119 protein-coding genes, 1 tRNA gene and 1 other RNA gene (2 of these 121 only partly in view) are annotated in these 110951 nt (G+C 63.7%); 62 read left to right on the forward strand and 59 right to left on the reverse strand.

Annotation, left to right across the window (positions count from 1 at the left end; all coding sequences use genetic code 11):
• A protein-coding gene (gene lysS / locus MCUHO_RS09030; RefSeq protein ID WP_067077157.1) for a lysine--tRNA ligase crosses the window boundary here: on the forward strand, positions 1–1417 show its 3' portion. It extends 110 nt beyond the left edge of the window; only the last 1417 of its 1527 coding nucleotides appear in the window; its start codon lies off the left edge, out of view; it ends in the stop codon at positions 1415–1417.
• A gap of 19 nt (positions 1418–1436) precedes the next feature.
• On the forward strand, positions 1437–1631 hold the full coding sequence (locus MCUHO_RS09035) for a YwbE family protein (protein WP_067077161.1): 195 nt from the start codon (positions 1437–1439) through the stop codon (positions 1629–1631).
• A 2-nt stretch (positions 1632–1633) separates the two neighbouring features.
• On the opposite strand, the gene MCUHO_RS09040 is transcribed toward MCUHO_RS09035, so the two are convergent.
• From MCUHO_RS09040 to MCUHO_RS09060, 5 genes are all read right to left on the reverse strand, one after another.
• A complete protein-coding gene (locus MCUHO_RS09040; protein ID WP_067077165.1) occupies positions 1634–3514 on the reverse strand; it encodes a sensor histidine kinase in 1881 nt (626 codons plus the stop codon).
• Positions 3515–3628: 114 nt separating this feature from the next.
• Positions 3629–5515 (reverse strand): sensor histidine kinase, encoded by a 1887-nt coding sequence (locus tag MCUHO_RS09045; RefSeq protein WP_067077169.1) that lies wholly within the window; start codon positions 5513–5515, stop codon positions 3629–3631.
• Positions 5512–7401 (reverse strand): sensor histidine kinase, encoded by a 1890-nt coding sequence (locus MCUHO_RS09050; protein ID WP_067077172.1) that lies wholly within the window; start codon positions 7399–7401, stop codon positions 5512–5514. The genes MCUHO_RS09045 and MCUHO_RS09050 overlap by 4 nt, the downstream gene beginning before the upstream one ends.
• Positions 7402–7729: 328 nt before the next feature.
• A complete protein-coding gene (gene thsA, locus MCUHO_RS09055; protein ID WP_067077176.1) occupies positions 7730–9385 on the reverse strand; it encodes a thermosome subunit alpha in 1656 nt (551 codons plus the stop codon).
• Positions 9386–9442: 57 nt separating this feature from the next.
• Positions 9443–10357 (reverse strand): transcriptional regulator, encoded by a 915-nt coding sequence (locus MCUHO_RS09060; RefSeq protein WP_067077180.1) that lies wholly within the window; start codon positions 10355–10357, stop codon positions 9443–9445.
• A 47-nt stretch (positions 10358–10404) separates the two neighbouring features.
• On the opposite strand from MCUHO_RS09060, the gene MCUHO_RS09065 reads away from it, so the two are divergent.
• The 5 genes from MCUHO_RS09065 to MCUHO_RS09085 all read left to right on the forward strand — a co-directional run bounded on the left by MCUHO_RS09065 (position 10405) and on the right by MCUHO_RS09085 (position 15105).
• A complete protein-coding gene (locus MCUHO_RS09065) occupies positions 10405–11688 on the forward strand; it encodes a tRNA(Ile)(2)-agmatinylcytidine synthase (protein WP_067077185.1) in 1284 nt (427 codons plus the stop codon).
• A 479-nt stretch (positions 11689–12167) separates the two neighbouring features.
• On the forward strand, positions 12168–13103 hold the full coding sequence (locus tag MCUHO_RS09070) for a deoxyhypusine synthase (protein ID WP_067077188.1): 936 nt from the start codon (positions 12168–12170) through the stop codon (positions 13101–13103).
• Positions 13100–13735 (forward strand): orotidine-5'-phosphate decarboxylase, encoded by a 636-nt coding sequence (gene pyrF / locus MCUHO_RS09075; RefSeq protein WP_067077192.1) that lies wholly within the window; start codon positions 13100–13102, stop codon positions 13733–13735. Before MCUHO_RS09070 ends, pyrF begins: the two co-directional genes overlap by 4 nt.
• Positions 13736–13852: 117 nt before the next feature.
• Positions 13853–14215 (forward strand): anaerobic ribonucleoside-triphosphate reductase, encoded by a 363-nt coding sequence (gene nrdD / locus MCUHO_RS09080; protein ID WP_067077195.1) that lies wholly within the window; start codon positions 13853–13855, stop codon positions 14213–14215.
• Entirely contained in the window at positions 14212–15105 is an 894-nt protein-coding gene (locus tag MCUHO_RS09085; RefSeq protein ID WP_067077198.1) for an adenosylcobinamide amidohydrolase, read from the forward strand. The genes nrdD and MCUHO_RS09085 overlap by 4 nt, the downstream gene beginning before the upstream one ends.
• Positions 15106–15109: 4 nt before the next feature.
• On the opposite strand, the gene MCUHO_RS09090 is transcribed toward MCUHO_RS09085, so the two are convergent.
• Complete coding sequence (locus MCUHO_RS09090; protein ID WP_067077202.1) at positions 15110–15304, reverse strand: DUF1858 domain-containing protein; 195 nt, start codon at positions 15302–15304, stop codon at positions 15110–15112.
• Between the two features lie 318 nt (positions 15305–15622).
• Here MCUHO_RS09090 and MCUHO_RS09095 point away from each other — a divergent pair, with 318 nt between their 5' ends.
• The 3 genes from MCUHO_RS09095 to MCUHO_RS09105 all read left to right on the forward strand — a co-directional run bounded on the left by MCUHO_RS09095 (position 15623) and on the right by MCUHO_RS09105 (position 17944).
• Positions 15623–16897, forward strand: a complete 1275-nt coding sequence (locus tag MCUHO_RS09095; protein WP_067077207.1) for a nucleotide-binding protein — start codon at positions 15623–15625, stop codon at positions 16895–16897.
• Positions 16894–17460: an RPA family protein gene (locus MCUHO_RS09100; protein ID WP_067077211.1), complete on the forward strand. Its 567-nt coding sequence runs from the start codon at positions 16894–16896 to the stop codon at positions 17458–17460. The genes MCUHO_RS09095 and MCUHO_RS09100 overlap by 4 nt, the downstream gene beginning before the upstream one ends.
• A 268-nt stretch (positions 17461–17728) precedes the next feature.
• Positions 17729–17944: a hypothetical protein gene (locus MCUHO_RS09105; RefSeq protein ID WP_161485893.1), complete on the forward strand. Its 216-nt coding sequence runs from the start codon at positions 17729–17731 to the stop codon at positions 17942–17944.
• 27 nt (positions 17945–17971) lie between these two features.
• Here MCUHO_RS09105 and MCUHO_RS09110 read toward each other — a convergent pair whose 3' ends face one another.
• From MCUHO_RS09110 to MCUHO_RS09120, 3 genes are all read right to left on the reverse strand, one after another.
• Positions 17972–18610, reverse strand: a complete 639-nt coding sequence (locus MCUHO_RS09110; RefSeq protein WP_067077219.1) for a recombinase family protein — start codon at positions 18608–18610, stop codon at positions 17972–17974.
• 171 nt (positions 18611–18781) lie between these two features.
• Positions 18782–19459: a 3,4-dihydroxy-2-butanone-4-phosphate synthase gene (ribB, locus tag MCUHO_RS09115; RefSeq protein ID WP_067077222.1), complete on the reverse strand. Its 678-nt coding sequence runs from the start codon at positions 19457–19459 to the stop codon at positions 18782–18784.
• Entirely contained in the window at positions 19452–20120 is a 669-nt protein-coding gene (locus MCUHO_RS09120; protein ID WP_067078807.1) for a DUF120 domain-containing protein, read from the reverse strand. The genes ribB and MCUHO_RS09120 overlap by 8 nt, the downstream gene beginning before the upstream one ends.
• Before the next feature lie 121 nt (positions 20121–20241).
• Here MCUHO_RS09120 and MCUHO_RS09125 point away from each other — a divergent pair, with 121 nt between their 5' ends.
• Genes MCUHO_RS09125 through MCUHO_RS09140 form a run of 4 tightly spaced genes read left to right on the forward strand, consistent with a single transcriptional unit; the run spans position 20242 to position 23550 of the window.
• Entirely contained in the window at positions 20242–20952 is a 711-nt protein-coding gene (locus MCUHO_RS09125; protein ID WP_067077226.1) for a helix-turn-helix domain-containing protein, read from the forward strand.
• Complete coding sequence (locus MCUHO_RS09130; RefSeq protein ID WP_067077229.1) at positions 20946–21998, forward strand: hydroxymethylglutaryl-CoA synthase; 1053 nt, start codon at positions 20946–20948, stop codon at positions 21996–21998. The genes MCUHO_RS09125 and MCUHO_RS09130 overlap by 7 nt, the downstream gene beginning before the upstream one ends.
• Entirely contained in the window at positions 21995–23155 is a 1161-nt protein-coding gene (locus tag MCUHO_RS09135) for a thiolase domain-containing protein (RefSeq protein WP_067077233.1), read from the forward strand. The genes MCUHO_RS09130 and MCUHO_RS09135 overlap by 4 nt, the downstream gene beginning before the upstream one ends.
• Before the next feature lie 2 nt (positions 23156–23157).
• On the forward strand, positions 23158–23550 hold the full coding sequence (locus MCUHO_RS09140; protein ID WP_067077237.1) for a Zn-ribbon domain-containing OB-fold protein: 393 nt from the start codon (positions 23158–23160) through the stop codon (positions 23548–23550).
• Between the two features lie 668 nt (positions 23551–24218).
• Here the strand turns inward: MCUHO_RS09140 and MCUHO_RS09145 are convergent.
• Positions 24219–25139, reverse strand: coding sequence for a class I SAM-dependent methyltransferase (locus MCUHO_RS09145; RefSeq protein ID WP_067078810.1), 921 nt, complete (start codon positions 25137–25139; stop codon positions 24219–24221).
• A gap of 44 nt (positions 25140–25183) precedes the next feature.
• Between MCUHO_RS09145 and hmgA the strand changes: the two genes are divergently transcribed.
• The 3 genes from hmgA to MCUHO_RS09160 all read left to right on the forward strand — a co-directional run bounded on the left by hmgA (position 25184) and on the right by MCUHO_RS09160 (position 27162).
• Positions 25184–26392: a hydroxymethylglutaryl-CoA reductase (NADPH) gene (hmgA, locus tag MCUHO_RS09150; RefSeq protein WP_067077240.1), complete on the forward strand. Its 1209-nt coding sequence runs from the start codon at positions 25184–25186 to the stop codon at positions 26390–26392.
• A gap of 244 nt (positions 26393–26636) precedes the next feature.
• Entirely contained in the window at positions 26637–26834 is a 198-nt protein-coding gene (locus MCUHO_RS13010; protein WP_235808231.1) for a nucleotidyltransferase family protein, read from the forward strand.
• A 112-nt stretch (positions 26835–26946) separates the two neighbouring features.
• Positions 26947–27162, forward strand: coding sequence for a HepT-like ribonuclease domain-containing protein (locus MCUHO_RS09160; RefSeq protein WP_235808232.1), 216 nt, complete (start codon positions 26947–26949; stop codon positions 27160–27162).
• 101 nt (positions 27163–27263) lie between these two features.
• On the opposite strand, the gene rimI is transcribed toward MCUHO_RS09160, so the two are convergent.
• A complete protein-coding gene (gene rimI / locus MCUHO_RS09165) occupies positions 27264–27728 on the reverse strand; it encodes a ribosomal protein S18-alanine N-acetyltransferase (RefSeq protein WP_067077248.1) in 465 nt (154 codons plus the stop codon).
• An 84-nt stretch (positions 27729–27812) separates the two neighbouring features.
• On the opposite strand from rimI, the gene MCUHO_RS09170 reads away from it, so the two are divergent.
• Positions 27813–29075 (forward strand): DUF1015 domain-containing protein, encoded by a 1263-nt coding sequence (locus MCUHO_RS09170; protein WP_067077253.1) that lies wholly within the window; start codon positions 27813–27815, stop codon positions 29073–29075.
• A gap of 45 nt (positions 29076–29120) precedes the next feature.
• Positions 29121–29993 (forward strand): ATP phosphoribosyltransferase, encoded by an 873-nt coding sequence (hisG, locus tag MCUHO_RS09175; RefSeq protein ID WP_067077257.1) that lies wholly within the window; start codon positions 29121–29123, stop codon positions 29991–29993.
• 11 nt (positions 29994–30004) lie between these two features.
• Here hisG and MCUHO_RS09180 read toward each other — a convergent pair whose 3' ends face one another.
• Positions 30005–30646, reverse strand: coding sequence for an FmdE family protein (locus MCUHO_RS09180; protein WP_067077261.1), 642 nt, complete (start codon positions 30644–30646; stop codon positions 30005–30007).
• 248 nt (positions 30647–30894) lie between these two features.
• On the opposite strand from MCUHO_RS09180, the gene MCUHO_RS09185 reads away from it, so the two are divergent.
• From MCUHO_RS09185 to MCUHO_RS09210, 6 genes are read left to right on the forward strand one after another with little or no spacing between them, the layout of a single operon-like run.
• Positions 30895–31458 carry a hypothetical protein gene (locus tag MCUHO_RS09185; protein WP_067077265.1) on the forward strand — a complete coding sequence of 188 codons (564 nt, stop codon included), beginning with the start codon at positions 30895–30897 and terminating at the stop codon, positions 31456–31458.
• 23 nt (positions 31459–31481) lie between these two features.
• The gene (locus MCUHO_RS09190; RefSeq protein ID WP_067077268.1) at positions 31482–32501 is read left to right on the forward strand and encodes a hypothetical protein; all 1020 of its coding nucleotides are present in this window, start codon (positions 31482–31484) and stop codon (positions 32499–32501) included.
• The gene (locus tag MCUHO_RS09195) at positions 32495–33010 is read left to right on the forward strand and encodes a DUF7288 family protein (RefSeq protein WP_067077272.1); all 516 of its coding nucleotides are present in this window, start codon (positions 32495–32497) and stop codon (positions 33008–33010) included. Before MCUHO_RS09190 ends, MCUHO_RS09195 begins: the two co-directional genes overlap by 7 nt.
• On the forward strand, positions 32998–33381 hold the full coding sequence (locus MCUHO_RS09200; protein WP_067077276.1) for a hypothetical protein: 384 nt from the start codon (positions 32998–33000) through the stop codon (positions 33379–33381). Before MCUHO_RS09195 ends, MCUHO_RS09200 begins: the two co-directional genes overlap by 13 nt.
• On the forward strand, positions 33362–33808 hold the full coding sequence (locus MCUHO_RS09205; protein WP_067077280.1) for a hypothetical protein: 447 nt from the start codon (positions 33362–33364) through the stop codon (positions 33806–33808). Before MCUHO_RS09200 ends, MCUHO_RS09205 begins: the two co-directional genes overlap by 20 nt.
• 18 nt (positions 33809–33826) lie before the next feature.
• Entirely contained in the window at positions 33827–34582 is a 756-nt protein-coding gene (locus MCUHO_RS09210; RefSeq protein WP_235808269.1) for a DUF7289 family protein, read from the forward strand.
• Between the two features lie 82 nt (positions 34583–34664).
• Here MCUHO_RS09210 and eif1A read toward each other — a convergent pair whose 3' ends face one another.
• Complete coding sequence (gene eif1A, locus MCUHO_RS09215; protein ID WP_084385982.1) at positions 34665–34991, reverse strand: translation initiation factor eIF-1A; 327 nt, start codon at positions 34989–34991, stop codon at positions 34665–34667.
• A 200-nt stretch (positions 34992–35191) separates the two neighbouring features.
• Between eif1A and MCUHO_RS09220 the strand changes: the two genes are divergently transcribed.
• Together MCUHO_RS09220 and MCUHO_RS09225 are read left to right on the forward strand one after the other, a co-directional pair.
• Complete coding sequence (locus MCUHO_RS09220) at positions 35192–35857, forward strand: hypothetical protein (RefSeq protein ID WP_067078812.1); 666 nt, start codon at positions 35192–35194, stop codon at positions 35855–35857.
• Positions 35858–35945: 88 nt separating this feature from the next.
• Positions 35946–36830, forward strand: coding sequence for a metallophosphoesterase (locus tag MCUHO_RS09225; protein ID WP_067077293.1), 885 nt, complete (start codon positions 35946–35948; stop codon positions 36828–36830).
• A gap of 2 nt (positions 36831–36832) precedes the next feature.
• On the opposite strand, the gene MCUHO_RS09230 is transcribed toward MCUHO_RS09225, so the two are convergent.
• Positions 36833–37663 (reverse strand): restriction endonuclease, encoded by an 831-nt coding sequence (locus tag MCUHO_RS09230; protein WP_067077297.1) that lies wholly within the window; start codon positions 37661–37663, stop codon positions 36833–36835.
• A gap of 115 nt (positions 37664–37778) precedes the next feature.
• On the opposite strand from MCUHO_RS09230, the gene MCUHO_RS09235 reads away from it, so the two are divergent.
• Positions 37779–38723, forward strand: coding sequence for a ketopantoate reductase family protein (locus tag MCUHO_RS09235; RefSeq protein ID WP_067077301.1), 945 nt, complete (start codon positions 37779–37781; stop codon positions 38721–38723).
• A gap of 3 nt (positions 38724–38726) precedes the next feature.
• Here the strand turns inward: MCUHO_RS09235 and MCUHO_RS09240 are convergent, their stop codons facing one another.
• The 4 genes from MCUHO_RS09240 to MCUHO_RS09255 form a co-directional block, all read right to left on the reverse strand.
• Positions 38727–38906 (reverse strand): hypothetical protein, encoded by a 180-nt coding sequence (locus MCUHO_RS09240; protein ID WP_067077305.1) that lies wholly within the window; start codon positions 38904–38906, stop codon positions 38727–38729.
• Positions 38907–39188: 282 nt separating this feature from the next.
• On the reverse strand, positions 39189–39464 hold the full coding sequence (locus MCUHO_RS09245; RefSeq protein WP_067077309.1) for a pro-sigmaK processing inhibitor BofA family protein: 276 nt from the start codon (positions 39462–39464) through the stop codon (positions 39189–39191).
• Between the two features lie 34 nt (positions 39465–39498).
• A complete protein-coding gene (locus MCUHO_RS09250; RefSeq protein WP_067077313.1) occupies positions 39499–40047 on the reverse strand; it encodes a transglutaminase-like domain-containing protein in 549 nt (182 codons plus the stop codon).
• 181 nt (positions 40048–40228) lie between these two features.
• Entirely contained in the window at positions 40229–41461 is a 1233-nt protein-coding gene (locus tag MCUHO_RS09255; protein WP_067077318.1) for a BaiN/RdsA family NAD(P)/FAD-dependent oxidoreductase, read from the reverse strand.
• Between the two features lie 95 nt (positions 41462–41556).
• Here MCUHO_RS09255 and MCUHO_RS09260 point away from each other — a divergent pair, with 95 nt between their 5' ends.
• The gene (locus MCUHO_RS09260) at positions 41557–42582 is read left to right on the forward strand and encodes a DUF2341 domain-containing protein (protein ID WP_067077322.1); all 1026 of its coding nucleotides are present in this window, start codon (positions 41557–41559) and stop codon (positions 42580–42582) included.
• On the opposite strand, the gene MCUHO_RS09265 is transcribed toward MCUHO_RS09260, so the two are convergent.
• The 3 genes from MCUHO_RS09265 to MCUHO_RS09275 all read right to left on the reverse strand — a co-directional run bounded on the left by MCUHO_RS09265 (position 42572) and on the right by MCUHO_RS09275 (position 44562).
• The gene (locus MCUHO_RS09265) at positions 42572–43495 is read right to left on the reverse strand and encodes a prenyltransferase (protein WP_067077325.1); all 924 of its coding nucleotides are present in this window, start codon (positions 43493–43495) and stop codon (positions 42572–42574) included. The two genes, MCUHO_RS09260 and MCUHO_RS09265, sit on opposite strands and share 11 nt — an antisense overlap.
• A 56-nt stretch (positions 43496–43551) precedes the next feature.
• Entirely contained in the window at positions 43552–44211 is a 660-nt protein-coding gene (locus MCUHO_RS09270; RefSeq protein WP_067077328.1) for a hypothetical protein, read from the reverse strand.
• Positions 44212–44280: 69 nt separating this feature from the next.
• Positions 44281–44562: a DUF1294 domain-containing protein gene (locus MCUHO_RS09275; protein WP_067077330.1), complete on the reverse strand. Its 282-nt coding sequence runs from the start codon at positions 44560–44562 to the stop codon at positions 44281–44283.
• A gap of 356 nt (positions 44563–44918) precedes the next feature.
• On the opposite strand from MCUHO_RS09275, the gene MCUHO_RS09280 reads away from it, so the two are divergent.
• The gene (locus tag MCUHO_RS09280) at positions 44919–45812 is read left to right on the forward strand and encodes a UbiA family prenyltransferase (protein ID WP_067077332.1); all 894 of its coding nucleotides are present in this window, start codon (positions 44919–44921) and stop codon (positions 45810–45812) included.
• A gap of 142 nt (positions 45813–45954) precedes the next feature.
• Here the strand turns inward: MCUHO_RS09280 and MCUHO_RS09285 are convergent, their stop codons facing one another.
• From MCUHO_RS09285 to MCUHO_RS09295, 3 genes are all read right to left on the reverse strand, one after another.
• Positions 45955–46272, reverse strand: a complete 318-nt coding sequence (locus tag MCUHO_RS09285) for a cupredoxin domain-containing protein (protein ID WP_235808233.1) — start codon at positions 46270–46272, stop codon at positions 45955–45957.
• Between the two features lie 149 nt (positions 46273–46421).
• Complete coding sequence (locus tag MCUHO_RS09290) at positions 46422–48449, reverse strand: PQQ-dependent sugar dehydrogenase (protein ID WP_235808234.1); 2028 nt, start codon at positions 48447–48449, stop codon at positions 46422–46424.
• Positions 48450–48482: 33 nt separating this feature from the next.
• Positions 48483–50576 carry a DUF2298 domain-containing protein gene (locus MCUHO_RS09295; protein ID WP_235808235.1) on the reverse strand — a complete coding sequence of 698 codons (2094 nt, stop codon included), beginning with the start codon at positions 50574–50576 and terminating at the stop codon, positions 48483–48485.
• Between the two features lie 17 nt (positions 50577–50593).
• Here MCUHO_RS09295 and MCUHO_RS09300 point away from each other — a divergent pair, with 17 nt between their 5' ends.
• Positions 50594–51445, forward strand: a complete 852-nt coding sequence (locus MCUHO_RS09300; protein WP_067077344.1) for a 4Fe-4S dicluster domain-containing protein — start codon at positions 50594–50596, stop codon at positions 51443–51445.
• A 12-nt stretch (positions 51446–51457) separates the two neighbouring features.
• Here the strand turns inward: MCUHO_RS09300 and MCUHO_RS09305 are convergent, their stop codons facing one another.
• Complete coding sequence (locus tag MCUHO_RS09305) at positions 51458–51715, reverse strand: hypothetical protein (protein WP_235808236.1); 258 nt, start codon at positions 51713–51715, stop codon at positions 51458–51460.
• Between the two features lie 329 nt (positions 51716–52044).
• Between MCUHO_RS09305 and MCUHO_RS12400 the strand changes: the two genes are divergently transcribed.
• Positions 52045–52239 carry a CxxC-x17-CxxC domain-containing protein gene (locus tag MCUHO_RS12400; RefSeq protein ID WP_011845255.1) on the forward strand — a complete coding sequence of 65 codons (195 nt, stop codon included), beginning with the start codon at positions 52045–52047 and terminating at the stop codon, positions 52237–52239.
• A 112-nt stretch (positions 52240–52351) separates the two neighbouring features.
• Here MCUHO_RS12400 and MCUHO_RS09310 read toward each other — a convergent pair whose 3' ends face one another.
• The 4 genes from MCUHO_RS09310 to MCUHO_RS09325 all read right to left on the reverse strand — a co-directional run bounded on the left by MCUHO_RS09310 (position 52352) and on the right by MCUHO_RS09325 (position 54845).
• On the reverse strand, positions 52352–53218 hold the full coding sequence (locus MCUHO_RS09310) for an ATP-binding protein (RefSeq protein WP_067077348.1): 867 nt from the start codon (positions 53216–53218) through the stop codon (positions 52352–52354).
• On the reverse strand, positions 53215–54066 hold the full coding sequence (locus MCUHO_RS09315; protein WP_067077351.1) for a nucleotide-binding protein: 852 nt from the start codon (positions 54064–54066) through the stop codon (positions 53215–53217). The genes MCUHO_RS09310 and MCUHO_RS09315 overlap by 4 nt, the downstream gene beginning before the upstream one ends.
• A gap of 13 nt (positions 54067–54079) precedes the next feature.
• Positions 54080–54421, reverse strand: a complete 342-nt coding sequence (locus MCUHO_RS09320) for a NifB/NifX family molybdenum-iron cluster-binding protein (RefSeq protein WP_067077355.1) — start codon at positions 54419–54421, stop codon at positions 54080–54082.
• A gap of 64 nt (positions 54422–54485) precedes the next feature.
• Positions 54486–54845: a NifB/NifX family molybdenum-iron cluster-binding protein gene (locus MCUHO_RS09325; RefSeq protein WP_067077360.1), complete on the reverse strand. Its 360-nt coding sequence runs from the start codon at positions 54843–54845 to the stop codon at positions 54486–54488.
• A 174-nt stretch (positions 54846–55019) separates the two neighbouring features.
• Here MCUHO_RS09325 and MCUHO_RS09330 point away from each other — a divergent pair, with 174 nt between their 5' ends.
• The 6 genes from MCUHO_RS09330 (at position 55020) to MCUHO_RS09355 (ending at position 61614) form a co-directional block, all read left to right on the forward strand.
• The gene (locus tag MCUHO_RS09330; protein ID WP_067077363.1) at positions 55020–57416 is read left to right on the forward strand and encodes a Lon protease family protein; all 2397 of its coding nucleotides are present in this window, start codon (positions 55020–55022) and stop codon (positions 57414–57416) included.
• A 5-nt stretch (positions 57417–57421) separates the two neighbouring features.
• Positions 57422–58594, forward strand: a complete 1173-nt coding sequence (gene nifS, locus MCUHO_RS09335) for a cysteine desulfurase NifS (RefSeq protein WP_067077366.1) — start codon at positions 57422–57424, stop codon at positions 58592–58594.
• Positions 58595–59941, forward strand: coding sequence for a phosphomannomutase/phosphoglucomutase (locus MCUHO_RS09340; protein ID WP_067077371.1), 1347 nt, complete (start codon positions 58595–58597; stop codon positions 59939–59941).
• Positions 59942–60292: 351 nt separating this feature from the next.
• Positions 60293–60583: an ATP cone domain-containing protein gene (locus tag MCUHO_RS09345; protein ID WP_161485894.1), complete on the forward strand. Its 291-nt coding sequence runs from the start codon at positions 60293–60295 to the stop codon at positions 60581–60583.
• Between the two features lie 238 nt (positions 60584–60821).
• A tRNA-Ile gene (locus MCUHO_RS09350) sits at positions 60822–60896 on the forward strand.
• Between the two features lie 145 nt (positions 60897–61041).
• Positions 61042–61614, forward strand: a complete 573-nt coding sequence (locus tag MCUHO_RS09355; protein ID WP_067077379.1) for a Holliday junction resolvase-like protein — start codon at positions 61042–61044, stop codon at positions 61612–61614.
• A gap of 82 nt (positions 61615–61696) precedes the next feature.
• On the opposite strand, the gene MCUHO_RS09360 is transcribed toward MCUHO_RS09355, so the two are convergent.
• The 6 genes from MCUHO_RS09360 to MCUHO_RS09390 all read right to left on the reverse strand — a co-directional run bounded on the left by MCUHO_RS09360 (position 61697) and on the right by MCUHO_RS09390 (position 66559).
• A complete protein-coding gene (locus tag MCUHO_RS09360) occupies positions 61697–62074 on the reverse strand; it encodes a DUF134 domain-containing protein (protein ID WP_067077382.1) in 378 nt (125 codons plus the stop codon).
• A 66-nt stretch (positions 62075–62140) separates the two neighbouring features.
• Complete coding sequence (locus MCUHO_RS09365) at positions 62141–62482, reverse strand: HepT-like ribonuclease domain-containing protein (protein ID WP_067077386.1); 342 nt, start codon at positions 62480–62482, stop codon at positions 62141–62143.
• Positions 62475–62762 carry a nucleotidyltransferase family protein gene (locus tag MCUHO_RS09370; protein ID WP_067077389.1) on the reverse strand — a complete coding sequence of 96 codons (288 nt, stop codon included), beginning with the start codon at positions 62760–62762 and terminating at the stop codon, positions 62475–62477. Before MCUHO_RS09370 ends, MCUHO_RS09365 begins: the two co-directional genes overlap by 8 nt.
• Before the next feature lie 71 nt (positions 62763–62833).
• Entirely contained in the window at positions 62834–63451 is a 618-nt protein-coding gene (locus MCUHO_RS09375) for a hypothetical protein (protein WP_067077392.1), read from the reverse strand.
• A gap of 442 nt (positions 63452–63893) precedes the next feature.
• Complete coding sequence (locus tag MCUHO_RS09380) at positions 63894–65984, reverse strand: hypothetical protein (protein ID WP_153020031.1); 2091 nt, start codon at positions 65982–65984, stop codon at positions 63894–63896.
• Between the two features lie 365 nt (positions 65985–66349).
• Positions 66350–66559: a hypothetical protein gene (locus tag MCUHO_RS09390; RefSeq protein WP_201786423.1), complete on the reverse strand. Its 210-nt coding sequence runs from the start codon at positions 66557–66559 to the stop codon at positions 66350–66352.
• Positions 66560–66916: 357 nt separating this feature from the next.
• On the opposite strand from MCUHO_RS09390, the gene MCUHO_RS09395 reads away from it, so the two are divergent.
• The 5 genes from MCUHO_RS09395 to MCUHO_RS09415 all read left to right on the forward strand — a co-directional run bounded on the left by MCUHO_RS09395 (position 66917) and on the right by MCUHO_RS09415 (position 71680).
• Positions 66917–68566, forward strand: a complete 1650-nt coding sequence (locus MCUHO_RS09395) for a SulP family inorganic anion transporter (RefSeq protein ID WP_067077403.1) — start codon at positions 66917–66919, stop codon at positions 68564–68566.
• Positions 68567–68613: 47 nt separating this feature from the next.
• A complete protein-coding gene (locus MCUHO_RS09400; protein ID WP_067077406.1) occupies positions 68614–69639 on the forward strand; it encodes an AI-2E family transporter in 1026 nt (341 codons plus the stop codon).
• A 44-nt stretch (positions 69640–69683) separates the two neighbouring features.
• Positions 69684–70298, forward strand: a complete 615-nt coding sequence (locus MCUHO_RS09405; RefSeq protein WP_067077409.1) for a hypothetical protein — start codon at positions 69684–69686, stop codon at positions 70296–70298.
• 42 nt (positions 70299–70340) lie between these two features.
• Positions 70341–70733, forward strand: coding sequence for a SpoIIAA family protein (locus MCUHO_RS09410; protein WP_067077412.1), 393 nt, complete (start codon positions 70341–70343; stop codon positions 70731–70733).
• An 80-nt stretch (positions 70734–70813) separates the two neighbouring features.
• The gene (locus MCUHO_RS09415) at positions 70814–71680 is read left to right on the forward strand and encodes a PHP-associated domain-containing protein (RefSeq protein ID WP_067077416.1); all 867 of its coding nucleotides are present in this window, start codon (positions 70814–70816) and stop codon (positions 71678–71680) included.
• A gap of 7 nt (positions 71681–71687) precedes the next feature.
• Here the strand turns inward: MCUHO_RS09415 and cls are convergent, their stop codons facing one another.
• Positions 71688–73121, reverse strand: a complete 1434-nt coding sequence (gene cls, locus MCUHO_RS09420) for a cardiolipin synthase (protein WP_067077420.1) — start codon at positions 73119–73121, stop codon at positions 71688–71690.
• A gap of 126 nt (positions 73122–73247) precedes the next feature.
• Here cls and MCUHO_RS09425 point away from each other — a divergent pair, with 126 nt between their 5' ends.
• From MCUHO_RS09425 to MCUHO_RS09440, 4 genes are all read left to right on the forward strand, one after another.
• On the forward strand, positions 73248–73643 hold the full coding sequence (locus MCUHO_RS09425; protein WP_067077424.1) for a SpoIIAA family protein: 396 nt from the start codon (positions 73248–73250) through the stop codon (positions 73641–73643).
• A gap of 36 nt (positions 73644–73679) precedes the next feature.
• Complete coding sequence (locus MCUHO_RS09430; protein WP_067077429.1) at positions 73680–74705, forward strand: hypothetical protein; 1026 nt, start codon at positions 73680–73682, stop codon at positions 74703–74705.
• Positions 74706–74717: 12 nt separating this feature from the next.
• Positions 74718–75027, forward strand: an RNA gene (gene ffs / locus MCUHO_RS09435) — signal recognition particle sRNA.
• 11 nt (positions 75028–75038) lie between these two features.
• On the forward strand, positions 75039–75992 hold the full coding sequence (locus tag MCUHO_RS09440; RefSeq protein WP_067078821.1) for a malate dehydrogenase: 954 nt from the start codon (positions 75039–75041) through the stop codon (positions 75990–75992).
• A gap of 25 nt (positions 75993–76017) precedes the next feature.
• Here the strand turns inward: MCUHO_RS09440 and MCUHO_RS09445 are convergent, their stop codons facing one another.
• From MCUHO_RS09445 to MCUHO_RS09450, 3 genes are read right to left on the reverse strand one after another with little or no spacing between them, the layout of a single operon-like run.
• Positions 76018–76272 carry an elongation factor 1-beta gene (locus MCUHO_RS09445; protein WP_067077433.1) on the reverse strand — a complete coding sequence of 85 codons (255 nt, stop codon included), beginning with the start codon at positions 76270–76272 and terminating at the stop codon, positions 76018–76020.
• 2 nt (positions 76273–76274) lie between these two features.
• Positions 76275–76439: a zinc finger domain-containing protein gene (locus MCUHO_RS12410; protein ID WP_084385985.1), complete on the reverse strand. Its 165-nt coding sequence runs from the start codon at positions 76437–76439 to the stop codon at positions 76275–76277.
• 45 nt (positions 76440–76484) lie between these two features.
• A complete protein-coding gene (locus tag MCUHO_RS09450; RefSeq protein ID WP_067077437.1) occupies positions 76485–77087 on the reverse strand; it encodes an amino acid kinase family protein in 603 nt (200 codons plus the stop codon).
• Positions 77088–77127: 40 nt separating this feature from the next.
• Here MCUHO_RS09450 and MCUHO_RS09455 point away from each other — a divergent pair, with 40 nt between their 5' ends.
• Positions 77128–78804, forward strand: a complete 1677-nt coding sequence (locus MCUHO_RS09455) for a phospholipase D-like domain-containing protein (RefSeq protein ID WP_067077441.1) — start codon at positions 77128–77130, stop codon at positions 78802–78804.
• 4 nt (positions 78805–78808) lie between these two features.
• Here the strand turns inward: MCUHO_RS09455 and MCUHO_RS09460 are convergent, their stop codons facing one another.
• Positions 78809–79126 (reverse strand): transcriptional regulator, encoded by a 318-nt coding sequence (locus MCUHO_RS09460; protein ID WP_067077444.1) that lies wholly within the window; start codon positions 79124–79126, stop codon positions 78809–78811.
• Entirely contained in the window at positions 79123–79356 is a 234-nt protein-coding gene (locus tag MCUHO_RS09465; protein WP_067077449.1) for a winged helix-turn-helix domain-containing protein, read from the reverse strand. Before MCUHO_RS09465 ends, MCUHO_RS09460 begins: the two co-directional genes overlap by 4 nt.
• 71 nt (positions 79357–79427) lie before the next feature.
• On the opposite strand from MCUHO_RS09465, the gene MCUHO_RS09470 reads away from it, so the two are divergent.
• The gene (locus MCUHO_RS09470) at positions 79428–79793 is read left to right on the forward strand and encodes a hypothetical protein (RefSeq protein WP_067077452.1); all 366 of its coding nucleotides are present in this window, start codon (positions 79428–79430) and stop codon (positions 79791–79793) included.
• Between the two features lies 1 nt (position 79794).
• On the opposite strand, the gene MCUHO_RS09475 is transcribed toward MCUHO_RS09470, so the two are convergent.
• Positions 79795–80010, reverse strand: a complete 216-nt coding sequence (locus tag MCUHO_RS09475) for a hypothetical protein (RefSeq protein WP_067077457.1) — start codon at positions 80008–80010, stop codon at positions 79795–79797.
• Positions 80011–80256: 246 nt separating this feature from the next.
• Here MCUHO_RS09475 and codB point away from each other — a divergent pair, with 246 nt between their 5' ends.
• Positions 80257–81597 (forward strand): cytosine permease, encoded by a 1341-nt coding sequence (codB, locus tag MCUHO_RS09480; protein ID WP_048063875.1) that lies wholly within the window; start codon positions 80257–80259, stop codon positions 81595–81597.
• On the opposite strand, the gene MCUHO_RS09485 is transcribed toward codB, so the two are convergent.
• The 3 genes from MCUHO_RS09485 to MCUHO_RS09495 all read right to left on the reverse strand — a co-directional run bounded on the left by MCUHO_RS09485 (position 81516) and on the right by MCUHO_RS09495 (position 84016).
• Positions 81516–82028, reverse strand: coding sequence for a ferredoxin-thioredoxin reductase catalytic domain-containing protein (locus MCUHO_RS09485; RefSeq protein ID WP_394328826.1), 513 nt, complete (start codon positions 82026–82028; stop codon positions 81516–81518). The genes codB and MCUHO_RS09485 overlap by 82 nt on opposite strands.
• Entirely contained in the window at positions 82021–82296 is a 276-nt protein-coding gene (locus MCUHO_RS09490; protein ID WP_084386025.1) for a glutaredoxin family protein, read from the reverse strand. Before MCUHO_RS09490 ends, MCUHO_RS09485 begins: the two co-directional genes overlap by 8 nt.
• A 76-nt stretch (positions 82297–82372) precedes the next feature.
• Positions 82373–84016: an MBL fold metallo-hydrolase gene (locus tag MCUHO_RS09495; RefSeq protein WP_161485895.1), complete on the reverse strand. Its 1644-nt coding sequence runs from the start codon at positions 84014–84016 to the stop codon at positions 82373–82375.
• A gap of 153 nt (positions 84017–84169) precedes the next feature.
• Here MCUHO_RS09495 and MCUHO_RS09500 point away from each other — a divergent pair, with 153 nt between their 5' ends.
• Positions 84170–84709, forward strand: coding sequence for a hypothetical protein (locus tag MCUHO_RS09500; RefSeq protein ID WP_067077469.1), 540 nt, complete (start codon positions 84170–84172; stop codon positions 84707–84709).
• 13 nt (positions 84710–84722) lie between these two features.
• Here the strand turns inward: MCUHO_RS09500 and ftsA are convergent, their stop codons facing one another.
• Both ftsA and MCUHO_RS09510 read right to left on the reverse strand, forming a co-directional pair.
• Positions 84723–86078 (reverse strand): coenzyme F390 synthetase, encoded by a 1356-nt coding sequence (ftsA, locus tag MCUHO_RS09505; RefSeq protein ID WP_067077473.1) that lies wholly within the window; start codon positions 86076–86078, stop codon positions 84723–84725.
• Positions 86079–86120: 42 nt separating this feature from the next.
• Positions 86121–87629, reverse strand: a complete 1509-nt coding sequence (locus tag MCUHO_RS09510; protein ID WP_067077477.1) for an SLC13 family permease — start codon at positions 87627–87629, stop codon at positions 86121–86123.
• Positions 87630–87832: 203 nt separating this feature from the next.
• On the opposite strand from MCUHO_RS09510, the gene MCUHO_RS09515 reads away from it, so the two are divergent.
• A complete protein-coding gene (locus tag MCUHO_RS09515) occupies positions 87833–88834 on the forward strand; it encodes a DUF3821 domain-containing protein (protein WP_067077480.1) in 1002 nt (333 codons plus the stop codon).
• A gap of 4 nt (positions 88835–88838) precedes the next feature.
• Here the strand turns inward: MCUHO_RS09515 and MCUHO_RS09520 are convergent, their stop codons facing one another.
• From MCUHO_RS09520 to MCUHO_RS09545, 6 genes are all read right to left on the reverse strand, one after another.
• On the reverse strand, positions 88839–89150 hold the full coding sequence (locus MCUHO_RS09520) for a HEAT repeat domain-containing protein (RefSeq protein ID WP_067077483.1): 312 nt from the start codon (positions 89148–89150) through the stop codon (positions 88839–88841).
• Positions 89147–89512, reverse strand: a complete 366-nt coding sequence (locus MCUHO_RS09525; RefSeq protein WP_067077486.1) for an STAS domain-containing protein — start codon at positions 89510–89512, stop codon at positions 89147–89149. Before MCUHO_RS09525 ends, MCUHO_RS09520 begins: the two co-directional genes overlap by 4 nt.
• Positions 89513–89595: 83 nt before the next feature.
• Complete coding sequence (locus MCUHO_RS09530) at positions 89596–90771, reverse strand: putative hemolysin (protein WP_067077501.1); 1176 nt, start codon at positions 90769–90771, stop codon at positions 89596–89598.
• A 121-nt stretch (positions 90772–90892) separates the two neighbouring features.
• Positions 90893–92719 (reverse strand): DUF2207 domain-containing protein, encoded by a 1827-nt coding sequence (locus tag MCUHO_RS09535; RefSeq protein WP_067077504.1) that lies wholly within the window; start codon positions 92717–92719, stop codon positions 90893–90895.
• 6 nt (positions 92720–92725) lie between these two features.
• A complete protein-coding gene (locus tag MCUHO_RS09540) occupies positions 92726–93301 on the reverse strand; it encodes a LemA family protein (protein ID WP_067077506.1) in 576 nt (191 codons plus the stop codon).
• A 124-nt stretch (positions 93302–93425) separates the two neighbouring features.
• Positions 93426–95102, reverse strand: a complete 1677-nt coding sequence (locus MCUHO_RS09545) for a PAS domain S-box protein (protein WP_067077509.1) — start codon at positions 95100–95102, stop codon at positions 93426–93428.
• Between the two features lie 493 nt (positions 95103–95595).
• Here MCUHO_RS09545 and MCUHO_RS09550 point away from each other — a divergent pair, with 493 nt between their 5' ends.
• Genes MCUHO_RS09550 through MCUHO_RS09560 form a run of 3 tightly spaced genes read left to right on the forward strand, consistent with a single transcriptional unit; the run spans position 95596 to position 97752 of the window.
• Positions 95596–95952 carry an STAS domain-containing protein gene (locus tag MCUHO_RS09550; protein WP_067077511.1) on the forward strand — a complete coding sequence of 119 codons (357 nt, stop codon included), beginning with the start codon at positions 95596–95598 and terminating at the stop codon, positions 95950–95952.
• A gap of 25 nt (positions 95953–95977) precedes the next feature.
• Positions 95978–97345, forward strand: a complete 1368-nt coding sequence (locus tag MCUHO_RS09555) for a PP2C family protein-serine/threonine phosphatase (RefSeq protein ID WP_084385987.1) — start codon at positions 95978–95980, stop codon at positions 97343–97345.
• The gene (locus MCUHO_RS09560; RefSeq protein ID WP_067077514.1) at positions 97345–97752 is read left to right on the forward strand and encodes an ATP-binding protein; all 408 of its coding nucleotides are present in this window, start codon (positions 97345–97347) and stop codon (positions 97750–97752) included. Before MCUHO_RS09555 ends, MCUHO_RS09560 begins: the two co-directional genes overlap by 1 nt.
• On the opposite strand, the gene MCUHO_RS09565 is transcribed toward MCUHO_RS09560, so the two are convergent.
• Complete coding sequence (locus tag MCUHO_RS09565) at positions 97744–98583, reverse strand: nucleoside 2-deoxyribosyltransferase (RefSeq protein ID WP_067077517.1); 840 nt, start codon at positions 98581–98583, stop codon at positions 97744–97746. The two genes, MCUHO_RS09560 and MCUHO_RS09565, sit on opposite strands and share 9 nt — an antisense overlap.
• A gap of 35 nt (positions 98584–98618) precedes the next feature.
• Between MCUHO_RS09565 and MCUHO_RS09570 the strand changes: the two genes are divergently transcribed.
• The 3 genes from MCUHO_RS09570 (at position 98619) to MCUHO_RS09580 (ending at position 101747) form a co-directional block, all read left to right on the forward strand.
• Entirely contained in the window at positions 98619–99110 is a 492-nt protein-coding gene (locus MCUHO_RS09570) for a DUF367 family protein (RefSeq protein WP_067077520.1), read from the forward strand.
• Positions 99008–99544 (forward strand): nickel insertion protein, encoded by a 537-nt coding sequence (larC, locus tag MCUHO_RS09575; protein WP_084385988.1) that lies wholly within the window; start codon positions 99008–99010, stop codon positions 99542–99544. Before MCUHO_RS09570 ends, larC begins: the two co-directional genes overlap by 103 nt.
• Positions 99545–100091: 547 nt before the next feature.
• On the forward strand, positions 100092–101747 hold the full coding sequence (locus MCUHO_RS09580; RefSeq protein ID WP_067077529.1) for a cache domain-containing protein: 1656 nt from the start codon (positions 100092–100094) through the stop codon (positions 101745–101747).
• A gap of 24 nt (positions 101748–101771) precedes the next feature.
• On the opposite strand, the gene MCUHO_RS09585 is transcribed toward MCUHO_RS09580, so the two are convergent.
• Positions 101772–102509, reverse strand: a complete 738-nt coding sequence (locus MCUHO_RS09585) for an SAM-dependent methyltransferase (RefSeq protein WP_067077532.1) — start codon at positions 102507–102509, stop codon at positions 101772–101774.
• Positions 102510–102667: 158 nt separating this feature from the next.
• Here MCUHO_RS09585 and MCUHO_RS09590 point away from each other — a divergent pair, with 158 nt between their 5' ends.
• The 3 genes from MCUHO_RS09590 to MCUHO_RS09600 all read left to right on the forward strand — a co-directional run bounded on the left by MCUHO_RS09590 (position 102668) and on the right by MCUHO_RS09600 (position 106391).
• A complete protein-coding gene (locus MCUHO_RS09590; protein WP_067077535.1) occupies positions 102668–104539 on the forward strand; it encodes a PAS domain S-box protein in 1872 nt (623 codons plus the stop codon).
• A gap of 598 nt (positions 104540–105137) precedes the next feature.
• Complete coding sequence (locus MCUHO_RS09595; protein ID WP_067077537.1) at positions 105138–105638, forward strand: HEAT repeat domain-containing protein; 501 nt, start codon at positions 105138–105140, stop codon at positions 105636–105638.
• 87 nt (positions 105639–105725) lie between these two features.
• Positions 105726–106391 carry a hypothetical protein gene (locus MCUHO_RS09600; protein ID WP_067077540.1) on the forward strand — a complete coding sequence of 222 codons (666 nt, stop codon included), beginning with the start codon at positions 105726–105728 and terminating at the stop codon, positions 106389–106391.
• On the opposite strand, the gene MCUHO_RS09605 is transcribed toward MCUHO_RS09600, so the two are convergent.
• The 4 genes from MCUHO_RS09605 to MCUHO_RS09620 all read right to left on the reverse strand — a co-directional run bounded on the left by MCUHO_RS09605 (position 106388) and on the right by MCUHO_RS09620 (position 110691).
• Complete coding sequence (locus MCUHO_RS09605) at positions 106388–106993, reverse strand: hypothetical protein (RefSeq protein ID WP_067078827.1); 606 nt, start codon at positions 106991–106993, stop codon at positions 106388–106390. The two genes, MCUHO_RS09600 and MCUHO_RS09605, sit on opposite strands and share 4 nt — an antisense overlap.
• A gap of 5 nt (positions 106994–106998) precedes the next feature.
• Complete coding sequence (locus MCUHO_RS09610; RefSeq protein ID WP_067077543.1) at positions 106999–107958, reverse strand: hypothetical protein; 960 nt, start codon at positions 107956–107958, stop codon at positions 106999–107001.
• A 171-nt stretch (positions 107959–108129) separates the two neighbouring features.
• Positions 108130–110355: an alpha-glucan family phosphorylase gene (gene glgP / locus MCUHO_RS09615; RefSeq protein WP_328585634.1), complete on the reverse strand. Its 2226-nt coding sequence runs from the start codon at positions 110353–110355 to the stop codon at positions 108130–108132.
• A 57-nt stretch (positions 110356–110412) separates the two neighbouring features.
• Positions 110413–110691 (reverse strand): 2TM domain-containing protein, encoded by a 279-nt coding sequence (locus tag MCUHO_RS09620; RefSeq protein ID WP_067077546.1) that lies wholly within the window; start codon positions 110689–110691, stop codon positions 110413–110415.
• A gap of 228 nt (positions 110692–110919) precedes the next feature.
• On the opposite strand from MCUHO_RS09620, the gene MCUHO_RS09625 reads away from it, so the two are divergent.
• Positions 110920–110951, forward strand: the 5' end (the start) of a protein-coding gene (locus MCUHO_RS09625) for an ABC transporter ATP-binding protein (protein ID WP_067078831.1). The gene runs 685 nt beyond the window's last position; 32 of the gene's 717 nt are visible here — the first part of the coding sequence; the start codon lies at positions 110920–110922; the stop codon falls past the right edge of the window.

The following is a 110951-nucleotide window of genomic DNA, read 5'->3' on the forward strand; positions in this document are numbered from 1 at the left end:
CGTCACCGAGATCAAGGAGCGGTTCTCCACGATCGAGCACGAGAAGAGCGAGGAGGAGGTCAGCACCGCCGGCCGTGTCTACATCGTCCGCCAGCACGGCAAGACGATCTTCGCGGATATCGGTGACTCGACCGGCAGGATCCAGCTCTACCTTCGCAAGAACGACCTTGGGGAGGAGCAGTTCGACCTCTTCCGCCAGTACGTCGACGCCGGGGATATCATCGGCGTCGTCGGCCACGTCTTTCGGACGAAGATGGGAGAGATCACCGTCTGGGTCGACCGGTTCGAACTCCTGACGAAATCGGTCTGCCCGCTTCCCGAGAAGTTCCACGGGCTCAAGAACGTCGAGACCCGCTACCGGCAGCGTTACCTCGACCTGATCATGAACGAGGAGAGCCGCGAGACCTTCCGGGCGCGGAGCAGGATCATCTCCCTTCTCCGCCAGTTCCTCTTCGAGCGGGACTACCTGGAGTTCGAGACGCCGACCCTGCAGCCGATCTACGGCGGCGCAAACGCCCGGCCGTTCACCACCCACCACAACGCCCTCGACCAGAAACTCTACCTCCGGATCGCGCCGGAACTCTACCTCAAGCGCCTAGTCGTCGGCGGGTTCGAGAAGGTCTTCGAGATCGCGAAGAACTTCAGGAACGAGGATATCGACACCAACCACAACCCCGAGTTCACGATGGTGGAGGTCTACGAGGCCTACCGCGACTACAACGACATGATGAACCTCACCGAGGAGATCCTCTCCCACCTCGCGGAGAAGGTGCTCGGGACGACCACCTGCTCGTTTGCCGGGCACGATCTCGACTTCTCCCGCCCCTGGCGCCGCCTCACGATGGAGGAGGCGGTGCGCGAGTACGCCGGGATCGACTTCCCGGCCATGAGCCTCGAGGAACTCCGCGCCTTCGGCCTTACCCACTGCGTCGAGGGCTGCGAGAGCGCAACGACCCGGGGCGAGTACCTGGTGCTCTTCTTCGAGCACTTCGGCGAGAAGCACCTCATCCAGCCGACGTTCGTCTACGACTTCCCGATCGAGAACTCGCCGCTTGCAAAGAAGCACCGCACGAAGGAAGGGCTGACGGAGCGGTTCGAACTCTTCATCGCCGGGATGGAGATGGCGAACGGCTTCTCGGAGTTAAACGACCCGCTCGACCAGAAGGCCCGACTCGAACTGCAGGACGCAAAACGTCGGAAGGGCGACCTCGAGGCGCAGATGATCGACTACGACTTCATCAACGCGCTCGGCTACGGGATGCCGCCGACGGGCGGGGTCGGCATCGGGATCGACCGCCTGGTGATGCTCCTCACCGGCAAGGACTCGATCAAGGAAGTTCTCCTCTTCCCGCAGATGAAGACCGCCGTTCCCGGGCAGAACGGGGACGGAGCGGAAGAGAGCGGCGGGGAAGAGTGATCCCCCACAATTTTTCGCCATGAACGGACAGAACAGGGCCGCCATCAAACCCGGGATGACGGTGGATATCGTGCTCAAGCGCGACCAGAAGACGGGAAAGCGCACCCGGGGCGTCGTCGCCGAGATCCTGACGAACTCATCGTTTCACCCCCACGGGATCAAGGTCCGGCTCCAGGATGGTCAGGTCGGGCGGGTGCAGGAGATCGTCGGGTAAGGTCAGGCAGCTTTGCGGAGGGCGAACCGGATGACCGTCCCCTCCTCCGGCCGGCCTTCCACCCGGTCGTCCGCCCATATCCCTCCACCATACCGTTCGACGAGCATCCGGCAGATGTAGAGCCCAAGCCCTGCTCCGGCACGCGGCCCCTCCCCACCGCCGGAGCGGGTGAAGAGGCGTTGCTTCATCTCATCGGGGATGCCCGGCCCGGTGTCCTCGACCGAGACCAGCACCTCCTCCCCGCGGTTTTCGACCCGGACGGCGATCTCGACCGCCGGATCGCCGAACTTCACCGCGTTGCCGATGAGGTTCGTGAAGACCTCGGAGAGGAGGTCGTCCGCGACCACCCGGGCGGCCGTCCCCGCATAGGCAATCCGCAGATCGGGGTAGTCCTCGATCTCCGCCCGGATGACCGGGTCGAGAGCGACCGGGCGGAGAACGGCGGCCTCTTCCCGGATCTGCCGGATGGTACTGACGTTTCTGATGATCTCGATACTCTTGTTGAGACTTCTCTGCACCTTCTCGGTGTGGCTCCGCGGTTCGCCCTCGAGCTCTTCCGTGAGGAGGTCGGTGTAGAGTGTGGCGGTGCTGATGGCGTTCTTGATGTCGTGCGTCATGATGTCCAGGTAAAGGTTCGCCCGCTCGGTCGAGTCCTGGAGTTCCGCCGTGCGTGCCGCAACCTGCTCCTCCAGGTGCCCGCTATATTCCCGGATCGTCTCTTCCGATTCCCTGAGGTTCTTCATCCCGGCCTTGAGGGCCGCAACCATCTTGTTGATGCTCCGCTCGAGTTTCATCACCTCGCGGGTTGCCGAGACACGGATCGTGTGGTCGAGGTCTCCCCGGGCAATGACGTCGACGTCGTCGATGATCTCCTCGATAGGCCGCGTGAGACGGCGGGCCACAAGAAAGATGACCGCGCTGCAGAGGACGATGGCGAGAGTTGCAGCGGCAGCACGTTCGACGAGCATCCGGTCGAGCTGATCCTGCACGAGTCCCGTGTCGTACGTCAACTCGACGACGACGCTTGGATCGGACGGATAGTCGGGGTCTTTGAGGTCGACGAAGAGATAGTGGATTCGCGTTTCACGCTCCGCATCCTGCACCTCGTGATCGGTTCGGCCGGGGATGACCGTCCCGGTGACGAACTCCCGCGTTCGGGCATCGGCAGAGCCGTCCGGCATCCCGACGGGGTTGCCGAAGATGTCGTAGACGCGGATCGAGTCGAGATAGGGATTCAGGGCGACGAACTCCTGCGTGCTCTCCTGCGAGCGCAACCGGTTCCGCTCGACCACAAACGCATCCGGGACAAGACCGAGCTCGAGGAGATACCGGTGATCCGGTGTGGGCATATAGGCGAATTTCCGGACCCGCCCGGTTGCGGGCTCGTAGACAACGCGGTCGGGAGAGAATTCGTCCCCGAGACGCATCCGGGTGATCTCGTCATAGAAACCCGGGACGTTCCTGAAATCAAGGCCCTGATCGGGGAGATAAGTCGTGTACTCGATGACACCACTCTCGTTGATGACGTAAAGGTCTATCCTGCCCCCGAGCCGTTCTTTAAGCGCCAGAAGATCCATCCGCGACGGATCGCTCTCCACCCGCTCGTACTCCCGGAGAAAGAGCGAAAACCCTTCCCGCATCCTCTCGTTGAGGGAGTCGTCGAAGAGTTTGAGGCCGGTATCCACGTCCACGATCGATTCTCTGACGCTCTTCTCGGTGACGTCCTGCAGGGTCTCGAGGTCCGAGGTCAGCCTCTCTTCCGCCAGCATGTAGTCGTGGACCGCGAGGAGGCCGATGGCGGTGATGACGATGAGAAGGATGGCTACGATGAGGAGATAGACAAGCGGCCAGTCTTCCGGGTAAGGTATGCGCTCGCTCTTCATGGGTCTCAGTTGTGCCGGGGATGCGTCGGAGCGTTAACCAGTAGACATCACCTCCACAAAACCTTTCGCGATCGGGGCAGGACTGCCGGGCAGGGGACGAGGAGGTAGCGAGTGCTACCCCTCCCAGACCTTCCGGAGCGAGAAGCGAACTGCCGCTCCCTCCTCCGGGTGGCCCTCCACCCGGTCTTCCGCCCGGATCCATCCGCCGTACCGCGTAATAAGCATCCGGCAGATGTAGAGCCCGAGACCCAGGCCGCTCATCTCGTTCTCCCCGCCGCCGAAACGGGTAAAGAGGCGTTGCTTCATCTCGTCGGGGATGCCCGGCCCGGTGTCCTCGACCGAGACCAGGATATCCTCCCCGTGGTCTTCGACCCGGACGGCGATCTCGACCGCCGGATCGCCGAACTTCACCGCGTTGCCGATGAGGTTTGCGAAGACCTCGGAGAGGAGGTCGTCAGCGAGAACCGCAAACGGCTGCCCCTCATATCGGATCCGGGCTGCGGGATGGTTCGCGATCTCTGAACGGATCACACGGTCGAGATCCACCCGCGTCAACGTGCTCTCGCTCTCCACGGCCTGTCGGAACGTGGCGACACATCTGGTTATCGCGGAACTCTGTTCGAGCCGGGAGAGCATCTTCTCGGCCATCTCCCGCCGTTCTCCCTCGAGCGCATCGACGAGAAACCGCGTATACCCGATGGCAATGGTGTTTGCGTTGTTGATGTCGTGGACCATGATGTCCAGGAAGAGGTTTGCCGCACGGTTCGACTCCTCGAGGTCGACGGTCCGTTCCCGAACCAGGTCTTCAAGTCGAGTGCTGTAATCTCGTGCCGTCTCCTTTGAAGCGCGGAGGCGCCGGATGCTCTCTTTGAGCGAGTCGACCATGGCACCGATGCTCTCCTCAAGACGGATGAACTCCGCTCCCGCTGAGATCCGGATCGGGTGATCGAGATCTCCCCGGGCTATGGTATCGACGTCGTCGACGATATCCTGCACCGGGCGGGTTATCTGCCGCGAGACCGGAACCGCAATGCAGCAGGCGACGAGACCGGCGGAGAGTGCTAGGAGAATGTGTGTGAGGAGCATCTGTGTGAGCCGGGCATCGAGAGGAGCGGTGCTATAGGTCAACTCAACGACCCGACTCACGTCCGAGGGGGATCCGGCAGCAGAGATGTCGACAAGGATGTACCGGATGATTCGCCCTGCTGCCGGATCGGCTAGTGTCCGGCTCTGCTTCTCCTCATAGACCGCCCGGGCAACGAGATCGACGGCGGCGGGATCGGCCGGGCTCTCCGACTCGGTCGCGTTGACGAGCCTGCCGTAACAGTCGAAGATCCGGATCTCTTTGAGCGCGGGGTTCAACGGCACCAGATCGTCTTTGAGGGCCAGGTATTTCGGATCGAACCGGTTGGTTTCGACGGAACTGCAGACGAGCCCGAGTTCAAAGAGGTAGCGGTGATCCGGAGAGGGCATGTAGGCATACTTTCTCAACCGCCCGCTCGCCGGCTCCGCCACGATCCGGTCGGCCGTGAACGTGTCACCGAGCCGGATCTCCGTTATCCGGTCGTAAAAGTCGGGCATATGCCTGAAATCAAGGCCCATATCCGGCTGATAGGTCGTGTACTCGATGACACCGGATTCGTTGATGACATAGACGTCCATCCCCTCTCCGAGGTGCTCTTTGATGCCGGCGAGATCCATCTCTTCCGGATCCCCTCCCGCCCGTCTGTATTCTGCCAGAACCGGGACGAACGCCTCCTGCATCTGCCCATCAAGCGTGCAGTCGAAGAGGTTCAGGCCCGCGTCCATAAGGCATAGCGACTGGATGACGCTCCTCTCCGTCTGCTCCCAGAGCCGATTCTCCTCGGCGATCAGGTTCTCCTCGACCTGCCGGTAGTCCAGAGCCGAGATCAGCCCGATCGTCGGGAGCGTGATCAGGATCATGACGAGAACCAGGTGCGTGCTGAATCCACGCAGCCTCCTCCCGCCGGCCGCCGTCACAAGCAACCCTCCTCTCTAACCTTCTGGAGCGTAAACCTGATGGCCGCTCCCTCCTCCGGGCGGCCCTCCACCCGGTCGTCCGCCCATATCCTTCCACCGTAGCGTTCGGCGAGCATCCGGCAGATGTAGAGCCCGAGCCCCGTTCCCGCCGTGCTGTTGGTTCCTCTGACCATCCGTTCAAAGAGGTGCTCCTTTACTGCATCCGGGACACCCGGCCCTGTATCCTCGACCGATACCAGCACCTCCTCCCCGCGGTCTTCGACACGGACGGCGATCTCGACCGCCGGCCCGCCGTGCTTCACCGCATTGCCGATGAGGTTCACGAAGACTTCGGAGAGGAGATCGTCAGCGAGGATGGTGACCGTGGTGCCGGCGTAGGTTATTGGGGCGGGATAACGCTCGATCTCGGCTCTGATAACGGCATCGAGGTCGATCGGACGGAGCAACGGCACGCCCCCCTGAACCTGCTGGATGGTGTTGACGTCGTGGACGATCGCGATACTCTTCGTAAGCCCCTTCCTCGCCTTCTCAAGCAACTCGGCCCCGGGCTCCCCCGCGAGTTCGGCCTGGAGCAGGTCGGCATAGAGGTTTGCGACATTGTTCGCGTTGTTGATGTCGTGTCCCATGATGTCCAGGTAGAGGTTTGCCGCACGATTCGACTCCTCCAGCGCGGCAGTCCGTACCCGAACCTGCTCTTCGAGGACATGGCTGTATCGGACGATCTCTTCCTCCGACTCCCGGGTCTTCCGGATAGTCTCCCTTAAGGATCCGACCATCGCCGAGACGCTCTCCGCAAGGTGTACGAACTCTCTATCTCCGCTCACCCGTATGGGATGATCCAGATCGCCGCAAGCGATGGCATCGGCGTCCTCGATGAGGGTCCGTATCGGCCGCGTCAGGTGGTGCGCGCCGAGAGCCGAGAGAGAGCCGATGCAGAAGAACGCAATGAGCAGGACACCCATGTGCCGGTCGAGCATTCCGGCAAGTTTCGCCTCCGCTCTCCTCGTGGTATAGGTCAGTTCGACGACCAGGCTCATGTCCGATGCGTAATCAAGGTCTGCCATATCGATGAAGACGTAGCGCGTCAGTTCGCCTGCAGTGGCGTTCTCCACCTCAACCACGGTCTTCTCCCGGTAAGCCTGGCGAACCATCTCCAGCCGCCGGCCGTCATCGGGATGCGTCTCGCCGACGATCATCTCCCCGAGACAGTCGAAGATCCGGATCTCGACGACGTCCGGGTTTTCGTCCACAAGTTCCCGGGCGGCCTCCCGGTACTTCAGCGCCGTGCGATACTGCTGAAACTCGGATCCCGCGAGGCCGAGTTCGAAGAGGTAGCGGTGATCCGGAGAGGGCATATACGCGTACTTCCGGAGTTCCCCGGACGATATCCCGCAGACGACCCTGTCGGCAGCAAACGAATCCCCAAGACGGATCTCCGTTATCCGATCGTAAAAATCAGGCATCTGCCTGAAATCGAGGCCGAGGTCGGGAGGATAGGTGGTGTTGACGATGACGCCGTCTTCATCGATGATATAGAGGTCCATCCCGCCCCCGAGTTCCTCCCTGACCCGGAAGAGATCCATCTCTCCCGGATCCCTTCCCGCCCGTTCGTACTCGGCGATAACGAGATCGAACTCATCCTCCATCTCGCGGTCCAACGTCTTGTCAAAGAGTTTCAACCCGGCATCCACCAGATTCACGGCAAGGATAATTCCGGACTCGGTCTGGTTCCGGGACGCTTCGGCATTCGCCTCAAGTTCCTGCCGAACCACCGCCGAGTCGACGACCGAGAGCAGGCAGATGATGGGGGCCGTCGCGAGGAGAATCGCAAGCAAAAGATAGACGCTGAGCGGAAGCGACGGCCGGACGGGACTCTTCGTCTTCATTCACGCATACACTCCGCTCCTCATGCAAAACCACCCCGGGGGACGGGATTAATTTCTTACGGAGAGATATATCTGTAACTATTTAGTTTGAACGATTTTGACGCACCATAAACGATTTTGAAGGAAAACCCGCGATCCGGGAAGATTATTTCGCCAAAGAGCGCCTGGGAGAACTGTAGCGCACTCTCCCGTAAACATCTATCGAGGCTGCTACCTGATCGCCGGACGGACGACTGCGAGTGCAACTCGATGGCGGAAACCAGGCGCGAAAAAAAGAGAATGCGGGACCGGATTGGCCCCAAACGTATCGTGGAACGGTACGGTGATCTTACATCGGGGGCATGCCCATGCCGCCCATGCCGCCGCCCATGGCTGCCATCTCCTCAGGAGAGGGGCCGGCAGACTTGGACGAGGCGATGACGTCGTCGATCCGGAGGATCATGACGGCTGCCTCGGCGGCGCTTGCGATCGCCTGGGTCTTCACCCGCAGGGGTTCGACGACACCGGCTTTGAGCATGTCGCCGGAGGCGGCGTTGAAGACGTCGAGGCCCATGTACTTTCCGTTCTTACCGCCCTTCTCGTGGGAGGCACGCAGCGCAACGAGCATGTCGATCGGGTCGAGGCCCGCGTTCTCGGCAAGCGTCCTCGGGATGATCTCAAGCGCGTTCGCAAACGCCTCGATGGCGAGCTGGGCGCGGCCGCCGACACTTGCGGCGTACTCGCGGAGCCGGAGCGAGAGCTCGATCTCGGGCGCACCGCCGCCGGCGACGAACTTCTTGTCCTCGACGGCAACGCTGACGACCCGGAGCGCGTCCTCGATGGCGCGGTCGAGTTCGTCGACGACGTGCTCGGTGCCGCCGCGGATGATGATCGAGACCGCCTTGGGGTTCTCGCACTCGGTGACGAAGATCATCTCTTCGCCGGAGACCTTCTTCTCCTCGACGCTGCCGGCCTTTCCGAGTTCCTCGGGGGCGATTGCGTCGATGGAGCTGACGACGGCCGCACCGGTGGCACGGGCGAGTTTCTCCATGTCGCTCTTCTTGACACGGCGGACGGCAAAGATGCCGGCCTTGGCAAGATAGTGCTGGGCGATGTCGTCGATGCCCTTCTGGCAGAAGAGGACGTTTGCACCGGAGGCAACGACCTTGTCGACGATGCCCTTGATCATCCGTTCCTCTTCATCGAGGAACATCTGGAGCTGGTCGGGGCTCGTGATGCTGATCTCGGCGTCGACCTCGGTCTTCTTGAACTCGACGGCAGCGTTCAGGAGCAGGATCTTCGCGTTCTTGACGGCACGGGGCATCGCAGGGTGGACACGCTCCTTGTCGATGATCATGCCCTCGACGATCTCGGACTCCTCGATGGATCCGCCGACCTTCTTCTCGACCTTCACGAACTCGGTGTCGACGGTTCCGTCGGCGTCGGCGACCATCGTGATGGCCTTGACGACGAGTTCGGTAAGTTTCTCCTTTGCAGCCTCGGCGCCCTTGCCGGTCATGGCGGTGTCGGCAAGCTTCCTGAGCATCACCATGTCGTCGGGCTTGACGTCGACGGCGATCTCGTCGAGGATATCCTGGGCCCTGTCGGCGGCCATGCGGTAGCCGTGGGCGATGACCGTGGGGTGCACGTCCTGGTCAAGGAGGTCCTCGGCACGCTTCAGGAGCTCGCCCGCGATCACCACAGCGGTCGTGGTACCGTCGCCGACCTCGTCGTCCTGGGTCTTGGCGATCTCGACCATCATCTTCGCGGCGGGGTGCTCGATGTCCATCTCTTTTAAGATGGTCACGCCGTCGTTCGTGATGACGACGTCACCGATGGTGTCGACGAGCATCTTGTCCATGCCTTTGGGTCCAAGCGTAGTCCGTACAGCGCTCGCGACGGCCTTTGCGGCAGCGATGTTGCCCGACTGTGCGTCACGACCGCGGGTACGCTGGCTACCCTCTTTCAGAATAAAGATTGGTTGTCCTCCAAGATTTGCAGACATAGGTATCACCGTTGTTAAGCGATAGAAAGGTAGGTTTGTGGTTCTATATAAACCTATTCACTCATTTATCATATCTATGAGTTCCGAGCCGTCTTCGAGGGAGTGGAGATGTTCTTCTCCGATAAGAAGCGTTTTGCCGATCTTTTTCTGCTTTTTGTAATCGGTGATGACGCACATCGCAAATGTTTTCGTGATCTGCGAGATGTTGCCGATGAGCGAAGCGCGCTTCACGACCTTCTGGGATGTGCCGTACGCCGTCAGGATTGTGTGCTTATCAAAGAGCGCCAGCGCCTGGAACGGGGCCTGCCGCATCGCGTGGATCTCCATCCCGATACGTTCGAGGTTGACCAGAACGTCACCGGGCGTAGATTCGGCGGGCTTCTCGGGCTCGGGAGTACGGTAACCGATCAGCTCGATCGTCTCGACGAGCGGGGCGTTGAAGAACTCTTCGAGCCTGATGGCGACATCGAGCGTGGTACCCATCCCGCCCTCGTACTTGCTTATCGTCCGACGGGAGACCCCGAGGTGCGACGCGAGGTCTCCAAGCGACATCCTGGAGCGCTCCCGCACCTCACGGAGAAGATCGCCCTTGATCTTCACGTAGAGACCGCCGGGGGAGGCATAGACCATCGGCGAGAGCCCTTCGACGAAGTAGTCGTAGAGCGTCTCGGGGCTGAGGGCAAAGAGCCCGTAGCGGATGTAGACGACACCGCGTTCGAGATCCGTATCGCGTGCCCGCTCCCCGACGATGAGGGGGGTGGCCTCCAGGTGCCGGGCGATCTGGTTGAGATCCCAGGCGATATCGGCGCTCACGCTGTCGATGTGAGAGGCGACTTTGATAATGACGAGGTTGTCTCCCTTCTTCGCGATAAGGTCAAAACTCCGCGGACGGATGTTGCATCGCTCCGAGACGTCAAAGTTCGCGAGGAGCATGATGCTGATGACCATCTGAGGGAGGCGATCCTGCGACATAACCCGTAAGAATCGATATAGCCGGAGACGATATAAACTAGAGGGTTATGTGGATCGGGATCGACGACACGGACTCGCCTGCAGGGATGTGTACCACCTACCTCGGTGCGGTCGTGGTGCGGCGTCTCGCGCAGGCGGGGCTCCGTGTCGTCGGCGCCCGCCTGGTCAGGCTGAACCCAAACGTCATCTACAAGACCCGGGGGAACGCGGCGATCGCCATCGAGGCGGACGGCGATCCGGAGACGGCCTTCGCGCTCGCCACCGCGTGCGTCGAAGAACTCGCGGAGTTCGACGACGAAAAGACCAACCCCGGCGTGGTGGTGGCGAGCGTCCGTCCGCCGCCTGACTTCTACTACGCGGCGCTCCGGGACTACTGCACCGTGGACGAGGCCGTCACGGTGCTCGAGGCGGCAGGGGCCCGCTACCGGGGCTACAAGAATCGGCGCGGGCTCATCGGCGCAACGGCGGCTATTGCAAGCGATTTTCTCGACCTGACCTACGAACTCCTCGCCTACCGGAAGCGCCCGGCGTGGGGGACGCCCCGGCAGGTGGACGCGGCGAGCCTCTTTCGCGCCGAGGAGGAGACCTACCCCCACACCTGGGACACGGTCGACCGGGAGAACGGCGTGGTGGTCGGGGTTCCCCATACCCCCGACCCCGTCCTCTTCGGCATTCGGGGGGAGAGCCCGGCATGGGTGAAGGAGGCGCGTTCATACGTGCGCTCGGAAGAGCCTGCCTGCGAGCAGGTCTACGCCACCAACCAGGGAACCGACGCTCACCTGATCCCGGGCTCGATCGCAACCCTCCGGGAGGGGCGGTCGTACCTGGTGCAGGGCACGGTCGCAGAGGCCGCGGCCACCGGGCCCGGCGGCCACGTCTCGTTTCTCCTCGAAGGCTGCGGCGCCGATGTCCGCTGTATGGCCTACGAGCCGACCAAGGGGTTCCGGGGCGTCGTGAGGACGCTCGTCCCGGGGGACGTGGTGGCCGCGGCCGGGAGTTACAAAGGCGGGAGCCTCAACCTCGAGAAGCTCGGCGTCGCCCGTCTCGCCGACGCGGCCCGGATCCGCCCGCCGGTCTGCCCTGCCTGCGGGAAACGGATGACGAGCGCCGGATCCGGCAAAGGCTACAAATGCAGGGTCTGCAGCGAGCGCAGCCGCGAGCCCGAGACCGAGCGGATCGAGCGGCAGCTCGAGCCCGGATGGTATGAGGTGCCCCCCACCGCCCGCCGGCACCTCGCACGACCGCTGGTGCGCGGTGTCCCCGTATGGGAAGAGATCGTGCTCCAATCCGGCCGGGAGTGCGATCCATCCTCCACCACGTCAATTAAATGAGGTTTACAAAAAAAGGTTTATAACGTTTGTGAGTTAACTTACACCCTGGTGATCCCGTGCCGACTATCTGCGGCGAAAGTACGTATGCCCTGACCTCTCCGTCCGCGACGGTGCCACCCCTTGCGGACGGGGTTTTGCGGCAGGCTGTACGGGTTCGCGGCTGAGTATGCACGGAACGAAGACGAAGGTAGCCTTCCGGGCGCCTTTCCGTTTCCGGCCCGAAAGTCCGCTCTCTAGAGAGATTGTCCGGAGATACCGGACCCCGACACGGTGGGACGAGTGGGATCATCCCGTGTCGAATAACCAGTCATCCCCTGTCTGGCAGCGGGGGCCCGACCACCGGACCCCCGCAATATCATGGCATTTTTAGCAGGACACTCCTTTCAGCCGACGGATACTTCCCGGCGGCCCGGCGAAAAGACGATCCATTATCGTGCATGAATGCCAATACCTCGTACAGAAGCTGGTGTAACAGTATCATGACCTTCAAGTACGGGGAAGCGGTTCAGCAGGCACGGGTGTACCCCGGGATGACGGTCGGCGAACTCGTCGACGAACTCGGAAAAGCCGGTGCCTACAACGGAGGATCGTTGTGGCAGGCGGTCAACATCTACGAACGGATGCTCCGCGACGAGAAAGCGCTGAAGTTCTTCGGGCTCTCGGGCGCGATGGTGCCCGGCGGCATGGGAGGCATCGTCGCCGACCTCATCTCGAGAGGGCATATCGACGTGCTCGTCTCGACGGGAGCGAACCTCACCCACGACGTCATCGAGGCGATCGGCTGCCACCACTACCACGGGACCGCTCAGGTCTCCGATACCGAACTCTGCGAGGAGGGGGTAAACCGGATCTACGATATCTTCCTCCCGAACGAGGCGTTCATCCGGTTCGAGGAGTTCCTGCAGGACGTCTACTCCTCCCTCCCGGAAGGCTCGACGGTCTCGATCTCCGATCTCCTCGGCCGGATAGGGAGCAGGCTCGATACCGGGATCCTTTCGGCGGCGGCAAAGGCCGGGGTGCCGGTCTACTGCCCGGCCATCCAGGACTCGATGATCGGGCTGCAGTACTGGCTTTTTGCCCAGACGCACAAGGTCACGGTCAGCGCGTTTGCCGACATGCCCGGGCTCCTCGACCGGTGCTTTGAGGCCGAACGGGCCGGCACCATCCTGGTCGGCGGCGGCGTCCCGAAGAACTACATCCTGCAGAGCAAACTGATGACCGAGACCGGGTTCGATTACGCGGTGCAGCTCACCGGCGACCGGCCGGACCTCGGCGGTCTCTCGGGAGCGACGCTCGACGAGGCCCGGTCGTGGGGCAAACTCACCGGGGAGGCCACCGCCGCAACGGTCTACGGCGATGCGACCATCAACCTGCCGCTCCTGGTTGCGGCAACCCTCGAGAGGCTGGGGTCATGACCGAGCTGATCCTCTCTCTCGACGTCCTCGACCGGAGACAGGCGGTGAAGATCGCGGAGTCGTGTGCACCCCATATCGATGCCATCAAGATCGGCTACCCCCTTGTCCTCTCGACAGGTCTCTCGATCGTCAGCGACCTCGCCGATCTCGCCCTCCCGCTCATCGCCGACTTCAAGGTCGCGGACATCCCGAACACCAACCGCCTCATCTGCGAAGCGGTCTTTGACGCCGGGTTCGACGCCGTCATCGCCCACGGATTCGTGGGAGCCGACGCCGCGAGAACCTGCGTCGAGGTGGCGCACAGCCACAGCGGGGCGGCCTACATCGTCGCCGAGATGAGCCATCCCGGGGCGACCGAGTTCTTCCACGGCGGCGTGGCCGAACACCTCGCGGAACTCGCCGTCTCCTGCCGGGCCGACGGCATCATCGCCCCGGCCACCCGCCCCGAACGGATCGCCCGGCTCCGGGATATCGTCGGGAGCAAGGCGATCTACTCGCCGGGCGTGGGGGCGCAGGGCGGCGACCCCGACGCGGTGGCCCGGCTGGTCGACGGGGTCATCGTGGGAAGGAGCATCTACGAAGCGGAGGACCCGGGCGCCGAAGCCGAACGCTTCTCCCGCATCCGCCGGTGATGAGTTCTCCGTTCCGATCCCCGTCAGGGGAGATGACGAACCCTATGAGTGATCTGAGGCGGATGCGGCCTATCCCGCATCTGAAGGGTTATATATTCTCCCGCAGATACTGGTATCATGAACTGGAGCCCTGAACAACTTAAACTGGCGGAGAAGTATCCGAGCCTCGATAAAATCCCTGCAGGAGAGCGGCGGTACAAGTGCCACACCTGCCACTTCGTCGTGGACGAGAGCCCCTGTCCTCACTGCGGCGAGACGTCGCTTGAGATCATGTGTCCGCTCGACCACTGTGACTGCCACCACTCCATCATCGAGAGCATCGAGTACTGTCCGCTCTGCGGCAAGGCCGTCTGTCCGGAGTGCGGGAGCCACGACGTCGTCCAGATCAGCAGGGTCACCGGTTACCTCCAGGACGTTGCGGGCTGGAACGCGGGCAAGCAGCAGGAACTGAAAGACCGGGTCCGCTACTCTGTCGTATGAGGCATTTCGTCAGGGACGAGACTCTTTTTCTTCGCGGCCGGTTCAGGGCAGCGAGCACCGGGGTTCACGGCGGTATCGCCGATGTCACGACGATCCTGAACCACACGGTGCCCCACGACTTTGAGGACGAACCGGGCCGGCACCTCGAACTTCTTGCCGCCCGGCACGGCGTCTTCCGCGACTACTTCGGCCTCATGACCGCTGTAGGGATGCACCACCTCTGCGTGCTCCAGTATGACTTCGTCACGGTCTTCATCACCGCCGGGGTGACCAACCCGACGGGGAGGGGCGAGAGCGCCGACGCCCCGCACACCATCAATATCATCGTCCACAGCCGGGAGGGGATGGTTGATTCGGCGCTCCTTGAGACGATCGTCACTGCAACAGGGGCGAAGGCCCAGGCACTCCACGACCTCGGCTACGACTTCCCCGGAACCACGACGGACGCGGTCGTCGTCGCCTGCGAACGCGACGTTCCCCGTGTACACACCTACGCCGGAACCCTGACCGAGATCGGGAGCAGGGTTCACGCGGCGATTCTCTACGGCCTCCCGGAGGCCCTCGCGCGGCAGCAGGGCGGGATCCGGCGGAGCGAGCCGTCGTTCTTCATCTACAGCCGCTACGGCGGGGATCACTGGGTGGAGTGGCAGAAGGAGAACTGCCCCTACTACCCCTGCCACTTTCCGGGACAACGGTGCGACTACTGCTACTGTCCCTGCTACCCCTGTGCGGACGAAGAACTCGGCGAGTGGATCGATAGTTCGAACGGCGGCAAGGTCTGGGGGTGCGCCGGCTGTACGCTCCTGCACGTCCCGGGGATTGCAGATTACATGAAAAGGAACCCGGAGGCCGCTCTCGCCGAACTCAAGCGCCTCCGGGAACGATTATAATCGGTTACGCCTCGGCGACGCCGAGGGCGGTGAGCATCTCTTCGAGGGGGACGCCGTGCGCCTGGGCGGCTTCCCGGATCGTCTCGTTGTTTGCGATGGCGCAGCCAAGGCAACCCATGCCGAACCGGAAGAGTACCTGTGCCGATTCGGGCTTCTCCCGAAGGAGTTCCGCGATTGTACTGTCCGCAGTCAATGCCATGCATCAGCTGTATGGCCTTGCCCCTATATATACATTCAAGTATCGGGTGCAGAGGTGCCCCGATTTGCTCGCGGACACTTAAACGGCGCATTCGCCCACCCCGGTAGGTGCGAGCAACCAGCGACCCGCATGGATACCGCCCCCTCCGGTCAACGGGGACATGTGCGTCGTGTGATAATCGGGACGACCGGCTCCTGCCGTGCTCTCTTCCGGAACGGGCGCACGGCGGGCGTTCAGGGTAGACCCCGAACTTACTTTCACATCGCGGGCCGAGTCTTAATACCCTCGCGAGGTGAAGTACAGACCGGAGATGTAAGTATGACCCTATCAGAGGTAACAGAGAGAATCTCCCGGAAACTTGAAGCAAAAGGCGCACAGCCCGATCGGCAGAAGATCGAATCACGCCTCCGCCGTCTCGTCGAGGAGTTCGGCGTCAACGCCGACGAGGCCGAACGAACCGTGACGGCCGATCTCGCCCGTGAGTACAATGTCACCGGTGTCGGAAGCTCCTCCACCGAGCTCCGCCCGATACACGAGATCGTCCCCGGCGAGTGGGTCACGATCGAGGGAAAGATCGTTGCACTGACCCCGCCCGTCTCGCCCTCGATCGCACAGACCGGGATCATCGCCGACTCGAGCGGCGCCATGCGTTTTGTCACCTGGGCACGGGGGAACCCCCCGGCGATGGAATACGGCCACTGGTACCGGCTTGAGTCCGCGGTCGTCGACGAGTACAAGGGTGCGCCGAACCTGAAGATCCACTCCGGCACCACGATATCCCGGGTGGAGGAAGATACCCCGCTTCTCCCCTCGATCACGCCGATCGCCGAGCTGAAGCCCGGTGTCGGGAGCGTGCGGGCTAAGTTCATCCAGGAATGGGAGGCCTCGCACGACCGGATGCTCCAGACGGGGCTCCTCGGCGACGAGACCGGCACCATCAAGTTCGTCATCTGGAAGGAAGAGGGAGCCGGCTCCTCCGGAACCGGCCCGGCGGCTCCAAAGGAGACGCTCGGAAAAGATAAACTGGAGCTCGATGTCGTCTACAACGTCTTCTACGCCACCGTCGACGAGTACAACGGCAGGCTCTCCCTCGCCCTGAACACCGCGATGTACATCGCCGACGAGGGCGATATCGAGGTCGGGCGAGCCGAGACCGAGATCCAGGGCGCTCTCGTCCACGTCGCCCCCGGCTCGGGCCTGATCAAGCGCTGCCCGGTCGAGGGCTGCAACCGGACGCTCTCCCGGCAGAACTACTGTCCGGTGCACGAGATCCAGCCCGAGTTCCGTTACGACCTCCGCCTGAAAGGAGTTCTGGACGACGGCGTGCGTGCCAGGAATGTCCTGATGCAGCGCGAGGTCGTCGAGGCCCTCACGGGAATCACCCTTGAAGAGGCCGTCCAGATCGCCGAGACGAATCCGCTCGGCATGGACGAGATCTTCTATCGGATCAGGAACGCGGTGCTCGGGCGCTACTACACCTGCGGCGGGAACGAGTTCGGCGGCAGGCTGCTCGTCAACTCCTGCAATCCGATCGTCTTCGAGCCCGCGGAACTGGCTGGCCTGCTGAACCGCGCCGGGGGTGAGCCGGCATGAAGCCCCAGGGCACGTTCGAGCGCGAACCGGCTCGCAGGGTCTTTGCATCCGAGCTCCGCGAGACCCGCTACCAGTTCAAGGACGGCGAGGACGAAAAGAGCCCGACCTACGTCATCCTCCCGAGCGGGATCCGGAGCAACCGGATCTTCATCGTCGGGACGCTGACGGAGAAGCAGCGGCAGGGCGACCAGAATATCTTCTACCGCGGAAGGGTGGTCGACCCGACGGGCACCTTCTTCATCATGGCGGGCTCCTACCAGCCCGAGGCGATGCAGCAACTTGCCCGGATAGAGCCGCCGGCCTTCGTCGCCGTCGTCGGGAAACCGAACCTCTACACGACCCCGGACGGGAACTGCCTGGTCTCGGTCCGCGTGGAGTCGATCACGGTCGTGGACCGCGAGACCCGCGACCTCTGGGTGCTCGATACCGCTCGCGAGACCCTTGACCGGCTCGACGCGTTCGGCACCACCGACGACTCGAAGAAGGCCCAGGAGGAGTACGGGACGCAGCCCGACCTCTACCGGAAGATCGTCTACGACGCTCTCTCCCAGGTGCAGTTGTAGGGCCGCGCTCTACCTCCGAAAACTCTTTTTTTGGCGGGCAACTGCCATTCTTTCGTGGGGATGCTCCCGAACGCTGCCGCATCTGTTGCGTGATCCCTTGTCCCCGGTTACAGCAGCTCTTTTCCATGAAGGGCGGTATGAAAGCGCCAATCTGTAAAGAGACTGGACAGAAAGAGTATATAGCAAAAGACTCGATTCTTACGCTGGCGATGCAGTCCCGGTTCCGATGCGAGGAACACGGGCGGAACAGTCTGAAGACACCTTCATCATGAACCGAAAAAAGATACTCACCTTCATCCTGGTCTTTGGAACCCTCTCTCTCATCTCGGCAATCTCTTACCTCGTAGACGTCTGGGAGGAGGGAGCGAAGAGCGGTTACGCCCAGGTCGTCTTCATGATAGGCGTGGTGCTGGGCATAATAGCGAGCCTCGCTCTCACCCGGATCGAGCCATGGATAACGGAGAGATACAACGGTCAGGAGTAGCCGGAACAGAGGATTTTCCGGGAGGAATCACTCCTCCGGTTCCTGCCGGGCGCCCTTCCACTCCCCCTTCAGTTCAGGGTAGTCCGCGAGGATCTTGCTGACCGTGCTCCTGCTGACGTCGAACATCCGGCAGATCTGGCTGATGCTCGTCCCGGCCTGCCGCACCGTGAGGAGAGCCTCGACCTGCCCCTCGTTGAGCGCTTTCGGCCTCCCGATGGGCCGCCCGTCATCCTTCTTCGTCTTCTTCGAGACGACCGGGGCGGCTTTCCGGGCACTCTCGCGGTACTGCTCCATGTACTCGATGAAGTTGCCGATCGCCGCTCTCCTCTGGTCCGGCTCGTCCCGGAATCCGAAGAAGTCGTTGTTCACGCAGTAGACGGTGTACTGCTCGTTTAGGGTCTTGAGTGCGGCAAGTCCGGCGTCTGGATCCCTTGCGAGGCCCGCAAGGTCGTGGATGATGATATCGGGACAGTTATTGGCGCCGCAATACTCCAGCATCTCCATAAATCCCTTCCGCTTCTCCGGGGGCGTTGCATTTGCCCGGTGATCGTGGAAGATTTCAACAATCTGGAACCGATACTTGCAAAAGTCCTCGACTTCCCCCTTTTGTGCTGCGAAATCCCCCTTCTTTCTCGTATTTAAGTATGCCACAGCATCTCTTTTCATCCGATTATGGTGCCGTATAATCGTATATATTGTTTTTGAAAACACACGCACCGTGCCGTTTTGCGGCGCAGCCGGAGAGCCCGGGGAGGTTGCAGGCGATGTGCTAAAAGGTCGGCGGGAATACTTTTCGGGCGGTACACCCTGCCGGATGGATGGAAAAAGAGGTGAGCATTACCCCTGTTGTTTCAGGGATTCCCACCGGTCAAGAACGTCCTGCCCCTCGATGAAGACGAGCCCGTGCTTCCTCGCATACTCCATCGCACCTTCTTTCGTGAGGGCAAACCCCGTCTCGTCGTCCAGCATCTCGCAGATCGTGACCGCCGGGGTGACGTCGGCCATGGTCGCGAGCGCGATCGAGAGCTCGGTCTGCCCCCGCCGCTCATCGAGCAGCCGTTCGGCGGCCCGGAGAAGCGCCATGTGCCCCGGCGTCCGGAAGTGCGCCGCAAAGTCGTGCCCGCCGCCGTTGAGCGACTTCTTCACCTCGTCCGCGATGGCGGTGACCGTCAGCGCCCGGTCACGGTCCGTCACCCCGGTATAGGTCTCGCGGTGGTTCACCCAGAGGGAGAACGAGGAGTGGTTCTTCGGGTCGTACGGGACTTCCCCGTCCCTCTCAACGAGGCTGCAGGCCCGCAGGACCTCGTGCGCAAACGGGAGCCCGAGCCTCTTTGCAGCCTCGGGGTGAACCGCCGTGCAGATCAGCCCGCCTCCGTCTTTACGCATCTGTCGGATGTGGGCAGGCGTGACGGCGTCCGAGCGGATTGCGAAATCCGTCTCGCGCTCGCGGTTGTCAAAGTCGTATAGCAGGACGAATTCGCCCCTGGCAAGGGCCTGTATGGCTGCATCAATCATGGGTAATCTCCACCTCGATCGTATCGTTATCGTTCAGGTTCAGGGCTTTGCGGAGTTCGCACCCGGCGATGACCTCGATGATATCCTCCGGGTAATGGGTTCGGGAAGGGACGACGATCGCGCATTTGTGCCCCCCGATACGGCAGGGGATCACACTGGCGCCGCCGAACGTCCGCTCGTTTGCAGTAAATCCGGGGATATCGATCCAGCCGGCGTGATCGAGTTGTTTGCGGGCCTCGATGCTCGCCGCATCGAGCCTGATGTTCAGGGTTCCCGGGAAGGGTTCGAACCCGAGACACCCGCCGAACTTCTCCTTGTAATGAGGGATGCTCATGTAGTAGCGGCCTTCCCCGAGCCCGCTGATCACGGTTCCTGTCAGGGTATACCGCCTCTGATCCGGGTTGAAGATCCGGACGTAATCCGTGTATTCCCGCTTCAGGGTCTGCTCGCCCTCGCGAGTGACGGCGACGTACTGGCCGTCGGACTTCATCGTTCGGACGACGAACTGCTGCCGCTCAAGCGCAATCAGCCTCCGCGAAGCGGTCTGGGGGCTGATACCCAGAACGCTGCCGAGCGACTGCGACGAGAGCCAGATCGGTCCCCGGCACCCGCCGAGCAGGGCGATCGTCTTCAAGGACTGCAGATCTTCCGCTTCAACCATCATACCATAATTGAGATGCATACTATATACGGGTTGCGCAACGATCCCGCCCCCCGGACTTCGTGAAATGTCGATGTGCGATACGCTAATTATTTAAGTCGGGGGTGCTGACATTACCTGCATGAAATCCGGGGTGCGGCATCAACTTGCCGAGAAAATGGCAGGAGAGATCACACTCTCGGACTCACCGGGTCAGGCCCTCAAGAAGTGGCGGCAGAGCTTCAACATCCCCCAGGGATTGCTTGCCGAACGATTGGAGGTCTCTCCCTCAGTTATCAGTGATTACGAAAGCGGACGACGAAAGAGTCCGGGAACTGCCATCGTCGGTAAAATCGTCGATACGATCCTCTCGATCGACGAGGACAACGGCGGTCGGTTCATCAACAAATTTGCGAAAATCCTGTACAGCGAATTCGACGAAGACGTCATCTACGACATCCACGAGTACGCGTCCCCGGTGGCCCTCTCCGACTTTGCGGAGGCCATCGGTGGCGTCATGCTCTGCGGCCCGACGGATCAGACCATCTACGGGTACACGGTGATCAACAGCCTCAATGCGATCCTCCAGCTCTCATCGAGCGAGTTCAACCGCATCTACGGCTGGAGCACGGAACGTGCCCTCATCTTCACCGAGGTCTCGACCGGAAAGTCCCCGATGGTGGCGATCCGGGTCACGCCCTTCAAACCGCGTTGCGTGGTGCTGCAGGGCATCGGCCCGGAAGAGGTGCACCCACTGATTCCGGGTCTCGCGGAACGCGACCGGATCAGCGTACTCTGCACAAGGATGGACGTCGAGGCGATCATCGGTTCACTACGAGGAAAACTATGGTAGGCATCTACTCATACGGCGTCTACATCCCGCGATACCGGATAAAAGTCCCGGAGATCGCGCGGGTCTGGGGCGCCAACGCAGACGACATCATGAGAGGTCTCGGGGTCTTTGAGAAGTCCGTCCCCGATCTCGATGAGGATACCGCAACGATCGCCGTCGAGGCGGCACGCGCCGCTCTTCGGCGGAGAACCGTCGACACCGAGGCCATCGGGGCCATCTACGTGGGGAGCGAGTCGCACCCCTACGCGGTCAAGCCCACGGCCTGCACGGTCGGCGAGGCGATCGGGGCGACCCCGAACATGACCGCCGCCGACTACGAGTTCGCGTGCAAGGCGGGAACGGCAGGCATCCAGACCTGCATGGGCATGGTCAAGAGCGGGATGATCCCACTCGGAGTCGCCATCGGTGCGGACGTGGCGCAGGGCGCTCCCGGCGACGCGCTCGAGTACACGGCCGCGGCCGGCGGTGCGGCGTTCGTCATCGGCAACGAGGACGTCATCGCCGAGATCAACCACACCTGCTCGTTCACCACCGACACGCCCGACTTCTGGCGGCGCGAAGGCCAGAACTACCCCCGCCACGGTGGGCGGTTCACCGGGGATCCCGGTTACTTCAAGCATGTTCAGGGTGCGGCGCGTCTGATGCTCGATGCGATGAAGACAAGCCCGAAAGACTACGATTACGCCGTCTTCCACCAGCCCAACGCGAAGTTCCCGCAGCGGGTGGCGAAGATGCTCGGGTTCACGGACGAGCAGATCCGGCCCGGCCTCGTCGTCCCGAAGCTCGGGAACACCTACTCGGGGGCGTCGATGATCGGGCTTGCGGCTACGCTCGACGCGGCGAAGCCGGGTGACCGGATCTTCGTCACCTCGTTCGGGTCGGGAGCCGGGAGCGACGCATTCGACATCACGGTGACCGACGCCATCGAGTCCGCTGAGTTCGATCGGACGGCGGCGCCGAGCGTGGAGAAACTCCTCGCGAATCCGACATACCTCGACTATGCACTGTATGCCAAACACAAGGGAAAGATCGTGATGCAGAAATGAGAGACGTAGCAGTAATCGGAGTCGGGTGCACGGAGTTCGGCGAGCACTGGGGAACCTCGTTCCGCGACCTCTTCGTCAAGGCCGGGGCGCTCGCGCTCGAGGATGCCGGGGTCACCGGTGAGAAACTCGACGCTCTCTACGTCGGGAACATGAGCGCCGGCCGGTTCGTCGAGCAGGAGCATATCGGCGCCCTGATCGCGGATTACGCCGGACTGGCGACGAACAACACCCCCTCGACCCGTGTGGAGGCGGCCTGCGCCTCCGGCGGGCTCGCCTTCCGGCAGGCGGTGATCGCGGTCGCGAGCGGCATGGAGGATATCGTCGTCGCCGCGGGCGTCGAGAAGATGACCGACGTCGGGACCGGGGCGAGCGTGGACATGCTCGCGAGCGCCGCGGACCGCGAGTGGGAAGGGTTCGCCGGGGCGACCTTCCCCGGGCTGTATGCAATGATTGCAAACGACTACATGCACCGCTACCCCCTCACCCGGGAGCAGCTTGCACAGGTCGCGGTGAAGAACCACGAGAACGGCGCGAAGAACCCGATCGCACAGTTCCGGAACCGAATCACGGTCGATACGGTTCTAAATTCGTCGCTCGTGGCCGACCCCCTGCGGCTCTTCGACTGCTCGCCGATCACCGACGGTGCGGCGGCGGTCGTGGTGGTGCCGCTCGAGCGTGCCCGCGAGTTCACCGATTCGCCGGTCAGGGTGCTTGCAAGCGCCCAGGCGAGCGACACCATCTCGCTCCATGACCGGCGGGAGATCTCGACCCTGGACGCATCGGTCGCCGCAGGCAAACGGGCGTTCGCCCAGGCGGGCCTCACCCACAAGGACATCGACATGGTGGAGGTCCACGACTGCTTCACGATCGCGGAGATCTGCGCAATCGAGGACCTCGGGTTCTGCAAGAAGGGCGAAGCGGGAAGACTCACCGCGGACGGGGCAACCGCCCTCGGCGGGGAGATCCCGGTGAACACGAGCGGCGGCCTGAAGGCCTGCGGCCACCCGGTCGGTGCGACCGGGATCAAGCAGATCTACGAGATCGTCAGCCAGCTCCGCGGCGAGGCCACCGGCCGGCAGGTGGACGCGGAGATCGGTATGGCGCATAACGTCGGCGGCACCGGCGCGACGGTCGTCGTGCACATCCTGGGGGCCTAACCATGTCGGTTTCACGGTTCTGGAGAAAGATCCCGCAGCGCTACAACCTCGTCGGGACGAAGTGCACGACCTGCGGGCGGCACTTCTTCCCGCCCCGGTCGCTCTGCCCCGACTGCCGGCGGAGCGGCAACATCGTCGACCACAAGTTCACCGGCGAAGGAGCGGTCGTCACCTACACGGTGATCCGGTCGGCAAGCGACCAGTTCGAGCACACCACTCCCTACGTCCTCGCGGTCGTGGAACTCGACGAGGGGCCGAGGCTCACCACCCAGATCGCATGTCCCATCGAGGATATTAAGATCGGGATGCGGGTCAAAAGCGTCTTCCGCCGGATAGCGGCGGACGGCGAGAGCGGCACCATCCACTACGGCACGAAGTTCGTGCCGGTGGAGTAACGCTACCTCCCTTCCGGGTTGACAGGGTTTTTCCGCGCTCTGCGCGGGATTGAATCACGCCCTATACTTCTTTTTTGGCTCACGCGAAGTCCGTGTGGGCGTTGGTGCTCTCTTTCGCACCTTACGATGCTCAAACTCTGCCTGCCCTTCTACCCTGCTGATGCCCTGTGGTTACACATTACACGGATTCCGTGGGAGTATCGCCATAGGGGGAACGACGTCCTGAAAGGACGGAGTTCGAGCACCGAAGGTGCGAGGCGCGAACGCAGTGAGCGTGAGCACCGTTAGGTGCGAGGTGGGGCTGACGGGGAGGGGGGATGCTCCCCCCTCCCCTGTCCCCTCCCCCTGCAAGATGATATCCCCACGGAATCCGTGCCAGATGTAGCCATAGGAGATTCAAAGGATAGGAACTCAGGGACCCCAGGTGCGAGGTGCGATGTTCCGCCAGGAACGACTGTCTGCAAGATGTGATGGCCCGCGGGGTGCGACGAACGGAACGTCCGGAGCTTGAGAAGACCAAAGGTCTTCGAGAGGAGCAGCCCCTCTCGCAATCTCGCTCTCCCATGATGCGATGGGCGATGGAGAGCGCGGGAGGAAAATACCAGGTCGGCAAAAAGAGCAAGATATTCGATCACTGAGGATGCAGGGGCTGCACTCCTCAAACCTCCTCACTCCCCTTTCTCCACGGCGATATCATACACCGCGTGCCACTTCCCCGGCGAGTAGGTCCTGACCTGCCGCTCGACGACCTCGCCATTGGTAACCTCGCGGATCAGGGGGAGGTATTCGCCCTCCTGCTCCTCGAGGGCGTAGAGGTGAATCGTGCCGCCGTCCCGGCAGAGGGCGGCCGCCGCCGGGAGGAACTCCGGCGCGGCGAGGGGGAGGTTCATCACGACCCGGTCGAAGGGAGGAAGCCCGAGCCGGGGGAGGTGCGCGGCGTCGGCGAGCATCGGGATGACGTTACCCGCCCGATTGAGCGCGATGTTCTCGATCAGGAGGTGGACCGCGGCGGGGTTGAGGTCGGCGGCGACGACGATCCCCGCCTTCCCGGCGAGGGTGATCGCGAACGGCCCGACACCGGCGAACATATCGAGCACCTGTTCTCCCTCTCCCATCGCTCCGAGAATCCGCTGCCGCTCGGTCGAGAGCCGGGCGGAGAAGTAGGCAAGGGAGAGATCGACATCGAAGGAGTGACCATACTCCGTCACCCGGGTGCGGGTGGTGGGGACTCCTGCAAGGACGGAGAACCGGCGGGTGCGGTACTCCCCCTCGACCGCGGTCTCGGGAAAGAGCACCGTCTCAAGCGACGGCCGGGAGGCGAGCAGCCGCTCTGCGCCCCCGGAATCGTTCTCCTGCATGATGGCAATCCCGCCCACGAGCTCGTGGCGGGGGAGGTCGAGACGTTCCGGCACCGCCTCGAACTCGCACCGGACGGCACCCGGAACCTCCTCCGTCACCGGGAAGAGGATGGCGTCACCCTCCGGACGCGGGCGGAACCGCCGGTCGAGGAGCCCCTCCTCGAGCAGCCGGCGCCGCGTCCCTTCAGCCTCTCGTCTCGGCACCGCAAGGCACCACTGTTCTTCTCCCACATCGACCACCAGCCATCTTTAGGTATGAGTTCTCATACTTATTCATGGATGAGTATATCGAGAGGCTGAAAGACGGGTCTCTCAAACTCTACGCTCTCGAGAAGGAGCTCCCCCCCGAGGAGGCCGTCCGGGTGCGCCGGGCGTTCGTCGAGGGGGAGACCGGCACCGCCCTCCCGAAGGTCGGGTCGTTCACCATCGGGCTTGACCGGGTCGTGAAGCGCAACATCGAGAACATGATCGGCACGGTGCAGGTGCCGCTCGGTGTCGCGGGGCCGCTCCGGGTGAAGGGCGAGTACGCCGACGGGTCCTACTACCTCCCGCTCGCGACGACCGAAGGGGCACTCGTCGCCTCGGTGAACCGCGGCTGCTCCCTCATCACCCGGGCGGGGGGCGCGGACGTCCGGATCATGCGGGACGGGATGACCCGGGCGCCGGTCTTCGCCGCCCGCGATGTGGGTCACGCCCACGATGTAGCGGCCTGGGTCGAGAGCCACACCAGAGAGATCCGCGAGGCTGTCGAGAGCACCACGAAGCACGGCGAGTTCCGTGAAGCCACCACCTACGTCGCCGGTACAAGCGTCTTCGTCCGGCTCGAACTCGACACAAAAGACGCCATGGGGATGAACATGGCGACGATCGCGGGCCAGAATGTGGGTGAACTCATCGAGCGGGAGACCGGGGCCCGGCTCGTCGCCACATCCGGGAACATGTGCACCGACAAGAAACCGGCGGCGATCAACCTGGTCAGGGGCCGGGGGAAGACCGTGGTCGCGGGCGTACGGCTCACCGATGCGATGGTCGTGGATCTCCTGAAGACCGACGCGGAGACGCTCATCGAGGTCAATTACAGGAAAAATCTGGTGGGCTCGGCGCGGGCAGCCTCGTTCGGGTTCAACGCCCACGCGGCAAACGTCGTCGCCGCCACCTTCATCGCCTGCGGGCAGGACCCCGCCCACGTCGTCGAGGGGAGCACCGCGATCACCACCGTCGACCGGGTGGACGGCGGGGTCTACGTCTCGGTCACCCTCCCGTCGCTCCCCGTGGGAACAGTCGGCGGCGGGACAGGGGTCGATACCCAGCAGGAGTGCCTCGCGATGCTCGGGGTCGCCGGGGGTGGCGAGCCGCCGGGAACCCACGCAAAGGCGCTCGGGGAGATCATCGCCGCCGGGGTGCTCGCCGGCGAGCTCTCCCTCCTCGGCGCCCTCGCGGCCCAGCACCTTGCCCGGGCACACCAGGAGCACGGGCGAGGGTGACGGCCGGGTGCTCCCCGGCGCTGCTGTGGTGCCGGGGAGTAAGGGTGCATGAGAAGATTTAAGAGGCGCGATCGTCGTAAGTACTTCTTGGGCATGAATCCGGGAGCAGATATCTATACCCTTCTCATCCAGAAGCGGGATGAGATCTTATCCTCGCACCAATCGGTGCTCGCACTCCGGTTCTGATGAACCATCGTGTCTTGCGCACCGGAGGGGAGCCAGAAACGTGCGGGTGTTCGGATCCGTGGCACGAAACGAAGCCAGGGAAGACAGTGATATCGACCTCTTGATCGATCTCGATCCCGACCGGAGTCTCCTTGACGTGGGCGGTCTTGCGATGGATCTCTCGCTCCTGCTTGGTCGTTCGGTCGATGTTGTGACCGAAGCGGGACTTCGGGAGCGTATCCGATCGAGGGTCTTACAGGAAGCGCGGCTGTTATGAGAGATGATCGTGAACGGCTGCTGGATGTTATCGAAGCCATCGAACGGATTGAGAGAGTATCGGCCCGAGGGCGCGAGTACTTCTACGATGACGAGATGGCGTAGCGTCTCGGGTGATCCACCACCTTCAGATCATCGGGGAAGCCGTAAGGGGGATTTCATCAGAGTTCAGGGCCGAAAACCCGGGAATCCCCTGGACGGAGATCATCGGCATGAGGAACGTCCTTATTCACCACTATTTTGGGATCGACCGCGATGCAGTCTGGAACGTGGTCGAACACGATCTGGTGGAACTGAAAAGCCAGATCCTGTCCAGGGTCGGGGAGTAGGGGCACGTGGAGCGGTAGTGAGCGGCTCCGGTTCTACGAACCGTCGCAAGTCGAAAACGCTTCGCGTTTTCTCCCGCTCCGCTCCTTGCGGAGCGTCGCGTCTAGAACCTGAACCACTTCATCATGACCAGGGCATCTTCCTCGTTCGCGTAGTATGCGGCGACCTGGAAGACCTCGCGGTAACCGAGGCGGCGGTAGAACTCCTGCGCCCCGGTGTTCGTCACCCGGACCTCGAGCTGGACGGCGCTCGCACCTAACACAACGTACTCCCGCTCCAGGCGGCGGATGAGATTCCGTCCGATTCCCTGGCGCCGGTACCCGGGGGCGACGGCGAGGTTCATGACATGGCCGTATATCTCTTCCCCGGTGTCTTCAATGCCTCCGGCGACGAATCCGGCCACGTCACCGTTGTTTTTTGCTACGAAGAACGTCTCCGGATAGTAGGCAAGGGATTCCTGAAGTGTCCTCTCGTCCCAGGGGTCAGCGAAGGCCGTTCTCTCGACGGCGACGATCAGTGGAATGTCTGCGGGCTGTGCCCGGCGAATAATGAGTTGGAGCGGCATCATAGTCTCGGCCTCTCCCTTCTGGAGTGCCCTACCTAATATAGTGTCAGGAGACAAAATAGTAGGCACATACGAGTGGCGGTATTTATGGTTCAGATCTATCGTTTCGCAGCGGTCCGTCCGGGGCGGCCGTACTCCGAAAAAATCCCCTCCGTGCCCTACGATGTGGTGACGGCGGAAGAGGCCCGGGAATGCATCGAGAAGAATCCCTTAAGCTTCCTGCGGGTCAGCCGGCCGGATGCCGAACTCCCCGAAATACCCTCAAACGACGATCGGGTCTACCTGCGGTCGCGGGAGGTCTTCGACGGGATGCTCGCAGACGGCCTGATGCAGCGTGACCAGGAAGACGGGATGTACGTCTACCGGGCGATTCAGGACGGCGAGGAGTTCGTCGGGCTGGTCTGCTGCGTGGGGACAGAAGACTACGAGAACCGGACGATCCGGCGGCACGAACTCACCCGGTACGACAAGGAGGAAGACCGGACCCGGCACATCGACGTCGTCGGTGCCAACACCGGCCTTGTATTCCTGCTCTACCGTGACCCGGGCGAGGTCTTCTCACACCTCCACTCCCTCATCGACGGCGTCCAGCCCGACGGGAGCACCACGACCGCATCGGGCGTGCTCCACGAAGTCTACCGGATCGCCGATGAGGCCGCCCTCGCCCACCTTGAGGGCCTCTTTGCAGCGGTGCCGGAGACCTACATCGCGGACGGGCACCACCGGGCCAAATCGGCGGTGAACGTGGCGGAGAGGCGACGCAGCGTTGGCCGGTTCACCGAAGAGGCCGGGAAGTTCATGGCGGTCCTCTTCGCTCACGACCGCGTCCGCATCCACGGCTACAGCAGGCTTGTCACCGACCTCGGCGGCTACACCCTTCCGGGGCTCATCGATGCGCTCTTAACGGCCGGCTGGACCGTCCGCCCCTACGGGAAGGTCGACGCAGCGGGCTACCAGATCCAGCCGCTCACGGCCCAGGATGCGCCGGTGCACGTCATGCACTTCTACCTGGAAGGAACCTGGTACGAGGTCTCCCGGCCGGTCGCGGACCCCGACGACCTGATCGGGTCGCTCGACGTCTCGGTCCTCCAGAAAGATGTCCTCGAAGGGATGCTCGGGATCTCCGACCCCCGGGGCGACCCCCGGCTCCACTACATGGGCGGGGCAAAACCCCTCCATGAACTCGAGCGGCTCGTGGACACCGGCAAATACGCCTTCGCGGTAGCGATGCAGCCGGTACCGGTCGAGACGGTGCTCGCGATCGCTGATAGCGACGGTGTCATGCCCCCGAAATCCACCTGGTTCGAGCCGAAACTCCTCTCGGGGCTTGTCGTCCACACCATCGACTAAAATCCATATCACCACCTTTAACTCCTTTTTGCCCGATCATCTCTTATGATCACGATTGCGCTCCCGAAGGGGAGCCTTGAGGCGCAGACGCTCCAGCTCTTCAAGGAGGCGGACCTCGAGGTCCGGCGAACCGACCGCGACTACAACCCCCGGATCAATGATCCCCGGATCGGGAAGGTGAAGATCCTCCGGCCGCAGGAGATCCCGCTCTACGTTCAGATGGGTTACTTCGACCTCGGGATATCGGGGCTCGACTGGGTGCAGGAGAGCGGTGCCGACGTCGCCGAGGTTGCAAACCTCTCCTACAGCAAGACGGGCGACGGGAACGTCAAGATCGTGGTCGCGGTCCACCGCGACGAACCGGTAGAGGAGGTCGCCGCCATCCGCCCGGAGAGCCGGGTGACGACCGAGTACCCGCGGATCACGGAGCGGTTCTTCGCGAACCTCGGGATCCCGGTCAGCCTCTTTCCGTCCTACGGGGCATCCGAGGCGAAGGTTCCCGATCTGATGGACGTCGTCGTCGACCTCACCGAGACGGGGAGCACGCTCAAGAAGAACGGGTTGAAGATCGTCGGACAGATCATGGAGTCGCACACCGCGCTCCTCGCGAACCGCGACTCGCTCCGCGACCCCGAGAAGCGCCGGGAGATCGACGAGATCACGACCCTCCTCCTCGGGGTGATCGAGGCACGCCACCAGGTGCTCCTGACGATGAACGTGCCGTCGGCCGCGCTCGACCGCGTCATCGAGGTTCTCCCCGCGATGAAGAAGCCCACCGTCAGCAGGCTGCACGGCATCGAGTACTTCAGTATCCAGACGGTGGTGCAGAAAGGGCTCGTCAACGGCCTCATCCCGCCGCTCAAGGCCGCGGGTGCCGAAGATATCCTCGAGATCCCGATCGCGAAAATAGTGCGGTGAGGATTGGCGCCTCACTCACGCCGGGAATACTCCCGCGAGCAGGCGTAGCAGACGAACTTCCCGTCTTCGACCCGGACGCGGGATTCGGCGGTCATTTCGCCGCATTTCGCGCACGCCACCGACGAAAAGATCCGGGCCCGTTCGGGGATCTCGGCATCGACCTCGCGGATGATGAAGAGCTGCTCGGCGGGCGCCTTCAGGATGGCCTCGACGATCTTCTCCGTCCGCTTATGAAACTCGGCATGCTCCGCATCGGTTGCCACCCCCTGCATCACCCGCGCCCTGAGCGGCGCAAGGCCGGGGTCGAGCGAGTCGATGTTGAACGACGGGTTCGAGACCACGCGGATTGCGGCCCCGGTTTTACGATTTATGAACGTAAACGCGTGCTTGCCGTGATCCTTAAAGAGGAGGTTTCCTTTTCCTGCGGTGCAGCCGGTGAGAACCTGGATGGCATCGACGCCGCAGGCATCGGTCTCGGCGATGGTTACGAGTTCCTCATCCTCCGAGCGCCCGGAGCGGAGCCGCGCGAGGGCGACCTCTGCCGCCCGGTAGCCCGTCGCGAGACCGGGGCAGACGTGGCCGTGGAAGGCGGCCGCTTCGGCGAACCGGTCACCTGCTTCTCCCGGCTTGCCGGGGGGAATGGTACTACACATATGCTTACCCTGCATGAGCTGTTGTTACGAACTCGCGGATATATGTTACGATAGCGCGCCGGACCCCGCGGCCCGGTACGCCCGGCATATAAGGGCGGAACCACCCCATCCGGAGAGTCTGCGCCCGGAACGAAATATTTTTGCATTAGCCCGTCTGCACGTTTCCAATATCACGATTCGTGGGCAGATCTTTGAAGATGTAAGAGAGGTGGTTATTTATATGCCCTCGGGTATAATGACTGCTTTACATGAGAGTTCCCGGGGGAGTTCTAGCCCTGCTTGCCGCAGCCTGTATCCTCTGCACCGCGTGTGGCTGTCTCGACACATCCTCGCCGCCGCCATCGGGCGGCGGCATCACTTCCATCGATCTGCCGGAGCCGGAAGGTTACACCCTCACCGAGGCTCTCGCGGAACTCGATATCCTCAGGGTCGAAGGCGGCCTGAACATCACCGGCACCACGATGCACCAGGTGCTCGGGAACCGCGTAACCCTCGACGGCCGGGCAGCCGCCTGGGCCATCGGCCTTAAGGACGGGGAAGAGGTGCGCTGGCTGACCTCCGGCATCACGGGCTGGAGGGAGACCTCGCTTCGTGCTCCCCTGCCCGATGACGAGGTGAATATGACCGGGATCCTCTCCCCGGAGGACTTCCTCGCAGCGCAGGAAGGTGCGATCCGGCCGGCGATGGTGCGCCTCGATGCGAGCACGGTCGATATCATGCTCGCGGAGGGGGTCTACACCGTCACGATTCGCTCGAACGCCGGGGTAGAGGTTCTCGCGTTCCGGGCAGATAACGGGGAGGTGATCGTATAAAATCGGCAACCGACGACGGCGTGATGTCGCTTGACTTCCTCACGGGGTTCACGATCTTCATGCTCTCCCTGATCATGGTGGTGAGCATGGTGCCGGGGCTCCTTGCGGGCCTCCAGAGCAGCGGCATCGACTACGACGCGGTCGCCTACCGCACAGGGGTGATCCTCGCCGAGGATCCCGGTTGGCCGGTCTACCCGCCGTGGGAGATGAAGACCGAGGCATATAAGGACGAGATCAATCGGATGGGGCTCGCAGTCTCGAAGGAGACCCCGAACATCCTCCTCTCGACGAAGGTCAACGCCTTCTTCAATTCCTTCTTCACCGAGGACGACTACCGCGGCAAGGCGATCTTCGGCGATATTCCTTACTCATATAACTTCTCGCTCCGGAGTGCGGACGGGACATACAACAACACAACCGGCGGCACTCCCCCTTCCGGCCACGGCTACATCCGCCGGGCGGTGAAGATCAAGGAGCCGAGCACGGCGGTGATCAACGGCAGTTTTGCACCGCAATATACGTCGTCCACCTCAAACCAGGAGTTCATCGTCCGACTCAACTTCAGCCAGCTGCTCGACCCATCCGTCGACCCGGCCTACCGGGTCGACCCGAGAACCGAGCCGGTGAACATCACGATCACGGACTTCGATGATTACCTGAACGTGACACATTCCGCCACGAGCGCGACGCTCAAGAACGTGACGTTCTGGAAGATGGATCCGACGGCGCCGATGCCGCGGTTCACCAGGATTCCGTTCTCCTACAACACGGAGGATCCGGATCTCTATACCCTCTTCCTCGATGGGGGCCCTGACGACCTCGAACCGGGGGCTGAAGTCTCCAACAACATCTCCCTGGTCCTGAAACCGGCGGCCACCTCGATCTTCACCCTGGACCAGAACAGCATCCTGGATATCCGGTTTAACTTCGAGAACAACCCCCCGCAAACCCATATCACCGGCATCCACCACTACGACTACAACCAGACAAACGTCACCCGGTTCGACCTGAAGCCGGCTGTCCTGGAGGTGGCGATATGGTGAACGACAGAGGCCAGCTTTACACGATGGAGGGCGTCGCGGCCGGGCTCATCATGCTGCTCACCGTGTACATCGTCATCAGCACGACGAGCATCTACACCCCCGGCGACACGCACATCCCGGATATGCAGCTCGAACAACTCGGGAGCGACGTCCTCGCGATGATGGATACACCGGATGCGGATGGGAGCGAGAGTCAACTGACCACGCTCGTAAAGGGGGGAGCCCCGGACGGCGATACGCTCAAGGACAGATTCCTCGACTACTGCAAGATGCGGGCGGGAAGCGATGACGCCAACCTCAGGGCCCAGGCCTACCTCTCCTACAGGACAGCGAGCGGCAGCGTAAACACAACCCCGCTCTCTTCAGCGGACGCGGAGTTCACCGGGCGTGAGAACACCGTCCGGGTGACCCGGTGGGTGCAACTGGATGGGAGCCTCCTAGGTATGCCCGGAGACATGCGAACAGATCCTCAGGCCGTCCTCGTGGAGGTGCTGCTATGGCGTGCATGAACGAGGACGGCCAGTGGATCGTGCTGATGGGGCTTCTCGTCGCCGTGGGGCTCTTCTTCCTCGCGCTGATCATCAACCAGTCGGCGCTCGTCGGGCAGACGACCGCGGAAGGGGTGCTCGAGTTCCCGAAGAACGATATCCGGGACCTGCGGGAGGCTGTCTTTGACTATACGGATACGTTCGGGAGCGTTGACAATGGCACCACCGGGGCGGTTCGCCAGGACATCGCCATGATCTCCCTCGAACGAAAGAACGCCGTGGTCAATTTCTCGGTTGAATCGCAGGTGGAGGTCTCCGATCACTACCTGTACCCGATAACCATCCACTACTACAACGGGGTGACGGAGTACGATGAGAACGTGTATTACTGAGCCGCCGAACGAGGAGGGCGTCACGAGGCTGATGGAGTACGTCATCGTCAGCGGCGTGCTCCTCCTCCTGATGGTCGTCATGATCTTCACCGTCAACGCGGTCTTCATGGAGGGGCCGGCGAACAATCTCCGCTACCACGCCTTCGTGGATATCGGGAACGGAGTCAGCACCCGGATCGTCGATCTCTACGTGATCGCGCCCGGCAACGGAACGATAGCGACAAAGTTCGATATCCCCGACGACGTGGCCGGAGCAGACTATTTCGTGAACGCGGACATGACGGGCGCAAACCAGGTGATCCAGGTGCAGGGCGGCGGCATCCAGAGCCAGATCGCCATCGCCGGCATCGGAGCGACGAGGGGTGTCACCGGCAACACCACCGGCGCGGGATGGAACATGATCCACTATGACTCAAGCGGGGTTTAGGAGAAGATAACCGTGAAGATGAATGATAAGGCGGTATCGGAGGCAGTCGGGTTCGTCCTGATCCTCGGAATCGTCATCAGCGGCATCGGGCTCGTCACGCTCTACGGCTACCCGGTGCTCGTCAAGGAGCAGAGCAACACCGACGTAAAGAACATGGAGCGGGCGATGATCGTCATCCAGAACGATATGAAGAGCCTCTGCTTCAAGAACGTGCCTTACAAGGAGACATCGCTCCAGGTGAGCGGCGGGACGTTCGAGGTGATCAACGCCAGCCAGTACGGCTGCTTCATCAACGTCACGAACGGCACCACCCTGTTCCAGAAGAACTACACCGTAGGTGCACTGACCTACCGATCCGACCGGGGCACCGCGGTGACCACCCTTGAGAACGGCGCGGTGATGATACGCCAGGACGGGGCGACGGGGTCGGCGATGCTTGCGGAGCCGCGGTGGTTCTACGATAATTCCACGGATACGCTTGTCATCTACATCATGAACATCACCACCGACACGTTGATGGCGAAGTCCGGGATGACGACGGTGAGGATGGGCCTGGAGGGGTCCGAGACACAGTCGATCCCTGTTGCGCCCGGAGACAACGTGACGGTGGAGTATACGAGCAGTCCGTCGGGCGACTACTCGACGGCGTGGGAGAACTACCTGACCGGCGCCTCGGTCGGAATGCAGAGGTCCGCGCTTAACAGTTACTACGAACGGAACGATGTCAAGACACTTGTCATAAAAGAGTACAGGATCAAGATCCACGACATCTAAACTTTTTTGAACCTGATACAGCAGATCTTTGCCCGCTGCCCGACTCTTCACCGGGCAGACAGGCATGACGTAAAAAAGGGTGTCAGAGATACCGGTTCTTCCGGAGCCATTCCACCTGGGGTTTGGTGTAGCGGTAGATGATATCGCACTTCTCGTCCTGGAAACTCCAGGGGACGATCACCAGAATGTCTCCTTCCCGGATCCAGACCTTCTTCTTGATCTTGCCCTTGATCCGCCCGGTACGCGTCACCCCGTCGAAGCAGCGGATCTTGATATGATTTGCGCCCAGCATCAGTTCGGCGTTCCCGAACATCTCCCGGTTTCTCTTGTTCGGCAGGCGCACGCGGATAATTTCATCCCCCGATTCTCCTCCAGCGGATCCGGGCTTGCGCTTCGTAGGATCTGTCAGTTCATCAACCCCATGTTTCTGAGTGTCCGGTCTTTTGTGTGTCCAATTTATACAACTGCTAGGATATCAAATATTCTCCCGCAAGCGCAACGGGCGGCGCACCCGCTCCGGTTAGTTGCGTTGGTGTCCGGGCGGAAATACGGGAGATTGCCGCCGGGAAGGTTATGTATATCTGCCGGGAGTATCCATCCGGCGTCCCCATGGCATGCCGAAACCCCCCGCGCGGGATCTACCTCGCCTATACCGTCCAGGGACTCATACTCCTCGCCGCAGCCTCGAGCATCCTGGCGGGAGAGTACTTCCTCGGACTCGCGGCAGCCTTCGCGTTTCTCCTGACGATGGTACCCTCCCTCGTGACCAAAAACCTGCGGTTCTGCCTTCCCTGGGAGATCAACTTCCTCGTCGCCGCCTCCCTGTATATCCACGTCATGGGGCATGTCGGAGAGTATTACTTCACTCTCGCGCCCTACTACGACAAACTGGCCCATCTCGTCGCCTCGGTAACCGTCGGGCTCATCGCCTTCTTTCTCGCGCTCCTCGCCGAACGCCGGGGTGAGATCCGGCTGACGGGCCCGGCGATCGCCGTCTTCATCCTGGCGTCGACGCTCGCGGCAGGGGCCGCCTGGGAGATCTACGAGTTTACGGTCGACCAGGTCTTCGGCACGAACCTCCAGTTCGGCAACACCGATACGATGTCGGATCTCATCGTCGATCTGGTCGGTGGGGTGATCGTCGCCGTCTTCGCCGCTATCGCCTTCGCGAGGGGTGAAGAGCATCGGTTTACCCGGTTCTTCGCCGAACCGTCCCCCGGTGTGGAACCTCCCGAGATCATGGGCGATCCGATCGATCCGGCTCGCAGCCGTTGACCCAGTTGGATCCGATCCTGCGGATCGTATTTATATCTAAAAGATTGAATAAAATATAGTGAATCTGAAGGCCCCCAACGCGCGACATATGGCGATACTCATGCTCATCGTGCTTCCTTCCATGACCGGCTACATGGCCTGGGAAGCACGCGCCGTCGAGGTGACCGTTCTTGAGATCGACGGCGCACCCGAAGGCATCGTCTACATCACCGACCCCCACGTCAAGGGATCCAACATCGACCACGTCCGGGAGGTGATCGGCGAGGTCAATCGCTTGAACCCCACGCTTGTCCTGATCGGCGGCGACTTCGCCACCGGCGAGGAGGAAGACTTCACATCCCAGGAGGTATGGAGGTCGCTCGACGCACCGGCCTACGCCGTGCTCGGGAACCACGACTACCGGGTGGGGATCGACGGCCCGACGGGCATCGAGAGGACGCTCGCCACCCGGGCGTCGGCCGTGGTCGCCGCCGGCGCCTACGATCTCTCGGGCTTAAACGACGGTTCCGCCGACACCGCGTTCGCCGACGAACTTGCCGCGACGCTTGAAGAGAACGGGGTGAACATCCTCAGGAACGAATACGTCCGCGTTCCCGTAGGAGATGAGGAGATCGTCATCGTCGGGATCGACGACGGGTGGGCAGGGATGGCGGATCCGCCCGAGGTTCCGGCGACGGACGCGTTCACCCTCTACCTCATCCACGAACCCTCGTGCCGGGCGGACTGGGACGCCGACCTCATCCTCTCCGGCCATACCCACGGCGGCCAGTTCCTCTTCCCGGTCATCAAGCAGTTGAACGACCTCGGCGTCATCGAACTCACCGGCCTCTTTGATGGCGACGGGAAGACGCCGACCTATGTCTCCCGCGGGATCTGCACATCGAGTCTCGCGGGGGTGGAACTCCGGTTCAACTGCCAGCCCGAGATCGTTTTGATAAACCCGACCGGGGAGCAACTCCGGGCGATCGCCTGATCTCACGGTTCGAGAACGGCACGCGCCCGCCCGGCGATCAGCAGCACCTCCTTGAGGGGGATGCCCGCATCGCGGGCGATGGTCGCGGCGTCACCGTAGGCGACCTGCTTTGCGGTGACGACCCCGGCGGCGGCCAATCTGGTGGAGACCGACCGGCTCACCCCGGCAACGATCGTGATCGGGTAAGACTGCGTCTCCTCGATCATCGTCCGAAGGTTCTGCTCCTCCGGGTAATCCCACCCGATATGCCCGATCCCCCGGCAGGTGGCGTAGCGTTTCGCGTGCTCCGAGAGTTTGGTGTTGCAGACGATCAGGGCGCCGTCGATCGCAACGACGCACCGTCCCGACCGGAACCCCTCCTGAAGATCTTCGATGATAGCCCGGGCGATCCGGCCTTCGTCGAGACCAGTCACCCGGTGGTGGCTTGCGTGGTGCTTCACCTCGACAAAGATGGTGACGCCGTCTTTTTGTGCGATGGCATCCACCTCGTGCTCCCCGCACCGCCCGGCGAGAACGCACCCGGTTTCGACCAGGTAACCGTGCTCACGGAGGAGAACCCGCACGAACTCCTCGAAGTCCGGTTTCGGGCGCAGGAGGGCGAGCGCTCTCCGAAGGTTCGTCCGGTGCGCGACTGCAGGGCGGACGGCCTTTGCCCGGGCGCGGATCATCCGGAGAACTGCGGCGGTCCTCACCCCGTCCGGCACCGACGCCTCGATCTCACCGGCGATCCGTTCGGCCTCCTCCGCGCCGACGCCCATCCTTCGGAGCGTCCGCTGCACTTTCAGCCGATCGAACGGCTGCCGGCCGCCGTCGACCTTCGTGACGTGCTTCATCCAATACGATACCTCGGCATCCGGGACGAAAAGCGTTCGCTATCGGGTTCCCGGGGCTCCGGGCTGTAGCGTACACCGTTATCGTCTTTCAGATCCAACAGCACCTACGAGAACGATGGAGTCACTGCAACGCCCGGTTGTCCTGATCCTCGGCGCGGGAGCGGTCGGCCTCGCCCTCGCCGGGAGACTTGCCGCGGCTGGAGCGGTCTACGCGGCCTGCCGGCCGGTGCATGCCGGCGCGATACGGGAACGAGGCCTCACGATGGAGGGGGTCTGGGGAGATGGTATCGTCAGGGGGGTTATACCGGTCACGGGGCCGGCCGACGTTCCATCGGCGGTCGATTTCATCATCATCACCGCGAAGGGCACCGCCACCCGGGCGATCTGTGAGGAGTACGCCGGGGCGATCCGGGGCAGGCCGACGGCAAGCCTCCAGAACGGGATCGGGAACGAGGGGATCATCGCGGAGTACACCGATACCGTCATCGGCGGAACCGTGACGACGAACTTCTCGATCGCGGGCCCGGGCCACGTCCGGGTCTTGAGCGAGAGCGCCCCGATGCGGTTCGGGCTCTGGTCCGGCGGCGACGATGAGGTTCTGGAGAGGCTGATCGGAATCGTCCGCTCCGCCGGGATTCCGGTCGAGGCCGAACCCGATATCCGCGCCGGCAAGTGGGCGAAAGCCCTCCTCAACATTGCGGTGAACCCGATCTGCGCCCTCCTCCGCGCCCCGGTCGGGGTGGCCGCCGACGAGGAGATCCGCGGGATCGTCGACGGCCTCGTCCGCGAGACCTTCGCCGTCGCGGGTGCCGAAGGGGTGCGGCTCCCCTGGGCGACCGCCGACGACTACCTTGACTACCTCTTCGGCGTGCAGGTGCCCGACTTCGCCGCGGTCTACCCCTCCATGTACCACGACCTCCGGCTGGGGCGCCGGACGGAGATCGATCTCCTCAACGGCTGCGTGGCACGCCTCGGCGAACGCCACGGCATCCCAACGCCGCAGAACCGGTGCATCGCCGGTCTCGTCCGCTACATCGAGGCGCACCCGGACGGCCGGTGACGCTCACTCCCCGGCGAGTTTCGCGGCGAGCCTCCGGGCCGCCTCTTTTGCTTTTGCTTCCGTCGTCCAGAAACCGGTCTTTCCGACGGCATTCCCTTCCCGGTCGTAGAGATCTACATAGTAACCGCCGTCCTGGCGGGCGAACCGGACTTCGCCGACGATGCCGGGGCCGTATTCCTGCATGCCCAGATCTTATCGGCGGAGGGTTATGATGGTTCCGCGTCCTGCGGTTCTCCATGCGATGCGTGCGCGATCCCGCAGGGGGTGATGATCCTCATATACCAGGGCGGTTCCGGGGCGGAGAACGCCGTCGAGAACGTGAGAAGGAGCCTTCAGGTGAGGGGAATGCGGTTCGTCCCCCCGGCCGTGACGGTCGAGAGCGGGGTCGATGCCGGGCGGTTCGGCCCGACGATCGGTGAGTCCGCCCGGGCTATCGCGCCGATTGCCGCCCCTGCCGCGTCGGCTTTACAGCGTCAGCGGTATCCCGAGGAGGTGCAGCACCGCCGTGACGAGGACGCCGAAGACCCCGCCGATTGCACAGATCAGGACGGTAAGGATGTTTATCGGGATGTCAGGCCGGCCGACGAGTTGCATCAGATCGAGGAGGTTGATGAGCCAGAGCAGGATCACGCCCACGACGGCGTTGATGATGAGGGTGGTGACGCTCTTTACGACCTTGTAGAGGACGAACGCAAGAACGATCACCAGGATCAGAGCCAGGAGTCCCGTGAGTAAGCTCATACCGTGCGTATGACGCGCCCGGTATTGAACGTTCCTAGAGGTACCCGAGCGACTTGAAGACAGGCTGGAAGCAGACCCCCTCGCCGATCTTCACGCACCGCACCGCAGGATCCCCTTCGTAAGCGCCCATCGTCCGGCCGTCGCCGAGCTCGACCCAGTCGTGGACGGCAACACCCTTCCCGAGGAACTCGACGTGGAGGGCATTTGTCCGGAACGCCTCCGTATCCCAGATTATGATGCCGTGAACCGGACGGGCGGCAACGCCGTTTCGCCGGAGAACCTCCGTCCGGAGGAGCGCGAGGTCGGTGCAGTCGCCCACCCCGTGGGCAAGGGTCGCGTCGAGGCCCGTCGGAAAGAGGCGAGGGGCACCATCGACGCAGGCGAACGTTCTCCGGCCCACCTGGTCGACGAGGGCGTCCCCGGTATCTGCCGTGAGGGGTTTGGAGAGGAGGGCGATTCCATCCGCCCCTGCTTCTCCGACAGTCTCAAACCCGCTATCCCCTCCTCCGCCGTCATAGATCAGGTGCCCCTGAGGGATGAGGAGGGAGAGGAGGAAAATCGCGTTAATAATGCCCCAAACCACGTTATTTTCCCAATATAATTTAATGAAGTCCCAGATATATCAGGACTTCTATTTTTCTTTCTGAGATATATATGGCGGATACGTGATTTACCGGGTTATGGTCGGGAGAAGAGGGTAGAGCGCGCATCACGCGAGAGATGGATCTCGGGGTGCGGGATCGGGAGAACCAGGGTCGTTGCGGTCACCGGGAGGCGTTACCGCCGGCGATGTGCCGGGCGGCGAGTGCTGCGGTGGAGAATGCGGCCTGGAGGTTGTAGCCGCCGGTGTCGCCGTCGATATCGAGCACCTCGCCGATGCAGTAGAGGTTAGGGACGATCTTCGATGCCATCGTTTTTGGGTTGATCCCCTCGAGAGCGACCCCGCCCCGCGTCGCCATCGCTTCGTTGAACCCGCCGAGCCTCGCCACCCGGAACGGGAACTCCGCGATCGATGCGGCGAGCGCGTTCCGGGCCTTCTTTCCGAGGTGGGCGCAGGTCTCTTCCGCCGAAACCCCGGCGAGGTCGAGGAGCCGCCGGACGAACCGCTCGGGGAGGGGAAGACCGGAGAGAACGGTCTTCACCTGCCGGGCCCCGCCCGCCGCGACCGCGTCGGCGAGGCGCTTTCTGACCTCCTCCGAGGTTGCCCCGGAGAGGAACGCGACCCGGAGCACGTCGCCGGGGCGGACGGCGCGGGAGAGGTCGAGGATGCCCGGGCCCGAGAGTCCGGTGTGGGTGAAGAGGAGGTCGCCGGTATGCTGGCGGGCGCGTTTTCCGTCGCGGTAGACGGAGAGGGTGAGGTTCTGAAAGGAGATCCCGGCGAGGTCGGCGAACAGGTAGTCCTCGACGTAGACCGGGGCAAGCGCCGGGGCAGTCTCTGTTACCGGTTGCCCGAGGGCCCGGGCAAAGGCGTAGCCGTCGCCGGTCGAGCCGGTGACGGGGTAGGACGCACCGCCGGTGGCGATGACGAGGGTGCCGACCCGGGTGGTGCCCGTCTTCGTCGTGACCAGGAACCCGTCGTCATCGCGCTCGACGGCCAGCACGGGGTCGCTAGACCGTACCTCCACCCCGCGGGCGGCGCACTCCGCGAGGAGGACGGCGAGGACGTCGGCGGACTTCCGGGTCTCCGGGAAGACCTTCCCCCCGGGCTCGGTCTCCATGCGAAGACCCCGGCCGGCGAAGAACCGGGCGAGATCCCGGTTGGTGAAGTTCATGAGCGCGGGCCGGAGGAACGCCCCGTGGTCGCCGTAATGGGAGAGGAAGTCGGCTATTTCGCCGTCGTGGGTGATGTTGCACTGCCCCGACCCGGCAACGAGGAGTTTTCTGCCCGGCGATGGCTTCTTCTCGAAGACGACGATGTCTCGTCCCTCTCCTGCCGCCTGCAGGGCGCAGAAGAGCCCGGCGGGCCCTCCTCCGATGATCGCGATGGTCTCGTTCACGGTACTGATCGGTCGCCTCCACGAAGCATCAGTATTGGGGTGCGGCGGCCGCTAGATGGATATAGGAGCGGGTTCCCACAGGGCGCCGGATTACCATGCATGTCACACGGATCGTTCTCGGAGGGCTCATCGCACTGCTCCTCGCCGCCGGTGCCGGGGCGGCTACGGCGGACGTGACTACGCATTACTGGCTGGGCGGCGATACCGCCGGGGTCTTCGCTCACCGCCAGGCGGTCTCGGTCGAGAACCCCTCCACCATCGACGGCCTTGCCGTCCCGTTCAACGCCACATACCTCCCCGGGATGCGGCCGGACTTCGCCGATATCCGGTTTATGGATGGAGACGGGACTCCTCTCCCCTACTGGATCGAGAACACGACCGCCGGCTCCCACGCCCGCGTCTGGCTCGCCCTCCCGGCAAACGCGACGGAGGTCGCGATGCTCTACGGCAACCCCGAGGCCCGGGACGCCGGCGATCCCGACGCGGTCTATCTCTTCTTCGAGGACTACGAGCAGGGCGACCTCTCGCGGTGGTCGTCCTGCGGTTCGAGCGCCCTCGTTCAGTCCGATGTCGTCCAGAGCGGCGCCTATGCCGGGGATATCAACGTCTCCGACCCCGACCTCCCGGAGTTCAACGACAGAAGGGTCTGTACCGCGAATATCTCCGCGGGCCCGATCGCCATCGAGGGGGACTTCCGGGTCAGCGAGTTCGGGAAGTGGTGCGGGTCGGGCTACATCCAGGCCGGGAACGGAACCGACCGGCTCTACGCTCTCCACCTCAGGAACGGGTCGGTGCAGCACTATGCCGGCGACCACCGGAACTTCTCCGCCGACAAGCGGGCCGAGACCGATACCTGGTACCACGTCAGGATCGTTTTAGATACGCCGAACGCCACCGAGTACGCCTGGATGGACGGCGAATACCTGGGGAGTGCGCCCATGCGGTTTGCCGACGGGTCGCCGGTGCCGGAGGATGCGGTCTTTGATACGTTCGCCCTGATCGGGTCTTCCGCGTGGAGTTCCGGCGATCCGCATCACTTCTACGCCGACAACGTCGTCGTCAGGAGATACGAGCCTGCCCCGCCGGTGCTCTCTTACGCGGACGGCCCGATCAGCCCGTAACGGCCACGAAGGCGAAGTAAGCGACGACAAGCCCCTGGAAGAGGAAGTAGCCCACGATGTTCCTGACGGCATGTGGAAGAGCGCATGCCCGTTCGGCGCACCGGTGCGAGAACCCCCACAGAGCAATCCCGAGCGGGATGAGGGATACGAGCGCCACCGGCCGGAAGTCCACGGGTGCGAAGAAGCCGGTGAGGGCGAAGACGGCGAGCGCCGCGGTCGCGAGGGTCGCCGCGAGGCCGATGAGCGCAAAACCGAAGACGCGGCCCCGTCGGACGACGAGCGTCCGCTTCCCGCCGGCGATGTCGCCTTCCAGGTCCGGGATCTCGACGCTCGTGATGAAGACAAGGCCGTAAAGGCAGAGCGGGACGGCGAACGCGAAGAAGGCGGCATCCAGCGTCCCTCTCGCGACGAAATAGCCCGCACCCGGCATCAGGAGGCCGAAGGTGATCATGTTGGCGACCTCGCCGAGGTTATGGTAGGCAAGCGCAATCGGCGGCGCCGTGTAGAACCAGCCGAGCAGGTTCCCCGCTATGCCGAAGACGAGGAAGATGACCGGGAAGTCGTAGACGGTCACGAAGAGATACCCGATCAGGATCGAGATCGCCATCAGGATGACCGCTGCCCGGAACGCGGCGGGTTTCAGGCCGGGGTTGACGGCGAGGACGCCGCTCCCCCCGGATATCGACGTTTTCTCAACGAACCGGTCGGCATCGGCATCGAAGTAGTCGTTGCTGTAGTTGACGGAGAGATGCGCCGCCGCCATGGCCGCGTAGCCGAAGAGAAACTGGGCCGGGGTGAACCGTGCCCCGAGGAGAGACGCGAGGAGCGCTCCGGCGGTGAACGGGATAAAGCCCGAGAGGAGGAAGGGGAACCGGCCGAGCCGGATGAAATCTCGGAGGGCACGGGTGTCCATGAAAGAGTCTCCCGCCGCGGAATGGGAGGAGCGGATATATAGCCTTTTTCTAATCCCTATCCGTCCCGACCGCAGGTGAGGAGCGGCACCACGGCCCGTAGCGCATCGACGCCCCCTTCGACGTAGATGAGGCCGAGAACCGCCCGGGCAAGGGTCTCCTTCTCCTGCTGGAGCTCCTCGTTGTCCGGAGTGCGGCGGAGCCCGGAACCGATCCGGCTCTCGTAGAGGTTCCACCGGTCAGAAAGAACCGCGAGGCCTGCCGCCCCGGCGTCTTTGCCGGAGAGAACCTTCAGCCGCAGGGTGACGTCGCCGATGAGCGCAAGAGCGTGGTAGTCGTCAGCGAAGTTCGCAAGCATTGCCAGGTCGTTTGCACGGATCGGAAGCGCGTCTTCAGGGAACCCGGCAAGTATCTCCGAAAAGAGCCGTTTTGTAGAGGCAGCCATCAGAACCCGGGCAAGGCCGTCCGGGCCGCGGAAGGCATGCCCGGTCTCCTGCTCGATGCGGGGAAGGGTGCTCTCCGCCACACGGGCGGCCTGCTCCGCCAGGCTGCCGGTCGCCCTGCACCATCCCCGTATCCGCCGGAGCCGCCGCGATCGCCGGGCCGAACGCCGGTGAACGGGAAGGAATTCCAGGCGGTACTCGCGCATGAGCCCTTCCTCCAGCGCCGCGAGGGTCTCCCCGAACGGGCGGGAGAGCGGCCCGTACTCGTACGCCATACGATATGGTGAGACAACGGACGGATTATAACTTTGTTCTGAGGTAAACCCCCACCCATTGACAAATGGTTACAGGAGACCCATGACGAGCGCCGCGGCGAGCACGAGGTGCAGGCAGAGGAAGAGAGGGACAAGCCTGAACTTTCCTTTCTGCGTCTTGTGCCGGAAGGCACGCATCGCGGCAAAGGCGCCGAACGGCCCGAAGAGCGCGAGGGCGAGGAGCGTTTTTTCGGGCGTCCTCCACGCATTCTTCTCTGCAGACTTTTTGTCGTGGTAGTAGGCAATGAACGAGACGGCATTCACCAGAGCATAGATCACCAGGGCAGCGCCCGGCAGTAAGGTATCCACCATTGAGAACTCCTGCAGCCCGCCCCGATTCCCGGGTTCGGTGCTTTAGCGAGGTACTTTACGCTCTCAGCCTTTTTATGCGGTTCTCCCGATTGTGCTTCTCCCCCGCACCCGGGAAGGATTCAGAGCCCGGGTCTCGCAAGAGAGGGGCAAACAGAGCAAACCTGCTCTTATCCGCAAGACAGATCGGGCAGCGCCACTCCCCGGGGAACATCAAACGCGGCTCACGGCGGAGCGCCCGCATCACCGGTCATTTCGTCATAGATATGCCCGCATATCGAGGAGCGGTAGGTCTGCATGGTCGCGGGGTGTGCCTGCAACGCTTTTTAACCCGGAATGTAGATCTCAGGAGATAGATCATGAGAGAGACCCTTGCGGCGCTCGCGAACCTGACCCGCGCCCATTTCTTCTTCGTCTGGCCCCTGCTCTTCTGCTCGGGGCTGGCGCTCGCGTTCGTGAACTACGGCGGGTTCTCGTGGGAGCTCGTCGTCCGGGCAGCGCTGATCGGCCTCTTTGGGTTCGAAGCCGGGTTCGCCCTGAACGACTACGTCGACCGGGAGTACGACAGAAGAGACGTCAACGGCTCGCTCACCCGCTACTGGCGGCCGTTCGGCGAGCGCCCGATACCGGCAGGAAAACTCTCCCCCCGGGCGGCGTTCGCCATCTTCCTCCTCCTCGCCGGCCTCGCGGCCGCGCTCGCGGCAACCCTGCCTTCGCCGCACAACCTCTACGTCCTCGGGATCATGGGCTACTCCTACGCCGTCGAGTACTTCTACCAGATAACGAAGCGGAACCAGAAGATCCCCCTCGCCCAGATCGTCGGGCGGACGGACTTCGCCCTCTTCCCCGTCGCCGGCTACCTGGTGTATGGCAGCCCGGACGCGACCGCTCTCCTCTTCTTCCTCTTCTTCTACCCCTGGACGCTCGCGCACCTCGGGGCAAACGACATCGCCGATATCGCAAACGACCGCACCCGGGGGATGGCGACGACCCCCGTCCTGTACGGCATGAAGGGCGCGGCCGCCTGGGTTCTCGGCTTCTCGGCCGTCCACGCGGGTATGGCGCTCGTCTTCGGTCTTGCGCTCGGACCGATCGCCGTCGCCGGGTTCGCGGTGGGGCTCATCCTCCTCGGGGCCGCAAACTACCTCATCCTCCGGGGGAAGACCCCGGACGCGGCGATGCGGGCGCTCCCGCTCATGCACGGATCGCTGCTCGTCTACGCCGCGGCGATCATCGCGGGTGCCGTGCTTTAGAACCCGTTCTGCTTGCGGACGATCCCGGAAGGGATCCCGCGGCCGAACCCGGCGTTCCGGAATCGACCACACTCGACATACCCTTTCCGCCAGTGGAGCCGGGTGCGATCTCCGCGAACCTGAAGGTTACCGGCGGGGCTTCCTACGTCACGATGAACGCCCCGTGCATCGCAGGATGGACATCGCACCGGAAGAAGTAGTTTCCCGGGGTCTCGGGTGCCGTGAAGGTGTAGGTGGCGCGGGTGGGACCGGTGACGATCTCGCCGACGAAGATCGCATCGGCCGCGGAAGAGTCCGTGTAGACCGCGACGTTGTGCGGAACCCCGTCATCCCGGTTGTCGAACTCGACCGTCACCTCCGCACCTGCGGGAACCGTTATCGTCTCCGTGCTGAAGCCGAAGTTCTCGGCTGCGATCGCGACGGTCACCCTCGCGACGGCGCGGACCGCTTCCGGGGTCACGCCCGCACCCCCGCGATGGATGCCATGCCTGCGGTCATTCGTATCATGAGCCTCACGGGGCGGCAGGGAACCATAAAGGTTACTTCGCCTGCGCCGTAGCGATCTCCCGGTGCGGCGGCCACGCTCTAAAAAGGAGAGGGAAGCCCTCTCTACTCGACAACGAACTCCCCGTCCATCGGGGGATGCACGTCGCACCGGAAGTAATAGGTTCCGGGCTCCTCCGGCGCCGTGAAGGTATAGGTCACCTGGTCCGGGCCGGTGATGATATCACCGACGAAGATCGCTTCGGCAGCGGAAGAGTCGGTGTAGACCGCGACATTGTGCGGGATGCCGGTATCCTGGTTATAAAAGACCATCGTCACGTTCGCCCCCGCCGGGACGGGGATGGTGGATGTGTTGAAGGCAAAGGCTTCGGCCGCGACCCCCACCGTCACGTCCTGAGTTCCGGGGGCCGCCGGGGTGGGCGTCGCGTTCGCGGCTGGTGTCGTGGTCGCGTTCGCGGTCGGGACCGTCGTGACGTTTGCCGTCGGCGTTATGGTCACGTTCTCGGTCGCGGTCGGCGTTGCAGTCACACCCGCGCCCGGAACCATCGTCACGTTTGCCGTCGGGGCCGGTGTCTCCGTCACGTTCGCCGGGACGACCTTCCAGACCCTGCCGGTCGCGTTCGCGGCGTCCGGGCCTCCTTCTTCGGACGTGAGCGCGTAGAGTTCCGCGTCCGCGTCCTCACCGAACCCGAGGAGGTAGACGTCCAGGGTGCCCGCGGGCGTCCCGGTCACGTTGAGCCTCTGCAGGCTCCACATCGCGATCTCCTCGGGAGTGAGGTTCTCCGCGGAGTCCGGGATGGCCGACGCGTTCCACTCCGCCGGGGGCGTCGCGGCGAGCAGGGTGGCGTTCGCGACGTCGAAGCCGGTGCTCCAGTAGCCGAAGACATAGCGTCCGGCAAGCTCCGGGAGCGCCGTGCCGTTGTAGACCCGGCCGCCGACGAAGACGACACCCAGATCACGGCCGCCCTCGATAACGGGGCCGATCAGGGGTTCGCCGGAGGAACCGTTTGCCGGGCAGGTCGCCGGGGGCATCGTGGGGTTCTCCGGGTCGAAACAGTGGGTTCCCTCCATGAGGCGCCACCCATAGTTGCCGCCGTTCACCACAAGCGAGACCTCTTCAAAGAGGTTCTGGCCGGCATCCGCCGCAAAGAGGTTGCCTTCGGCGTCGAACGTGATGAAGGCCGGGTTCCGGAATCCGTAAGCGTAGATCTCGGGCGGGATGCTTGCGTTTCCGACGAACGGGTTGTCCGCCGGGATCCCGTAGAGGGTACCCGCCGCCGTCGTCCAGGTGGCGTTCTCCGGCACCTCCGTCACGTTCTCCGCGGTGACGTTGTCCACGTCGATCCGGAGCACGTTGCCGTAGATGTTTGTGAGGTTCTGGGCGTTCCCGATCTCGGGAGTGTGGCCGGTGCCGTTGTCGTTCGCCGCGCCGCCGTCCCCGAGCGGCACGTAGAGGTAGCCGTCACGGGGGCCGAACGCGATCGAGCCACCGTTATGGTTGAACTGCGGCTTGTCGATCTCCAAGAGAACCTTCTCCGAGGTCATGTTGACCCGGTCGGGATTCTCAGCGTCGACCTGGAACTCGGAGAGGCGGTTCGTGCAGTCCCAGTCATCAGGCGCCCCCTCCCGGAGAGGAGCGCTGTAGAACGCGAAGACCCGCCCGTTCTCCCCGAAGCCGGGGTGGAAGGCGATCGAGAGGAGCCCGCGCTCGTCGTAGGACGGAGTGAGGTTGACCATGCGGTCGCGGACATCCAGGAACGGTTCCTCAACGAGGGTGCCGTTCGGATCGATGATCGATACCGTCCCGACCTGGTCGACGACGAAGAGCCGGCCCGAGTCGTCGCCGGCGTCCGTGAGCATCAGCGGCGCGACGAGGCCGTCGGCCACGGGCTCGAGGCTCACGTCGAGCGCCTCTCCGGCAAGCCGGGTGGTCGAGGTGTTGTTCAGATACTCCGCCGCGTAGAGAGACCCGGCGTTCGTCAGGTTTCCGGTGGTGGCCGTCAGATTCACCGCTTCGGGAGCGGGAGCCTGCGTGAGGTCGGTTCCGCCGTTTGGGTACACCGCGGCCCCGGCAACGCCTGCCAGGGCGAGAAGCACCAGGAAGGATATCATGACTACGGCTGCTCGTGTCATGCGGCCTTCCTGTCGGGGAAGAGCATATAAACGTTACCCTGCCCGTTCGTAGATCCTGACACCTCCCTCGTCGTAGATGAGGCGGAGCCCCCGGTCCGGCAGCAGGACGTCGTAGCGCTCGTGCTCGGGCTCGCCGGCGTAGAGGAGGGTCGCATTATACTTCTCCATCAGCGCAAGAGTCCGTTCGGGATCTTCGTAGATCGCCCGAACCTCCGCCGGGCGCTCCGTGTACCAGGCCCCGTTCCCGCGCCACGTCAGTTCGTGGCCGATCTGCCCGAGGATCGTCGGGATACCGGTAAAGGACGAGACCCTCGAGTAATAGCCGTAATCGCCGTTTTCTGCCTCGACGATCCGGTGATCACCGTCGAGCGTCCGGAGGAAGGCGATCGCCGCGGCCTCCCCCGGCCGCGTGGCCTCGAGGTAGGCGAAGCCGTCCAGGGTGTGGTAACCCGCAGGGGGGTAGTCGATCCCGAGGAGCCCCCGGCCGACATCGATCTCGAGGGCAACCGGGGCGGCGATGAGACCAACGGCCGCGACGACGGCAGCGCCCTTCCAGACCGCCGCCGGGAGAACCGGCCGGCGCCCGGCAAGCCATCCTCCAGCGAGGAGGAGGGAGCCGGTGCCAAGCAGGATCCAGGCGTCGAAGTAGAACTTGAAGACGGTGTTGAACCGGCTGTAGTCGCCCCCGAGCATCTCCTCAAAATAGAAGACCTCGCAGAAGGCAATCACCGCAAGGCCGGCGATGCAGAGGAGGTCGGCGAACGAGCGCTCCCGACGGAGAAGGAGATAGGCGAGCGGCACCAGGAGGATGGCGAGCGCGGCGTAGCCGGCGGCAAGGGGAGGGACGGCGACGGCGAACGCCACCGGAACCCGCCGGATATCCCGGGCGACGGCGGCGTAGACGAGCGCGAGGAACCCGCCCCAGACCGCGAGGAAGGCGAGCGGGTCGGTGGGAGGGAGGCCCCATCCGATCCCGCCGATACCCGCGGGTTCGAGGTTGAGGTAGTAGGGGAGGTAGATGGAGAGGGCAATGGCAGGGACGCCCACGGCGGCGGCGAGCGTGGAGCGGTCGCGGTCGCGGGCCAGAACAACGAGGAGGAAGACCGCGACGGCGGGGGCGTAGACGAGAGCGTCCCAGGAGGAGAGGAGCGGCATCGACCCGACGGAGAGGCCGAGAAGGAGGATGAGGCCGAACCGCCCCGGGGTTTCGAGCCTGCGCCACCGGAGCCAGGTAAACCCGAGGAGGAAGATGAGGAAGACCTGGTTGAACACAGCAATCTCGAAGGCGTGGACGTTCCCGAGGAAGAGGGAGAAGACCGGAAACTCGACCCGGCCGCCGGGGATGATCCAGTTGGTCTCCTGGAAGGCCGAGTAGATCCCGGCGCCCTCGGCGAGGAACCAGACGACCGAGGGAGGGATGAGGAGGAGGACCGCGAGAGGGAGCCACCGGTATCGATCGAGGAGGAGGCTGCCGAGCGCGTAGAGCATGACAAACGCGGTTCCATAAACCGTGGCCGGAATCAGGTTGAAGGCCACCTCCGACGGGAGGCCGGTGACGATGGCGAGAGAGCCCATCAGCCAGTGGCCGAGGTAGTAGTAGACGGTGAGGTGCCCGCCCGCAAACCAGGGATCGAGCGGGGGCACGACGGGCTCGCGGATGATGCTCGCAATGAATGCGTGGTTCATGTACTGCTCGCTGAAGTAGCCGATGGGCGGGTTTGTAAACCGGACGGCAAGCGCGAAGAGGAACCCGACGAGAAAGACCGCGTCCCAGGCGAGAAGGCCCCGGATCTCGCGGAGCCGGTAGTCGCCCCTCCGGATACCGTAGATCCCGAGAAGAATGGAGACGAGGAGGGCGAGAGCGACCGGAAGGCGGAGGAGGCCGCAGTACCAGGTCGCGAGGGCGAAGAGGAGGAGGGAGGCCGGGTAGGCCGCCGGGTAGGCGTAGTCCCCGAGTGCCGGGCGGAGCCGGGGCCAGAGTGCCATCTGCAGTCCTTTGAGGAGACCTGTCCAGAGGAGGACGTCCCACGCCTGGAGGAGAAGGTTCACGCCCCGGTATCGTGGTCCCGGGTATTTGCGGTTTGCGCTCACTTCCCCACAGAATGATTTAACCAGGGGTTCCGCCATACCACTACAGCCGGGATATGGCCGACACAAAGAAGAACAGGACTTCGGGGGTCATCAGCCTCCGGGAGAGGGGGAAGATCGCCGTCCGGGGAAAGGTTCTCGCCGGCGTGATGACGGCGCCGCAGATGGCGGCGGTATCCCGGATCGCAGAGGAGTTCGGGAACGGCACGGTCGGGCTGACGGCACGGCTCAACGTGGAACTCCCCGGCATCGACCGGCGGGACGCGGGGGAGGTTGCAGAACGGCTCCGGCAGGCCGGGATAGAGCCGGGGAGCACCGGGGCGACTCTTCGGTCGGTCGTCGCCTGCAAGGGTACCGTCTGCAGGCACGGGTGTTACGACACCCAGGGGCTCGCCCGGGCGATCGAGGAGCGTTACGGGGGGTGCGACCTCCCCCGAAAACTGAAGATCTCCGTTTCCGGGTGCCCGAACAACTGTGCTAAAGTCCAGCTCAACGATATCGGGATCATGGGGAGGCGGTTCCCCCTGTTTGCCGATGAATGCGATGGCTGCGGGGCGTGCGAGAAGGTCTGCCGGGAGGGAGCGGTCCGGATCGCCGACGACGAGGTTCTCTTCTCGCGGGAGAACTGCATCGGCTGCGGCGACTGTATCGCGATCTGCCCAAAAGGTGCGATCGGTGTCGCTTCAGAGGGGTTGCGCCTCTTCCTCGGCGGCAGGTCGGGCAGGGTGCTCCGGGTCGGCACCGAGGCCGAGGGGCTGGTCGCCGAAGAAGAGGCGGTCGCGATCGTCGGAAGGCTGATCGACTGCTTCCGGGAGAACGCGCTGCCGGGCGAGCGGTTCGGGGCGATGATGGAGCGCGTGGGGACGGGGATCATCTTTGCAGCCGCCGGGATGAGGCCGCGGGAGTGAGGAAGAGACCGCTCACTGCGGCGTCTCCGCGTTCTGCACGCCGTAAGACTCTCTCCCATCCCCGCCCCAGTCACCGCACTCGGTGACGATCATCCACGTCTCCCGGATTCCCTCCTCCAGCCGCACGATCCGGGCGGTTCCGCCGAGGCTCTCCTCGACCTCAAAGAACTCCCGCGCCTTCTGCTCGTTGAACGGGCCGTAACGTTCGGTGCCGCCGCGATCACCGAGAACCTCGACACGATATTTCAGCCGCGAACCATTCATCATCATTCACCGGACGAGAGAATCGCATGCAGCGCCATAAACCTTGGGGCATCTCGCCGGGATCCGGCGGGCGGAGCAGCGAGAGTGATCCGGGCCGGGATCGGCTGGACGCTCAGGGGGTATCGTCGGGGAGAGATCGGAAAGGGTGTCGGGAAACCGGCATACACAGGATTTCGCCACGCGACAGCGCCCAGCAAACCAATCGGTTCCCGGCGCAACGCTTGATGAGAGGGGGATTGGGGTGACTGTGCATGCCGTTCACGGCTGCCTACCCGTACCGGTGACGTACCTTATATACTATCCAATCATAACTCTACAGGCAGTGTTCTATCTGCATGAGCAATCCAATGGATTATAACAGAGGAAACAGAAATTTCGGCGGACCGAGGAACTTCGGCGGCCCCCGTGAAATGACGAAGACCGTTTGTTCAGACTGTGGGAAGGAGTGCGAAGTCCCCTTCAAGCCGACCGAAGGCAGACCCGTGTATTGCCAGGACTGCCTCCCGAAGCACAGAAAACCCCGGTTCTAAACCAATAAATCTTTTTTTCGAACGTTAATTCCGGCAACAACCGGAATGCCGCCGTAGCAAAACCGTGCCGCTCCCGAGTGGAACGGCCTGCAGGAAAGGAAGAGAAACGGGCTTATAGTAGCCCGAGTTCGGCAAAGAGGGTATTTTTGAGCGCCAGGAGTGCGTCAGCCGCCGCCGAGTCGCTCCGGGTCACGGGGCGGCCGCTGCGGACGGCAACGACCACCGCCGGATCGAACGGGATCTTCCCGGCCACCACGATACCTTCTTTCTCGCAGTAGTCCTCGATCCTCTTGCAGATATCCCCGGCAAGGTCGAACCGGTTGATGGCGACGAAGATCCGGACGCCGAACCGGCGGCAGACGGTCACGAGTCGTTCCAGGTCGTGGAGCGCCGAGACCCCCGGCTCCGTGACGATGAGAACCGCGTCCATACCGCTGATCGTCGCTATCAACGGGCAGCCTATCCCCGGCGGGCCGTCGGCAAGCAGCAGGTCGGCGCCGTCCGCAAGGCTCATCGCCCGCTTCTTCACCTCGGTGACGAGCAATCCCGAGTTCCCCGAGCCTGGAAAAAGACGCGCATGGGCGAGGTTGCCCCGGTCGGTCGCCGAGGTGTAGATCTCGCCGCAGGGACGGGGTTCCATCGAGACCGCGCCCATGGGGCAGACATACGTGCAGACAGCGCAGCCTTCGCAGTGCAGCGTTTCCACCTCCCAGCCGTCGTTGCGCACGATTGCCCCGAACCGGCAGTGGTCGGCGCAGATACCGCAGTCGCGGCACCGTTCCGGATCGATCCGGGCCGCCGCGAGCCCCCGGAACTCCTCCGTCGTGAGCCGACGGGGGTGGAAGAGGAGCTCCAGATTCGCGGCGTCCACGTCGCAGTCGGCGAGAACCTGCGGCACTCCGCTGATATCCGCGAGCGCCGCCGCCACCATCGTCTTCCCGGTGCCGCCCTTGCCGCTCACGACCGCAAGCCGGATCACGGGCTCACCCCCGCAATCTTCACGGCCGCTTCAAAGAGGTCGGCGAACCGCTCCTCCCACCCGGGAAGGTCACGGCAGATCAGCCCGCCCCGGTTCTGGATGCCGGCGATCTCCCGCGAGAACGGGATGGTCATGATGACGGGAAGCCCGTGCTCCCGGCAGAAGGCGAGGGTCTCCTCGTCCTGGCCGTCGCTCCGATTGATCACGACGCCGGCGGGAATGCCGATCCGCTCCACCACCTCGGCCGCGAGACGGAGGTCGTGCAGACCGAACGGGGTCGATTCCGTCACCAGGATGCAGGCATCGCTCCCCTCCAGCGTCTCGATCACCGGGCAGGCGATCCCCGGGGAGGCGTCGTAGAGGATAAGGGGATGCCCCTGTGCGAGCATCTTTGCCGCCCGGATGACCGCCGGGGCCATCACCTCCCCCTCGTTCAAGACGCCGCTCACCAGCGTGAGACGGGGGACCGGGCAGGAGCATGCGACCCGGCCGATGGTGCGCGGAACCTCGCGGACGGCTCCCTGCGGGCAGACGACGGAGCAGCCCCCGCACGAGTGGCAGAGGTTCGGGAAGACGAGGACGCGGTCTTTCAAGACCGAGAGTGCCCCGAACCGGCAGAACTTCCCGCACTCACCGCAGAGGGTGCACCGGGCCGGATCGATCTCCGGCACCGTGGTTGTCACCGGCACGTCCACGGCAGGAGCCGGAAAGAAGAGGTGGAGGTTCGGCTCTTCGACGTCGCAGTCGACGAGCGCCACCTCGCGGGAGCGGGAGAGCGTGCAGGCGAGGTTCGCCGCCACCGTGCTCTTCCCGGTGCCGCCTTTCCCGCTTGCAATCGCGATCTTCATGCTGGATCCCGCTTCACGCAAGGGGGAGCGGCTGCAGGTTCCCGGCGGTATACTCCCCGAGGGCATCGGCCACGCTACCGCTTCCGCGGTAGGCGTAGGCCTTGATACCACCTGCTTCGAGCGCTTTTGCGGCGTTCCCGCCGACCTGACCGGTGATGACTGCCGTCGCGCCGTGCTCCGAAAACATCTGGACCGCCCGGGGCCCGACCCCGCCCGCAGCGTCGACGAGGGGATTCTCAACCGATTCCGCTTTCCCCGTCTCCGTGTCGACGAAGACGAAGTAAGGTGCCCGGCCGAACCGCTGCTCGACCGGGGCGTCCGTGCCTGCTGCACGTGCCGTGATACCAATTATCATCCTGATACACTCCTCTGGTGATTTTTGCTCATATGAGCATAATACTATGGTTGGTGCACCCGTCTCAGTGGTGCCCGTCGCACTCGCCGCCGTCTTCGTGGTGGCAGGAGCTCTTCCCCGGAGTGAGACGGCCAGCGATATAATCCTGTGCCACGTAATCAGTATTCCCGCTGATGCCGAGGAGAACCTGAATACCGTTCTCGTTGAAGAGTTCGACGGCCCGCGGCCCCATTCCGCCCGCGATGATCAGGTTAACCCCGTGCTCCGCGAGAAAGACCGGGAGGCGGCCGGGTTCGTGGCCGGGGTTCGGGAGATCGTCCCTCCTGTAGATGATCGAGTCTTCGACGTCGAATATTGCGTAACCCCCACAGTGCCCGAAGTGTTCTGATACCCTATTTCCGTCCTGTGCAATTGCTATCCTCATGATATCACCGAATTCACGCGACCCCGTATACGCTACCGGTCGCATGCAACGTACTACACATATGCGCGAAAGAAAGTAAAACCACTCATCGTACCATCCGGTGGCTGGCCGGGGAACCTTTTTTAAGGCGAATGACATCCCTGCGGTGTAAGTTGCAGAAACCTGGTGAGATTGATGATTCAGCCCTTGGATATCGAAGAGTACCGGAACGTCTACGAACCGGGAAAGGTGGAGTGCGCCAGCACCGAGGAGATGAGGCCGCTCGAGGAGATCATCGGCCAGGAACGGGCGCTCCGGGCGCTGCGGTTCGGCCTTGAGATTCGGGAGGCCGGGTTCAACGTCTACGCCGCGGGCGCCCAGGGAACCGGACGGGTGAGAGCCGTCCGGAGTTTCCTCGACGAACTCGCGAAGGCCAAGCCCCGGGCGCGTGACTGGGTCTACGTGCATAACTTCGAGAACCAGTACGAGCCCAACGCCATCGCCCTCCCTGCCGGGAGAGGGACGGAGTTTCGGGAGGATGTGAAACGGTTCATCGAGGAGGCGCGGCAGGCGCTTCCCCGGGCGTTCCAGAGCGAAGAGTACGCCAAACGGCGGGACGAGATGCTCCAGTCGCTCCAGGGGAACAGAACGGATCTCATCGCCCGGATCAACCAGAAAGCCCAGGATGCAGGGTTCGTCATCCAGATGAGCCCCATCGGTCTTTTGACCATCCCGGTCATCGACGGGAGGCCGGTTCCCGAGGAGGAGTTCATCAACCTCCCAAGCGACGTACGGGCGGAAGTTCAGCGGCGGCGTGACGCTCTCGGCACCGACCTCCGGAGCATGCTCCGGCAGGTGCAGGATATCGAGCGGCAGGGGGCCGAGGCGGTCAAGGACGTAAACCACGATATCGCCCTCTACGCGATAGGGAACCTCGTCGCCGAACTCAAGGAGAAGTATGCCGACGTCCCGGAGGTTCCCGGGTATATCGACGCCGTCCAGAACGACATCCTCGAGAACACCCAGTTATTCCTCGGTCTCCCCGAGCAGCAGGGCGTCCCGCCCCAGTTCCAGGCCTTCATGCGGGAGATTCCGTTCCGGAAGTACGAAGTGAACGTCGTCGTCGACAACGCCGGGACAGAAGGCGCACCGGTGGTCTTCGAGCAGAACCCCACCTACCAGAACCTCCTTGGAAAGATCGAGAAGGAGGTGCAGTTCGGGATCTTCACGACCGACTTCACGATGATCCGGCCGGGCTCGCTGCACCGGGCCAACGGCGGCTATCTCGTCCTCGACGCCGAAGACCTCCTGCGTGCCCCGCTCTCCTGGGACGGGCTCAAGACGGCTTTGAAGACCGGGGAGGCAGTCATCGAGGAGCCGGGAGAACGGATGGGGTTCATCACGGCAAAGACGATCAAGCCCGAACCCATCCCCCTCGACATCAAGGTGGCCCTCATCGGGACGCCGATGATCTACCAGCTCCTCTACCGGATGGACACCGACTTCAAGGAGCTCTTCAAGGTCAAGGCCGACTTCGACATCGTGATGGAGCGAAACGATGAGAACGCCAATAAATACGCCGACTTTATCTGCAACCTCGTCCGGGAGGAGAACCTCCGGCACCTCGAGCGGGAGGCGATCGCCCGGGTGATCGAGTACGGGTCGAGACTCGCTGCGGACAAAGAGAGACTCTCGACCCGGTTCTCGGCGGTTGCCGACCTCATCCGGGAGGCGAACTTCTACGCCGCAGAGGACGGGGCCGATCGGATCGAGAGGAGGCACGTCACGAAGGCGATCGAGGAGAAGATCTACCGCTCGAACCTGATCCAGCAGAAGATCGAGGAGTACATCCAGAGAGGGATCTTCCTCATCGATACCGAGGGCGAGAAGGTCGGCCAGGTGAACGGTCTCTCGGTCATCGGACTCGGTGACTTTGCGTTCGGCCGGCCTTCGAAGGTGACCGCGAGCATCGGGGTCGGCCGCGAAGGGATCATGGACATCGAGCGTGAGGCCGCGCTCGGCGGGCCGATCCACACGAAAGGCGTTCTGATCATCAGCGGTTACCTCAACAACAACTACGCGCGCGATAAGCCGCTCTCCCTCTCCGCCCGGCTGGTCTTCGAGCAGAGTTACGAGGGGATCGAGGGCGACTCCGCATCGAGCACCGAGCTCTACGCCCTCCTCTCGGCGCTCTCGGGGATTCCGCTGAAGCAGTACCTCGCCGTCACGGGTTCGGTGAACCAGAACGGCGAAGTCCAGGCGATCGGTGGCGTGAACGAGAAACTGGAGGGGTTCTTCGAGGTCTGCAAAGCCAAAGGGCTCAACGGAAACCAGGGGGCGTTGATCCCGGCAAGCAACGTCCAGAACCTGATGCTGAAAGAGGAGATCGTCGAGGCCGCGAAGGCGGGGAAGTTCCGGATCTACCCGGTGCGGACGATCGACGAAGGCATCGAGGTTCTCACGGGTGTTCCGGCGGGCGTGCGCCGGGATGACGGCACCTACGAAGAGGGGACGGTGAACTACCTGGTGGACCGGCGCCTTCGGGAGATGGCCGAGACGATGCGCGGATTCCAGCCGATGACGGCGAAGTGACCGGAATGGAGCGGAAGCGGTCGGTCTACATGGACCATGCGGCGACGACGCCGGTGCGGCCGGAGGTCGCCCGGGCGATGCTCCCCTACTTCTCGGAGCGGTTCGGGAACCCCTCCTCGCTCTATGCCCTCGCCCGCGAGGCGAAGGAGGCGGTCGAGGAGGCGCGGGGGCAGGTGGCGGCGGCGATCGGCGCGACCCCCGAGGAGATCTACTTCACCTCCGGCGGGACGGAGGCCGACAACTGGGCGATCAAGGGGACGGCGGCGGCGAGGCGGAAGAAGGGCGACCATATCATCACCTCCTCAATCGAGCACCACGCCGTCCTCCATACCTGCGAGAACCTCGAAAAACAGGGCTACCGGGTCACCTACCTCCCGGTCGACGAGTTCGGGCGGGTGGAGCCGGGATCCGTCGAAGCGGCGATCACCGATGCGACGATCCTCATCTCGGTGATGGCCGCGAACAACGAGATCGGGACGATCCAGCCGGTACGGGCGATCGCGGAGGTCGCGCACGACCACAAAATCCCGTTCCACACCGACGCAGTCCAGGCGATCGGGACATTTCCAGTGGACGTGAACGAGATGGGAGCCGACCTCCTCGCCCTCTCCGCCCACAAATTCGGCGGCCCGAAGGGGACGGGAGCGCTCTACGTCAGGCGGGGAACCCGGGTAGGGACGTTCATGGACGGCGGGGCGCAGGAACGGGGGCGGCGTGCCGGAACCGAGAACGTTCCCGGGATCGTGGGGCTCGGGCGAGCGATCGAACTCGCGGTCGCCGGGATGCCCCAGAACGCTCCCCGGCTTGCCGCGATGCGGGATAGGCTGATCCGGGGGATCATGGACGCGATCCCGGACACCCGCTTGAACGGCCACCCGACCGAGCGGCTCCCGAATAACGTGAACGTCGCGTTCCGCTACGTCGAGGGGGAGTCGATCCTCCTCATGCTCGACGCCCTCGGGGTTGCCGCCTCGACGGGGAGTGCCTGCACCTCGGCATCGCTCGAGCCCTCGCACGTCCTGACCTCGTGCGGTCTGGCGCCGGAGCACGCCCACGGCTCGCTCCGGCTCACCCTCGGGTACGCGAACACCGAGGAAGACGTCGACTACGTCCTTGAGGTGCTCCCGGGGATCATCGAGCGGCTGCGGGCGATCTCGCCGCTCCGGGGGGAGGCGTGAATGGCCGGGATCTTCCGGGCCTACGACATCCGGGGGCGCTACCCCGACGAACTCGATGAGGCGACCGCAAAGCGGATCGGGAACGCCTTCGTCGCGCTTCTTGCGGCGGAGCGGATCGTCGTCGGCCGGGACATGCGTCTCTCGTCGGAACCGCTCTCCCGGGCGTTCACCCGCGGGGCGGTCGAGGCCGGGGCGGAGGTTGCGGATATCGGGATGGCGAGCACGCCGCTCCTCAACTACGCGATCGCTGCCGGGGGGTTCGACGGCGGGGCGATGGTGACGGCCTCCCACCTGCCCGGTGATATGAACGGGTTCAAGCTCGCCCGCGAGAACGCCGTCCCCCTCTCCGGCGACCGCGACCTGCCGCTCCTCGAGACCCGGACCGGGGAGGAGCGGGTCGCCCGCGCCGGGGGGTCGTCCCGCGAGCTTGGGATGCTGGACGACTACATCGGGGCGGTAGCCGGGTTCGTCCGGGCGCCGAAACGCCTCACGGTCGTCGCGGACGCCGGGAACGGGATGGCCGGGCCGGAGGTGCCCCGCCTCTTCGAGCGGGTGCCGGCATGGCACCTCGTCCCGATGTACACTGAACCCGACGGCCGGTTCCCGCACCACCACGCAAACCCGCTCGACCCCGCGACCACCCGGGAACTGCAGGAACGGGTCGTGGCCGAGGGCGCGGAGATGGGGGTGGCGTTCGACGGTGACGGCGACCGGTGCGGGCTCATCGACGAGCGAGGCGAGCGCGTCCGGGAAGACCTGGTGACCGCCCTCGTCGCGGATTACCTGCTTGGCGAGAACCCGGGGGCGACGATCCTCTACGACCTGCGGTCGAGCCGGGCGGTCCGCGAGGCGATCGAGCGGGCCCATGGTCGGGGCGTCCGCTCCAGGGTCGGCCACGCCTTCATCAAGGCCGCGATGCGCGAGGAGGACGCCCTCTTTGCCGGAGAACTCTCCGGGCACTACTACTACCGGGACATGGGGTTCACCGACAACGGCCTTCTCACGCTGGTCATGGTTGCAAACATCCTCGCCGCGAGCGGCAGGACGCTCTCCGAACTCGTCAAACCCCTCGACCGTTACCCTTCGACCGGGGAGATCAACCTCGCGGTGCGCGACCCCTCGGCGGTGCTCGCGGTGCTTGCGGCACGCTACCGCGACGCGGAGCTTGACAGACTCGACGGGCTGACGGCAACCTACCCCGACTGGTGGTTCAACATCCGCCGTTCCCACACCGAGCCGGTGGTGCGGCTGAACATCGAGGCGGATACGAGGAGCCTCCTCGATGAGAAGGAGCGGGAGGTGCTCGCGGCCATCCGGGAGGCCGAAGAGTCGGCGGGGGAGACGTAAGGGTCCGGTCTGCAAGGATAAAGGGGGACGGCCCCCGGTTCACGCACCCGTTACCGGACGGCCTCTCCAGCGCATCGCCGCCATGCAGCATGCCCCACGCAGACGAGCCGTTCAGTTCTTCGCCGCTCCAAAACGCGCCGTTAATCCATTGCTTCGGTTGGAAGGGCGCGATGGGCAACAGCCGTAACTTATAAGTATCCGATATTCCACTGTTGCCCGGCAGGCTGCAGCTTGCAACCGAAGCGGGGTCGGGTGAAACGCCCGGAAAACCGTGATCCCGGAGAGAAGCCGGGGTGCAACGGGCACCCGCACCTCGAGGAAAGCCGAACAGGTATTGATGTGGTGATGAGAATGGCACAACAGCAGCAGATGGAGTCCCAGTCCTGGCAGGAGACCATGATCCGGAAGTCGAACAACCAGGAGGAGCAGTTCAGCCCCGACAAGATCAGGAGGTCGGTGCAGAACGCCGGAGCAAGCCAGGAACTGGCGGATGAGATCACCCAGCAGATTCAGGGGAGCACCCACAGCGGGATGACGACCTCCGAGATCGACAGCAGCATCCAGGATATCCTCAGGCAGAGGGATATGAACGCCTACAACAACTGGATGCAGTGGAAAGAGCAGCACCAGAGCTCGCAGTAAGAACGACTCAAATCTTCCCGCAGGCGGTCTATTATACCAGGCGCCGGACGTCCGTCGGCAGTTCTGCACGGCGGACATCCGGACGTTACGCCTGCCGGGATGCGTATGCCCGCAAGAGCGCGCACAATGTTTTTATGATCCCAGAACAATATTTATCTGCAGTAGGATTCCGGGATCTCCCGGACGTCTGAGATGCGTGCATCATCTCCGAATTCAGGCCGGCTGCATAACAATTCTCGGGCCCGTAGCTTAGTCCGGTCAGAGCGCCCGGCTCATAACCGGGCGGTCGTGGGTTCGAATCCCTCCGGGCCCATGTTTTGCAGAATCTTTTTGATAATCGGTATATGGCGGGCAGATACCGCAGGGCGGTTCCGCGAATGAGCGTTTATTCGATGCATTGAACAGAAATCCGTTAGAAAAGCCTATCTCCCGAGACGGGAATAGTTTTCTAAGATATCATGGTCGATCTGATCGAAGGAGTTGTAATCCTCGTATTGTTCCTCGCTGTTCTGGTCTTATTCTACAGATACTCCAGGATCCAGGGTCAGGTCGAGCAGAACGCACGGGAGATATTCGAAACCTGGCGCCGGGGGGAGCGGGAGGATATCGAGGCCTGGAAAGAGCGGGAACTCAGGCGCCTATCTGACGAGAAAGCAAGGATCCTCTTTGATGCGTGGAGGCAGGAAGAAGAGGGGAATATCCGCACCGACGCGGTCAGGCGCAGCCAGTCGGTGACCCGGGGGAAGGTCACGGAGTGCCTCATCCCGTACTTCCCCGACTTCCCCTACAACCCGAAGGATGCACGGTTCTTAGGAACCCCGGTCGATCTCATCGTCTTCGACGGACTCTCCGACGCCGATGAGGTGGAGAAGGTTGTCTTTGTCGAGATAAAGACGGGCAAAGCCGCCAACCTGAGCAAACGGGAGCGTGCCGTCAGGGAGTGCATCAAAGCCGGGCGAGTGCAGTACTCCACCATCCACCAGTCGTTCGACGAAGACGCCAACCGGCTGCGGGATATGGGGATGAACTAGCCATACGGCCGTATCGGGCTTTGAACCGCCGCCGGAGAACGCGCTTCACAAAAAAAGTTCGGAACGGATACCTTTAGATCAATCACCGGGGCGACGGATCGAATGAGGCGTCCTCGTCCTCCGGGCACCCCTCCTCCCGCTCGCGGCCGCACCCAACGATCCGGATCGTCTTCCCGTGCACCAGGGCGTCCGCGACCTTTGCCCGCGCCTCGTGGAGGTCGCGCCAGAGGGTCTTTCGGGAGACGCCGAGGGCGACGGCGGCCTCCTCCTGCTCGAGCCCCTGGAGGTCGACGAGCCGCAGGGCCTCCACCTCCTCGGGGAGGACGACGACGAACTCATCAGGCCCCCCGCAGAGCGGGCCGAAACACCGGAACGCCCCCTGATTCCCGATCATCCGGCGAACCCGGGGCCTGCCCCGCTGGCGGCGGCCGCGCCCCTCGCCGGGTTCTCTCTCGTTCATGCTACCGATCTCCTGAGTAGAGATCGGTCTCCCGTCCAGATAGTGCCTTCGCTCCGGGTCGGCGGCTCACTCCGCCTCCCGGAGCATCGCCTCAACCGCATCTGCCAGGGGCCCGAGTTCGGTCAGGATGATGTCCCAGAGAATTGTCGGTTTCACCGAGTAGTACGAGTGGACGCTTATGTCCCGGAGCCCGGCGATCTTTCGCCATTCAATCTCCGGATGACCTGCGGTAATATCGGCAGGGATCTGCTTCACCGCTTCCCCAATTGTGATGAACCTGAGCACGACGGCATCAAGGCACATGGGATCGCCCGCAAACTCCTCAAACGTCCGGTCCCCTGCATAGGAGCTGATGGAAGCGATGGCATCACGGATGTCCTCCAGATAGAGGAGGAGATCCCTAGGCATAGACGACCTCACCGAGGACAGTCTCCCGGATCCGGGGCTTCAAGGTATCGGTGATGACGAGATCCGTCCTTCGTCCCAGGAGATCCTCAAGGTAGAACTTGAGGCCCATGAAGTGATCAAAGGTCTCCTCCCCCTCCCGGAACTCCACCAGAATATCGATGTCGCTTGCCCCGGTGGCCTCGCCACGCGCCACAGATCCGAAGATGCCGATACGGGCTACGCCATAGCGTTCCCGGATAGTGTGAAGATTCTGCTGGATCTGGGTGAGTGGATGTACCATTATTCTGTGATGCTGCATCCATCCACTTATATCCTCCGGCATCAGGCTGCTCTTCACCGGGAGGGAGGGGATCACCCCCTCCGCACGCGAACGAGAAGCCCCGCCCCGGCGAGACCTGCAATTCCCGTGAGCCACGAGAACGGCAGCCCGGCCCGCTGGACGGCGGTCGCCGACGCGACGGGGCCGAACGTTAATGTCGGCTCGGTGAGGGGAGGGGTCGTCGCCACAGTCTCCTCCGCCGGCACGGCAAAGACCGCAACCAGAGTGAAGTGCGGGACCGCCGCGGTGACCGTCCGGGTCGCGGGATTGACCGTCGTGGCGAGGGATTCCCAGGCGCCGGTCGCGCTGTTGTACAACCGGACAGCGAACTGCCCGGCCGCATAGCGCTTCCACTCCTCCGGGGTGAGGGTGAACGAGACCTCGATCGGCGGGTCGAAGGTCGCACCGTCGGGGCCGCACCGGAGCGCCCGGCCGACCGGCGCTTCCCCCTCACCGGGGGCGGGGAGGTCAGCGGGAGGGACACTCCTCACACTCACCATACTGAGTGGCCTCCCAAAACGGTCCTCTCCTCGGACACCCGGAGCGATGGAGAGGCTGGCGTCCCCCTCCGTGGTGGTGATGACGGTTGCAACCTGGACCGCGCCAGCGGCATCGGTCTGCAGGGAACCGCTCCCGGTATACTCCGCCACCGGTGCTGCGGGTATAAATGACCCAAACGAGCCACCCCCACCCCCGCCGCCACCACCCGATGCCCCACCACCGCCGGAAGAACCGCCGGATTCGCTACCCTTCGTCGCCGCGAGAGCAAGGCTTGCGGAGGTGCCGGGGGTGTAGACCGAGGTTCTGGGGGCCGTTATCCCATCGACAAGGAACGTGATGCTCTTCCCGGCATCACCCTCGTCTCCCCTGACGAGCAGGCGTTCGTCAAAGAGGACGTCACCGCCAAAGACCCCGATGGCGGTGAGTGGGGCGTTCCGCAGTCACGATCATCGATCCGGGCGGTGATGACGGGCCCGGCCGGCGCCGGGCTTTTGTCGATCGTGACCATACCCGAGAACTCCGCGGAAGGATGAGATGGCTGGTGCCGCTCCCGCGAGGGCGAGGAGGAAGAGCAAAACCGTCTCATTCACCTCACACCCCCATGACGCCGAGGGTGCCCGGCCCGGCCATGTAGAGCCAGTAGCCCCGGCCGGGGTAGACCGCTCTCGTATCGGCGTTCTGGCCGCTCCCGCCGTTGACGATCACCGCTTCGAAGGCCTGCGCCCCGCCGTTAAACCCGATCAGGGTCGTCCACTGCCCGTCGACCGAGTAGAGGGCGTCCCGTGCCGTCATCGGGGAGGTGCCGGGGAAACCGACTGCGTTCCAGCCGACCACGAGGCTGCGCTCCGGGGGCGAGACCGGGAGGGCGGTCGAGAAGTTGAGGGCGACCGTCGCGGGCCCGGCCGAGTAGATCCAGATCCCTTCGAGGGGGACGAGGGGGTCGGTCAGTGTGAGGGCTATCCACGTCCCGCTGGCGGTGTCGTAGCGGAGGACTGAGTGGCCGTCGGTATCGACGGCAGAAAAGATTGCTGCGGTGTCGTTCCCTGACGCAAGCGGCTGGGGGATCGAGATGAAGTTCCAGCCCGGGGCGAGGGTGAGGTTGTCGCCGGAGAGCGGAGACTCTCGACTCTCGATCACGGTGAAAGTCGCATTCTGGGTCGCAGCCGTCCTGATCGACTCAACCGTGACGACGTACTGACCCGGCCGAAAACCGGTCGCATTGACCTCAAAAGACCACCTGTTCAGACCGTCACCCTTCACGACGGCTACAGTACCGGCGTCTGTACTGTTATCGGCCGGACCGGCAACCGGGATCACCTCGACGGACAGCAGATTGCCGGCCGCGAGGCTCGTGGTGCCGGCGACTGTGAACGTGCTTCCCGTGGCCGGCTCGGCGATCGGGTCGATGAAGATCCGGGGCTCCTCGACAATGAAAGTGAAATTCGTATACGTGTCGATGAACTGAGAGTCAAGGGCGGCGATCAGTGCGTCTGCCGCCTCGCGTGGCTGCAGAGCAGTAAGATTGACGGGTGTTATGTCGTTGCCGGTAAGCGTGGTGCCTGAAACCCGGACGTCGAATGCATCGTCATAGGGGTGCTGGACGACGACGTCGTAACGCCCGGTATGCATGGCCATCGTATCTTCAAACGAGATAGTGTACTCAAACGTGCCATCGGAGCCGACAGGAGCAGGCTGCTGGAACCTGTAATAGTTCTCGCCGAATATCCATACGCGGACACTGGTCGGATCGCCGGTCGCAGTCCCGGTGATCACCAGATCGTCACCCTTCGCGACGACGGCGCTCGTGGTTGCCTCAACAAAAGGAGCCTGGAGTAGTATGGAAGTTGTGCTATAGGGAGCACCGTTGAGAGCGTTCCTGGCGCGGGGCTCCGGGAGAGCATAAACCGTGTAAACGCCGGCATCCAGTATCCTGGTGTAGAGGAGAGAAGTATTCCACCGATAAGTCCAGGTATCGTCGGTATCGACGTCCACCCGGGTGAAGGTGCTCTCGTTGCCGGTTTGAACGCCTGCACTGAGAACCCCTTTCCTGAGGTCTTCGAACCCGATGCCGTTAGGAGGGAGGTTCGGGCCGGTCAGGAAGAGGTAGGTGACGTCGTTATCGGTATTGGTCCCGGAGAAGACGATCTCGTCGCCCATATGGTAGAAGCCGGTGCCGGATGGAAAGACGGTCACGGCACCCCTCTCGACGAGCACTTCGGCCTCATCGAAAACATCCGGGTTTGCCGGATCCTCGACACGGATCGTGAACCGCCGTTCGCCGGTGCTCTGATCGGTGTCGAACTGAACGAACCGGGTACCAGCGACGTTGGTCGTAACAGTCGCTGCGGAACCGATGTTGTTCGTCACACCAACCTGGCCGGGTGCGATCTCCGGGTGCTCTCCGGGATCAAGGCCATCGACCTCCCTGACAGAGAGATGGTACTCCTTGCGCGGCTCGCCGGTGACGGTCACAATGAAGTCGTTTCCACGGATGATACTGCTCTTGCTGACAGCGATGGCGGGCATCCCGGCGCTCATGGTTCCTATCACTCCTGCTGTTTCAGCGTCAGATCCTGCTGCAGGAACCTGAATAAAGACGGTATCGCCGGCTGTGCCGGGGCTGTCAAATGCCGCCGCTGGCACAACGACCAGCGCAGCCAGGAGGGCCACGGCAACAGCCATCCGGATTGATGTTCGCTTTAAGCTCATCATAATCCCTTTCTCGATGGTGCGTAGCCGGGAGGGCTTGCACCACGCAGGACGCTGGTCGCGGAAGCTGGAGCGGGAGACGGATATCGGTCGACCGGTTGGTGCCCCCATCCCGTGCGCGGGCCACGATCTCGTGTAAGGCAGATAAAGATGTCGTTACCGGCCGGGTTGTAGAATCAGGGGCATATTTATCCAGCATCGTAGGAGAACCGGTTCTCCTTTACGGTGATGGCCGGGTTCCCACCGGCTGTCGGGCTCCGGGGCGGCCCCATGAGATACTGACCGGCCCGGAGGGAGAATAAGTTGTCTGTCTGGAACAGCGAAACCGTTGCCGGCAGTCATGCCCGGCTATCCTTCTTCCGGCGCTCCAGAATTCCTGCAACAACCGTATCGAGATCCTGTTCGAGCCAGATCTTACGTTCTTTGGTATAGTCCCCGCTTCCGTGGGAGTAACTCCGGATGAACCGTATCGCATCGGCAGGCCCGAGGCTCCTCACCAGTGCCTCGAACCCCCGGACCCTGATCTCATTAAGCGTCTTCACTTCCATCGGCCGTCACCTCCATGAGCCACTGCACAGGATTGTATATCCAGATAGGGATCGTATCCGATATAACCCAGATGAGAACATCGTCCGTCGTGAGCAGTACAGCACCGGCACTCTCAGCAGGTGAGGGTGGAGAACATCGTCTCCCGAACCGGCACCTGCCCCTTATGGTCTAGCGGTACGACTTCGCCTACCCACGGCGACGTCATAACCAGCTAGACCACGAGCCCATTATGCCCCACCGGGGGCATCCACCGCATCCCGTTGAACTATCTGGAATTCTCGGATAGTTGCCCGGCACCACACCAGAAGAGCACCCGAGGGACAACCTATATCCCGCACCCCGCACCCTCACCGAGCATGTCTGCCGGCGGACCGGACTGGAAGAAGAGCCTCCCCGCCGACCTCGTCGCCGGGGCGACCACCGCCCTCGTCGGCATCCCGCAGGGGATGGGGTTCGCCCTCGTCGCCGGGGTCAACCCCGTCTACGGCCTCTATACCGCCGCATTCTCGACCGCGATCGGGGCGCTCCTCACCGGTTCCTCGTACCTCAAGGTGATGCTCTCGAACGTCCTCGCGGTCTCGATCTTCTCGGTCCTCGCCCCCGTCCCCGAGGCCGACGTCCCGGCCACCCTCTTCGTGCTGACCATCCTCGTCGGGGCCTTCCAGCTCGGGTTCGGGCTCCTCCGGGCAGGCAGCCTGACCCGGTTCATCTCCACCGCCGTCCTCACCGGGTTCGTCACTGGCGCGGCGCTCCTCATCGTCCTCGGCCAGCTCGGCAACCTCACCGGCTACCAGCTCCCGCGGGAGGCGATCCAGGTCCTCGCCATCCCCGAGTTGCTCCTCCACGCAGGCGAGATCCAGCCGCAGGCGCTCTTCGTCGGCCTCCTCACCATCAGTCTCGCCCTCGCCCTTCAGCGGGTGCCGCGCCTCACTTCCTTCTCGCTCCTCCTCCCGGTCATCATCGCGGCCCTCCTCGTCCGGATCGCGCTTCCGGAAGTCGCGATCGTCGGCGATATCGCCGCCATCCCCGCCGGCCTCCCGGCACCCATCATCCCCGACCTCGCCCTCGCGCCCGGGCTCCTCGTCCCGGCGCTCGCCCTCGCCATCATCGGGCTCGTGATGGCCGTCGGGGTCACCGAGACGACCCCGGAGCTGGACGGCAGCATCGCCGACGTGAACCGGGACTTCTCCGGGCAGGGGGTGACGAACATCCTCGCGAGTCTCCTCCAGTGCGCCCCGTCGGCCGGCTCTCTCTCGGCAACGGCGCTCAACGTCGCCGCCGGGGCAGAGACCCGGGCGGCAAACCTCTTCTCGGGCATCCTCGTCGGGGCGGTCATCGTTGTCGCGGGCCCGCTCGCGGAACAGATCCCGCTCCCGGCCCTCGCCGGGATCCTGATCCTCATCGGCGCCGAACTCATCTACCAACCCCGCGAGATCGCCTGCATCTGGAAGTACTCCCGCCCCGGGCGCTGGGCGATGGTTGCCACCTTCATCTCCACCCAGGTGCTCCCGCTCCAGTACAGCATCTACGTCGGCGTCCTCCTCTCGCTTGCCGTCTACCTGGTCACCTCCACGCGGGAAGCGACCGTGATCCGCCTCGTCCCGGTCGAGGGAGGGATGTTCCAGGAAGAACCGGCTCCGGGGCGGCTCTTAGCCGGCCGGATCACCGTCCTCGCCATCTCCGGCAGTGTCTACTTCGCCACCCTCAGGGCGATCGAGCGGTCGCTCCCGTCCCCGGAGGGGGCGGAAGGCGCTATCGTCATCCTCTCCCTTCGGGGGAGGATCGAGGTAGGTATCGGGATCTTTCGGATGCTGGAGCGCTACGCCCGGCGCGTTCAGGCGCACGGGGGCCGGCTCATCCTCGCCGAGGTTGATCCGCGGCTCCTTGCTGGCCTCGAAGGGAGCGGAGCAGCCGCAGTCATCGGTCATAGAAACATCTTCCCCGCGACGCCGGTCATCGGGGAGTCGCTTCGGGCGGCCATCCGGGCGATGGGGGCCGGAAGGTGATAAGTCCGCCGGAAAACTCTTCTCTGTGAAGCACCCATACCGTTCCTGTGAACTTCGCCGGGAACCTCCCTCCCCCCGCCCGCATCGCGATCGTCGGGGCGGCGGTCGTCATCGTGCTCGCGGGGGCGAGAGCAGCAACACCGATCCTCGGCCCGCTCCTCGTCGCCGTCTTCTTCGCGATGATCACCGCACCCGTCATGGCGTGGCTGACCCGGCGAGGGATACCGCGGATCCCTGCCGCCATACTGGTGGTCGTGGGGCTTATCGGGATCTTCGCCGGCGTGATCGCCTTCCTCGGGGTGGCCCTCACCGGGTTTATCCGTTCCCTGCCGGGCTACCAGGCGGGCCTTGAGGAGGAGATCGCCGTCCTCGCCGATTACGGCATCGATCCAGACACCTTCACGATATGGGACTACATCGACCAGGGGTTCGTCATCCAGCAGATTGCCGGGATCGCCCGCGAGGTCGGGAACATCGCCGTCGATGCCTTCCTGGTCTTCGTCGGGATCGGGTTCCTGCTCATTGAAGCCCCCCGGCTCACGGCCACCCTCAAAAAGCATCTCGGGGCGGAGAGTACCCTCTACCGCCACTTCTCGCAGTCAGGCCGGCTCCTCATCGACTACGTGGTGGTCAGGACAAAGGTGAACCTGATCACCGGCGTAGGGACCGGGCTCTTCCTTGCCGTCCTCGGGGTCGACTTCGCGGTGCTCTGGGGGTTCATCGCTTTCGTCCTGAGTTATGTCCCCTACATCGGGCTCGTCGTGGCCGCAATCCCCCCCACCCTCCTCGCGCTCATCGAGTTCGGACCGGCAGGAGCCGTCGCCGTCATCGCCGCCGTCGCCCTGATCGACGCCGCCGCAGAGAACCTCTTCCTCCCCCGGATGGCCGGCCGGGAACTCAACCTCTCGCCATTCTTCGTTCTCTTCTCCGTCGTCTTCTGGGGATTCATCCTCGGCACGGTCGGGATCTTCCTCGCCATACCCCTGACGATCGCGGTGAAACTCTCCCTCGACAGCTGGGAAGAGACGCGGTGGATCGGGGAGATGATGGGCAGCGGAGACCGGGACCGGTAGTAGCAGCACAAGATGTTTAGGAGACGCTGCCCAACCCGTGATCCATGAAGATACCAGCCGGCCTCTACCTCGCCTACCTCTTCCAGTTCCTCATCGCCGCAAACGTCCTCCTCGCGTTCGCGCTCGGCGAGTACTCGCAGGTTTTTACCGGCGTCATCGCACTCGGCCTGACCCTGGTTCCCGCTGTCGCCACCCGCAGGTGGAACATCACGCTCCCCTGGCAGGTGAACCTCCTCATCGTTCTCTCGCTCTACCTCCACATCGCGGGCGAGATCCGGGGATTCTACATGCTCTACTACCCCTACTACGACAAGATCGCCCACCTCATCTCCGGGATAACCGTCTCGGTGCTCGCTTTCGTCATCGTCCTGCTGCTCGACCGGTTCAGCAGGCTGAACCTCTCGAGGTGGATGATCGTCGGGTTCGTCATCATTGCCGCGATGGCGATGGAAGGGTTCTGGGAGATCTACGAATGGCTCTTCGACACCTTCCTCGGGACGAACCTTCAGTACGGGCTCGACGACACCATGCTCGATATGATCTTCGTTCTGGTCGGGTCGGTCATCGTCGCGCTTGCCGGGAATCGTCACCTCTCCCGGTTCTCAAAAGAGGAGATCACCGGGAGGCTGGTGATCCCGAAAGGGCCCCCGGCAAAATGACAGCCGGAACCTTTTTTAAATCCACCCCGGAGAGGGGGCGCCATGATTGAGGAGATGGCAACTGGTGCAGAGAACGTCGTCGGGTTCAGGTTCGACGGCGAGATGACGGCCGGAGATTACGACGGAACGCTGATCCCGGCACTCCGGGACGCGGAGGGGGATCACCCGGTTCTCCGGATACTCTTTCATATCGTGAACTTCCACCGCTGGAAACCGCACGGCTACTGGGAGAGGCTCAAGGACTGGCCGGGGATGGAGAAGGTCGACCGGATCGCGATCGTCGGCGGAGAGAAGTGGGAAGAATGGATGAACCACCTGCCGGGGCTCTTCGTGGGATTTACGGATATCGACGTGCGCTATTTCACCGAAGGCCACCTGGACGCCGCCATCGGCTGGCTCAGGGAGCCGATACCGGCCGAACCGGAGAGAATATAGGTCTCGGTCCCGCCTGTTTCCAGAAGACAGGCAACCTTTTTTCATCCCGGGAAACCTACCGATGATCTGACAGACATCCCATGCAATATTATAAAGACATCGTATTTCAGAAACCCCTGCCTGAAGAGATCCGGCGTCTTGGACTGCTCCCGGCGGACCTGCACTTCCATACCCGGCACTCCGACTCCCCAACCCGCGTGCGTGACGCTTTGAAACTCGCGGCACGGCGGAGGATCGGGCTTGCGATCACCGACCACAACCAGACGAGCGGCGTCTCCGAGGCAGAGCGGCAGGGGATCCGGGTCCCCCTCATCCCCGGGATCGAGGTCAGCGCCAACGACGGCCCGCACATCCTGCTCTACTTCTACTCGGTATCCGACCTCCTGGACTTTTACCGCCGTCACGTCGAGAAGAACCGGAGAAACGGCCCATACACCGCGATACGTCTCGATACAACCGAGATTCTCGACCGCCGGGAAGGCTACGCCTGTATCGCCGCGGAGGCACATCCCTGCGGCTACGCCTTCCTTAACCGGGGCGTCCAGCGGTGCGTCGCCGGCGAGTGTATCGGGGAAGGGATCTTCTCCCGCCTGGACGGGCTTGAGGTGATCTGCGGCGGGATGGCCCGGTCCCACAACCTGAAGGCGGCCGGGCTCGCCGTCGCCCACGGCCTCGGGCGGACCGGCGGAACCGACGGCCACCTCCTCTACGAACTCGGCGGGGTCGTCACCTGCGCCGAGGCCGATACCGTCGAAGAGTTCCTGGACGCCATCCGGGCAAAAAAGAACGTCATCATCGGGCGCGAGCGGCCGCTCTACGAGAAGGCAGTGATGGGAACCGCGGTTCTTCCGCACCATCTCCCCTATGCCGTCCCCATCCTCCAGGCCCGCTGGGAGCAGGGCCTCCCCCGGATCAGGAAGCTTGTTGAGGGGCGGCTGAACCGGTGAGATGGCCTCACCCGAGCGGCGAGAAGAGACGCGAGATCGACTCCTTCACCCGGATGCCGAGGGGGCGCGCCAGGTAGTCTTCCGGCGTGATCTCGGTCGAGACCGCGAGATCCTCCTCGAACGCCCGCACAAGCTCGGTCCCGACGACCGCGTCGTAGAAGAACGCGTTCGCCTCGAAGTTCAGCCGGAAACTCCGGACGTCCCAGTTCGCGCTCCCGACCGAACCCGCTTTCCTGTCGACGGTGATCGTCTTCGCGTGGAGGAACCCGTCATCGTAGGTATAGGCCCGCACCCCGGCATCCAGCAGGTCGCCGATGAACGAGAGGGTCGCCCAGTATACGAACGGGTGGTCGGGCTTGCAGGGGATCATGATCCGGACGTCGACCCCGGAGAGCGCTGCGAGCCGCAGGGCGTCGGCAACACTCTCGTCCGGTATAAAGTAAGGCGTCTGGATGTAGATCGACTCCCGGGCGGAGTTGATCAGTTTGAGATACCCGTCCTTTATCGGGCTCCACCGGGTATCCGGGCCGCCGGAGACGATCTGGAGAGGCGTCGTGCCGGGAACGTCCTCCTCGGGAAAGTAGCAGGTCTCGAGGCCCGGATACTCGCCGGTCACGTAGTGCCAGTCGAGAAAGAACCGGAGCTGGAGCATCCGGACGGCTTCTCCCGTGATCCGGACGGCAGTATCGCGCCAGCGGCCGAGCGGCCCCTTCCCGAGATAATCGTCCCCGATGTTGAACCCGCCGATGAACCCCACCACCCCGTCGATGACGGCGATCTTTCGGTGATTGCGGTAGTTTATCCGGTAAACCGAGGGGAAGAAGACGCCGATCTTCCCGCCCGCCTCCTCCAGTTCGGAGAAGACCCGCCGCGATCCGCCCCCGGCCCGGGAGCCCATCGCATCGAAGAGGAGACGAACTTCGATGCCCTCCCGGGCCTTCTCTGCAAGAGCGTGGACAACCGCCCGCCCGAGTTCGTCGTTGTTGATGACGAAGTACTCCAGGTGGATGCTATGGCGTGCCATGCGGATCGCAGCGAAGAGCGCGGCGAACTTATCCTCACCCCGGGTGTAGACGTCGACCCGGTTCCCCTCGGTCAGGTAGGCCCGGTTGTTCCGGAGGAGGAGGAAGATTGCGTCGCGGAACTCCTCCGCCACCGGGGTGGTGAACCGGTGATGGTTCCCGGCGAGCGCCAGGTGCTGCTCCTCAAAGGTTTCCTGGAGAAAACAGCGGTCCTCGTGCTCCTTGACGACGAACATTCTCTGCCGGGTGTAGTTCTGCCCGAAGAAGAGATAGAGGGCGAACCCTACGGGGGGCAGCAGGAAGAGAACGACCAGCCAGGCAGTCGTCGCTGTCGGGTTCCTCCGCTCGAAGAAGACTATCGTGACGGCAAACACGACATTGAGCGCCAGGATGACCCCTATCGAGAGCAGCAGTTCCACGCGAGAGACCCCCTGTCGGAACAGGGCGTTCCCGTCTATCTCCCCCCAGGAGTATATACATACCCGCCGGGAGATCACCGCCGGTCAGCCATACCTTTTTTTCTTCAGAGGGCTATAGGAGCACCCATGCTTGACCGGATGAAGGAAAGTTCGGGAAGTGTTCTCGGGTTCAGGTTCGACGGAAAACTGAGCGAGAGCGATTACGCCACCGTCCTGATCCCTGAACTCGAACGAGCAATGGAAGAAAACCGGAACGTCAGACTTCTTTTGAAGATCGAGGGGTTCCGCAGCTGGAGGCCGGGGGAGGGCTGGGAGACCTTCAAGCAGTGGCCGGGCCTCGAGAAGGTCGATCGGATCGCCGTCGTCGGCGGAGAACGGTGGCGGGAGTGGATGAACCACCTGCCGGGGCTCTTTGTTGGATTTAACGGAGTCGACGTGCGCTACTTCCCGGAAACCCGTCTCCGGGACGCATGGGGCTGGCTCCGAGAAGGGCTCGTGATAACGACGCCGCGGGCGGCGTGAAACGCCTATATACCGTGGGCTCCAACACAATCGTGTATGCATTGTCCGGTCTGCGGGCACGACTGCGTCACGGACGCCCGCACAATCTTCGCGGAACTTCCGGGCCGTTTCGCCCCGTGCCCCGACTGCATGGGGCTCGTCTACGACAAGAGGAGTCCCCCCCCTGATATCGATACCGCCGAACCCTGCCCCTCCTGCGGAAAGCGGTTCATCGACGAGGTCTTCGCCCACATATACCGGGTGATGGCCGCCGAAGGGGATCTCGCCGGAACCGAACCCCTCGCCGCGGCCGGAACGCCGCTCGTCCATCCGGGATTTGCCATGCGCTCCGCCCCCTACCTCCCGCACGGATCGCTCGTCCTCCTCTCCCGTTCGGTCGGGGAGCGTGCCGCCGCCCGCCTGGTCGCCGAGGTTCCGGAGGTCCGGGGTGTCGTCAGGACAGGGGCCGGGACACCGGGGATCAGCGATATAGATGCCGAGCCCGCCGTGCATACCCTCCTTGCCGGGTGCGACGTCCGGGCCGACGTCTTCCGGACCCGTGCGGGGCCTATCGTCGTCTACAAACAGCAGTCCGCCCTGCACGTCGAGTTCCCGCGTGACCGCGACGAGAAGATCCTCTCGCTCGAGCGCGAGATCGATCGGCACCGCCCCCGGACGTTCGTCGACGCCTGCTCGGGCGCCGGAACCCTCGGCCTCGCCGCCGCCCGGGCGGGAGTTCCCCGCGTGATTGCAAACGACGCCTGGTTTACCGCGGCCTTCTGGACCGCCTGCAACTTTGGGGTGAACCGGGAGGTTCTCGGTCTTAGCGAGGTGACGATGCACCGGTCGTACGACGACCTCCGCCGCCAACCGGTCGCGCGGGATCCGGTCATGGTCGCCAGCGCCTCCGGGGCGCAGGAGATCGAGGTCTACCAGGGCGACCTGCGGCTGCTTTCGGCCGTCCTCCCGCCCGCGATCGACCTTACCGCCCTCGACCTCTTCGATAAGAACGACGGGCGCAAGGTCGAGGAGATCACCGGAGCCTGGCGTGCCCGGGTGGGCGGAGCTATTTTTATCCCATAGACTCCAGTATATACGGGGACTAGCCCGGGTGGCTCGGCGTCACTTGTTACCCGAAACCGCCGTCAGCGGGGGGCGAAGTCTGAGGAAGGCCGCAGCGGCCTGCAGGATCCTCTGCGTCCCGACGGAGAAGCCTCGTCCCATGAGGTCGACGGAAAGGGATCAAAGCCCCGGAGGGGGTGGCGACCTTTTGCCGCGGGTACCGGTTCAGGCCCGGAAGGGAGCAGACTTACCGTGGACGTTCGGCGCCCATGGGGTCGCGGGGTGGAGGAGGGATGCTGCGGTGAATGCTTGTGCGCACGGTCGACCGAGGACGTGTCCCCAACGGCGATCTTCATGGCAAAAGTAACGATTCTTGGGGCTACAGGGAACGTCGGCGTATTTGCGGCCCACACCATATCCGAGATCCCCTACGTCAGCGACATGCTGCTCGTCGGGAGACCCGGACGCGAAGATTTTCTCGCGGGCTGCTGCCGTGACCTATCCGACTCGTTCGCTGCACGAGGCACCGATGTCCGCCTCTCATACAGCACGAGCATTCTCGACGCGAAAGACTCGGACGTCATCATCTGCACCGCAGGAGTGCCCCGCCGTCCGGGACAGGACAGAAACGACCTCGCTTTCGAGAACGCAAAGATCATTGCCGAGACCGCCGAGACGATCGGCCGAACATCGCCCGACGCCATTCTCTTTCTCGTGACAAATCCCGTCGACGTCATGACAGCCGTCGCCCTGAAATACTCGGGGTTCCAGCCGAGACAGATCTTCGGCCTCGGAACGCATCTCGACTCGATGCGCTTGAAATCCCTGATCGCGCACTACTTCCGGGTTCACGTCAGCGAGGTGCACACCCGTATCATCGGCGAGCACGGCGACAGCATGGTTCCGCTCTGGTCGGCGACGACGATCGGCGGCATCCGGATCACGAATCTGCCCACCTTCTCGGGACTGCCCACGCAGGAGATGATCGAGACGGTCAGAACGAGCGGCGAGGCGATCATCAGGGATAAGGGATCCACCGTCTACGGGCCGGGAGAGGCAATTGCGACGCTTGTAAGAACGATCCTCGGTGACGAGAACCGTGTCCTCACCGTCTCGAGTTACATCAAGAGCGAGATCCACGGGATCGGCGATGTCTGCATCGGAGTACCCGCCCGCATAAACCGCGACGGCGTCTTTCCGGTTCCGCTCAGCCTCGAAGAGGACGAAGTCGCCGGGTTCCGCGAGTCGGTCAAGAAGATCCGCAAGGTCACTGCCGACGTGATGGAACGGCTCGAAGAGGCCCGTTAACAAAAGTGGGTGTCGAGAGTCCCACTCATACAAGAGTGGATTCGACAATCTCGGCGCTTGCGACGCCTTCTATCTTCTGGAGCGCTGCTTCGACCTTGTCGGGAGCCCCGGCGCTGTCGGGGACGACCACGGCGGCTTTCAACGCCACGAGACCGAAGCCGATCGGCTCTTCCTGAATATCATCGACCGGGACGGCCGCCCGGACCGCCGCTTTGAGCGCTTCACGGTCGACATCCGGGGATTCCGGCATTATCTTTACGATTAGGGCTACGTTCCCCATGATTATGGCCCCTGGAACCCGCACTTCGGGCACGTATATCCTATACTCTGCTCCCTGCACCGGTAGCACCGGTTGATCTCTTGCGCACACACCGGGCATGCGAACCAGGTGGAGCCTTCCTCGGCCAGTGTGGCGTTGCAGGAAGTACATCGGTCTCTCGCTGTCATCGTTGCTTCCTCGAATGTTAACCTATCATATCGCTGCCGCAGCAATTAAAATCTCGGATCGACGAGAGTCCCGATGACCGGCTCGTCACGAAGCGCACTGCGGACGCGGTCGCCGTGCCTGCCGTTGATCACCCGCGCCGTGAGGTTGTGATCGAAGACGAATCGGATGAACGCGGGATCGACCTCATCGGAAGTGAGCGTGGGATCCTCGATGCGCGCGAGGAGCTTCTTGCGGTGACGGATGCCGTCGACCGACTTGAGGAGAAGGAGATCGGCCGAGAGTTCGCGAGCGGCCCACGCAGCGATGGTGTCTGAGGTGACGTTCCAGGAGTGGGGCAGGGGATCGATCTCACGGAGAGCGCAGTAGGGGAGGAGAACCGCCACTTCCGAAGGAAGCGCGACGGCAGAGGTTGCCGGGATGCCGTGCGAGGCGATATACCACCCAAACTGCTCCATACCGGCGATCGCCATCCAGTGAGCGGCGTCCTCGGAGACGTCGAGCCGCCGGACGAGGTCGGCGAACTTCCCGCCGCCGGGCACGATCAGCACCGGGCGTCCGGCCTCCCTGAAGAGGTCGAGCAGGGGGACGACCCGGTCAAAGAGGCTCCCGCCGACCTTGACGACCAGCGGGGATGCGAGCGAAGTCATATCGTTTCGCTATTAAACCGGAGATGACATAACCCTGCGTATGCACCGGATCGCCGCCGCTGTCCTGCTCCTCTGCCTCCTTGCCGGCGCGGCCGCCGGTATTCAGATCGTCGAGTTCTGCCCGGACTCCTACCTCTCCGGCGACCCCGACGAGTACCTGGTGCTCGAGGGGACGGGGCTCCTCGACGGCTACGCCCTCTCGGACGGCGAAGGCGGCTACCGGTTCCCGCCCGGAACGCGGATAGACGGACGGCTGACGGTCGCGAGGAGCGGGGCCGCGTTCGAGCGGTCGCATGGCTACCTCCCCGACTTCGAGATCGAGGAGCGGACGTCGGCCGTGCCGGACGTGAGCCCGAACGGAAACCTCCTGATGGCAAACCGGGCAGACGAACTCCTCCTCTACCGGGGAACAACCCTTGTCCAGCAGATCGCCTGGCCCGGCGACGTCTGTGCCCGGGAAGGGCAGATCCACTACTTCGAGGACGGTGTCTGGGACCCGCGCCCGCTCTTTATCGGCCAGTCACGCCTTAAGCCCCAAACATTCGAGGACGTCGCGGTGACCGCGTTTGCCGCCCCGGACTGCTCCTACGAGGTCTTCTCGGCAGCCGTCGCGGGGGCACAGCGCGAGATCCTGGTGAATGTCTACGAGTTCACCGACGAAAAGATGGCGAGCGACCTCATCTCCGCCCTTGAGAGAGGGGTTGCCGTGACCGTCCTCCTCGAAGGCGGGCCGGTGGGCGGTCTCTCGCCGGAGGGGCGCGCGGTCGCGGGCGCCCTCAACCGGAGCGGCATCCCGGTTCTCTCGATGACGACGACGGATGCCGCCCACGCGAAGTACCGCTACGACCACGCCAAGTATCTCGTCATCGACGGAAGCACCGTCCTCGTCGGGAGCGAGAACTTCAAGCCCGGCGGCTACCCGGCGCCGGGGCTGCAGGGCAACCGCGGGTGGGGCGTCCTCCTCGAGGACCTAGAACTCGCGGCCTACTTCCGGGAGGTCTTCCTCTTCGATGCGGCGGGCGGCGACATCGTCCCGCTCGGGGGCACGGCGACCGAGCTCTACACGCCCTGGGCGCCCGACTACGAGGTCGAGTTCGTCCCCTGCCGCGCGGAGGGGGCGCGGGTGACCCCGGTCGTATCCCCGGATACGAGCAGCCTCATCCTCGAACTGATCGAGGGGGCGGAGACGAGCATCGCGATCGAGCAGGCCTACATCACGAACGAGACGGCCTGTGACTTCAACCCTTACCTCGCGGCCGCGATCGACGCTTCCCGGCGGGGCGTCGCGGTCCGGGTGCTCCTTGACTCCGCCTGGTTCAACACCGAGGGCGACGCGGACAACGACGAGATGGTCGAGAACATCAACCGGATTGCCGCGGCCGAAGGGCTGCCGCTCGAGGCACGGCTCGCCGACCTCGAAGCGAATAACCTCGACAAGATCCACAACAAGGGCGTCATCGTCGACGGCCATACGGTGCTCGTCAGCAGCATCAACTGGAACGCCAACTCACCGGCGTTCAACCGGGAGGTGGGCGTGATCGTCGAGCACCCGGAGATCGGCGCGTACTACGCCGCCGTCTTCGAAGACGACTGGGATGCTTCGGACAGGAGTAACGCGAACGGCGCTCCGGGGCCCGACCGGATCAAAACAGCAGCGGCGGCATGCATACTCATCGCGCTGACGGGGCTCTACCTCTACCGGCGGCGGCGCACCTGATACGTCACCGTTTGCCGACGATATCGGCGGAACGGCAGACATCGCAGATGGTGATCGTTCCCTCGCCCGAGGCGACGGCGGAGACCCACCGTTCAATGACCGATTCAAGGGTGTCGGGGAGATCTTCCCGGGTAAATCCACGCTTCCGGCTCATGTACTGGGATACCGCGGCCCTGCTGATTCCGAGGCGCTTTGAGGCCTCGCTCTGGCTGATCCCGCGCTCGTTCACCAGGCGGTAGACCATCTCGGCACGCATCTGCGGAAGCAGCTGCCGGACGAGGATGTCGCATCGCATGATGTCGCAGGAAGACGGCTCGGTCATTGCGCAGACACCATCTGGGAGTCTTTGTACTCGTAGAGGATCTGCCGTGCATCCCTGAAGTTGAACTTCTCCACGATCATATCGTTGTCTTTGAGTCGCTTTAAAGCATACCGGACGGTGCGGGGGGCAAGGCTGCTGAGGCGGACGAGCTCCTTGTGGGTCAGAGAACCCCCGTCCTCGAGCAGGAGGAGGATCTTTCTCGATGAAGGGGGGAGGTTCACATCATCCATAGAGGATAGTTAACGCTGTTAACATATCAAACTGACGGAAGTTATTAGCCCGGACGTCGATAGGGTTTACCATGCTGGAACGGCAGGAGAAAACGGCACTTGCCGTCCTCGTATGCGTCGTCGGTATCGTGCTTTTAGTGCATATCCTCTTTAACGCTGTCGGCCGGCCGCTGGTGGCGGAACCCTACTCGCCGGAGGTTCCGGACGGGACGCTGGTTCTCCTCGAGGGAAGCATCGAAGGGATCACAGAGACCTCAAGCGGCGGGCACCTGATCCTCACCGTCAACGGCACCGCGGTCTTCCTGCCGGAAAACGTGGCTGCCGGGCTCGAACTGCACCAGAACGAGAACATAACACTATACGGGGTCGTTCAGACCTATCGAGGGAAACGGGAAGTGGTGGTAGCCTCTTCCGGGGATATCCAGGTCCTGAAATGAACTACTTCGTCTTCGTATAGAAGATATCGGCGTCGTCGCCATCTCCGAAGAGGGGCTGCCCCCGCCGGGACTTCCCGCGGCTCTCTTCCTTCTTCGCGGTCTCCCGTTCGGGTTCCCGGCCGGCGGGGGCCGGGGTCTCGTCGGGCTTCTTCTTCCGTCCTCCCTCCACGCCGGAACCGGAAGGGAGGTCTCCGTCGTTGATCCGCACGCTCGGCATACAGGATAATCACCCTGCCCGGTATATGACACCTCTGGATCACCCGGCGGCCATGTGCGGTTTTCCCGGTATAACGCGCTTCATCTCCGCCTCCGACAGGGTCCGAACACCGGGAGGGAAGGGGAAACGAGATAAGATCGGTTTTCACCCCACGGCGGGCCGCCGCGCGGATATCGCACGGCAAAACTGCCCGGAAAGAATTTTCCCTTCCGGGAGAGATACTCAACCATCGCGAGAACAACAGTAATTCGGACCGAACGGGGCGGCGAGCCGGGATGGAGCAGCACGGAGGATTATCCGCTCTCCGCGGTCCCGGACGAGGCGCGGCGTGGATTCTGGCCGATGACACTGGTGCTGCTCGGATTCACCTTCTTCTCCGCCACGATGTGGGGCGGCGCGACCATCGGGGTTGCGTTCCCGTTCTGGCCCGATCTCGCTCTGGTCATCCTCCTCGGGAGCGCGATACTCGCGTTCTATGTCGCCGGCCTCGGGTACGTCGGCTTCAGGAGCGGCCTTTCCACCGTCCTCTCCGCGCGGTTCGCCTTCGGGGACGCGGGGAGCCGATGGCCCGACATCCTCCTCGGGCTCACTCAGGTCGGATGGTATGCCTGGGGAACCGCGACGATCACGATCGTCCTTGCCCGCCTGCTGGACCTTGATCCGGGGTGGAAAGCGCCCCTGATGCTCGTCTTCGGGTTCGTCTTCTGCCTGACGGCGTATATCGGCTACCGCGGGATTGCAGCCCTCTCGTGGATCTCGGTTCCGGCGATGCTCCTCCTCATCGCCGCAAGCGCCTCGGTCGCCCTCAGGGACGCCGGGAGTGCGGCCGATCTCCTCCCGCCGGGCACCGTGGAGGCGCTTACGGTCGCCGAAGCGCTCACGATCGTCGTCGGCACCTTCGTCTCCGGCGGCACCCAGGTCGCGAACTGGACCCGCTTCTCCGGGTCGGCGCGCACCGCCGTCGGTTCTACGTTCCTCGCCTTCTTCTTCGGGAACGGACTGATGGTCGCCGTCGGGGCCTTCGGTGCCGCCGTCTACGGCCTCTCCGACATCGTCGAGGTTCTGGCGGTTCAGGGTCTTCTTTCCGCCGGCATCCTGATGCTCTTCTTGAACATCTGGACGACCCAGGACAACACCATCTACAACTTCTCGGTTGCCGGCTGCCACTTCTTCAGGACAGAACGCCGAAGGCTGGTCACCTTCGCCGGCGCCGCTGCAGGGACAGCCCTCGCGCTCCTCGGGATGTACAACTGGTTGATCCCCTACATGACCCTCCTCGGAACGTTCATCCCTCCGCTCGGCGGGGTGATCATGGCCGACTTCTTCGTCCGCCACCGGGGACGCTACCCCGCACCCGGGGAGGAGGCCGTCCCCCGGTTCAACCTGCAGGGGATCGCGGCGTATGCTGTCGGCTCTCTCGCCGCCCTCCTGGTTCCGGGCATCCCCCCGGTGAACGGCATCGTCGCCGCGTTCCTCGCCTACGCCTGTCTCGTCCGGCTCCCGGCTCACATAAACCGCTCGAACCGGTCGCGGGAGACCCGGCAGATGGGGCAGGTCTCGGGCGGCTCGTTCCGGGCGCAGAGGTAACCGCAGACCCGGCACCGCCAGACCGGATAGTTCAGGGCTCCCGGTGCGCGGCCCACCACGGCGCGCTCCTCTTTCTGCCGCTTGCGCTCCGCCGGGGGCGGCCGCCGTTCCGGAACGGGGGCAGCAGCACGCTTCCCGCTCTCCACGTCGGCGGTGACGTAGAGGGCGCAGTAGCAGGCCCCGTAATCGGCGAGGTCGGGGTCGCGGTAGTCGCAGGGGCAGATGATGTCAAGGTCGTCGTCCCGGTTCCCCGTGGCGAGCCTGCAGGGGCAGGAGATGTAGCCGTAACGCTCCCGGTTCGCGAGCAGCCCTCTGACGAGATCGCAGGTGAACTCCCGGTCGGGATTCGTGTGGTACCCGCCGGCCTCCGCCTCGGCTTCGAGGTCGCGCATGAGCCGGTTCACCTCCCCGTCGTTCACCGCATCAGGCACCGACCGCCTCCCGGATCTCGTCTTCCCGGAACCCCACGATCACCTTCTCCTCACCGATGACGACCGTCGGAAACGAGAGGCTGGGGTTCCAGCGTTCGACCTCCCTGACCACGCGGTCGCGCTCCTCCCCCGCGAGCAGGTCTACGTAGACGTACGAGAACCCAACGCCGAGGTCGGTGAGAAGTTCCTTTGTGCGGGCACACCAGCCGCAGGTGCTCAGGGCATAGAGCATTACCCTGCCGCGGTCGACTCCAGGCACGTGCTGCACCTCTACCAACAACCTCCCTCCGTCGCACCCTGCTACGGGGGCCGAGGGTAAGTATCTTGCCCCGGGAGAGGGAGGGTCAGGAGGAAGCGGGCTTGAAGAGCAGGAAGAGGCCGGCACCATCCCCGGAGACCGCAAGCGCCGCTCCTGAGAGTCCGAACTTCCGCCGGTAGAACCGGATTCTCCGGGGGGAGAGGGGAACGGACGCCTCGATCAGGAGCCCGGCGGTATCCTCCTCCCGCCGGAGAACGAGCCGGATCTCGCGGGCGCCGGCGGCCGCCATACCCTCGAGGACACCGACGACCTCGTCGCTGAACCGTTCCCGGTCGACCAGCACCGGCGGGAAAGATCCTACGGCATCTAAAACGAGCTCGACGTCCTCCAGGAGCGGGAGGTAGGCGAGACGGGAGACGAGTTCCGCCCGGTATGCCACCGGATCGTCCGCCGCTTCGATGAACGCCTCGTCCGAGAACGGGGGTGTCGAGACCGCGGCGGCGATCTCGCGAAGCATCGACGGGGGATCCACGGAGGAGAGGCAGCCGGCGTCCCGGTACCCGAAGACCGTGTTCATGAAATCGGTGAGCAGACGATCAGCCCGGCGGAGGAGCGCTGCATCGACGACGTGGTTCAGCCGGTCGCCTGCAAAGTGGGTCTCGATCCGCTGGATCGCCTGAACCGCTTTGAGAACGAGCTGGACCTTGAGCCTCTTTCCCGCGTTGAACTCGTCGGCAAACTGTGAAAAGTCCGCAAGGACACCGTCAATCTGGTCGGACTCCAGAAGTTCCTGGTAGCGCCGGGCCTCTTCATCCTCACCGAGTTCTTCGAGGCGGTAGGCGAGGGCGTAAAGCCGCCCTGAAACCGCTGCAAAGATCCGGTTGACCTCCTGGAGCAGGTCGACGGCGTGCTCCAGCGAGTCATCGAGCCGTCCTCGGTCGAAGGGGCCTATGCTGGCGAGCTCCGCAGCATCCCTCTCGAGCCGGTCGAGGAGCCCCGGCATCGCCGTAGCCGCGACACACCTGCCGTGGCCCGGGCAGCAGAGGCTGACGGGCTCGTTGGCGAAGATCCACCTGACCCTCCCTACGGTCTCGAGCAGCGCCGGCTGATCCCACCCCGAAAGCCCGGCAACTCCGGGGCTCGCGGAGAAGAGGAGGTCGCCGATGAAGAGGTATTCGCCGAGTCGAATACAGATACTATCGGGTGAATGCCCCGGTGTATGATAGACCGTAAGAGTATCGCCGGAACGGAGCGGTATCTGTTGCCGGTGGAGGAGAGCGGCGCCGTCTATCTCCAGGGTTTCGTGGTCGCCGATAGCGAGCAGAGGGAGAGCGACCGGGAGCGGCTCGATCTCCCTCCCCATCAGTTCCGCAACAGTCCGGACGGTGTCGCCGGATTCAAGCACCTGCGCGCCCGTCTCCTCTGCGGCAATGCTGAGATCCGGGAGGGCCCGGAACCGGGGGTTCCGGATGGCCTGGAAACAGTGGTCGGCGTGGCAATGGGTGAGGAAGAGGAGAATCGGGCGAGGTGCCTCCAAAAGAAGGTCGCCCACCAGTTCGAGGATCCGCTCCATCTGTCCGGCGTCCGCCCCCGTATCGATGAGCAGGATCTCGCCGGGTGTCCGGATGAGATAGGCGTTCGAACAGGTGACGTCCGGTTTCCGGATGAAGGGGTAGATCTCGGCACCGGCTGTACCCGGCACCGGTTGCCATTGTTGATCCTGGAGCATGTCTGTACCTGCAAGGATAATTGACCAGTGTTGCACTGCAGGAGAGAAAAAACAGGCTGGTTTTTCTCCAAAAGGGATCATCCGGTCGGACGGCCGGGCGCGGGTAAGTTCTTATCCCCCCGTGCAGGATGGAGAGATGAGGTGAAACGAGGCATGAATCTCAGAAGATTTGCCGGAATCGCAGCCGCACTCGTTCTCGCGGCATGTATCTGCGGCACTGCCGCCGCACAGCAGACGGGCATCGACGAGATAGGGACCATCGCCGCCAACGAGACGGTCACCATCGGCGGGACGACGAACCTCGCCCCCGGCAACCGCCTGCTTGTGGAGGTGACGCCGGTCGGGTTCGGGCCGGGGAACGCCTCAGTGCAGGGAGGGACGTCGGGGACGGCCGTCGTAGAAGCGGGGAACGATACCGCGAACACCTGGTCGTTCGAGGTCGATACGACCGGGTTCGAGCCCGGGGAGTACACCGTGACCGTGGACTGGGTCGAGGGCGGCGCCACCGCAAGCACCACCTTCACCGTCGTCGAGGCGGGGGCGGCGACCCCGACGCCGACGGGAACCCCGGCCGCCACCACGCCGCCGCCGACGACGACGGCAAGCCCCACGCCGACCGCGGCAGGATCCGTTCTCCCGGCGGCGACGGCCCTCGCAGCGGGGCTGGTCGGCTACCTGGTGCGGCGGCGGTAGGGGAGGATACACCTCACCGCCGGTCGACGATCCGCTTCGGCCGGCCGGGCGCCCGGTGGAGCTCGAGCCCGCCCGGCGGCGTGACGCTGCAGAGGATCTGCAGCGATCCGTCCTCGTATGCCCCCGAAAGGGCCGGAACCGACCGCAAAAGGGCAGCGATGAAAGTCTCCTCAACCGCCGCCGGATCAACGCGGGCGGGATCGAGACACTCCATGCTCACCCGGAGGACGGTCTCCCCCGCCTCGTCGCCACCGTAGACGAACGCCTCGTACTCCCCGTTCAGGTAGGCCATGTTCTCGGGCGCAAAGACCGCCGCCTCCACGTCCACGCGGTTGAGCGCGATATCCCCGATCCGGATCGTCTCCGCCTCCCGCCGGGGGGAGGCGATCCGCATGTGCGTCCGGCCGCACCCGCACCGCTCCCGGGAGACGACCGAGCAGGTATCCTCCGTATCGTAGTTGATGAGGAGCGTCCCCGCCCTCTTTCCCGGCGCAAGGAGCGTCGTATAGACCAGCCGCCCGGTTTCGCCGTCATGGACGAACCGGTTCATCCCGGGGTCGTAGAGGTCGAAGTGAACCAGATCCTCGGGGACGTGCAGCCCTGCCTGGCGGATGCACTCGCCGCACATCGTCCCCTCGGTGCTCCCGTAGGAGTTGTAGACCGGGCATCCCCAGACCTCCTCCAGGTAGCGCCTCGACTCCGGGGCGAAACTCTCGCCCCCGACGACGAGGCGTTTCACGCCCGCGTCCTGTGGCGGGTGCCCTTCCGCCTCCATCCTGCGGGCGAGCCGCAGAAACTTGAAGACGCTCCCGATCAACGCCGTCGGGCGGTACTGTTCCATCACCCTGACCGGGAAGGTGCACTTCCCCTCCGGGACGATCGCCATCCCGATGTCCCGGGCGGCGAGGGTCATGGTGTTCGCGCCGACGTTCATCCCGTAGGAGGCGCAGACCACCACCCGGTCGCCGGCCTCGAACCCCTGCGATATGAAGAGCCGGGCGTACTTCTCCGCATACCGCTCCCAGTCCTCCCAGGTGAGGAAGAAACTCTTCGGGATACCGCTCGTCCCTGAGGTCTCGTTGACTGTGAAGACCGCCTCCCAGGGGACGCTCTTGAAGCAGAACTCCTCTTCGTGCGGGGGCTGGTACCGCCGGATCGTCGCCCCGGAGATGATGGGGAGGTCACGGAGATCCTCGTGCTCCCGGATAGCCTCCGGGCGGATGTTGTGCCGCTCGAACCACCGGCGGTAGAAGGGCGAGTGCTCCCTCGCATACCGGATGGTCAGGCGGATCCGCTCGTCGATCAGCGTATCGAGATCCGATCGCGCAAGCGTCTCCACCGCCGGGTCATGATATCGGTTGCCTGTCATCCGGCCGGGATAGGCGCAGGGGATAAAATAGGTGCCGGGGGATCAGAGCGCCCAGGCGGGAATCTCCAGGGGAACCCCGAGCGCCCAGAGGACGATCGTGTAGAGGCAGATCATCCAGAGCGCCACGCCGATGAGGTCGAGCGCCCAACCGGACCGGAGCAGATCTCTTGCGGTGATGTAGCCGCTCCCGTAGGCGACGGCGTTCGGCGGGGTGGCGACCGGGAGCATGAACGCCATCGAGGCGCAGACCGCGGCGGTCATCATCAGGACGATCGGGTTCAAGCCCATGCTGACGGCAGTGACCGCCATGATCGGCATCAGGACGGCGGCCATGGCCGTGTTCGAGGCGATCTCCGAGGCAAACGAGACCCCCAGCGCCACGATGAGGATCAGGAGGATGACCGGGAGCCCGTGGATGAGCGTGAGCGACTCGACGATCGCCGCGGCGAGTCCGCTCGCGAGGAACCCGTTCGAGAGGGCGATACCGCCGCCGAAGAGGAGGAGGATCCCCCAGGGGATCTTCACCGCCCACTCCCACTCCATCGTAAAGATGCCCTTCTTCGCGTCGACCGGAAGGACGAAGAGGAGGAGAGCACCAAAGATCGCGATGGTGGAGTCCTTGATCCCGGGGAAGATCATATCGAGGCCGGGGATGACGAACCCGCCGATCTCCTTCGTCTGCTCGAAGACCCAGGCGAGGGCGGTCAGGGTAAAGACGATCAGCGTCCACCGCTCCCCGGTGGAGATCGAACCGAGTTTCTCGAGCTCCTCGCGGATGATCTCCCGGGCGCTTGGGAGGCTCGATCCCATCTGCCGGTAGGGAACCTCGATCAGCCAGAGCCAGGCAAGGATGAGGAATACGGCGGCGAACGGGACGCCGAACTTCATCCAGGTGAAGAAATCGATGGTGGGCGCGTCGGGAAAGATCGTCGCGAGCTGGGAGATGAAGATCCCGTTCGGGGGCGTGCCGATGATCGTGGCGATCCCCCCGATGCTCGCGGCGTAGGGGATGGAGAGGAGGAGGCACCGGGCGAGAGCCTGCTCTTTCCTGTCGAGATTCTCAAGGGCTTTGTCGGTCCCGGGAATGATCGTCAGGATGATCGCGACCGCGATCGGGATCATCATCATCGCTGTTGCAGTGTTTGAGATCCACATCGAGAGGAACGTGGTAGCGACCATGAACCCGAGCACCAGGCGCCTCGGGCTCGTCCCCACGAGACGTATGATATGCAACGCGATCCGCCGGTGCAGGCCCCACCGCTGCATCGACATGGCGATGATGAACCCCCCGAGGAAGAGGAAGATCACCTCGTTGCCGTATGATTCCGCCACCTTCACCGGCGAGAGAACCCCGAGCACCGGGAAGAGGACCAGCGGAAGCAGGGCGGTCGCCTCGAGGGGGATGACGCCCGTGACCCAGAGGAGAACCATCAGGATGGTCACTGCCGCGACGGCTTTGGCCTCGGGCGCGAGGACGGTGGGATCGACGGGAATCGCCAGAACCACGAAGAAGACGAGGATTGATGCGATGATGAAGGCGACCCTGCTCATTATCAGAAATTGGAGAAGAAATTATTTAAGTGTAAGGAATCGAATTCCAGCACATTTAAAAGATTATAACAGAATTAGAGCATATTAAACACAGCTTTGCCGTTACAGGGCGATCGGAGTGCAGCCGGAACCGGTTCCGACGGGGATGAGTCGTCGCGCCACCGTACCAACCTATATCAGCAGAATCAGCCATACGGAATACCATGACACCAGAGTGGATCCGCAGGCGAGGCCCCGTCATCCTCCTCGCCGTCTGCATCATCGCCCTCTGTGTGGGGCAGGCCGGAGCCCGCGGGCCGACTGTCCGCGACATCCAGCCTCACGATGCGATCTTCGTCTACGAAGAGGGGCTCGACCTCTCGCAACTCCGTAACGCGACCACGAATAACCCCGTCACGGAGCTGCGGCGATATCAGGACGACAGACCCGACCGGGGAGTCGAGAGAAGCATCCCGGTCGCCGACGACACGAACTTCGAGGTGCAGGAGTTCCAGGTGCGGGAAGACTACGGAACCTACTACGCCTTCAACCCCACGGACGGGGCGACGGGCGAGGTCATGATCCGCGAACCGATGCTCTTCCTCGACGTGGTGCTCGCGAACCCCTACCACAACGAGCCGCTGGAAGGGCTGACCGTCTCCCCGAACACCCGGATAGCGTTCAGGGTCTCCGCTCCCGACGTCGGGGCGTATTACCAGGCGAACGGGGTCTACCCGGCGACGATCGATATCCTGCTCACCACGCCGGGCGGTGCGGAGACGACGAGGATCGGCGGGGTCAACCTGGCCGGGCTGAACGTCAGTTCCACCCGGTTCTACACCGACGACTCCGGCAGACCCGGCGCGGTTCGGCTTGGGGATATCGGCGAACCGGGAACCTACTCCGTCAGAGCGGTATGGAGGATGCCGGCCGGGTTTGACGGCAGTGCTCCCGACTCCAAACCGGTGACGTTCACGGTAGCAAACCGCGTCGGGGTGGATACGACGCCGACGCCCACCGCAACCGTGACGGCCACGCCGACGGCAACTCCGGCGCCGACCACCGCACCCCCGACGACCGTGCCCACGACCGAACCGACAATGACGCCGACACCCACCGCGACGGCGGAACCGGCAACCCCGACACCGACCGCAGCGCCGCTCCCGGCCGCCCTGGCCGTAGCGGCGGTCGGGTTCGCCCTGGCGCTCGCCGGCAGGCGGCGGTAAAAGATCAGCAGAACCGGCAGCCGCAGCCGCCGGCCGCGTCCCTGATGCGGCGGAGGGCGGCCGCCGCCCATCTTGCGACGCCCGGATCGGTATCCTCGAGCGCCTCCATGAGCGCCGGAGCCGCTTCGGCATCTCCGATCATCCCGAGGGTGTAGGCCGCCCACATCCGGAGGCGGGGCTCGGGATCGTCGAGCGCGGAAAGAAGCGGCGGAAGGGCGTCCCGCCCGAGGGTGGCGAGCTCCGCCGCAGCCGTCATCCGGTCGGCAGTCTCTCCGTCGCGGAGAGTCCGGATCAGCGCCCCGGCACCCGCCGTCACGGGGACGTCTTCTCCTCTTCCGGCTCCTCGTCACCCGTAGCCAGGATCTCGTCGAGACCCACGTAGATCGGGAAGACCTCGTGGACACCCGCGAGCAGGAAGACCTTGTAGACATCGGGCTGGAGCGAGCAGAGCGCCATCTCTCCATCCACCCTCCTCAGAGCGCGGAACTTTCCGAGCAGCACCCTGAGACCGCTGCTGCTCATGTAGGCCGCCTTCTCCAGGTTCACGAGCACCCGTTTCCCGCCCCGCGCCAGCACCGCAGAAATTGCCGTATCCAGGCGCTCTGCCGATTCCGCATCGATTCTGCCGTCAACCGAGACGATTGCCGTATCGTCCCGCTCACTGACCGTTACGTCCATGATTTTTATCGGCGTGAAGAGGGGAAAAGCACTCGCTTTTTCACCGGGGCCTGCACCACAGTTACGCTTTTTGAAAAAAGAGGTCAGTGAGTCTGCCGGTAGTAATCCCACGCGTCGATAACGGTCCCGTTTGCAAAGATGCAGACGCCGTACTCGCTGCCGTCGGGGTTCTTCCGGATCTCGTAGGTGTGCCCCTGCTCGATGCACCAGACCGCGGCCGGGTTCGCGATGCCGGCACATGTGCTGCACGCGGTGGAGATCCACGGGACGGCGATGACTTCGACCGGGGTTCCCCACTGCTGGATGGTCATGGTGTCGCGGGCGACTTCCCCGACGAAGGTGAGCCGCAGCCCGTCGACGCGGTAGGTCTCGGCGAGATCGAGCGGGAGGTAGCGCTCCCCGTCGTCGGCGACGATCCCGTAAAATCCGCCCTCGAGGTCGATATAGGTGACCGTCCCGGTCTTTGCGACGTAGGTCGCGTTCCCTGCCCTCTCGATGGCGATGACTTCAACGGGGGTGCCCCACTGCTGGATGGTCATGGTGTTCTCCTTGATCCGGGCGACGAACGTCACGTTCGTGCCGTCAGCCTGCCAAGACTCGTTCAGGTCGAGCGGGAGGTAGTTGCCGTCGTCGGCGACGAGGCCGTAGAACCCACCCTCGAGATCGATGTAGGTGACCGTGGCGTTCCCGGAGACGAGAAGGACGCCTTCAACCAGTTCGATCGACCGGATCTCCACAGGAATTCCCCACATCCCGATCCCCGCGGCATCGTCCTGCACATCGGCGCTGAACTGCACTAAAAGACCGTCCTGCCGGTACTCCGCCGGAAGGTTTCCGGGCAGGAATTTCCTGCCGTCGTCGGTGACGAGGCCGTAGAACCCGCCCTCGAGGTCGATGTAGGTGACCGTAGCGTTCGCCGCGACCGTCCGGCGGGTGTCGCCCGCCGCGATCTCGACTATCTCGACCGGCGTCCCCCACTGCTGGATGGTTGCCGTCTCGCTCGCGGGTTCGACGGCGAACGCGACACGGAGGCCGTCCTGCCGGCATTCTGTCGGGAGGTCGGCGGGGAGGTAGCGCTCGCCGTCATCGGCGACGATCCCGTAGAACCCGCCTTCAAGATCGACGAACGTGATCGTGCCGTTCCCGGAGATGCGAACGGCCGGCTCGTCCTCTCCTCCGGCAGCCATGCACCCGCATGCAGCGACAGCCCCGAAGAGAACGCAGAAGATTACCAGGTAGTTCGGATAGGATCCCGTCATAGGCTTCAACAGAAATACATTACCCGGTCAGAGGTAAGTAGGTTTCCTTAACTACGAACAAATTCGGACTTATTTGACGGGAAAGCCATGTATCGGGTGAAAAAAGGATCGAAGACGAGCGTCAGCGCCCCCCGACGCCGCCGCCCCCAAAGCCGCCGCCACCGCCGAACGACCCGCCGCCACCGAACCCGCCGCTGCCGCCGCCGCTCGACGGCGGGGAGTAGAGGACGATCGGGGCAAAGATCACCGGCATGTTCGAGTAGAGGGGCACCCCGACGTCGGGGAGGTTGATACGCAGGTTCTTCATCGCCTCCTCCACCTTATCGCCGAGGCCGAGCGCCGTCCCGTAGACCAGCCACTCCCCCCACATCGAGAGGTCGGCGGGGGAATACTGCCGGATCAGCGCGAGATCCGAGAGGAAGTAGGAGAACGCGTCCCACTCGAGTTTCTCCTTGTAATGATCGCCCTTCCAGAACCCAAAGAGCGTCGAGGGGTAGAGGGCCGCGATCCCGACCTGGACCGCGGCGACGAAGGAGAGGATACCCGCCGGGATCAGGAGATAAGCCGCTCCCGGCGCGAAGATGAACGCGAGGATGGCAAGCCCGCACGGGATGGCACCGAGGAAGACGAGCGGGAGGATCATCGTCCGGCCGTCCTTGATATACCGGTGGGCGAGCGAGGCGTCCACGTCCCGGGTCAGGCCGGCAAGAGACTGCTGGTATTGCACGATCCGGTGCTGGTAGCCGGGGCTCCGCCGGGCGGTCCGGGCAAACTCCTCGAGTTCGGCGGTGTCCACGACGTGATCGTCGGCGATATTGCCGAGGAAGTTGAGCACCCGCTGCTCGTAGGGATCGGTCGATTCTCCCGAGACGATCCTGACCGTGACGCCTTTGCCGTCCGGCTTCTCCGTCACCACGATCTTCTTCTGCCGGTGAAGATCGAGGAGCGTCGCGTAGAACCCGTCTTCGTCGAAATCAAGTGCGTCGCCCTTGAAGAGGAGGTTCACCTGCCAGGGCTTGAGCGCGGTGTTCGGCGTGAAACTCAGGTACTCCGGCACGGTAAACTCTTTCTCCCTGCCGTAGCGGAGGTAGACGCCGAGAAGAATGAACGGCATCGCGAGGACGAGGACGGTCGCAAGGACGTAGAGGATGTTCGCCGCTGCATAGAGGACCGGAGGCCAGCGGTGAGCGTCAGCCGTCTGCTGCCGCACCTCCGGGACATATTCGGGGAACCCCTCGATCCCTTCCATGAAGGCGGGATCGAGGATCATCTCGATATTCAGCGCGTCGTCCTGCGGGGCGGCCCCCGTGACGACGACGGACTCCGCCGTCCGCTCGACCTCAAGGGTCGGGGGATACGTGTAGACCTCCTCGATCTGCCCGGCGAACGGCAGCGTGATCCGGAGGTTGCGGAAGGAGACGTGCTCGTCCACGAGTTTCAGGTTCAGGTGCGCCCATTCCTCGTCATACTCGATCGGCGGCCGGACGATGTAGCGGTACTCCACCGTGTAGGTGCCCGGGGCGAAGTAGCCGGGGTTGTAGAGGCCCACCTCGCTATCGAACGCAAGGCCCCGGATCGCCGAGATATCGGACGGAGTCGGGTTCCCCGCGGCCATCCGCACCTCTCCCCAGTAATCCTTGACGTAGCCGAGGGTTCCGGGTGGGGCGGTCATTCCGACAAACTCGATATGCGGCCGATCGATTGCGGAAAAAGCAAGCGGCGCGTCCCAGTAACGGAAGAGCATCCGGTACTCGCCCGCGGCGCGGACATCGTAGGTGTAGCGCTCGATCAGGGTTCCGTTCTCGTAAAAGACCACATCGTAGTGCTCGACCTCCAGGCTCCCCCGGAAGAGGGCGGGGAGCGCGTTCGCTCCGACGACCGCCAGCACCCCGACAATCAGGGTGACGGCGAGGAGGGTGAGAATCTGCTGCCGCTCGGTTATCCGCATGGTTTATCAGAACGCTATCGTCGGGACCCGTTCGATCTCCTCACCGAACTCCAGGTACTCGAGTTTCTGAAAGCCCATGACGCCGGCGATCAGGTTCGAGGGAACCGTGTCGGTCATGGTGTTGTACTGCTGGGCGATGTTGTTGTAGGTGTAGCGGTGCCGGGCGATCTCGTCCTCGACACCCTGGATCGCACCCATCAGGTTCTGCACCGTCTGGGAGGTCTTGAGATCGGGGTAGTTCTCCGCGACGGCGAGCAGCCGCCCGAGAACCGAGCGGGACTCGCGTTCGAGTTCGTTCAGGTCGCCCGGACCGGCGCTGCCGACGCGCGCGCGCATCTCGGTCACCCCGGTCAGGGTCTCCTTCTCGAAGGTTGCGTAACTCTTCACCGCGCCGAGGAGCTGCTCGATCATGTCCAGCCGCTTCTTCATCGCGACCTTCACCTGCCCGACCGTCGCTTCGGCGGAGTTTTTGAGGGAGAAGAACCGGTTGTAGATGCCGACTGCCGCCGCCACGATGCCGATGACGATCAGCACCACGACGACGATAAGGACAAGGGAGATGATGTCCAATGTTGTCACCATTACTCTATGTGCCCCGCGGCGTATTTAAGGAGTGACCCTTGAAACAGCACGGGGGAGCGAAAAAAACCGATACGGAAGGGATTGGGCGGTTCCCCGCTTTGACCGCGTTTCCACGATAAAACGGCTACTCGGCGATCTCCTCGCCGGAACTCACCATCGCCACGACGTTGCCGTCCGCGTCCCGCAGAAGGGCGTTGTGCCAGAGGATCGGCCGCTCCCGCCCGTCCCGCGTGACGACCGGACTCTCCTCGAACGGCGGAGGCTCGGCACCGCAGGCCACGAGACGGCTGAAGTTCTGCGCGAGCCGCTTCCGCAGCCGCTCGGGGACGACCGTCTCAAACCAGTTCTTTCCTGCGAGATCTCTCTCGGTGTATCCCAGGATCTCGCTCGCCTTCCGGTTGACGAGGTCGATGGTGCCGTCCGCCCGGATCACCGCGATCACCACGCCCGCTGCCTCCAGGTACCCCTGCGCCCGGTCGCGCTCGGCGATCAGGAGAACCTCCGCGGCTGCGCGATCGGTGACGTCCTCGGCGATCCCGAGCATGTACTTCAGCATGCCCCGTGAGCTGAAGATCGGGATCTTCTTCACGGAGAGCGTCCGCCCGCCCCCGATCCGGATCTCTTTCTCAAGGGCGGCCGCCCGCTCCACCAGTTCCCGGTCTCCGTCGGCGAAGAAAGCCGCCATCTCCGGCGGGAAGATCTCCGCAGCCTGTCTTCCCGTCATCTCCTCCTGCGTCAACCCAAGGAACGTCTCGGCGGCCTTATTCGAGAAGACGAAGGTGTTTCCCTCCACCTCCCGAACGAAGACCATGCTCGGGATGTTGTTGACCACCGAGTAGAGGAACGACTTCCACTGGCCCACCCGCTTTGCGGCACGCGCCCGTTCGGTGACGTCGCGGCAGACCATCCGGTAGCCGGTGAAGTCGCCGATCACGTCGTAGACCGGCGTTGCGCTCACCTCGAGGACGACGGGGCTCCCGTCCCGATGGAGCATCGTCCATTCGAAGAGAACCCCCGGTCTTGGTTCGGCTAAAAGTGCGGCAAACTGTTCCCGAACCGGCTCCGCCTTCTCCGGGGGCATGAAGTCGCAGGGTGTCTTTCGGAGCATCTCTTCAGGTGCGTAGCCGAGGATCTCCCGGCTTTTCGGGCTGACATAGGTGAACGTGCAGATCTCGTCGACGTTCAGGATAAGGTCGCTGATGTTCTCGACGAGGCTCCTAAAGAGGAGCTCGCTCTCGCGCAGGGCCTCCTCCGCCCGCCGTCCCTCGGTGATCTCCTCGAGGATGATGGTGACGCCCGGCGCTCCGTCGTTGAAGACGGTGGGGAGGAACTTGATCCTGAAGAAGAGTTCCTCGTCGTGACGCAGGAACCGGAGTTCTTCGGTGACCTCGCGGCCGCCCAGGGCGTCGGTGATCCGGCTCCGTATCAGCGGGTGATCGAACGCGGCGAGCGGCGACGTCTCGATGGAGTTCCCGATGATGTCATCCCGCTCCCTCCCTGAAAACGAACAGACGGCATCGTTCGCCTGGACGATCCGGCGGTCCCGGTCGAGCACCAGCACGAGATCCGACGAGAAGTTGAGCATGGCGGCGATGGGAACCCTCTGCGAGAGGTAGAAGACCTTGGCCTTCCCGTAGGTCTCCATCTCTACCTGGCCCGATACCAGGAGGACATCGAGGTACCGGGAGACGGTGTTTCGATTGATCCCGACGGCGGCGGCAAGATCGGAGACCGACATGCCACGCGGGTGCTCTTTTAAGGCCCGGAGCAGGAGAGAGAGTGCGTCGGTAGTGGGATCCATGTGAAAAGAGTGTTTCGTGCCGGGAGATATAGCGTTTTGCAGTGCTGCATGCTATGTCGCTACACGCAACGCCACACATCAATGCAAGGCAATGGCCGAAAACAATAAATATCCCCCCGATCAACATATGATCCCCAGAGTCGAGAGACGGGGAATCTCTCCGACAAACCGGATCGCGCAGGCACAGCGGTCCGGGCCGGGCCGGCACAGGAACGGCTGGGATCGGTGAACGGAACATTCACCACGCAGACTGCATCAACGTCACGATGCACCGGAAGAGACCCGGTGCACACAGGCACACCTCTCTAGAACACTCATACCGGCACGGTGAACTGCGGCACCGGGGCGGGCGGCACAACCGCCCCGAAACCTCCCCGCAGACACCGGATGGTTATCACACACCCGATAATATCCCTTTTTTTGTTCTCTTCCTCTAAGACGCCCGAAAACAGAGAGCAACATCTATCTTTCATCAGAACAAAAAACTCATCAAATGAGCGGACACGTTGAGATCACCGAGAGACGGGCCAGCAATGTCGATATCATCGCGGTGAAAGGGCGGCTGGACGCAGGCTCCTCGGAGACGGTACAGGAGCGGATCAACAAGGTGCTCGACGCCGGAGGGAGAAACCTCCTCGTCAACCTCTGTGACCTCGACTACATCAGCAGTTCCGGGCTCCGGGTGCTGCTTGCCGCGCTGAAGCGGCTGAAGGCCGACGGTGGCACATTCCGGATCGCCTGCGCACAGCCGCAGATCCTCGAGGTCTTCACCATGGCGGGGTTCCACCGGATCTTCTCGCTCTCTCCCGACGAGGCAACCGCACTTGCCGGATTTCCAGCGGAGTCCTGAGCGGCACCACGGGCGGTAGACCGGCATGGCGTTCTCCGGCTTCGGCGATATGTTCTTCGTGCTCCTGCAGATGATCTGCGTCATCATCGTGGTCGCCTACCTGATCACACGGACGAAGTCGTTTACGCAGGTGCTCAACGGGATCTTCACCTGGAAGGGCCAGGTGACCCTCATCCTCCTCTTCGGAGCGCTCTCCATCTACGGCACCGAGAGCGGCATCACCATCCTCGGGGCCACGGCAAACGTCCGCGACCTCGGCCCCATGGTCGGCGGGCTCGCCTGCGGGCCGGTGGTGGGGCTCGGCGCCGGTCTGATCGGCGCAGCATACCGCTTCTCCCTCGGGGGGTTCACCGCCGTCCCGTGTGCAACCGCGACCATCCTCGCGGGGCTCTTCGGGGGGCTGATCTTCCTCCTTGCCGGCCGCAGATTCATCGGGATGCACGGCGCAGTCCTCTTCGCCGTCGGGATGGAGGCGCTCCACATGGGGATCACCCTCCTCCTCTGCCGGCCCTTCGAGCAGGCGCTCGGGGTCGTTGAGGGAGTGGCCGTCCCGATGATCATCGCCAATGCCACCGGGGTCTTCATCTTCGCGTTCATCATCGGGAATCTGATCGCCGAGCGGCAGACGAAGGATGAGCGCGACTCCTTCCTCTCGGAACTCGAGCGTAAAAAGGCCGAACTGAAGATCGCGCACGATATCCAGATGAGTTTCCTCCCCGAACGGCTGCCGGAAGTTCCGGGCTTCGAACTCGCCGCCCTCTCGCTCCCGGCAAAGGAGGTCGGCGGGGACTTCTACGACGCGATCCCCCTTCCCGGCGGCCGGACAGCCTTTGTCATAGCCGACGTCTCGGGAAAAGGCGTCCCGGCGGCGCTCTTTATGGCGCTCTCGCGGACGGTGCTACGGGCGAACTCGCTGATCCCGCGGAGTGCCCGCGACGCCGTCACCGAGGCCAATATGCTGATAGCCGAGGACGCGAAGTCCGGGATGTTCGTCACCCTCTTCTACGCGGTCGCCGACCCGGGCAAGAAGACACTCACCTACGTCAACGCGGGGCACAACCCGCCGCTCCTCTTCCGGCCGGGCAGCGGCCGGCCCACAGGGCTGAAAGGAACCGGGATCATCCTCGGGGTCATGCCGGAGGCCGAGTACGGCGAGGAGACGATCCATCTTGTGAGCGGCGACCTCGTCCTCCTCTACACCGACGGCGTCACCGAGGCGATCAACCCCGATGAAGAGCAGTTCGGGGAGGAGCGGCTGATAGAGACCGCCTCGGCCTCTCTTGACCTGCCGCCGGCCGAGATCGTCGAGAGAGTCCGCGACGCGGTCATGGCGTTCTCGGGCGACGAGCCGCAGTTCGATGACCTGACCCTCATGATTCTCCGGGTGGTCTGATGGCGGAACTCACCGTGCGGGCGGAACTCGGCGCACTCACGGCGATCGCCGACTTCCTCGCGGAGACGCTCGCCGGATGCGGCGACGAGCTCGTCTTTGCGATCCAGCTTGCCGTCGACGAAGCCTGCAGCAATATTGTCCTTTACGGGTATCCCGGGGAGCCGGGATCGATCACGATCGCCTGCACCGCGGACGACGACACCGTCCGCGTGACGATCACCGACGACGGCGTCCCCTTCGACCCGCTCACCGCCCCGCCGCCGCCTCTCGACGTTCCCGTGGAAGAGCGGCCGATCGGGGGGCTCGGGATCCACTTCATCCGGACGGTGACGGACAGCGTGGCCTACGCCCGCGAAGGTGAGAGGAACGTCCTCTCGATGGAGAAGAAGCGGCCGGCGTCACCTTGAGGCCAGGAGCGGCGACCCGAGCGCCCGGGGGAGATCCACTTTTCTCGTGACCACGACCGCGGACTCTTCGAGCATCAGGTTGACCTGCTCGTGATGCCCGGCAATCCGGAAGTCGGTGCGGAGCGCGACGACCTTCTTTCCAAGGCCATACGCGTACCCCATCTCCCACGAGGTTCCGGAATCGGCGTCCGCGCCGTCGATGACGGCGACGACGGTATCGATCTCGCGGAGCACCGCGGTGTGCTGAGCAAAGATGGCCAGGTGCTCCTCCCGGCACCGGGTGTGGCTCGTGTCACCCACCTCCTGGGGGAGGTAGACGTCGAAGAGGTGCGCTTCGAGGAGGTCGCGGAGCGCAAGGTTGTAGGCCACCTCAGCCTCCGAGAAGAGCGGGGCGGCGAGGTAGACCCGGTAGCAGGCGAACTCCTTCACGTCGATCGCCGGGATATCCGGGAACCTGGCGAGAAACGCCCCGCGCCCGGGCTGTTTCTCCGACGAGTAGTAGGTGGCGTTCACCCCGCAGGTCGGGGAGGAGTCCACCCCGACGATGGCGATGGGGGGCTCCCCGCGTTCCCGTATCGCGGCACGGACCTCTGATTCGAGCCCATCAAGGAGCGCGGCAAACTCGTCGGTCGCGAGCCGCTCGACGAACGAACCCGGCGGGCGGTCGGCGCCGAGGTAGATCGTCTCCGGGCAGGGGAGTGGGACCATCTCGATCGAGAAGCGCCGGCACCGCTCTACAGCCCGGCCAAAATAGCGCAGGTCCTCATCGGTCGTTATCCCGCGGGCGCGGCACCCGGGGTTCTGGATGCAGGGAGCGACGAGCACGTACATTGATAGTACCTCGACGGCGTACCATAACAAGACAGATGATACCGCTCTACGCCTACCGGGACGATACCTGCGACCCCCGGAAATGCACGGTGAAGAAACTCGCCCGGCGCGGGCTTGCCCGGATCGCAACGAGCATCGCAAAGATCCCCCGTCAGACCCTCCTCCTCGACCCGACGGCAGAGCAAGCGGTCTCCCCCCCCGACCGGAACCTCCCCTCGATAACAGCGCTCGACTGCTCCTGGGAGGTGCTCGATACCGGGGCGGTCGCCTCCTGGCGCAACCGCCGGGCGCTCCCCTTCCTGGTGGCCGCAAACCCGGTGAACTTCGGCCGCCCGTTCCGGCTCACCTCGGTGGAGGCGATGGCCGCAACCCTCTACATCCTCGGCGAGAAGGAGCAGGCGCATGACGTTCTCGCCCCGTTCGGGTGGGGGCTCCGGTTCCTCGAGGTGAACGCCGACCCCCTCGAGGACTACTCGCGGGCAAAGGACAGCGCCGAGGTCGTCGCTATTCAGGCGCTGTATATGTAGCCGGAACCCCGGCGCTCGGGAAGAAGAACCGGCCGGTCAACGTCGTATCGGTGATGGTTGCGGCAGGGGAGGAAGACCGCCGGATCCGGGTTCTCATGGAAGAGACCGGGACGCTCGGGGTGCGGGTGCACGAGTTTCGGAAGGTGGTGGCCGTCCGGGAGAAGGAGACGGTGCCGGTCAGTCTCGGCGGCAGGGTGTACCCTATCCGGGTGAAGACCTCGACCGTGAACGGCCGCGTAATCGCAGAGAAATCCGAATACGACGACCTCTCCGCGATCGCACGGGAAGAGGGCATTCCCCTCAGGTTCGTGGACGAGGAGGTCAGGCTACGCATATCGGAATGGAAAAGAGAACGCGCCACCATTAGAGGGGGTGCAGGGGGTGGATGCCCACCCGACCACCCAAACGCGGCAAATACCGCACGCGACGAGTGAGTTCGAGCACATCCCTCCGGGACGTGCCCCACTCGCGTCTACAGTTCTCTCATGTCACCGGGGTAATAGTTCCCCAAGATATTAGATGATGCATGCGATATTTATACAATTCTATTTCGTATCGGCGATCAGCCCCCGTTTTTGCCTCGATTCGCCAAAAACCTTTTGAGCCGGGCGACGTTCCGGGAAAAGTTCCCACAAAGCGGCTCCAGATAGCGAAAAAAAGGATATTTCGACACCATTCGAGGGAGACGATCGTTCTCCGCCTTCACCCGCGAGACCCCTGCCCGAGAAGGCGCATCATCACTCCCGCATCCTCGAAGATCGCATGATCGCTGTTGAAGAAGGTGTGCACCCGCTCCTGATCTCTCCCGGGCCCGTCCCTGATACCCACGAGTTCATCCCCCGTGTGGTCTGCCGGTACAGGCCTTGCCGACCGCAGCCGAAGGCACTCCGGAGACCGGCAGGGGCGGCCATTACGCCTCCTTTCACCAACAATCCTGTAAAAATAGAGTATATTTAATAATTCTCCAGTATAACTCCGGTTATGCGCATACCTGCATATATTGCCGCCCTTCTCATCACCGTCGCGGTGCTCGGGGCAGGCTGCACGGAAGAGAACCGGCCCCCTGTAGGGGAGGACGGGGAGGCAGTTCTTCTAGAGGCCGTCGCCGGGATAAACGGTGAACTCGCGTCGGTAAGAGCCTCGGCAGGCGAGAGTGCACGGGTACTCGGCGAGGCCGGGCTCACGAGCGCCGCCGGGAAGGAGGCGGTGCAGCAGGCGATGCTGAACCACCCCTATACGGAGTCGACCCTGGTGGTGACGAACGACGGCATCGTGGCCATGGCCGTGCCCGATAACTACGCCGACACGGTAGAGAGCGACATCTCGTCCCACCCGGAGACCGCGCGAGCGGTGCGGGAGCAGGTGCCGCTCGTAAGCGAGGTCTTCCCGCTTAAAGAGGGATACGCCGGGGTTGCCCAGAGTCATCCCATCTTCGGGAAGGGAGGGGAGTACCTCGGGTTCGTGAGTATCGCATACCGTCCCGACGCCCTCATCGGCCGGATGGTTGCGCCCCTGACGAACGCCACCCCGTACGATATCTGGGTGACGCAGACCGACGGGCGGGTTATCTACGACACGACGCCCGAAGAGATCGGGAAGAACCTCTTCTCAGACCCTGCATACCAGTCCCCGACCCTCCAGAGGGTCTTCTCCCGAATCGTCACCGAACCCTCGGGATCGCTCGAGTACTCGTTCTGGGACCGGAACTGGGAGCGGAACGTGACGAAGGAAGCAGTATGGGGAACCGCCGGCATCGACGGGGCGGAGTGGCGCGTCGTCGTCACCCGGAGCCCTGGTGCGGAAGAGGTGCCGACCGCAGCCGGCGAAAGGCCGCCTGTGGCGGATGCCGACGACGAGATGAAGGCCTTTGTCGCCGAGGCGGCTCTCTATGCACGTGAGCACGGACGCACCGAAGCCATTTCCGCCTTCAACGACCCGGACGGCGATTTCGTCAGGGACGAGCTCTACATCTTCGCCTACGACATGAACGGCACCGTTCTCGCCCTCCCCTTCCAGCAGGGGTTCATCGGCACCAATCGCAGCGAGGTGCACGACTCGAGCGGGGTTGCCTACATCGCCGGGATGAGCAGGCTTGCAGCGGAAGGCGGCGGCAGCATCTGTTATCTCTACCCGAACCCTGCGCGGGAGTACGCCGAAGAGCTCAAACTCGGCTACGTCCTCCCCGTGGACGAGACCTGGTTCGTCGGCTCAGGAACCTACATCCCCGCGGTCGGGACTGAATTCGACACGGAGGTCAGGGAGACGCTCGTGCAGCGGGTGAAGGCTGCACGGGACTACGCGCAGGAGCACGGAAAAGAGGCGGCGTGCGCCGCGTTCAACGACCTCTCCGGCGACTTTGCCGACGGCGGAGCGTATATCTTCGCCTATAGAACGGATGGAATGACACTCGCCCTCCCGTACCAGCCGGAATACATCGGGGAGAACCGTTTCGACCTCGAAGACCGGTACGGTGTCCGGGTGATCCTGCTCGAGACCGTCGCCGCAGAGAGCGGAGGCGGGTTCGTCTATATCACCTACTATAACCCCGAGACCGGGCTCGACGAGTTGAAACTCTGCTACGTGGCCCCGGTTGACGAAGAGTGGTTCGTCGGCTCGGGCGTATACGCCGGGGCGTAACCGGAACCTTCCTTTTTTTATCGCCTAATAAAACCCGGGCACCAGAACGTAGAGCGCCCAGCCCATGTGCTCGCGGCCGTAGCCGAAGTACTCGTCCTGGATGCGATGGAGGTAATCGACCATGAAGTCGCGGTCGGGGTGACCGGGGTGCTCGCCGAGCCAGGAGAGGATCGACTGCCAGATCCCCGACTCGTAGCGATCCCAGTCGTCCGCGCTCGACCGGACGACGGCGGCGACGTCGAGCCCGGCATCCCGCACAATACCCAGGATCTCGTACTCGGTCGGGATCTCGGGCCACTCCCGGGCAAAATCAGGTGGGACGCGGCTGGATTGCCAGTAACGGTCGCCGATAACGATGGTTCCCTCGTCGTGAACCAGGTCGAGGAGAGCGTCGAGCGTCGCCGAAAACCCGCCCCGGATATGGGACGCACCGATCGAGGCGGCACGGTCGAACGGTTCGTCGGGGACGTAACTACGGGCATCCATGCACCGGACACGGAGCCGGTCGTGAAGCCCCGCAGCCCGGAACGTCTCCTCCGCCCGCCGGCAGGCATCCTCCCGGGCCTCGATCCCGAGGCCGGATATCCCGTACTCGCGCCCCCAGAGAGCAAGGATCGTACCGTTCCCGCACCCGACCTCCACGACGCGGGAGCCTTCCTTGAGCCCCGCAGCCCGGCCGGCGGCGAGCACCTTCTCCGGGGTAGTCGGGTTCATGATCGCGAGCGTTCCCTGGGTTATACTGACGAGTTCGTTCTGCTCCATCTTCGGGGGTCCTCCGGGCGCCTGGCCTGTCGTACAGGGTATGCACTCCCCGCTTAAATCCCTGCACCCCCAACGGAGGTGCCCAACCCGCCAGCGAGGAGTCCGCTATCAGGAGCATAACCATATATGCCAGACGGCATATCACGCACCGAGACGGTATGCAGCCGGAGCGGGATATCCCCGGGAGAGTCCTGCGGACTCTCAGGTTCCGGCCGAAGGGCATGACGATCACCGAGATCGCGAAGGCCCTCGGAGCAAACCGGAACTCGGTCTCGAAACATCTCGAGGTGATGCAGGCGGCGGGCCAGGTCGAGGCACGGCTCGTCGGCAACGCCAAGGTCTATTCCATCGCGCAACGCGTGCCACTCTCGGCGTTCCTCTGCTTCACGAAGAACCTGATCCTGGTCATCGACGCCGACCTCACGATCGTCCAGGCGAACGACCAGTGCCTCAGGCGTTTCGGGCGTGCTAAAGACGAGATCATCGGGCAGAACATTCACGAGATGACGCTTCCCGTCGTCTCATCCCCCGAAGCCCTCGCCGTCGTCGAGGGGCTCGAGCGGGAGCAGGTGATCGCCGACATCTCCCACCGGCGGGACGACGGTGGGGTGGTCTTCTACCAGATGCAGGCGATCCCGACGACATTCGAGGACGGGGAGAAGGGCTGCACGATCGTGCTCGAGGATATCACCGAGCGGAAGCAGTACCTCCGGAACACATCGTTCCTCGCGCGGACGGCGATCGACCTCGTCGATCTGCAACCGGTGGAGGACATCTACCGGTACATCATCGACGGGCTTGCGGAACTCGCGCCGGGAGCGTTTGCTTACTTCTTCTCCTACGATGAGGCCGACCGGCATTTCGTCATCCGGCCGGTCGCGGGCGGGGGATTCCGGGAAGGGCTCACGGAACTCCTGGGACGGGACCCCGTCGGCCTGGCGCTCCCGATCATCCGGATCTTCGACGCCCCCTATCACCAGACTCCCCTCTCAATGCGTGGCCTCCAGGAGTTCGTCCTCCGCCCCGAGCCGTCATCGTGGTCGCTCTACGATCTCTGTTTCAGGGGGATCCCAAAAGAGGTCTGCGAGGCAATCCTCACCAGGTTCGATATCGCGAAGCTCTGTGTCATGGGGCTGGTCTGGCAGGAGGAGATCTTCGGGATGGCCGGGATCTTCCTCCCCCCGGGAAGGGATCTTGAGAACCGCGAGACGATCGAGTCGTTCATCCGGCAGGCCTCGATCGCCCTCGCCCGGCGGCAGACCGCCGAGCGGCTCAAGAGAAGCGAGGCCCGATTCCGGGGGATGGTCGACTCGTCACCCTTCGGGGTCGCGCTCATCGACCGCGAAAGGCGATTTCTCTACGTCAACCGGAGGTTCGTGGAGATCTTCGGCTACGGCCCGGACGAGATGCCCACGGTCACGGAATGGACCCGGCTGATCTTTCCGGATGAAGAAGCCCGGCAGGAGGCACTCGGTGCCTGGCGATCGGATCTCGAACGGTCGGTTCCGGGCCAGGTCAGGCCCCGGACGTTCACCGTCCGGTGCCGGGACGGGTCGAGGAAGACAGTTCTTTCCCGCACCGTCACCCTCTGCGACGGGACAGAGTACTCGACCTGCGAGGATATCACCGAAGAGACGCGGGCCTACCACCTCCTCGTCGCGGATATCGCCGACCTTCGGCGGCGGGAGCAGGAACTTCTCATCAAGGACCGGGCGATAGCCTCCACCCGGCGGGCGGTCGCCCTCCTCGACCCGGGTGGGGTGGTGACCTACGCAAACGACGCCTTCCTGACCCTCTGGGGTTACCCGAACCCTAAAGAAGTTCAGGAATCGCATTTCTCCCGGTTCTGGGAGCGCCCGGATGAGATCAAGGGCATCATCCAGACAGTCATCGACGGCGGATTCTGGCACGGGGAGGTTGCCGGCCTCCGAAACGGCGGCGAGAAGTTCCAGGCGGACCTCCTCGGGACGCCGATCGTGGCCGAGGAGGGCAGGGTGATCGGGATGATGGCGGCAGTCACTGCCCGGTAGGGCAGTAATTTGAGAAAACGCGAAACTTTTCGATGGCGACGGGCCGAAGGGCCGGAGCGCGAGCACCGCCAGGTGTGAGGGGCGACGGGCCGAAGGGCCGGAGCGCGAGCACCGCCAGGTGTGAGGGGCGACGGGCCGAAGGGCCGGAGCGCGAGCACCGCCAGGTGTGAGGGGCGACGGGCCGAAGGGCCGGAGCGCGAGCACCGCCAGGTGTGAGGGGCGACGGGCCGAAGGGCCGGAGCGCGAGCACCGCCAGGTGTGAGGGGCGACGGGCCGAAGGGCCGGAGCGCGAGCACCGCCAGGTGTGAGGGGCGACGGGCCGAAGGGCCGGAGCGCGAGCACCGCCAGGTGTGAGGGGCGACGGGCCGAAGGGCCGGAGCGCGAGCACCGCCAGGTGTGAGGGGCGACGGGCCGAAGGGCCGGAGCGCGAGAAGACCGAGGGTCTTCGAGGACAGGAGCGCGAGCACTGTCACGGCCATCCCCGAGGGTATAAGAACCTATGCCCGGCAGTACAGATCCACAGTACCGCACGACGATTCTGGTTCGTAAAGGCTTATTGTACCCCCGGGCATCCCCCTTCTTGCCAGGAGGTGAGGAGATGCAGAAGACCATAGAAAGGAGAGAGGTACAGGAGGAGGACAACATGGAGATCCGGGCGCTGATGCACGCCATGCTCAACGGCGACACCTACACCAGCCTGCAGGCGATCGGTGCCCTCGGGGCCATGGGAGCACCGGCGGTCGGGCCGCTGGTGCGGACGCTGCTTGCCGTCGACAGCGATGCACGGTGGAGCGTGGCGATGGCGCTCGCCCGGGCCGGAACCGAAGCGGTGGAGCCGCTCGTCGGGGTCGTGCTCGTCGCGGACGACGAGATCAAGAACCCGGCGATCTGGGCGCTTGCTGAGATCGGCGACCCGAGAGCGGTCGAACCGCTTGTCGGCACCCTCAGGACAAGCCAATCCGAGTGCTGCCGCGCCCTGACCGCCGCGGCCCTGCTGAAACTCGGCGACCCCGTGGGGATTGCCGAGGTGGAGAAGGAGTTCGAGCAGTCGGGCGAGGGGTTCAGAGGCCTTGCCATGGAGGCCTTCGAGGGGACGTGAAGTTCCCCTCCGGGCACCTCTTTTTAGCCGGCTTCCGAGCGGCATTGATGGGTAACTTCTAATAGAGCCCGCAAACAAGAGATCAGTATGCAAGGGCGCCATATCCTCGTCCTGATCCTGCTTATAGGCGCCGTCATCGCCGGAGGCTGCACGGCCGAGGGGGACACCATAGACGCGCAGCCGGTCTCCCAGACACCCGCGCCGACGGAGATGCAGGCGGTGGGCGGGAACCAGCCGGCCCCGACGCCCCACGTGCCCCCTCGCGGGAAGGATCAGCCGCAGAGCGTGGGGTTCGTCGACCCCGCGGCCTATCACCTCTCGATGACCCCGACGCCCACGGCGACGATGATGAGACCGCCAAACGACATCCGCGTCTCCGAGAAGATGGTGGAGTATGCGGCGGTATCCTGCGACGACGGCCTTTACGGGCGCCGCGTTCTGACCACCGAGGTCTACCATATCCCGTTCCCTTACTGGGCGGTCACCGTGAGCGCAACGGCGGGAACCGACTACCCCTGGCTCGTAGTGGAGATCCGCGATCCCGATGACCCGAACCGGCTCGTCGAGGAGATTCGATACTTCCGGGGCGATATACTCGAGGTCGAGAGCAACGCTACAACCAGCAACTCCGTAGAAAAGGATAAGACGTTCCTCATCCGGGAAGGGTATGACAACTACTACTTCGTCACCCGTTCGGAGTCGCTGGAATCCTTTAAGATCACCATCTCCGTCCCGGAGAAGTACCTCGTCTAGGCGGGAGGAACTTCCGTCCCCTCTTCTGCGGCGCGGAGCTCGCGATCGTAATCCGCGATCGCGGCGGCGTACTCCCGCCACGCCTTGTCCGCTTCTGCGAGATTCCGGTTTGCGGCACCGTAATCGCGCATATCGTAGGCGCCCGCGGCCGACGACCAGTACGTGAACGCACGGTTCAGGTTGTCGAGTGCCCGGAGATAGGTCGACTGCGCTCCGGTGTAGGCCTCCGGGACGGCATCTGCCGCGACGATCTGGCGATGGTAGGCCGTAACGTCTCTGCCGTACCTCGCGACTGCCGCAAACTCCCGGGCATGAGCGTCGCATTCGGCAACCGAGAGGTCGTCTATGGAGGTGCGCATATACGAGGCGGTCTTTCCGTAGACCCGGAAGAGATCGGCCTCCGATGCCGAGATGTGGCTGCGGAACGCCGCAATCTGTTGATCCTCCAGGTAATCCATAACAAGCATCCCCCCGACCAGCAGAACAACCATCGCGGCAACCGCCGCCCCGGCAGCGGTGAGGGCCTTCCTCCGATCGACGGCCAGTTTCGGCAGTTTCGGGATCTTCAGGCCGCCGGACGGTTCGGGGGTATCGGGATTCATGTCCATCACACCCCATTCGCCGGCAGGCGGGCGGGAGAGATCCGGTACTCCCCCGGCCTGGGGACGTAGCGGAGCGGGACGATCTCCGGGGTCTCCGACTGCACGCTCGGGAGACCCGTGCCGGCGGCGTCCCCGATGGCGAGCGGTCTTCCCCAGATCGCCGTGGAGCCGACCGAGACGTTTCCCCACTCAAAATTCGTTCCCTCGACGTAGTAGTAATGCTGCCCCTCATGTGTGAAGTATCTCGGCGTGTATCTCGCGTAGCAGGGGTTGAACTCGTTCATCCGGATGCCGAGGGCCATGTGATCCGAGTATCGGAGCAGCACCGTGTCGTAGCCGAGGGCGTCGAGGAGCCCCGCCATCAGGATGGCCGCATCCTCGCAGTCCCCCCTCCCGTCGACGAGCATCTCGACGGGGTATTTCGGATATTCGACGCCGTCCTCCAGGTACATGGCATAGCGGGGAAGGACGCCCTCGGTGTAGGAGGTCGTGTTGTCGTCCATATCGTAGGGGATCTGCTGGACGAAGAAGACGACGTTCATCAACCGGAAGTAATCCTCGTCCGGATTGGCTGCGGGGGGCGCGATCCGGCGGGCGAGATCCGCGAGAACCGGCCGGTCGGCGTCCGCGAGTGCATACCTCCCCCAGGAGGTATAGTCGCTGAACCGCGGGGTTCCCCGGTGCGCAAGGAAGAGCGCCTCCGGAACCGTGACCTCCGTCGTCTGGACGCCGCCGTCGATCGCCGTCCAGCGGAAGTTCCGCGTGGAGACCTCGCCGTCGTCCGGGAACGGCGTTGCCGTCGGTATCGGCGCGGGCGGGATGTATGCGGGCGGACTGCCGATCGGGGCCGGATCGCGAGAGCCAAAGCCAATAGGCTCCCCGAGGAGAGCGGGTTTCACTATGAGGGCTACGACCAGGATCACGACCGCACCCGCGATGACCGGGATGACGTCCTTCCACTCCATAGCAGAACCAGCAACGGCCTCCGGTAGAGGTATTTGCTATCTACCGTTAAAAAACGTTAACTGTTGTGATCAGGCCGAGGTTTGTTCCGAAACAAGTTAATAGGGGAGATTGAAGAGGGGGCGAACGGTTCCGGGCGCCACCCTGCCGGAGGAGGCGGCGTCGGTTCCGTATCACCTCATTCTGGGCGTGATCTCCGTAGGGCAGACTCCCTCGAGTCCGGCCAGTTGCTCTCCCGGTCCGGCCGCATACCTGCAGACCGAAGGGTAGTACCTGGTGACATAATCCTTGAGCATCCGGATGGAACAGTACTGCGGGGCGATGCTCTTTATCGACTCTTTCATCATCCGGACCCACTTGTGCGGGACATCGTCCATCGTCCGCGAGTAGTAGAGCGGCGCAACCTCGTTCTCGATGAGGTCGTAGATCGTCTTCGCGTCCGGCTGGTTACCCTCCGCGGAGGGGGCGTGGCCCTCGAAGCCCCAGCCGTTCCTGCCGTTGTATCCCTCGACCCACCAGCCGTCCAGAACCGAGAGGTTCAGCACCCCGTTCATCCCCGCCTTCATACCGCTCGTGCCGCTCGCCTCCATCAGCGGGACGGGGGTGTTCATCCAGACATCGACGCCGTGAACCATGTAGCGTGCAAGCTGCTCGCTGTAGTCCTCGACAAACGCTATCCGACCGCCGAACTGCGGATCCTGCGAGTACTGGTAGATCTTTTGCAGGATCCGCTTGCCCCGATCGTCGGCCGGATGAGCCTTCCCGGCGAAGATGAACTGCACCGGCCTCCAGCGGTTGTTCACGATCCGATCAAGCCGGTCGATGTCCTCAAAGATGAGATCCGCTCGCTTGTACTCGGCAAACCGGCGGGCAAACCCGATCGTCAGCGCCGAGGTGTCGAGCATGAGCCCTTCGGCAGCGAGGTTTGCAGGCTCATCCCGGTGCCTCGCCCACTTGCGGCGTTTCCGATCCCGGATCCGGGCAAAGAGTTTCATCTTCAGCCACTGGTGCTCGCGCCAGAGCTCTTCGTCCGGGATCTCATCGACCATCTCCCAGATGGCCGGGTTGTCGTAGTCCTCCCGCCAGTTCGGGTAGACCGGATCCATATACCGATCGAAGATCGCCTCGATTCGGTGGTTCAACCACGAGGGCATGTGGACGCCGTTCGTGATGGCGTCGATCGGGATCTTCTCGGGAGGGAGATCGGGCCAGAGCGGCTGCCACATCTCCCGGGCGACCTCGCCGTGCTTCTGGGAGACGCCGTTGTGGAACCGGCTCATCCGGAGCGCAAAAGCAGTCATATTGAACCCGGCACCCGGGTTATGCGGGTCATCACCGAGTGCCATGAACTCGTCCCAGGTCAGATTGAGCGACGAGCAGTAACTCCGGAAGTACTTTGCCATCAGATCCTCGGGGAAGACATCGTGGGCGGCCGCCACAGGAGTGTGGGTGGTGAAGACCGAGGTGCCCCTGACCTGCTCCCGCGCCTCGTCGGGAGGCATCCCGGCCACGAGCCGCTCCCGGAGCCGTTCAAGTATGGCAAACGCAGAATGTCCTTCGTTCAGGTGCATCGCCGAGTATTCCACGCCGAGGGTATGGAGAACCTTCCTCCCGCCGATACCGAGCACCAGTTCCTGCCGGAGCCGGCACTCGAGTTCCTTCAAGTAAAGGCGGTGGGAGATGCTCCGATTCTCGGGATGGTTCTCATCGATATGCGTATCCAGGAGGTAGAGGGGAACCCGTCCCACCTGTACCTTCCAGACCGCGACGTAGATCGGCGGATCGATCAGGGGGACCTGCACCACGAGCTGCTTCCCGTCGTCACCGAGCACCCGCAGAACCGGGGCGGCGTCGCGATCCAGGATCTCCGCGACGTTCCTCTGCCACCCGTTCCCCTCGATGTGCTGGTGGAGGTAGCCTTCGGCGTACATGAACCCGACGGCGACCGTCGGCACGCCGAGATCGCTCGACGCTTTGACGTGGTCGCCCGCGAGGATGCCGAGCCCTCCCGCGTAGAACGGGAGCGAGTGGTGCAGCCCGAACTCGCTCGAGAGGTAGGCGATCGTCAGCGGCGTCCGGCCGGGATAATACTGCGCAAACCAGCTCGTTCCCGGCACCATGTACTCCCCGAATCGATGCATGATGATATCGTAGCGGCGGAGGTACTCCGGGTTCGCCGCCGCCCGCTCAAAGAACCGCGGTGGGGTATTGAGAAGCATCCTGACCGGGTTGTGGCGGCTCATCTTCCACTCCGCCCGGTTCAGCATCTTGAAGAGCGTGCTCGCCGAGGAGTGCCAGCTCCACCAGAGGTTGTATGCCAGGTCGACCAGCCCGAAGATCCGTTCCGGGACGTGGGCGAATCGGTCGTAGGGTATCTCCATCTTCATCGCGACGGGCATTACCCGCTCCACCAGATAAGTGCTTCTGTCACCGGAAACGGTCGGGCAGGAACCGGCTCACCGTCGCTCTTCGCGCTCCATAAACTCCCGGATCTTCTTCTCTTCCCACTCCCGGCCGAAGATCCGGCCTTCGACATAGACGCCGAACCCGTGGAGCACCACGCCGATCCCCCAGAAGAACGTCACCCAGTAGAACCAGAGCGAGTCCGGGCTGAAGAGCATGTTGATCCCGAAGAGGATGAGGTTGACGGCGATATAGAGCACGAGGTGCTCGTAGAACTCCCGGATCTCACCGACTCGTCGCCTCGCACGCGCATATCGATCCTGCTCGTCCATGGGATTCCGATGACAGACCGGGATACTTATACCTGCCCATGCCCCGGTGCGGCAGGTAGACCACCTCTCGCGGCAACCCGGGGAGGTGCCGGGATAACAGCCTCGACTTCGGGCGTATTTTTGCAGATACAGCCTCAAGACGGCAAAAGCAAATTGGAAGGCATTATATGCGCCGTCTACTGATCTTCCTTCAAGAAGACCCGAAGGAGGGTGACCCACGTGCGGCAGATGATCGAGGCAACCGAACTCACGAAGAATTA

The sequence above is a fragment of the Methanoculleus horonobensis genome (genome assembly GCF_001602375.1).
GTDB lineage: Archaea > Halobacteriota > Methanomicrobia > Methanomicrobiales > Methanoculleaceae > Methanoculleus > Methanoculleus horonobensis.

Coding starts and splice junctions, on each gene's coding strand:
- MCUHO_RS09035 (WP_067077161.1), top strand. CDS start 1,437: ATGAACGGACAGAACAGGGCCGCCATCAAACCCGGGATGACGGTGGAT.
- MCUHO_RS09040 (WP_067077165.1), bottom strand. CDS start 3,514: ATGAAGAGCGAGCGCATACCTTACCCGGAAGACTGGCCGCTTGTCTAT.
- MCUHO_RS09050 (WP_067077172.1), bottom strand. CDS start 7,401: ATGAAGACGAAGAGTCCCGTCCGGCCGTCGCTTCCGCTCAGCGTCTAT.
- thsA (WP_067077176.1), bottom strand. CDS start 9,385: ATGTCTGCAAATCTTGGAGGACAACCAATCTTTATTCTGAAAGAGGGT.
- MCUHO_RS09060 (WP_067077180.1), bottom strand. CDS start 10,357: ATGTCGCAGGATCGCCTCCCTCAGATGGTCATCAGCATCATGCTCCTC.
- MCUHO_RS09065 (WP_067077185.1), top strand. CDS start 10,405: ATGTGGATCGGGATCGACGACACGGACTCGCCTGCAGGGATGTGTACC.
- MCUHO_RS09070 (WP_067077188.1), top strand. CDS start 12,168: ATGACCTTCAAGTACGGGGAAGCGGTTCAGCAGGCACGGGTGTACCCC.
- pyrF (WP_067077192.1), top strand. CDS start 13,100: ATGACCGAGCTGATCCTCTCTCTCGACGTCCTCGACCGGAGACAGGCG.
- nrdD (WP_067077195.1), top strand. CDS start 13,853: ATGAACTGGAGCCCTGAACAACTTAAACTGGCGGAGAAGTATCCGAGC.
- MCUHO_RS09085 (WP_067077198.1), top strand. CDS start 14,212: ATGAGGCATTTCGTCAGGGACGAGACTCTTTTTCTTCGCGGCCGGTTC.
- MCUHO_RS09090 (WP_067077202.1), bottom strand. CDS start 15,304: ATGGCATTGACTGCGGACAGTACAATCGCGGAACTCCTTCGGGAGAAG.
- MCUHO_RS09095 (WP_067077207.1), top strand. CDS start 15,623: ATGACCCTATCAGAGGTAACAGAGAGAATCTCCCGGAAACTTGAAGCA.
- MCUHO_RS09100 (WP_067077211.1), top strand. CDS start 16,894: ATGAAGCCCCAGGGCACGTTCGAGCGCGAACCGGCTCGCAGGGTCTTT.
- MCUHO_RS09105 (WP_161485893.1), top strand. CDS start 17,729: ATGAACCGAAAAAAGATACTCACCTTCATCCTGGTCTTTGGAACCCTC.
- MCUHO_RS09110 (WP_067077219.1), bottom strand. CDS start 18,610: ATGAAAAGAGATGCTGTGGCATACTTAAATACGAGAAAGAAGGGGGAT.
- ribB (WP_067077222.1), bottom strand. CDS start 19,459: ATGATTGATGCAGCCATACAGGCCCTTGCCAGGGGCGAATTCGTCCTG.
- MCUHO_RS09120 (WP_067078807.1), bottom strand. CDS start 20,120: ATGGTTGAAGCGGAAGATCTGCAGTCCTTGAAGACGATCGCCCTGCTC.
- MCUHO_RS09125 (WP_067077226.1), top strand. CDS start 20,242: ATGAAATCCGGGGTGCGGCATCAACTTGCCGAGAAAATGGCAGGAGAG.
- MCUHO_RS09130 (WP_067077229.1), top strand. CDS start 20,946: ATGGTAGGCATCTACTCATACGGCGTCTACATCCCGCGATACCGGATA.
- MCUHO_RS09135 (WP_067077233.1), top strand. CDS start 21,995: ATGAGAGACGTAGCAGTAATCGGAGTCGGGTGCACGGAGTTCGGCGAG.
- MCUHO_RS09140 (WP_067077237.1), top strand. CDS start 23,158: ATGTCGGTTTCACGGTTCTGGAGAAAGATCCCGCAGCGCTACAACCTC.
- hmgA (WP_067077240.1), top strand. CDS start 25,184: ATGGATGAGTATATCGAGAGGCTGAAAGACGGGTCTCTCAAACTCTAC.
- rimI (WP_067077248.1), bottom strand. CDS start 27,728: ATGATGCCGCTCCAACTCATTATTCGCCGGGCACAGCCCGCAGACATT.
- MCUHO_RS09170 (WP_067077253.1), top strand. CDS start 27,813: ATGGTTCAGATCTATCGTTTCGCAGCGGTCCGTCCGGGGCGGCCGTAC.
- hisG (WP_067077257.1), top strand. CDS start 29,121: ATGATCACGATTGCGCTCCCGAAGGGGAGCCTTGAGGCGCAGACGCTC.
- MCUHO_RS09180 (WP_067077261.1), bottom strand. CDS start 30,646: ATGTGTAGTACCATTCCCCCCGGCAAGCCGGGAGAAGCAGGTGACCGG.
- MCUHO_RS09185 (WP_067077265.1), top strand. CDS start 30,895: ATGAGAGTTCCCGGGGGAGTTCTAGCCCTGCTTGCCGCAGCCTGTATC.
- MCUHO_RS09190 (WP_067077268.1), top strand. CDS start 31,482: ATGTCGCTTGACTTCCTCACGGGGTTCACGATCTTCATGCTCTCCCTG.
- MCUHO_RS09195 (WP_067077272.1), top strand. CDS start 32,495: ATGGTGAACGACAGAGGCCAGCTTTACACGATGGAGGGCGTCGCGGCC.
- MCUHO_RS09200 (WP_067077276.1), top strand. CDS start 32,998: ATGGCGTGCATGAACGAGGACGGCCAGTGGATCGTGCTGATGGGGCTT.
- MCUHO_RS09205 (WP_067077280.1), top strand. CDS start 33,362: ATGAGAACGTGTATTACTGAGCCGCCGAACGAGGAGGGCGTCACGAGG.
- MCUHO_RS09210 (WP_235808269.1), top strand. CDS start 33,827: ATGAATGATAAGGCGGTATCGGAGGCAGTCGGGTTCGTCCTGATCCTC.
- MCUHO_RS09220 (WP_067078812.1), top strand. CDS start 35,192: ATGGCATGCCGAAACCCCCCGCGCGGGATCTACCTCGCCTATACCGTC.
- MCUHO_RS09225 (WP_067077293.1), top strand. CDS start 35,946: ATGGCGATACTCATGCTCATCGTGCTTCCTTCCATGACCGGCTACATG.
- MCUHO_RS09230 (WP_067077297.1), bottom strand. CDS start 37,663: ATGAAGCACGTCACGAAGGTCGACGGCGGCCGGCAGCCGTTCGATCGG.
- MCUHO_RS09235 (WP_067077301.1), top strand. CDS start 37,779: ATGGAGTCACTGCAACGCCCGGTTGTCCTGATCCTCGGCGCGGGAGCG.
- MCUHO_RS09240 (WP_067077305.1), bottom strand. CDS start 38,906: ATGCAGGAATACGGCCCCGGCATCGTCGGCGAAGTCCGGTTCGCCCGC.
- MCUHO_RS09245 (WP_067077309.1), bottom strand. CDS start 39,464: ATGAGCTTACTCACGGGACTCCTGGCTCTGATCCTGGTGATCGTTCTT.
- MCUHO_RS09260 (WP_067077322.1), top strand. CDS start 41,557: ATGCATGTCACACGGATCGTTCTCGGAGGGCTCATCGCACTGCTCCTC.
- MCUHO_RS09265 (WP_067077325.1), bottom strand. CDS start 43,495: ATGGACACCCGTGCCCTCCGAGATTTCATCCGGCTCGGCCGGTTCCCC.
- MCUHO_RS09270 (WP_067077328.1), bottom strand. CDS start 44,211: ATGGCGTACGAGTACGGGCCGCTCTCCCGCCCGTTCGGGGAGACCCTC.
- MCUHO_RS09275 (WP_067077330.1), bottom strand. CDS start 44,562: ATGGTGGATACCTTACTGCCGGGCGCTGCCCTGGTGATCTATGCTCTG.
- MCUHO_RS09280 (WP_067077332.1), top strand. CDS start 44,919: ATGAGAGAGACCCTTGCGGCGCTCGCGAACCTGACCCGCGCCCATTTC.
- MCUHO_RS09290 (WP_235808234.1), bottom strand. CDS start 48,449: ATGACACGAGCAGCCGTAGTCATGATATCCTTCCTGGTGCTTCTCGCC.
- MCUHO_RS09295 (WP_235808235.1), bottom strand. CDS start 50,576: ATGGCGGAACCCCTGGTTAAATCATTCTGTGGGGAAGTGAGCGCAAAC.
- MCUHO_RS09300 (WP_067077344.1), top strand. CDS start 50,594: ATGGCCGACACAAAGAAGAACAGGACTTCGGGGGTCATCAGCCTCCGG.
- MCUHO_RS09305 (WP_235808236.1), bottom strand. CDS start 51,715: ATGATGATGAATGGTTCGCGGCTGAAATATCGTGTCGAGGTTCTCGGT.
- MCUHO_RS12400 (WP_011845255.1), top strand. CDS start 52,045: ATGAGCAATCCAATGGATTATAACAGAGGAAACAGAAATTTCGGCGGA.
- MCUHO_RS09315 (WP_067077351.1), bottom strand. CDS start 54,066: ATGAAGATCGCGATTGCAAGCGGGAAAGGCGGCACCGGGAAGAGCACG.
- MCUHO_RS09320 (WP_067077355.1), bottom strand. CDS start 54,421: ATGATAATTGGTATCACGGCACGTGCAGCAGGCACGGACGCCCCGGTC.
- MCUHO_RS09325 (WP_067077360.1), bottom strand. CDS start 54,845: ATGAGGATAGCAATTGCACAGGACGGAAATAGGGTATCAGAACACTTC.
- MCUHO_RS09330 (WP_067077363.1), top strand. CDS start 55,020: ATGATTCAGCCCTTGGATATCGAAGAGTACCGGAACGTCTACGAACCG.
- nifS (WP_067077366.1), top strand. CDS start 57,422: ATGGAGCGGAAGCGGTCGGTCTACATGGACCATGCGGCGACGACGCCG.
- MCUHO_RS09340 (WP_067077371.1), top strand. CDS start 58,595: ATGGCCGGGATCTTCCGGGCCTACGACATCCGGGGGCGCTACCCCGAC.
- MCUHO_RS09345 (WP_161485894.1), top strand. CDS start 60,293: ATGGCACAACAGCAGCAGATGGAGTCCCAGTCCTGGCAGGAGACCATG.
- MCUHO_RS09355 (WP_067077379.1), top strand. CDS start 61,042: ATGGTCGATCTGATCGAAGGAGTTGTAATCCTCGTATTGTTCCTCGCT.
- MCUHO_RS09360 (WP_067077382.1), bottom strand. CDS start 62,074: ATGAACGAGAGAGAACCCGGCGAGGGGCGCGGCCGCCGCCAGCGGGGC.
- MCUHO_RS09365 (WP_067077386.1), bottom strand. CDS start 62,482: ATGCCTAGGGATCTCCTCCTCTATCTGGAGGACATCCGTGATGCCATC.
- MCUHO_RS09370 (WP_067077389.1), bottom strand. CDS start 62,762: ATGGTACATCCACTCACCCAGATCCAGCAGAATCTTCACACTATCCGG.
- MCUHO_RS09380 (WP_153020031.1), bottom strand. CDS start 65,984: ATGGCTGTTGCCGTGGCCCTCCTGGCTGCGCTGGTCGTTGTGCCAGCG.
- MCUHO_RS09390 (WP_201786423.1), bottom strand. CDS start 66,559: ATGGAAGTGAAGACGCTTAATGAGATCAGGGTCCGGGGGTTCGAGGCA.
- MCUHO_RS09395 (WP_067077403.1), top strand. CDS start 66,917: ATGTCTGCCGGCGGACCGGACTGGAAGAAGAGCCTCCCCGCCGACCTC.
- MCUHO_RS09405 (WP_067077409.1), top strand. CDS start 69,684: ATGAAGATACCAGCCGGCCTCTACCTCGCCTACCTCTTCCAGTTCCTC.
- MCUHO_RS09410 (WP_067077412.1), top strand. CDS start 70,341: ATGATTGAGGAGATGGCAACTGGTGCAGAGAACGTCGTCGGGTTCAGG.
- MCUHO_RS09415 (WP_067077416.1), top strand. CDS start 70,814: ATGCAATATTATAAAGACATCGTATTTCAGAAACCCCTGCCTGAAGAG.
- MCUHO_RS09425 (WP_067077424.1), top strand. CDS start 73,248: ATGCTTGACCGGATGAAGGAAAGTTCGGGAAGTGTTCTCGGGTTCAGG.
- MCUHO_RS09430 (WP_067077429.1), top strand. CDS start 73,680: ATGCATTGTCCGGTCTGCGGGCACGACTGCGTCACGGACGCCCGCACA.
- MCUHO_RS09440 (WP_067078821.1), top strand. CDS start 75,039: ATGGCAAAAGTAACGATTCTTGGGGCTACAGGGAACGTCGGCGTATTT.
- MCUHO_RS09445 (WP_067077433.1), bottom strand. CDS start 76,272: ATGGGGAACGTAGCCCTAATCGTAAAGATAATGCCGGAATCCCCGGAT.
- MCUHO_RS12410 (WP_084385985.1), bottom strand. CDS start 76,439: ATGACAGCGAGAGACCGATGTACTTCCTGCAACGCCACACTGGCCGAG.
- MCUHO_RS09450 (WP_067077437.1), bottom strand. CDS start 77,087: ATGACTTCGCTCGCATCCCCGCTGGTCGTCAAGGTCGGCGGGAGCCTC.
- MCUHO_RS09455 (WP_067077441.1), top strand. CDS start 77,128: ATGCACCGGATCGCCGCCGCTGTCCTGCTCCTCTGCCTCCTTGCCGGC.
- MCUHO_RS09460 (WP_067077444.1), bottom strand. CDS start 79,126: ATGACCGAGCCGTCTTCCTGCGACATCATGCGATGCGACATCCTCGTC.
- MCUHO_RS09465 (WP_067077449.1), bottom strand. CDS start 79,356: ATGGATGATGTGAACCTCCCCCCTTCATCGAGAAAGATCCTCCTCCTG.
- MCUHO_RS09470 (WP_067077452.1), top strand. CDS start 79,428: ATGCTGGAACGGCAGGAGAAAACGGCACTTGCCGTCCTCGTATGCGTC.
- MCUHO_RS09475 (WP_067077457.1), bottom strand. CDS start 80,010: ATGCCGAGCGTGCGGATCAACGACGGAGACCTCCCTTCCGGTTCCGGC.
- MCUHO_RS09495 (WP_161485895.1), bottom strand. CDS start 84,016: ATGCTCCAGGATCAACAATGGCAACCGGTGCCGGGTACAGCCGGTGCC.
- MCUHO_RS09500 (WP_067077469.1), top strand. CDS start 84,170: ATGAATCTCAGAAGATTTGCCGGAATCGCAGCCGCACTCGTTCTCGCG.
- ftsA (WP_067077473.1), bottom strand. CDS start 86,078: ATGACAGGCAACCGATATCATGACCCGGCGGTGGAGACGCTTGCGCGA.
- MCUHO_RS09510 (WP_067077477.1), bottom strand. CDS start 87,629: ATGAGCAGGGTCGCCTTCATCATCGCATCAATCCTCGTCTTCTTCGTG.
- MCUHO_RS09515 (WP_067077480.1), top strand. CDS start 87,833: ATGACACCAGAGTGGATCCGCAGGCGAGGCCCCGTCATCCTCCTCGCC.
- MCUHO_RS09525 (WP_067077486.1), bottom strand. CDS start 89,512: ATGGACGTAACGGTCAGTGAGCGGGACGATACGGCAATCGTCTCGGTT.
- MCUHO_RS09530 (WP_067077501.1), bottom strand. CDS start 90,771: ATGACGGGATCCTATCCGAACTACCTGGTAATCTTCTGCGTTCTCTTC.
- MCUHO_RS09535 (WP_067077504.1), bottom strand. CDS start 92,719: ATGCGGATAACCGAGCGGCAGCAGATTCTCACCCTCCTCGCCGTCACC.
- MCUHO_RS09540 (WP_067077506.1), bottom strand. CDS start 93,301: ATGGTGACAACATTGGACATCATCTCCCTTGTCCTTATCGTCGTCGTG.
- MCUHO_RS09545 (WP_067077509.1), bottom strand. CDS start 95,102: ATGGATCCCACTACCGACGCACTCTCTCTCCTGCTCCGGGCCTTAAAA.
- MCUHO_RS09550 (WP_067077511.1), top strand. CDS start 95,596: ATGAGCGGACACGTTGAGATCACCGAGAGACGGGCCAGCAATGTCGAT.
- MCUHO_RS09555 (WP_084385987.1), top strand. CDS start 95,978: ATGGCGTTCTCCGGCTTCGGCGATATGTTCTTCGTGCTCCTGCAGATG.
- MCUHO_RS09560 (WP_067077514.1), top strand. CDS start 97,345: ATGGCGGAACTCACCGTGCGGGCGGAACTCGGCGCACTCACGGCGATC.
- MCUHO_RS09565 (WP_067077517.1), bottom strand. CDS start 98,583: ATGTACGTGCTCGTCGCTCCCTGCATCCAGAACCCCGGGTGCCGCGCC.
- MCUHO_RS09570 (WP_067077520.1), top strand. CDS start 98,619: ATGATACCGCTCTACGCCTACCGGGACGATACCTGCGACCCCCGGAAA.
- MCUHO_RS09580 (WP_067077529.1), top strand. CDS start 100,092: ATGCGCATACCTGCATATATTGCCGCCCTTCTCATCACCGTCGCGGTG.
- MCUHO_RS09585 (WP_067077532.1), bottom strand. CDS start 102,509: ATGGAGCAGAACGAACTCGTCAGTATAACCCAGGGAACGCTCGCGATC.
- MCUHO_RS09590 (WP_067077535.1), top strand. CDS start 102,668: ATGCAGCCGGAGCGGGATATCCCCGGGAGAGTCCTGCGGACTCTCAGG.
- MCUHO_RS09595 (WP_067077537.1), top strand. CDS start 105,138: ATGCAGAAGACCATAGAAAGGAGAGAGGTACAGGAGGAGGACAACATG.
- MCUHO_RS09600 (WP_067077540.1), top strand. CDS start 105,726: ATGCAAGGGCGCCATATCCTCGTCCTGATCCTGCTTATAGGCGCCGTC.
- MCUHO_RS09605 (WP_067078827.1), bottom strand. CDS start 106,993: ATGAATCCCGATACCCCCGAACCGTCCGGCGGCCTGAAGATCCCGAAA.
- MCUHO_RS09610 (WP_067077543.1), bottom strand. CDS start 107,958: ATGGAGTGGAAGGACGTCATCCCGGTCATCGCGGGTGCGGTCGTGATC.
- glgP (WP_328585634.1), bottom strand. CDS start 110,355: ATGCCCGTCGCGATGAAGATGGAGATACCCTACGACCGATTCGCCCAC.
- MCUHO_RS09620 (WP_067077546.1), bottom strand. CDS start 110,691: ATGGACGAGCAGGATCGATATGCGCGTGCGAGGCGACGAGTCGGTGAG.